Here is a 114402-nt window from a genome sequence, read left to right as displayed (position 1 = left end):
GCCCAGTCGGCGTTCGGGCACGCCGGCCAGAAGTGCTCGGCCGCCTCGCTCGTGATCCTGGTCGGTTCGGTCGCGAGCTCGAAGCGCTTCCGCGGCCAGCTGCTCGACGCCGTGCGCTCGCTCCGGGTGGGCACCCCGGAACGGATCGAGACGCAGATGGGCCCGGTCATCTCCGCGCCCACCGGCAAGCTGCTGCGCGGTCTCACCGTGCTCGGGCCGGGCGAGACCTGGCTCGTCGAGCCGAAGCCCGTCGAGAGCGACAGCCCGCTCGCGCGCGACCGCGACGGCGCGAGCAAGCTGTGGAGCCCCGGCGTGCGCGACGGTGTGCAGCGCGGGTCGGAGTTCCACCTCACCGAGTACTTCGGCCCGATCCTCGGCATCATGACCGCGAAGTCCCTCGACGAGGCGATCGACATCGTGAACGAGATCGACTACGGCCTGACGAGCGGCCTGCACTCGCTCGACCGCACCGAGGTCGAGCGCTGGCTCGACCGCACCGAGGCGGGCAACCTCTACGTCAACCGCGGCATCACGGGCGCCATCGTGCGCCGGCAATCGTTCGGCGGGTGGAAGAAGTCGGCGATCGGCGCCGGCACGAAGGCCGGCGGCCCGAACTATCTGCACGGCCTCGGCGAATGGGCCGACGCCCCCGTGTCCGGCGAGCTGCGCGCCCCACGCCCGTCTGCGGCGCCGCTGCTGCGCGCCTTCGAGCAGGCCGTGACCCGGCGACCGGGTGCCGCCGCAGAGGTCGCGTGGCTGCGCGCCGCGCTCGGATCCGACGCCGCGGCCTTTGACGACGAGTTCGGGATCGCGCGCGACGCCTCGCAGCTGGGCGTCGAGCGCAACGTGCTGCGCTACCGTCCGGCGCCGGTCACGATCCGCCTCACCGCCGACGCGCCCCTGCACCGCTCCGTGCGCGCCATCGCGGCGGGTGTCGCAGCCGGAGCCCCGCCCGTCGTGAGCACGCCGGTCGCACTGCCGCAGCCCGTCATCACCGCCCTCGTCGGCGCGCGCGTCGAGCTGCACTTCGAGGACGACGAGGCGTGGAAGGATCGCGTGCGCGACCTCGCCGCGATGGACGGCCCGCACGCGGGCGCGCGGATCCGCGTGGTCGCCGGCGATTCCCGCGAGCGAGAGGTCGCCGAGGTCTTCCACGCCGCAGCCGGCAGCCCCGACATCGCGGTCTACGGCGGCGAGGTCGTCTCGGCCGGCCGGGTCGAGATGCTGCCGCACCTGCGCGAGCAGGCGGTCTCGATCACCGCCCATCGCTTCGGCACCCCGAGCCGCCTCGCGGAGGACCTCCTCTGACGCGTCGCCCTCGCCTCCCGGCCCGCGGCCGAGAGGCGAGGGCCCCGGGTCACCGGATCCGCCCCACCGGGAGTGTGCGAGAGTAGACGCAGGTTCGGATCCACCCGCGAGGCTCCCCCATCCATCCAGAGAAAGGGACGACGATGTCCGACCAGGCTTTCCTCTACACCGCCCTCGGGCTCTACTTCGCGCTCATGCTGTTCATCGGCTACGTGGCCTTCCGCAGGACGAGCGACCACGAGGGCTACATGCTCGCGGGCCGCGGGCTGCCGCCGTGGGTCGCCGCGTTGAGCGCGGGGGCGTCGGACATGTCGGGCTGGCTCATCATGGGCCTGCCCGGAGCGATCTACGCCACGGGTCTCATCGAGGGCTGGATCGCGGTCGGCCTGCTCATCGGCTCCTACCTCAACTGGCGCCTCGTCGCTCCGCGGCTGCGCGCCTACACCGAGGTCTCCCGCAACTCGATCACCATCCCGAGCTTCTTCGAGAACCGGCTGCGCGACCGCTCGCGCCTGCTGCGCAGCGTGGCGAGCATCATCATCCTCGTGTTCTTCACGCTCTACGCCTCGTCCGGCATGGTCGCCGGCGGCATCTTCTTCGAGAGCGCCTTCGGCGGCGACTACCTCGTGGGCATGGTGCTCGTGACCGTCGTGACGCTCGCGTACACGCTGTTCGGGGGCTTCCTCGGCGCCTCGCTCACCGACGTCGTGCAGGGCCTCATGATGGTGACGGCGCTCGTGATCGTGCCCATCGTGGCGATCGTGAACATCGGCGGCTTCAGCGAGACCGCCGCCCTCGTCGAGACCGTCGGGGCCGGCAACCTCGCGATCTTCGGCGGCTCCGAGCTCGGGGCGGGGGCGGCCGCCCTCATCGTGATCTCGGGCCTCGCCTGGGGCCTCGGGTACTTCGGCCAGCCGCACATCATCGTGCGCTTCATGGCGCTGCGCAGCACGCGCGACGCCGCGAGCGCCCGCCGCATCGGCACCAGCTGGCAGTTCGTGTCGCTGCTCGGAGCCGTGAGCGCGGGCCTCGTCGGCATCGCCTACTTCGACAAGTTCGGCGACGCACCGCAGAACCCCGAGACCGTGGTGCTGCTGCTGTCGCAGACGCTGCTGCACCCGCTCGTGTCGGGGCTCGTGCTCGCCTCGGTGCTCGCGGCCATCATGAGCACGCTGTCGAGCCAGCTCATCGTCTGCTCCTCGGCGCTCGTCGAGGACATCTACCGCGCCGTGAAGAAGTCGCCGCCGAGCCAGAAGACGCTCGTGGTACTCGGCCGCGGCGGCGTGCTGCTCGTCGCGCTGATCGCCGCCCTGCTCGCGATCACCCCGAACGACACGATCCTCGGCCTCGTGGCGTTCGCCTGGGCCGGCTTCGGCGCCGCATTCGGGCCGATCGTGCTGCTGAGCCTCTACTGGCGCCGGCTCACCAACTGGGGTGCGCTCGCGGGCATGGTGTCGGGCGCGGTCGGCGTCTTCGTGTGGCCGCTCCTCGGCACCGGGCTCTACGAGCTGCTGCCCGCCTTCGCACTCGCCATGCTCGTCGCGGTCGCGGTGAGCCTCGCCACCTACACCCGCGACGAGGAGATCGAGCGGGAGTTCACCGACGCCGGCGCGATGATCACCGCGAGCACGCGGCGCTAGGCGCTCAGGAGACGCGGCGCAGCGTCACCTCGAGGGTGCCGAGCACGAGCCGCTCGGTGACCGGGTTCTCTCGGCCGGCTTCGAGCGGCACCTGCTCGCCCAGTTCGTCGACGAGGGCGACACCGTTGGTGGAGTCGAGATCTTCGATCGTCCACAAGCCGTCGACGCGGCGCAGGCGGGCGTGCGACTTCGAGAGCGTGCGCGTCGGATCGGCGATCTGCAGCACCGTGCTGCCGTTCTTCGCCTCGGGCTTGCGCCCCACCACGACGTCGTCGCCGCGCAGCTCGAGCACGTCGCCGTCGGGCAGCTCGAGCCCCCAGCGGGAGGGGCGGGGCACCACGATGGTGCGGTCGAGCTCGGCGTCATCGGGCGCGGGCCCGGCCTCCGCAGCCGCCGCCGCGACGACCTCGGGAGCCGCCGGAGCGGGTGCTACCGCCTGCGAGCGCGCCGTCTCGGTGTCGGCGTGGGGGGCCGACGCGGAGTTCGAGTCGAAGATCGATGGGCGATGGGTCGTGAACGACTCCTGCTGCGGGGGCTGCGGTGCGGGAGCGACCACCGGCGCGGGAACCGACGGCAGCGCGGCGGCGGGCGGCACCGGCGGCATCGCAGGCGCGGGCAGGGCCGAGGACACCGGCGGCATCGGCGGGGCGGGCGGAGCCGCAGGCGGGGCGGGCGGAGGGTTCGACTCGTCGATGCCGGGCCACGCGAAGGGGCGCACCGGCTCCTCGACGCCGAGGGTCGGCGCCGGGCGCTGCTGATAGCCCTCCTGCGCGAGCCGTTGGTAGTCGCCCTCGGTGGTGCGGCTGAATCCCCACTCGCTACCGGGCAGCGGCTGGCCGTCCGACTGCGGCTGCTCCTGCGGTTCGGCGAACAGCCGCGCGAGGGCGTCGGGCTGCTCGGCGGGGGCGGCGGGGGCGACCGGGGCGGGTGCCGCGGCCTGGGGCTGCGGCGCGTCGGGGGCCTGCCACGGCTGCGCCGGAGGCTGCGGCGCCGGAGGCTGCGGTGCATAGGCGGGCGCCTGCGGCACCGCACCATGCGGGGCATACCCGGCCGGGGAGGCGTAGGAGCCGCTTGCGACCGGCATCGCCGCGTAGCCGCCGCCGTTCTCCTCGATCGAGCGGGCGAGCTGCATCGCCCACACCGGCGGCAGCAGCGCACCCAGCACGGTGAAGCCGCCGCCCTTGCCGTGCTCGACGTTGATGCGGTGAATGGCGATCACCGAGACCACCCAGACCACGATGCCGAGGCCCGGCACGAAGCCGAGGAGCACGAGCCAGCCGGGCAGGCCACCCCGCTGCACGAGCTGCCACTGGTTCCAGACCGGGATCCAGCCGTGTCCCGACGGCAGCCCGATGAACGGGAACAGGCGCGACAGCGACCACAGGTACCAGATGTAGAAGCCGATGACGACGAGCGACCAGACGCCGAGCGCGAACAGCACCGCGGGCCCCAGGAGGGGAGCGGGCGCATACGTCGTCCCGATGACCGGGAGGACGTCGGGGCTCAGGGTGGTCGAGGGCATGTGCTCCTGCTTTCCGGACGCGAGAGTTGCGGCATCAGCTCTGCACAACGATATCCGTGGCCGTGCCGCGACGCAAAGGTCCGCGCCCGCCCGCGACGGGCTCGCGCGGGCTCAGCCGAACGCCAGGCGGGCCACCCCCCACAGGCCGAGCAGCGACAGCGCGACCGTCGCGGCGTAGGCGGAGAGCGTGACGATGCGGGATCGGCGCGCGCGTCGGGCGAGGGACGGCAGGAGGGCGCGTTCGGGCAGCGCGTCGGCCCCGGCCCCGGGAGGAGCGCCGACGCGCTGCTGCACCTCGTCGATGCCCGCCCGCTCGGCCCGATGCCGGGCACTGCGCGGACCGTACACCCGTGTCAGAGCGACGCCGTTCCACGGACGCGCCGCGTCCTCCTCGGGCACGGGCACGGGTGCAGCTGCAGGTGCAGGTGGACGCGGGTCGCGGCGGCGCGGCACGACCACCGTCGCATCATCCGGCTCGGCCGCAGCCGCACGCCGCACCACCACCGTCGCATCATCCGGCTCGGCCGCAGCCGCACGCCGCACCACCACCGTCGCATCATCCGGCTCGGCGCCAACGCCCGCAGCAGCCCCGGGCCCGCCCAGTCCCCCGCTCCGCGGCACCGAGAGGGTGTCGTCGGCGTCGATCGTGCCGTCGGCGCGCTCAGTCTCGTCCGTCATTCCGTCACCGGCCTCGTCACCTCGAGCGTGTTCTCGTCCACCTCGTCGTCGTCCGTGTCCTCGGGCTGCGGCAGCGGCTCCTCCGCCGGCCCCGGCGAGCGCCCGTCCGAGATCGTGTCCACCACTACCACGGTCACGTTGTCGCGGCCGCCGGCCGCGCAGGCCCGGCGCACCAGATCCTCGGCCACCGCGCCGACCCGGCCGCCCTCCGTGAGCACGGCTCGCAGCTCCTCATCGGCGAGCTCGGAAGTGAGCCCGTCCGAGCAGATCAGCAGGCGCAGGCCGGTGCGCGGGGGCAGCAGCCAGCCGTCGTGGCGGGCGTCATCCGAGCCGAGCGCCCTCGTGATCACGTTGCGCGGCGCGGTCGCCGCGTCGGCGTGCCCCGCCGCCGTGAGCTCGGCGTACAGCGAGTGATCCGCGGTGATCTGGGCGAGGCTGCCGCCCCGGTGCTGGTAGACCCGCGAATCGCCCACGTTGATCACGTACCAGTACGGCTCCCCGTCGTGCTCCACGAGCACGGCGCCCGTCAGGGTGCAGCCCGCTCCGCGCTCGGCCTCCTGCGAGATCACATCGACCGCGCGGCGGGCCGCCTCGAGCGCCGCATCCACGTCGGCGATCGCCAACCGCCGGGTGCCTCCGAGCCGTGCCAGCTCGGCGAAGGCGCCGATCGCGGCGGCGCTCGCAAGGTCTCCGGCCGAGTGACCGCCCATGCCGTCGGCCACCACGAACACCGGCTCCTGCGCGAGCGCCAGATCCTCGTTGACGGCGCGGCGCAGGCCGGTGTCCGTGCTCATCGCAGCCTCGATCACCGGGGGTCGCCCCTCGGCCCGCGCGTTCGGCGCCCCGCTCATCCCTGCTCGCTTCCCCGGGGCGCCGCGCTGCGCTGCCCCGCTCCGATTCCGTACGAGCGCAGCGAGTACGCCGCGCGCAGCCTGGCGAACACGGTCATCCCCGCCGTCCGTTCCGCCCGGTCGGCGTCCGCCGCCGCCCACAGCTGCTCGACGGTACCGGGGTCGATGCCGATCGGCGAGAACACCGCGCGATCCGCCTGAGCGGCGGCCCACCGCGCGGGCGCCGTGCCCAGCACCGCCGCGACCTCGCTGCGAGCCGCGTTCGCCGGCACCGGCACGCCGGCGTCGCGAGCGCGATCCAGCATCTCCGCCCAGGCGCCGAGTGCGCGCAACTCGGGCACCCGCTCCGTGCGCCGGCGACGCGCCCGCACCCGCTTCGCGAGGGGCAGGAACAGCAGCGGGGCCGCGAGCAGCAGCAGGGCCGCGAGAGACAGCCCCACGGCGCGCACCACGGGCCACAGCGCCGACTCGCCCCGGGCGGGGTCGTCGGGATCGTCGCTCTCGCCCTGATCCCCGAGACCCACCGGCGGATCCGCCTCCCGAGCGTCGCGCTCCTCCGGCGTCGTCGGGAACTCGGGCAGCTGCTCGCCCTGCTCCAGACGCTCGGGGCGCTGCTCGAGCTGCGGGGTCACGTCGAACGGCACCCACTCGCCGCGGTCGCCGCGCACCTCGATCCAGGCCGCGAGATGCTCGCCCGTGCACTCGGCCTCGCAGGCGGGGACGCCGTCGACGCCGCGATCCGCATCGCCGAGGCGCACCCCGACCACCACCCGCGCGTCGTAGCCGAGTGCGCGCGCGATGAGCGCCGCAGCCGTCGCGAACTGCTCGTCGTCGCCGACCCCCGCGACGAGCTGCGCCGTCGAAGCCGACTCCCCCGCGGCGGACTGCTGGGTGTTGAGCTGCTCGAAGAGCCGCTCGATGCGGGACAGGGAGTGCCCGCCGGCGCTCGACTCGAAGACGGTGCCGTACCGCTCGCCCAGCCGCTCCAGCCACAGGCGCTCGCCCTCGGTGTCGCTCATCGAGTGGCTGAGGTAGCCGCGCTGGCGCAGCCGCTCGATGAGCTCGGCGAGGCCTGCGGCGTCGCCCGGCTGCTGCTGGCGATCGATCCACGCCCCGAGCTCCGGCGCGGTCTCGACGTCGAAGCGCGGGGCGCCGGGCTCGCCGATGCGATCGAGGCCCGGGTCTGCGGAGGTCTGCATCTCGGCCGTGTAGCCGTCGCCCGCGGCGAGCCCGGCGGAGGATGCGCCGGCACCCGGCACGGCGATCGCGCCGCCCGTCTCGCGGTTCACGTAGAAGGCATCCGCGAGCGCATCGGCGCGCGGGCCCGCGAACACCGGCGGGCTGCCGAGCGGGGCCGTGGGCGCCCAGATGTCCGAGTAGCCCTCCTCGACGCGCACCGAGACCCGGGCGGGGTCGGTCACGCCGGCCCCGCTCGGGAACCGGGTGAAGCGGCCCGCCGCGGCCTCGCCCACGTGGAAGTCGACGCCGTCGTAGGCGTCGAGCACGGCGAGGCGCAGCCGCTCCGGCAGCGCCCCCGAAGACGACACCGAGAAGAGCGGGGCGTCGAGGGCGTCGTCGCGCTTCGAGCTGCGGTAGTCGGCCAGCGGGCTCGGGCGCTCGCGCACCACCAGCTCGGGATCGATGCGGTCGCGCGGCACCGCGCGAGCGTCGGCGTCGAGCACGGGCGCGAGCGCACCGCCGGCGAAGAGGGCGAGCACCACGATGCCGCCCCCGACGAGGGGGCGCAGCGCCCCGCCCCGGCTGCGCACCGCACCGTCGGCGGCGCGACCGAGCCTGAGCGCCGCCCGGCGCTCCTCGCCCGAGACCAGCGCCACCCAGATCGCGGCGACCGTCGCCGCGGCCAGCCACAGGCCGATCTCGCGGGGCGCGACGACCGTGAACGCCCCGAGGTGCAGCGGTGCGCTCAGCTGCGACGCCCCGAAGACGGTACCGAAGGCGACCGGCGCGAGCATCGGGGCGGCGGCGAAGACCGCCGCGCGAGCACTGCGCCGGGCGAGGATCCCCACGAGCAGCGCCGTGAGCAGGAAGACCACATAGGCGGGCACGAGCACCGTGCGATAGCTGCCGACGGGCAGGGTCAGCGTGAGCAGCTGCTTCCAGCCCAGCGCGACGGCCGCGAGACCGTCGAGCAGGCCCCGCAGCAGACCGCCGCCGTGCGCCCCCGGCATCGCCTCCGGCACCGCGACCGGCACGACCGTGAGCGCGAAGACGCCCAGCGCCACCGCGGCGAGCACCACCGCACCCCAGCGCAGCCGCTCCCGCAGCCACGCGATCCCGGTGCCGAGGATCAGCGCCGCGGCCGCCACCGCCCACAGCCAGGGCGTGCGGTAGATCGGCCAAGCCGCCCACACTCCGAGCGCGAGAGCCAGCGCGGCGGCCAGCGCGCCCCAGACGGCTCGGACCGCCGCGCGATCCGCCGTCACCGCGCACCCCTGACCATCAGCTGGGGCAGATCACCGAGGGCGCCGACGGTGAACACGGTGAGCGGATCGATGCGCTGCGCGCGCGGCTCGGCGTGCAGATCGCAGCGCACCGCGAGCACCTGCACGTCGGGGGCGAACGCGACGGCAGCCCGACGGATCCGCGCGAGATCGGCGCCGGACCCCGTCACGATCGCCACGATCGACAGCGGGCGACGGGACTGCGCGAGCCCTCGGGCGAGCGCTTCGAACGGCACCCCGTCGGGCGCCGCCTCCAGCTCCGCCCACGCGTCGAGCAGCTGCTGCGGGTCGCGCGACGGCAGCTCCTCGAGACCATCGATGCTGGGCCGAACCCGGCCCGGCGCCCACGCCGATGCGACGAAGCGCTCCCGCCCCTCCCGCACCGCCTGCACCGAGATCGACGCCGCGACGCTCACCGCCAGCTCGAACTCGTCGTCGTTCTGGTATTCCTCGCGGATCGCATCGAAGAGCACGGCGACCCGGGCCGTCTGCGACTCCTCGTACTGCCGCACCATGAGCGTGCCCGTCTTGGCCGTCGACTTCCAGTGCACGTGCCGCATGGCGTCGCCGCGGGCGTACTCGCGCACCGCGTAGAACGAGAGGTCTGAGTCGGTGAGCCGTCGGCTCGACGTGCCCTCGAGATCGCGCACGAGCCCCGCGGAGTTCGGCGGCAGCACGGCGATCGCGGGATGCACGTGCACGAGATGCCGCTCCGGCCAGGTCACCTCGCGCCGCAGCAGCCCGACGGGGTCGCGGCGGGCCACGGTGAGCGGCCCCACCGGCACTACGCCCCGCCGTGCAGCCGGCACCCGCACCGGCAGCTCCACCGAGGCTCCCGGCCCGATGAACGGCACCGTGAGCTCCCGCAGCGCCGGTCCCACGGGCAGCTCGGCCACTGCGGGCAGCGCGGGCCGGGATCCGCCGTTCTCGACGATCACCCGCACCTGCACCTCACCGCCCACCGTGACACTGCGCCGGTCGAGCAGGAGCCGCACGCGATAGGCGCGGCTGCCCACCAGGAACGGGGCGGCGATGACGAGCAGCAGCCCGCCCACCACCGCGGCGAACCACGCCTCGATCCACGAGAACGCGACCCCCAGCACCGCACCGCTCGCCGTCAGCGCGAGCACGAACCAGCCCAGCGGGGTGACGGCCTGCGTCACTCCCCGCCAGGCACGGCCCGCCCGGCGGCGCGTGCGCCGCCACCACCGGCGCGCGACGACACGGCGCCGCTGCACCGGATCCAGCGCCCGCGTCGAGGTGCGCGTCTCGCCGAGACGCGACGCCGTCCGGGTGCCCCGCGTATGCCGCATCCCGCGCGTCGCGGTGCGGAACAGGCGACCCCGGGTACTCTCGTCGCTCACGCCGTGCCGTTCTCCTGCGGCACAGGGGTGTCGATGAGGATCCGGCCGATCACGGCCTCGGCCGTCACCCCTTCGAACTCGGCCTCGGGCTCGAGCACGAGACGGTGGGCGAGCACCGGGATGGCGAGCTCGCGCACATCGTCGGGCGTGATGTAGGGGCGACCCGAGACGAGCGCCCACGCCGACGCCATGCGCACGAGCGAGAGCGCACCGCGCACGCTCGCGCCGAGACGCACCTCGCCGGCACGACGGCTGGCCTCGACGAGCTCGGAGACGTAGGACGCGATGAGCGGGCTCACCGAGACGGCGCGCGAGAACTGCTGCAGCTGGGAGAGCGTGCCCACGTTCATCACGGCCGGCACCTCCGGGGTGCCGGCGATCTGCTGCAGGATGCGCATCATGGCCGCCTCGTCGGGGTAGCCGATCGAGGTCTTGATCATGAAGCGGTCGAGCTGGGCCTCGGGCAGCCGGTAGGTGCCCGCCTGCTCGACGGGGTTCTGCGTGGCGATCACGAGGAAGGGGTCGCCCACGCGGTGCGTCTGACCGTCGACCGTGACCTGGTGCTCCTCCATCACCTCGAGCAGCGCCGACTGGGTCTTCGGGCTCGCCCGGTTGATCTCGTCGGCCAGCACCACGTTCGCGAAGATCGGCCCGGCGTGGAACTCGAAGATGCCCTGCTTCTGGTCGTAGACCGTGATGCCGGTCACGTCGCCCGGCAGCAGATCGGGGGTGAACTGGATGCGCGACGAGGTGCCGTGCATCGTCTTCGCCAGCGCGCGGGCGAGAGCGGTCTTGCCGGTGCCCGGCACGTCCTCGAGCAGCACGTGCCCGCCCGCGATCGCGGTGGCGACGACCAGCTCGATCACGCGGCGCTTGCCCTGGATCGCCACCTCGATGGCGTCGGCGACGGTGCGCACGGCGTCGCTGGCCCAGCGGGCCCGCTCATCGGTGATGGGGCCGATCGTGGCGGCGGCCGCGAGGTTCGGCTGAGGTGTCATCTTGGGTTCCTTCGTGTTGCGGACGGGGCGGGCGCGGGTGGCGGTGCGGCAGGTGGATCTCGGTGAGCGGCCGGCGGTCAGGGGCTTTCGGGGCCCGGGGGCGGCTCCGGATCCGGCTCGGCGCAGACCGAAGCAGTCAGCATGCCGAGGTTCTCGTATGGCCCCATCCAGTTCACGGTGAGCGTGCCGGCGGCGTGATCGAAGCTCGGCAAGCCCGAGGAGCGAGCATGCTCGGAGATGCGGGCGCGCAGCTCCGCCGTGGTGGCGGTGGAGGGAATGCAGCCGCTGAGATCGACGGTCACGGGGCCGGGCGCATTGCCGGTGATGGAGACCGCCTCGGAGCACACCCCGTTCTTGCACTGCGCGACGCTGTAGGCGGAACCGGCCGTCACCGTCGCGGGGAAGGCGCCGCCGACGCTCGCACCGTTCACGCGGAAGTCGAGGGTGTGGCCCGCGTTCGCCGACACTGTCGGGCCTGCGGCGAAGTCGTAGCTCGCGACCGATCCTGACACCGTGGGGGTCGTGCGGATCGTGTACCCCGACTCGACCACGGGCGGCGGAGGCGTGCCGCCGACGTTGACGACCACCGAGGCGGTGGTGAGGGCGGCCCCCCACTTGTTCTCGGCGCAGGCCGTCACCTCGAGCGGGTGGTAGGCCGTGCCCGTCACGGACTTCGTGCCGCCGTCGCCGGAGGTGCTCGGGCTGCAGCCGCCGCCCGTGCTCACACCCCACCTCGCCTCGGGGGCGCCGCGCGAATCGACGGTCACGATCACCGTCGCCTGGCTGCTGCCCTGCTCCGAGCTCCCCGCCGTGATCGAGACGATGGGCCGCCCCGTCACCGGCACGGTGTCGACCCAGTTCGACCCCTCCGCGGAGTCGCCGCTCGGGGGTTCGTGCGCGCTCAGCGGCACGACCGAGATCTCGGCCCCGCCGACGGGCAGGCTCGCGATCCTCGCGGTGCCGCTCTGCCCGCTCAGAGTCGTCGTGCCGGCGGGCGTCACGATCCGGAACCCGCTCGTGCCCGCCTTGCCGGCGATATCCAGCCTCACCGTGCCGGTGTCCGGCGACTCCGCCGAGACCTGCTTCGCGTCGACCCGCGGCTGCTCGGGCCGCTCGTACGCCCAGGCCGGGGCGGCGTTCGCGGTCGGCTCCGATTCGCCCACCGAGTTGAAGGCCACCGCGGTGAAGCTGTGCTTCTCGCCGTTGGCGAGGCCGCTCACCACGCAGTCGTAGGAGGCGCCAGATCCGCTGCAACTGGCCGGATGCCCCGCTCCGTCCATCCGCAGGCGCACGCCCTCGGTCGCAGGGTGCGAGGCCTCGCCGCTGAGCGTCACCCGGAGTGTCACCGAGTTCGAGGTGTAGGAGACCGCCGAGATCGCGGCCGGCGGGCGCGGCACGCCCTGCGCGTCGAGCTCGATGACGCCCTCGCCGGTGCGGTTCTGAGCGTCGCGCACGGTGAACGATGCCGTGCACTTGCCGCCGGCGCCCTTCGCACCGTTCGGCCAGTCGACCGTCACCGAGCCCCCCGTGGCCTGGAACGTTCCCACGGCGCACGATCCGCCCGAGACGGCCTCCAGCTTCAGCCCGCCGCCGCTCTTGCCCGCGAAGGGATCGTGCTCGCCCGGCGCGCCGATGAGCGCCGCCTGACAGCTCGACCCCACCGTGCAGTTCAGCTGCACGGTGGCACCGCGCGGAGTGTCCTTCGCGGCCTCGCCCACGCGCAGTGTGAGCGGCGCCTGGCTCTCGCCGGCGCCCGAGACCGTGACCACCAGCGCGTCCTGGCCGCCCGGCACCGCATCCGCGCGGGCCGTGACGCTCAGCTGCTGGCCGGAGGGCACCACTTCGAAGCTGCCCCCGCCGCCGCTCACGCTGAACCTCAGATCGCCCGGTTTGCCCTCGCGGCCGCCCTGCCAGCGCACCATGTCGAGCAGGTTGATCGTCTCAGAGGCGCCGGGCGCGACCGTGCGGGTGAGCGTCTCCAACTCGGCGACCGGCGAGTTCGGCACGATCTCGACGGGCAGCGCGAGGTGGGTCCACGCCCTCTGCTCGGTGAGCTTCACCGAGACGACGCAGGTGTCGACCCAGGGGGGCTCTTTGCCCGCCGCATAGCTGAGTCCCGTCGCGTCCTTCGCCGAGCAGCTCGCCTGGGCGCGCTGCGTCGGGAACGCCCCGACCTTGAACTCGGCCTCATCGCCCGCCGCGAGATCGACGACGTCGGCGAGCGCCACATCGACGGACTTGCCCTCGTCGACCCTGATGGGCGCGAGGCCGGGCTTGAGCGTCAGCCGCAGCTCGTCGAGGGGCGGCACCACCAGGAAGCCGAACGACTCGACCTCCTGCCCGGTGAGATCGACCCCGGAGAGCTTGAAGGGCACCAGGTCGCCCTCGGCGCGGTACTCGCCGACGATCCGGTTCCCTCTCGAGGAGAAGCGATCCGCCGCGGAGCCCCACACCGTCATCTGCAGCGAGCGCGCATCGCCGGCCGCCCAGTAGACGCGGTCGGTGACCACGTCGACGCCGCCGCGCTCCAGCTCGGCGCGGTCCCTCGCCGAAAGCACGGTGTCCATCACGGTGGGCGCCTGCTGACCCACGCGCGCCGACACCTGCACCACGATCAGCCCGTCGGCCGTGCTCGTGCTCTTCGACGAGCGCACCGTGTACCGATACGAGACAGTGCCGAGATCGTCGCCGCCCCGCACCGCAACCCGGCCCTGGTCGAGCTCCGAGGTGTCGAGGCGTTCGAGCAGGGCGCGATACTGCGGCGACTCCCGGCCGCCCGGCACGTTGGGCACCACCTCGAGCAGTTCGAGCTCGCCGTTCGCGGGGTCGATGTCGTTGTCGAGGGGACGCACCACAGCAGGCTCGTCCGCCCCCTTCGCGAGACGCACGTAGTCGCTGTAGGTGATCGGCGCACCGCCTGCGGGGTCGGCCTCGGTGACGATCACGCGCAGACGACCCTCGGCCGTGCCGCCGAACTCGTCGCGCACGGCGTACTGCATCATGCGCAGTCCCGGCTCGGCCTTCTTCGACGCCTCCACCTGCACGGCCGAGCTGCGGGGCGAGAGCGTCGCCGAGACCTGAGCGTCGTCCGACGCGCTCACCCCGGTCAGACGCACGCGGTCGCCGTCGGGGTCGACCCCGGAGAGCGGCACCTGCGCGGTGGCGCGCTCGCCGGGCGCGAGCCTGACGGTGAGCGTGCGCGGCTGGGGGGCGCGGTTGCCGTCGCGCGGCAGCACGGTCACCCGCACCTGCCCCACGTCGCTCGCCTCGGGCGAGCTCGCGCTGTACGTGGTGTAGCTGAGCGTGTAGGTGCCGGGCTCGGTCGGCGCGAGGTAGCGCAGCGTGTTGCCGGAGGCGAAGGCGAGCTCGCCCTTCGCGCCGGAACCGCCCACCTCGGGGTGCAGCACGAGGCGCTGCCCGGGCGGCGCCACATCGTTCTCGAGCACGGGGATGTCGGCGACCGCCCCCGCGCGCACCGTCGCGGCGTCGGCCACGGCGATCGCACCGACCGAGCCGGTGTCCGGCACCTGGAAGACGGTCAGACGCCCCACCGCGGTGTCGACGCCCTCGGCCACCGACACGTCGGCCGCTCCGATGCGACCGGGGGCGCCGTCGGGGGTGCTGCCGGAGACCCGCACCCGCGCGTGCTCGATCACGTCGGCGCGCAGCTCGCCATCCACCACGTTCGCGGCCCGCACCACGAGGGCGCGGCCGTTCGCGCCGGGCACAGCGTCGAGCACGTCGACGGTGGTGTCGGCGAGGGGGCGCACGAAGGCGCGCAGAGGCGGCAGACCGAGCTTCGGCCGCGCCTCGACCGCGGTGACGCGCAGCGTGCCCGAGATCTCGGCCTCGGTCCCCGTGTCGCGCGCCGTCAGCGCGATGACGGTCACCCCCGGCTCCTTCGCCGTGACCTCGATCGTGCCGGCCCCGGCGTTGACCGCCGCGGTCGCCGACCCCGTCTGCACGCTCGCGTCGACCAGGGCGTATGATCCGGAGCCGCCCACGATGCGCGACAGCGGGCGTACCGCCAGCGGCGCATTCACCTGGGCCGTCGCGGCGATGGCGGCCATCTCCGCTTGCGCATTGCTGCGGATCTGCACGCTCAGTTCGCGCTCGGTCCGCTCGCCGCGCGAGTCGGCGACCGTCACCCGCACCGCCACGTCGCTGTCGGGCGCGTTGGGGTCGGTGTGGCGCAGCGCCAGGCGGCCGTCTGCGGTGACGAGGGCCCGCACCGGGTCGCCCGGGTTCGCGGGCTCGGCGGATTCCAGCATCATCGGATCGCCGTCGGGGTCGACCCAGCCCTCCAGGATCGGCAGCACCAGGGTGCCCCCAGGCGCGAGCTCGGGGCTCGGCCACGCCCGCTGGCAACCCTGCACCGGGCACCACTGGGGGGCGGTGTTCGTGTCGTCGCCGACGACGGTCAGGGTGACGGTGGCGGGCTCCGAGGTGAGCACGCCGTCGGTGACCCGGTAGCTGAACGTCGCCGTGCCCTTCGCGTCCGGGCTCGGCTGCACCACGAGCGACTGCGCATCAGTGATCATCGAGACCGTGCCGAACGACTCCGGCAGGTCTGCCGCGAGCCCCTCCGAGACGATCGTGAGCACGTCCTTGCGGTTCGGATCGAAGTCGTTGAGCAGCACCGGCAGCGGCGCCGGCTCACCGGCTCGCACGCCGAACTCGTCGGAGACCGCCACGGGCGGCTCCTGCTCGGTGACGTCGTCGACGACCACCGCACCGCTGCGCTCCTTCGGCGGGTCGACGAGCGACCACTGCTCGACGGGGATCAGCCGGCCCTCCGGCAGCGTCCACATCATGCCCGTGACCTGCTCGGAGAGCAGCGCGCTCGTGCCGTTCGAGCGGAACACCGGGTCCGGCTGCCCGGGCATGTCCACCGCCCCGTCGAGTTCGAGCGGCGCGGCGCCCTCCGCCGACGACCACAGCCGCGCGCCGTTCTGGCCCAGCCACGCCGCATAGCGCACGCCCGCCAACTCGATCGGCTGCACCGGGACGCCGTCGGCCTCTTCGAGGCGTTCTGCGCGCTGCGCCGTCACGCCCCAGAGACCGGATCCATCGGCCACGAGCGCTTCGGCGCCGTCCGTGCTCGACGCCTGCAGCAGCGCGCCGGCGCCGGCGTCGAACTCGACCGGCCGCTCGGCTCCCTCCCACCAGAGGCGACCGGACTCCGCGTCGAACAGCACCCATCGGCCGTCCACGATCGCGAGCTGCACGCCCTCACCGGGCACACCCTCGGGAGCCTTCTCGCTTCGCGTGAAGCGCTCGCGCTCGATGTCGTACCAGCGCAGCTCGCGGGTCTCCGCCGAGAACAGCAACGCCCGCCCCTGCTCATCGAGCGCGACGGCGCTCGACGAGAAGCCCGGGTTCTCCTCCGACGTGCCGCCCGGCTCCTGATCCTCGGCCTCCGTCTCGACGTCGGCGAGCGGATCGAGCAACACCGGATCCGAGAGGCCGCGCTCGGCGCCCTCGCCGAAGCGCGACAGGAACACGTCCCCGTCCGCCGTGCGGAAGAGCACCGCGTCGCCCGATGCCAGCGTATCGCGGGTGCCCTCCGGGGTGCGGGACGCCGCCGCCTCGCCGGACGGCGCCGAGGCCGCCGTCTCGGCTTCGCCTTCCGGCTGCGCAGATCCGCCGTCTTCGATGAGGTCGCGCGGCATCGTCGGATCGATGCCCCAGATGCGGCCGTCGCCGTGACTCAGCACGGCGCCGCGCGATCCCGACTGCAGCACGCCGCTCGGATCGTCGACCCGGCGCACCGTGTCGATCTCGCCAGTGAGCGTGTTCACGCGCGCGTACTGGCCGGAGCCGCGCATCGCCCACACGGCGGGTTCCTCGCGCGGAGTCTCACGGGCGTCGTAACCCGCCGCCACCACCGCGATCGTCGCGATCATCGCCAGCGCTGCGGCCCCAGAGATCCAGGTGATCAGGCGCGATCGACGGCCCGGCGAGCGGCCTCCGCGTGCCATCAGCGACCGCCCACCAGGGCGAACAGCGCCACCGCCACCAGCAGCACGCCCACCGCCGAGCCCGCGCCGATCAGCACCGGCCGCAGCACCGTGCCGCGCTCACCGCGCGCACTGCGGGGGCCGGCAGCCGCTGCGCGATCCCGTTCGAGATCCGCACGCCGACTCGCACGCCCCTCGGGCCGCACGCTGGAGACCACCGGTCCCCGCACCCCCGCCGCCGGGGCGGTCTGCGGCATCCACTCCTGGCGCACCACATCGAGCGGCGTCACGTCGTAGCCGTACAGCCGCTGCAACTGCTGCAGGGCCTCGCCGAACTGCTGCATCGAGGCGAAGCGCCGCTCCGGCTGCTTCGTCATCGCCGCCGCCATCACCCCGTCGAAGGCCTCGTACCCCTGCGCGCCGGGCACGGGAGTGTAGGCGGCGCGCACGATGCGCGCGCTCATCGCCTTGCGCGTGTCCTTCGTGCCGCTCTCGCGCGAGAACGGCGAGCGGCCCGCCGCGAAGGTGTAGAGCGTGGCCGCGAGCGACCACACCTCGCTCGCGGGAGTGCCCGCCGTGGTGCGTTCGATCACCTCGGGCGCCGCCCACGGGATCGACATCGCCTCGCTCGTGCCCGCCCCGCGCATCTGGCCGCGCAGCGACACGATGCCGAAGTCGGCCAGCACCGGCCGGCCGGTCGTCGCGAGCAGCACGTTCGAGGGCTTGATGTCGCGGTGCAGGATCCCCGAGCGGTGCGCGGTCTCCAGGGCGCCCGCCAGGCGCACCCCCGCATCGAGCACCTCGTCGAGCGGGATGGGGTTGCCGTTGGACCGGTGCCGGAACGACTCCGGGCAGAACTCCATCGCAATATAGGGGTGCCCGTCGCTCGAGATGCTCGCCGCGAAGATCGACACGATGGAGGGGTGGCTCGACAGCCGCGCCATCGCGTCGGCCTCGGCCTCGAAGGCCGACCGCTCCTCGTTCGAAGCGACGATCGCCCCGGCGCGCTCGCTGCCGGTGAGCACTTTCACGGCGACCATGCGCCGCGGCATGTTCTGCTCGTACTGGTACACATGCGCAAAGCCGCCCGAACCGAGCGGCTGAACGTAGTTGAAGCCCGAGATGCGCGGGGGGCTGATCGCGGCCGCGTCAGCCATGACCGATCACGTTCGCCGCCCTCTGAAACATATGCACCATGCTAAAGCACGATCACGGCCTCCGCCGACAGGTGTCGGAAAGAAGCCGGCACAACGAAAACGCCGCCCCCGCTCTCCGAGAAGAGCGGGGGCGGCGCAGCCCGAGGGCGAAGCCTTACAGGCCGGAGACGTCGAGCGGGATGCCCGGGCCGAAGGTCGTCGAAACGGCGCCCTTCTGCACGTACTTGCCCTTGGCCGACGACGGCTTGAGACGCGAGATCTCCTCGAGCACCGAGGTGATGTTGTCGGTGAGCTGCTCAGCCGAGAACGAGGCCTTGCCGACGATGAAGTGCACGTTGGCGTGCTTGTCGACGCGGAACTCGATCTTGCCGCCCTTGATCTCCTCGACGGCCTTCGCCGTGTTGGGGGTCACGGTGCCGGTCTTGGGGTTCGGCATCAGACCACGGGGGCCGAGCACCTTGCCCAGACGACCGACCTTGCCCATGAGCTCGGGGGTCGCGACTGCCGAATCGAAGTCGGTGTAGCCTGCGGCCACCTTCTCGATCAGCTCGTCGCCGCCCACCTCGTCGGCGCCGGCGGCGATGGCTGCCTCAGCAGCAGCGCCCACCGCGAACACGATGACGCGCGCGGTCTTGCCGGTGCCGTGGGGCAGGTTGACGGTGCCGCGCACCATCTGGTCGGCCTTGCGGGGATCCACACCGAGCTTGACGGCGACCTCGACGGTCGAGTCGGTCTTGGTGGAACCGGTCTCCTTCGCCAGGGCCACGGCCTCGGCGGGAGTGTAGAACTTGTCTGCCTGAATCTTCTCGGCAGCGGCGCGGTACGCCTTCGACTTCTGTGCCATGTGTCCTACCCCTTAGCCTTCGACCGTGATGCCCATGGAGCGGGCGGTGCCGGCGATGATCTTCGATGCTGCATCGAGGTCGTTCGCGTTGAGATCGGCCTGCTTCTGCTCGGCGATCGCGCGGACCTGCTCGGCGGTGACCTTCGCCACCTTGACGGTGTGGGGGGTGCCGGAGCCCTTCTGCACGCCAGCCGCCTTCTTCAGCAGCTCGGCTGCCGGAGGGGTCTTGAGCACGAAGGTGAACGAGCGATCCTCGTAGACCGTGATCTCGACGGGCACGATGTTGCCGCGCTGGGATTCCGTGGCCGCGTTGTAGGCCTTGCAGAACTCCATGATGTTGACGCCGTGCTGACCCAGCGCGGGACCCACGGGGGGTGCCGGGTTGGCGGCGCCGGCTGCGATCTGAAGCTTGATCAGACCGGTAACCTTCTTGGCCTTTGCCATGATTGTTTCCTTTCGATCGAACCCGCGCGGTTGCGCGTGCTCTCCCGCGTTCCCCGGCCGGTCCGGAGTGCGGTGTCCGCCTGCGTCGCGCGCGCCATGAGACGCGCGAAGACGCAAACCAGACAAGTCTAGCGGATCCGCCCCGATCCCGCACCCCGCGCTCTCCGCGACCCGCACGCCATCGGTGGCGAGCCGGACCGACGACCGGACCGGCGAGGCGAGAGAGGGCCGGGAAACGCGCGAAGGGCCCCGCCGGAGCGGAGCCCTTCGCAGGAGAAGCCGTGGATCAGACCATCTTCGTGACCTGGTCGAAGCTGAGCTCGACCGGGGTCTCGCGCTCGAAGAGCGAGACGAGCACCGTGAGCTTGCCCGCGGCGGGGTTGATCTCGCTGATCGTGCCGGGCAGACCCTCGAAGGAGCCCGACTTGATGGTGATGGTCTCGCCGATCTCGAAGTCGATCTCGACGTTGCCCTGCGCGGCGGCGTTCGCTGCGGCCTTGCCCTTTGCGGCCGCGGCCGGCTCGAACTCGACGGTGCTCTTGAGCATCTCGAACGCCTCGTTGAGGCGCAGCGGCACCGGGTTGTGGGCGTTGCCGACGAAGCCGGTCACACCGGGGGTGTGACGCACAACCGACCAGGTGGTCTCGGTGAGGTTCATGCGAACGAGCACGTAGCCGGGGATGCGCACGCGCGTCACCATCTTGCGCTGGCCGTTCTTGACCTCCATGACCTCTTCCATGGGGACCTGGATCTCGTAGATGTCATCCACGGCACCCATGGTCTCGCGACGGTTCCAGAGGTTCGACTTCACCTTGCGCTCGTAGCCGGCGTAGGTGTGGATCACGAACCACTTGCCCGGGCGGCGGCGCAGGTCCTTCTTGAAGGCCTTGTAGGGATCCTCGGCCGACTCGGCCTCCTCCTCGACCTCTTCGTCGACGATCGCGTTGGCAGCCGCAGCCGCCTCCTCGGCGCTGTCGATGTCGAGCGCATCCTCCACCGCGGCGTCGGCGACCGGGTCGGTCGACTGCACCAGGGCGTCGAGCGCCGCGTCGAGCTCGGCCTCGGGGTTGTTGTTCTCGCTCGTCATCTGCTCTTGCTTTCCTTGATCGGGGTTCGGGATCGGACGCTCACCGGCCCGCAGGTCAGGCGAGCGGCGTGCCGAAGATGAAGACGGTCACCCAGCCGAAGGCCTGATCGAGCACCCACACGAGGCCCATCATGATCAGGACGAACGCGATCACCACGAGGGTGAAGTTGATGAGCTCCTTGCGGGTCGGAGTGACGACCTTCTTCAGCTCGGCGATCACCTGCTGGATGAACAGGACGATCCGGCTGAACCAGTTGCGCTTCGCAGCGCGATCAGCCTTGGCGCGCTCGACCAGGCCGCCGCCGCTCTCCTCGACTTCACTGCTGCTCACTCGCGTGTCCTTTCGATCCACCCGTCCGGGGCTCTCGCCCCGAGCGGGATGTGGCAGGGCGGACAGGACTCGAACCTGCAACCTGCGGTTTTGGAGACCGCTGCGCTACCAATTGCGCCACCGCCCTATGGGATTGCGACTCTCACCGTCTGCCCTGCGGGCATAAGAAATTTTGGTGAAAGTCAATCACCGTGGATCACTCTACGCGATCCGACCCCGCTTGTCGAACCGGCGCCGCCTCGCCGCCGACCCGGCGCCACCTCGCCGCCGACCCGGTGCGCGGCGACGGGCGCGGCGCCCGATCGGCCCGCCACGACCTGGGATCCCCCTCCGAGACACCGCTCCCGGCATCCTTCAGCGGGTAGGCTTGTCCAGGTGACCACTACCTCCCGTCTTTCGAAGAAGATCGCCGCTATCGCCGAGTCCGCGACCCTCAAGGTCGACGCCAAGGCGAAGGCCCTCCAGGCCGAGGGCCGCCCCGTGATCAGCTACGCCGCAGGCGAGCCCGATTTCGCCACCCCCGAGCACATCGTCGACGCCGCCCGCGCAGCGCTCGACGACCCGAAGAACTTCCGCTACACCGCCGCCACGGGCCTGCCCGAGCTGCGCGAGGCGATCGCCGCGAAGACCGCGCGCGACTCGGGCTGGAATGTGCCCGCCTCGCAGGTGATCGTGACGAACGGCGGCAAGCAGGCCGTCTACCAGTCGTTCCAGGTGCTGCTCGATCCGGGCGACGAGGTGCTCGTCCCCGCCCCGTACTGGACCACCTACCCCGAGGCGATCCAGCTCGCCGACGGCGTGCCCGTCGAGGTGTTCGCCGGCGCGGATCAGGGTTACAAGGTGACCGTCGAACAGCTCGAAGCGGCCCGCACGGAGCGCACCAAGGTGCTGCTCTTCGTGTCCCCCTCCAACCCGACGGGCGCCGTCTACTCCCCCGAGGAGACTCGGGCGATCGGTGAGTGGGCGGAGGCGAACGGCCTATGGGTCGTCGCCGACGAGATCTACCAGAACCTTGTATACGACGGCGTGCGCGCCGTGTCGATCGTCGAGGCCGTGCCGGCCCTGCAGGACCGCACGATCCTCGTGAACGGCGTGGCGAAGACCTACGCGATGACAGGCTGGCGCCTGGGCTGGATGGTCGGGCCGGCCGACGTCATGAAGGGCGCGGCGAACCTGCAGTCGCACCTCTGCTCGAACGTCAACAACATTGCGCAGCGCGCGGCCATCGCAGCGCTCACCGGTTCCCAGGAACCGATCGAGCAGATGCGACTCGCCTTCGACCGCCGCCGCAAGCTCATCGTCGAAGAGCTGAACCGCGTGCCCGGCTTCAACTGCCCCACGCCGGAGGGCGCCTTCTACGCCTACGTCGACGTGACCGGTGCGCTCGGCCGCGAGATCCGCGGCGTCACCCCGACGACGTCGCTCGAGCTGGCCGACCTGATCCTCTCCGAGGCCGAGGTCGCCGCGGTTCCCGGCGAGGCGTTCGGCCCCTCGGGATACCTGCGCTTCAGCTATGCGCTGGGCGACGAGGCGCTCGTCGAGGGCGTGCGCCGCATCCAGGCGCTGCTCTCCGAGTAGCGCCTGCGGGGCCACCGCCCCTCAGAGCCGAAGGGCCGGTCTGGATCACGCGATCCCGACCGGCCCTTCGCGCATCCGCCGCGCTGCGCGGGCGGGCACTCCGCCCACAGGTCTCGAATCAGCGCCGAAACGACCGAGTTGCTCACAATCACACCCCTCCGGCCACGCGGAGCAGAATGCTGACTAGTATCGGTGACAACTCTTCAGTCTCAAGCCGTGCGGGTTTGGAGCAACTGACATGGACTTCGCCACACTGATCACCGTCGTGCTCGGCGTCCTCAGCATTCTCACGGCACTACTCGGCGCGGTGCGTCGCATCGAGCTGAGAGTCGGGGCGCAGTTCCAGGCCCTCGGCTCACGCGTAGACGGGGTCGATACGAATCTCGGCGCGCGGATTGACAAGGTCGAGACGGATCTCCACACCCGGATCGACCAAGTCGAAACGAACCTCCACACCCGGATCGACCAAGTCGAAACGAACCTCCACACCCGGATCGACCAGGTGGAGACGAACCTCGGCACGCAGATCAGCAAGCTCGACGCACGAGTCGGCGAGCTCGACACTCGTCTTTCGGGTCAAGTAGCACGAATCGACGATCGCCTGTCAGCGCAGATCGCCACCCTCGACTCGCGGGTCTACGAGCTGCCCGCACGGCTCTCGCCCGTCTCCCACCCGCACGACGGCGGCGAAAGCACGCCGCAGTCTCGGAGCGGCTAGCCTCTGACCGGGCGGCGGAGAGGGCCGCTCGCGACCCTCGGTGTCGACCTCAGTAGCCGCGCAGCACCTGGTCGAGCACCTGGTCGACGCTCTGATCGCGGCGGAACAGGAGCCAGTCGAGGCAGGCGCCCGCGAGCGCGCCGAAGAAGGCTGCGCCCGCGGTCTCGGTGATCTCCTCGCTCGCACGGGGGCCGCCCCGCGCCGCTTCGGCCTCGCGCAGCACGTCTCGGTAGCGCACCACGACCGAGGAGCGGGCGAGCTCCATCGCGCCCGCCCACGCCCGGTCGGTGCGGAAGATCTCGGACGCCATGAGCTTGGCGAGGTCGAGGTTGCCCCGAAGGGTCTCGAGGGTGGCGGCGGCGACCGCGCGCGGCAGGCGAGCCGGGTCGCCCGCCGCCTGCGATCGCGCCTCGTCGACCGCGGCCCCGAGCCGTTCGAAGCCGTCGCGCATCACCTGCTCGAAGATCGCGTCCTTCGACGAGAAGTTGTAGTACAGGCTGCCCTTCGCCACTCCCGCGGCCTCGGCGATCTGATCCATCGACGCACCGCTGATCCCCTGCTGCGCGGCGACGCGAACCGCCGCCTCGGTGATGAGCTGCTTCGTGTTCACCCGTGCCATGGTCCTATCCTCTCGCACCCCGCCGCCGTGCCCGATCCCGCGAACGACAGGATCGCGGCGGCGGGGTGATCGCGCGCCTCAGATCGCGAGCTCCGGGTGCAGACGCTTGATCGTCCACATCTTCTGCCGTCGAGCCGCCACTGCGCTGATCGCGAGCGAGCCGACGAGCACGCCGACCATCACGAGCAGCGAACCCCAGAACCGCGCGTCGATGCCGCCGCCGATCAGCTGCCGCAGCCCCTCGACCACGTAGGAGGCGGGCATGAACGGGTGCAGCGCCTGGAAGAACGCGGGCGTCGTCTCGACCGGGTAGGTGCCGCCCGACGAGGACAGCATGAGCATCAGCAGCACAAGGCTCACCACCCGGCCGGTCGCGGTGCCGAGCAGCGCGATGAACATCTGCTGCAGCGCCAGGAAGGCGAGGGTGACGAGCAGCATGAACGCGGCCATGCCCATCCAGTGCGCGGGGCGCATGCCGATGCCGAACACCAGCACGAGCATCATGATGGCCACCTGACCGACGCCGATGAGCGCAGCCGGCCAGAAGCCGGTGAGCACGGACCGCAGACCCGACACGTTCGAGGCGAGCGGGCGGCGCGGCAGCGGCCGCAGAATCAGCCAGGTGATGAGCGCCCCGACGAACGAGGCGAGCGCGATGAAGAACGGGGCGAAGCCCTCACCGAAGCCTTGCACCTCGTTCTCGGTGTGCTCGGCGAGCTCGACCGGGGCCGCCATGGTCTCGGCGATGCGGTCGCCCTGGCCCGGGGCGAAGTCGGGGGCTTCGGCGGCGCCGTCGGCGAGCTGCTCCGCGAAGGTTCCGGCACCATCGTCGACCTTGCCGGCCCCTTCGGCGAGCTGCTGCGACTTCTCGCTCGCCTGCTGCGCGCCGGCGTCGAGCTTCTGGGCGCCGGCAGCGAGTTCGGGCGTCTTCGAAGCGAGCGCGCCCGCACCGTCCGACAGCTGCTGCACACCACTCGCGAGCTCCCCGCTTTTCGAGGCGAGGGTGGTAGCGCCGCCGGAGAGCTGGGCGGCACCCGTGCTGAGCAGGCCTGTTTTCTCGTCGAGCTGGGAGATCCCGTCGCGCAGCTGACCGGCGCCGTCCGCGAGCAGCTGCGCACCGCCGGAGGCCTGCTGCAGCGAGGCGTTGAGAACAGCGGCACCACCGGCAATCTGCGTCGTGCCGTCGGCGAGCTGCGCGGACCCGTCACGGACCTGGCCCGCACCGGCGGCAAAGGCCTGGAGCGAGGTGCCGCGCGACTGCAGCGCGGCGTCGAGTTCTGCGAGTGTCATCGCCGGGTTCGCGGCGGCGAGCGCTGCGATGTTCTCGGCGCCCGTGGCGAGCTGCGCCGCACCGGCGCTCACGCCCGCGGCGCCGCTCGATGCCGTGGCTGCCGCGGAGTCGAGCTGCGCCGCACCGGCGCTGAGCTGGGAGAGCCCGTCTGAGAGCGAGCTCGCGCCGTCGGCGAGGTTCGTGCCCGCGCCCACGAGCGTGTGAGTACCGTCGGCGAGGGCCTGGCTGCCCGTCGCCAGCTCGGCGGTCTTCGACGCGAGCGTGCCGGCCCCGGCGCTGAGCTGCGCACTGCCGTCACGGGCGCGATCGGCTCCGCTGGCGAGCCGCTGGGTGCCGGCGACGAGTTCGGGCGACTTCGCCGAGATCTGCGCGGTGCCCTCGGCGAGTTCGCCGAGGCCGGCGCTGAGCTTGCTGCTGCCTGCTGCCACCTGCGCGGTGCCGGTTTCGAGGGTGCCGGCCGCGTCGGCGGCTTTGCGGGTGCCGTCACTCAGCTTCTCGACGCCCACGAGCACCTGCTCGGCCGCGGTCTGGGTGGCGGTCTCGCCCACGGCATCGCGCAGCTGCACCATGGCCTGCTTGCCGAGGGTCGAGGCGAGGAAGGAGTTGTTGTCGTTGTAGACGACTTCGATCTGCCCGGCCTTGGGGTCGTCCTGCAGGCCTGCGAGAGTGCTGGAGAAGTCGCGCGGGATGGTGACGGAGAAGTAGACGTCGCCGTCGCCGACGGCGCGCGCTGCCGCGTCGGCGTCGAGCGGCTGCCAGTCGAGGTCTCCTCCTTCCTGCAACTGTTCGAGCACGTCGTCGCCGGCGGCGAGTTGGGAGCCGTCGGGTTTCGCCGCGGGTTCGTCGAGGTTGACGATCGCGACGGGCAGCTTGTCGAGGTGGTCGGTGGGTGCCCAGAACGCCCACAGGTAGAGGGCGCCGTAGATGAGGGGGATGACGAGCAGCACGCCGAGGGCGATCTTCGGCAGGGTGCCCTGGCGGAAGCGCTTCAGCTCGGTGCTGCGGGTGAACAGTGACATGGGGGTTCCTTCTGCTGCTGCGGCGCGCGGCCGCTCAGAGCTCGATGAGGGTGGGAGCGGGCGCGGCTGCCGCGAACAGCGCGGCATCGCCGGGATCGCTGGTCGCGGCGACGATGCGGATCCCTCGCTGCGCGAGGTCGCTGAGCCGTTCGGCGACGAGCACCCGATCGGCCGGGTCGCGGAGGGCATCGAAGTCGTCGACGACGAGCAGCCGAGGCTGCTCGATGAGGGCGAGGGCGACGCGCACGAGCATCTCTTCGGCCGGGGCGAGGTCGCGCACGAGCAGCGCGGGGTCGGGCTGCTCGAGGTCGCCGAATGCGTCGGCGAGCAGTTCGCGGGCGAGCTGCGGGGTGATGCGCGGGGTGCGCCGGTACCAGGGCAGTGCCCAGCCGAGGCGCTCGCGCAGTGTGGCGGCGAGCGTGACGGAGGGTTCGAGCGCGTCGACGGCTTCGAAGCCGACGACGCCGGTGAGGCGGCGGATCTCGGCCGGTTCGGTGGCGCCGAGTGTGGCGAGCGATCCGCCGTTCAGCTGCATGCGGCCGGCGATGGCGAGCAGCAGCGAGGTGCGTCCGCTGCCGCGCGAGCCCAGAACGACGGTGACGGGGGTGCGGCTCGTCACGGTGAGGGGCCCGCAGACGGGGCCGCGGGGGCCGCGAATGTGCGCGGCTCGCAGCTCGACGGTGCTGGGGCCGTGTGCGGGTTCGCCTGCGGGTGCGGGGGCGTGGCTGGAGGCGGATCCGCGCGGTGCGCGATCCTCGCCGGCTGCTGCCGCGATGACGACGGTTTCGGTGGTGCTCACGTCGCTCCTGTCGATTCGATACTCAAATTCTTAAACTGACTAGTCAGTCTAAAATGAGGATCCGCGCGCGTCAAGCGAGCCGTCCGGAGATCCACCCGAGACCCCGGGAATATCCCTCCGCGATCCGCGTTAGATTTACATGCAAGCGCATATAATTGGCGCAACGATAGAAACGGAGCCCCCCATGGAATTCGGGATCTTCTCGGTCAGCGACGTGACCCGCGACCCGGTCAGCGGCGAAACCCCCAGCGAGGCGGAGCGCATTCAAGGCCTCGCCACCATCGCGAAGCACGCCGAAGAGGTGGGACTCGATGTCTTCGCCATCGGCGAGCACCACAACCCGCCGTTCTTCTCCTCCACCCCGACCACCTTCCTCGCCTACCTCGCGGCGCAGACCGACAGGCTGAAGCTCAGCACCAGCACCACGCTCATCACCACGAACGACCCGGTGCGCATCGCAGAGGAGTACGCGATGCTGCAGCACCTCGCCGGGGGCCGCATGGACCTCATGCTCGGCCGTGGCAACACCGCGCCCGTCTACCCGTGGTTCGGCAAGGACATCCGCAGCGCCCTGCCGCTCGCACTCGAGAACTACAACCTGCTGCACCGGCTGTGGCGCGAAGACGTCGTCGACTTCGAGGGCAACTTCCGCACGCCGCTGCAGGGCTTCACGAGCACCCCGCGCCCCCTCGACGACGTGCCCCCCTTCGTGTGGCACGGCTCGATCCGCACCCCCGAGATCGCCGAGCAGGCGGCCTACTACGGCGACGGCTTCTTCTCCAACCACATCTTCGCCCCGAGCGAGCACTCGCTGCGCCTCATCAACTTCTACCGCGAGCGCTACGAGCACTACGGGCACGGGACGGCCAAGCAGGCCATCGTGGGGCTCGGCGGCCAGGCCTTCATCGCGAAGAAGTCGCAGGACGCCATCACCGGCTTCCGCCCCTACTTCGACGAGGCGCCCGTCTACGGCCACGGTCCCCGCATGGAGGACTTCATGAGCCAGACCCCGCTCTCCGTCGGCAGCCCCCAGGAGGTCATCGACAAGACCCTCTCGTTCCGCGAGATCTTCGGCGATTACCAGCGCCAGATGTTCCTCATCGACCACGCGGGCCTTCCCCTGAAGACGGTGCTCGAGCAGCTCGACCTGCTCGGCGAGGAGGTCGTGCCCGTGCTGCGCCGCGAGCTCGCCGCACGACGAGACCCGGAAGCACCCGAAGCCCCCAGCCACGCCAGCCTCGTACGCGCCAAGTACGGCGACGAGGCGCCGCGGCAGCCGCGGCCCCGCGCGAACCGCGGTGATAACGTGACGGGCGGATCGCCCTACCTCGACAGCGCCGCAGCACCGGGCGCGAGCTTCGGCCTCCGCTGATCCGCCCCTCGATCGGAGAACCCCATGCGCACCGAACGCATCGACCTCAGGCTCGCCAACGAGGCCTGGGAGTCGCTCATGACCGCCCACGCGCGCCTCACAGCGCTGTTCGCGGCGGAGGACATGTGGGATGAAGCGGGCATGCGAGAGTACGACGTGCTCTACACGCTCTCGAAGAGCGACGGGCCGCTGCGCCTCTGCGAGATCCAGGACGGCGTGCTGCTCAGCCAGCCGGCCCTCTCGCGCATGATCGACCGTCTCACGACCCGCGGCCTGCTGCACCGCGAGACCGACCCGGACGACGGACGCGCCGTGCGCATCTCGCTCACCGAGGAGGGCGCACGCGTGCAGCGGGAGATCGGGCGGGCGCACGCGAAGAGCGTCGGGCGCGAGCTCGGCGCCGCACTCTCGCCCGACGAGATGCGCGAGCTGCGCGAGCTCTGCCGCCGCATCGCCGAGCAGCCGCGTCGGGACGCCTGAGCCCGCCGACGACCCGCGCCCGCGCGACACCACCCGAACCAGCCACTTCCCTGACGCACCAGGAGCCCCCATGCTGCACCCCATCGACACCCGCCACTCCAGCACCGACCCCGAACCCCGCACGCTCGCGATCGTCAGCGCCGGCACGAGCGACCCCTCCACCACCTCGATGCTCGCGAACCGCATCGCCGACCGCGCCGCGACGCTCGCAGCGTCGCGCGGTCTCGCACTGCAGCTGCGCTTCATCGACCTCCGCACCCTCGCGCAGGACATCACGACGGCGCTCGTCTCCCGGCACGTCTCCCCCGAGCTGCAGCAGGCGAGCGACGTGCTGCGCGACGCAGACGCCCTCGTCGTCTCGACCCCGGTCTACAAGGCCGGCCCGAGCGGACTGTTCACCTCGTTCTTCCAAGTGCTCGACAACGATCTGCTCATCGGCACGCCCGTCGTGCTCGCCGCCACCGCCGGCAGCGCCCGCCACGCGCTCGTGGTCGACGACCAGCTGCGCGGCCTGTTCGCGTACCTGCGCACCATCACGGCGCCCACTGCGCTGTTCGCGGCACCCGAGGATTGGAACAGCGGCGACCTCGGCAAGCGGATCGACCGCGCCGCCGCCGAACTGCTCGCCCTCGTCTCGGGCGGCTTCCGGGCCACGGTGCGCGACGAGGCGTGGAGCGGATACCAGCACTCCTTCGGCAGCGCGGGCGGCGCCGAAGTCGGCATCGACCTCAGCACCGACCTCATGCGCCTCGCGACCGGCGGCCGCTAGCGAGGCGGTCGCGGGGTCTGCGGGCCGCAGTTCAAGCAGCGGGCCGCAGTTCACGCAGTGGATCGCAGTTCAAGCAGTGGATCGCAGTTCAGACGGTCGAATTTCACGAGAAATCTCCGCCTGAACTGCGATCCACTGCCTGAGCGGCACCCGCGGGCGAGGGCGGATCGCGCCCCTACGCCGCGTCGCCCGTGGAGATCGCGGCGGCTTCTTCCTCCGCGGTCTCGTGCGGCGCACCCACCCGGTGCAGCAGATGGCCGACGCTCGCGAGCACGATGATCGACACCACGAGCGACGCGGCCCCGAGCCAGTAGGGCGCCGGAGCGCCGAGGGCCTCGGCGATCGGCCCGGCCACGGCGGGCGCGATCGCGCCGCCCACGAAGCGCACGGCGGAGTACGTGGAGGAGGCCACGTTGCGCGGCAGCTCGGTCGCCTCCATCACGGCCTCCGTCAGCGCGGTGTTCATCACGCCGAGCAGCAGACCGCTCACGACCACGACGGTCACGAGCCCCGGCAGCGAGTGCACGAAGACGCCGAGGAGCGCGAGGCAGACGGTGAGGCCGCCGAGCATCGTGAACAGCACCGGCCGCAAGCCGAAGCGGCGGGTGAGCACGGGGGCGACGAGCACCGAGGTGAGCGCGAGCGCGAGGCCCCAGCCGAAGAAGACCAACCCCAGTTCGTGGGCGCCGAAGGCCTCCGCGCCCGCGGCCTTCGCTGCGGCCTCCATCGGGTAGGGGCTGTAGGCGAGCAGCACGAAGAAGCCGAAGTTGTAGAAGAACGCGACGCCGCTGAGTGCGAGCAGGGCGGGGTCGCGGAGGGCCGTGAACCCGGCGACGAGCGAGGGCCGTGCGGCGCGGGCCGCGGCGCGCTGCTCGGCGCTCTGCTTCGGGGTGCGCAGCAGCACCAGGATCGCGAGCAGCGCGACGGCCATGAGCACGGCGGTGCCGAAGAAGGGGCCCCGCCATGAGACGGATCCGAGGGCGCCGCCCACGAGCGGGCCGATCGCCATGCCGACGCCGAGGGCCGCCTCGTAGAGCACGATCGCCTGGCGCGATCCGCCCGAGGCGGCACCGACGATCGCGGCGAGCGCGGTCGAGATGAAGAGGGCGTTGCCGAGCCCCCAGCCCGCCCGGAAGCCGATGATCTCGTCGACGGTGCCGGAGGCGCCGGCGAGTGCGGCGAAGAGCACGATCAGCACGAGGCCCGCCACGAGCGTCCAGCGCACGCCGATGCGCCCGGAGACCCAGCTCGTGAAGAACATCGCGATGCCCGTGATGAAGAGGTAGCTCGTGAAGAGCAGCATGGTCTGGCTGGCGCTCGCGCCCAGCTCGTGGCTGATGGCCGGCAGGATCGGGTCGACGAGGCCGATGCCCATGAAGGAGATGGCGCAGGCGAAGGCGATCGCCCACACGGCGGTCGGCTGACGCAGGATCGAGGCCTTGCGGACGGGGGCCGGCTCGGCCGTGGTGGGCCCGGTGCCGGGGGTGGATCCGGTGCTGGTGGTGGAATCGGTGACGGTGGACGTGATGGCTCCTCGGGGTGGACGGGTTGTGATGGTGGCGGGTGCGGATCAGGCCCGCGGGTCGCCGATCCGCTCGCTCAGCTGCTGCATCAGCTCGACCGCTCGGGCGAGCGTGGCGCGGTCGAAGTCGGAGAGTTCGCCGAGGTGGGGTCGCACTCGGTCGGCGGCGATGCGCCGGTATTCATCGAGGGCGGCCCTCCCCTGCTCGGTGATGGCCACGCGGGAGGCGCGGCCGTCATCGGGGTCGGGGCTGCGGTCGACCCAGCCCTCGTGCTCGAGCCGTTGCACGAGCCCGGTCATGGAGGGTTGCGCCACGCGCTGCTGCTGCGCGAGTTCGCTGACCCGCGCCGAGCCGGACTGCTCGAGGTCGGCGAGCACGCGCCAGGCCACCAGGGAGTAGCCCACCCCGGCCGTGCGCCCCGCGATGCGCGCGAAGCGGCCGCTGGTGCGTGTCAGTTCAAGCGCAAGCGCATCGAGACCCGATGCGTTCTTCTCATTCTCTTCAACCACAGCGACCACTATACGCCCATTTGCATAGCCAAGCTATGCAAATCGCGACCGCCGCCCCCCAACCCCACCCGTTCCCCCCCCGCCCAGAAAGCCTGCGCAGTTCAGACCGGAGATCGCAGCTCAGGAGGTCGATTCTGCGGAAAACCTCAGTCTGAGCTGCGATCCACTGCCCGAACTGCGTCCGCCCGCGATCCGCCGCGCACCCTTGACGCACGCAGGCGTTCCCTGCAGGCTGGCAGCACCGACGACGAACGAGCCAGAGGAGCCTCCCATGATCTTCGTCAATCTGACCACCACCGACCTCGACCGCAGCAAGGCCTTCTACACGGCGCTCGGCTGCGACATCAATCCGATGTTCACCGACGAGAACGCCGCCTGCGTCGTCTGGGACGACCGCACCTTCTTCATGATGCTCACCCGCGAGCACTTCGCGCAGTTCACCGACAAGCCCCTCGCCGACCCGCGCGAGAGCGCGCAGGTGATCGTGGCGCTGAGCCGGGACTCCCGCGCGCACGTCGACTCGACGGTCGAAGCCGGCCTCACCGCCGGCGGCACCGAGAACGGCGCTCCGCAGGACTACGGCTTCATGTACCAGCGCAGCATGCAGGACCCCGACGGCAACATCATCGAGTTCTCCTACATGGAAGCGCAGGCCGTCGAGGAGGGCCCCGGCGCCTACACCGACCAGCACGGCGCCGGCCCGGATCCCGTTCCCGGCACCAACGGCCACCATCACGGTCCCGGCAGCTACACCGATGAGCACGGTCCGGACACGGATACCGCTCCCGGCCGCTGAGCAGAGCCACTGGCCCGCGACCGGGCCGACGATTCGTCACGGCGGATCGCGATCCGCCGTCCGGGAACGCCGAAAGGGGGCGGGATCACCGATCCCGCCCCCTTCACCGCACCCGCGGGCGCGTCTTCTCGACCGCTTACGCCGCCACGAAGAAGAGGCGCTTGTTCGCGAACTCGCCGATGCCGAGCGGGCCCATCTCGCGGCCGAAGCCCGAGCGCTTCACACCGCCGAAGGGGATCTCGGCAGCCTCCGCTGCGATGGTGTTCACGTGCGACATGCCCACCTCGAGCTGCGAGGCCACCCGAGCGGCGCGTGCCTCGTCGGTCGAGAAGACCGAGCCGCCGAGCCCCAGATCGCAGTCGTTCGCGAGCTCGAGCGCCTCTTCGTCGCTCGACACCCGGTACACGGTGGCGACAGGGCCGAAGATCTCCTCGCGATACGACTCCGAGTCGCGGGGCACTCCCGTGAGCACGGCCGGCGAGTAGTAGGCCGCCGGGCCCTCCGACAGCACGCCGCCGGCGACGAGGGTCGCGCCCTCGGCGACGGCCTTCCGCACCTGCGCGTCGACGGTCTCGGCTGCGGTGCGCGTCGACAGCGGAGCGAACTCGCCCTCGGCGAGGTTCAGCTGGTCGCCGGGCACGAGGCCCTCGGCGAGCTTCGCGAGCTCGGCCACGAACTCGTCGTAGATGTCGTCCATCACGATCAGGCGCTTGTTGGAGTTGCAGACCTGACCGCCGTTGTAGACGCGGAAGTTCCAGGCCTCCGCCGCGGTCGCCGCGACGTTGTCGCTGTCGAGCACCACCATCGGGTCGATGCCGCCGAGCTCCAGCACGCACTTCTTCAGATGCTGGCCGGCCTGCGCACCGATGATCGCGCCCGCGCGCTCCGAGCCCGTCAGCGAGACGCCCTGCACGCGGGGATCGGCGATCATCGACGCGATCTGGTCGTGCGAGGCGAACACGTTCTGATAGCCGCCGACGGGCACGCCGGCCTGCTCGAAGATCTCCTGCATCGTGAGCGACGACCGCGCGCAGATGTCGGCGTGCTTGAGCAGGATCGTGTTGCCCAGCAGCAGGTTCGGCGCCGCGAAGCGGGCCACCTGGTAGTAGGGGAAGTTCCACGGCATCACGCCGAGCAGCACGCCGATCGAGCGGTGCTCGACGTAGGCCTTGCCGGGGATCGTGCTCGGGATCTCGTAGTCGGTGATGAGGCTCGGGCCGTGCACCGCGTAGTACTCGATGATGTCGCGCGCGAACTCGACCTCGTCGACCGATTCGGCGTACGACTTGCCCATCTCGGTGGCGATGATCGTCGCGAGCTCGTCCTTGCGCTCCTCGAAGATCTCTGCGGCGCGCTTCACCACGACGGCGCGCTCCTGCACGCTCTTCTCGCGCCACTCGCGGTAGACGGCGTCGGCACTCGCGACGGCGGCCTCGATGTCGGCGTCGGTGGCGCTGTCGAAGGTCTCGACGATCTCACCCGTCGCGGGATTCTGCACTCGGTACTTGGCCATGATGCTCCTTCTGTGTAGGTCGAATATACGCCTCAGCGGTGCAGCGGCCGTCGTGACCGCTGCACCGCTCGGGCGCTCACTGAGTGGGGGCTACTTTCCGGTGTAGTAGCCGTCGGCGACGTTCAGCGCCTCGTCGATGATGTCGAGGCCCGTCACCAGATCCTCCTCGCTGATGATCAGCGGCGGGGCGATCTGCAGGCGGTTGCCCGCGGCGAACGGCCACAGGCCGGCCTGTTTGCAGGCCGCGACGACCGCGTTGAACGGCGCCGCCGCCGCACCGGCCGCGTTGAACGGCACGAGCGGCTCGCGGGTCTCGCGGTCGAGCACCAGCTCGAGCGCCCAGAACAGGCCCTTGCCGCGCACCTCGCCGATCGACGGGTGCTTCTCGGCGAGCTCGCGCAGGCGCGGGCCGACCACGCGCTCCCCGAGGTCGCGCACGCGCTCCAGGATCTGCTCCTCCTCGAAGATATCGAAAGTGGCGACGCCCGCGGCGGCTCCGAGGGGGTGTCCGCTGTAGGTGAGGCCGCCGGGGAACGGGCGATCCGCGAAGGTGTCGTGGATCGGCTCCGAGATGACGACGCCGCCGAGAGGCACGTAGCCCGAGTTGACACCCTTCGCGAAGGTGACGAGGTCCGGGGTGACGCCGAAGGCCTGGAACGCGAACCACTCGCCGGTGCGCCCGAATCCGGCCATGACCTCGTCGCAGATCATCACGATGCCGTAGCGGTCGCAGAGCTCGCGCACGCCCTCGAGGTAGCCCGGGGTGGGCACCAGGATGCCGTTCGTGCCGGTGACGCTCTCCAGGATGATGGCCGCGATGGTGTCGGGGCCTTCGAGCTGGATGGTGTGCTCGAGGTGCTGCAGCGCGCGCTCGGTCTCCTGCTCCGGGGTCTCGGCGTGGAACTCCGAGCGGTAGGGGTAGGGGCCGAAGAAGTGCACGACGCCGGCATCGGGGGTGCCGTTGGCCCAGCGGCGGGGCTCGCCCGTGAGGGTGATCGCGGTGGCGGTCGAGCCGTGGTACGAGCGGTAGCGGGCGAGCACCTTCTGGCGACCGGTGTGGTGGCGGGCCATGCGCACCGCGTACTCGTTGGCGTCGGCGCCGCCGTTGGTGAAGAACACCGAGCGGGCGCCCTCGAAGGAGTGCTCGACGATGCGCTTGGCGAGCTCGCCGCGCACGTCGTTCGCCATCGCCGGCTGAATCGTCGCGAGACGGCCGGCCTGATCCTGGATCGCCTTCACGAGACCGGGGTGCTGATGACCGAGGTTGAGGTTCACGAGCTGAGCCGAGAAGTCGAGGTACTCGGTGCCGTCGTAGTCCCAGAAACGCACACCCTCGCCCTTGGCTACCGGCAGCGGGTTGATCTGGGCCTGCGCCGACCAGGAGTGGAAGACGTAGTCGCGGTCGTTCTGGCGCACCTCGCGCTGCGCGTCGGTGTCGCCGAAGTTCTGCTCCGCACCGTTCAGGTCGATGAAGTCGGTCATCTGATTCCTTATTTCACGTGATGATTTCGAGCGTCGGGATCCGGGATCCCGGAGAGGGAAGGGGCGAGGGCGGGTCACCGCCCTCGCCCCCGAGACCTCAGCTGTTGCTGGGGAATCCGAGGTCGACCTTCGACTGCTCCGGCTTGGGCCAGCGCGTGGTCACCACCTTGGAGCGGGTGTAGAAGTGGATCGACTCGGGGCCGTAGATGTGGGCGTCGCCGAAGAGCGAGTCCTTCCAGCCGCCGAACGAGAACGAGCCGACGGGAACCGGGATCGGCACGTTGATGCCGACCATGCCGGCCTCGACCTCGAACTCGAACTGGCGGGCGACGCCGCCGTCGCGGGTGAAGATCGCGGTGCCGTTGCCGAACTGGTGATCGTTGATGAGCTGCACGCCCTCTTCGTAGGTGTCGACGCGCACGACCGCGAGCACCGGCCCGAAGATCTCCTCAAGGTAGACCTTGCTGTCGGTCTTGACGTGGTCGATGAGCGAGACGCCAGTGAAGAAGCCGTTGCCCTCGAACTCGGCCTCGCGGCCGTCGACGACCACGGTCGCACCCTCGGCCGCGGCGCCGGCGACGTACGACTCGACGCGGGCCTTCGCCTCGGCGGTGATGAGCGGACCCATCTCGGACGCGGGATCGGTGCCGTCGCCGATCTGGAGCTTCTCCATGCGCTCGGCGATCTTGGCGACGAGCTCGTCGCCGACGCCGCCGACAGCCACGACGACCGAGACGGCCATGCAGCGCTCGCCGGCCGAGCCGTACGCGGCGGAGACCGCGGCATCGGCGGCCCCGTCGAGATCGGCGTCGGGCATCACGATCATGTGGTTCTTGGCGCCGCCGAGGGCCTGCACGCGCTTGCCGTTCGCAGCCGCGCGCTCGTAGATGTACCTGGCGATGGGGGTCGAGCCCACGAAGGAGATCGCCTTCACGTCGCGGCTGTCGAGCAGCGTGTCGACGGCGACCTTGTCACCGTGCACGACGTTGAGCACGCCGTCGGGCAGGCCCGCCTCGCGGAACAGCTCGGCGATGAAGACGGAGGCGGAGGGGTCGCGCTCAGAGGGCTTCAGCACGACAGTGTTGCCGCAGGCGATCGCCGAGGCGATCATCCAGAGCGGCACCATGACCGGGAAGTTGAACGGGGTGATCGCCGCGACCACGCCCACCGGCTGCTTGATCGAGTGCACGTCGACGCCGGTCGAGACCTGCTCGTCGCGCTCGCCCTTCAGCAGGTGCAGGAGGCCCGAGGCGAACTCGACGTTCTCGAGGCCGCGCGCGATCTCGCCCGCGGCGTCCGAGAGCACCTTGCCGTGCTCGCTGGTGACGATCGCGGCGAGCTCGGGGGTGCGCTGCTTGAGCAGCTGGCGCAGGTTGAAGAACACGTCGGCGCGCTTGGTGAGGCTGGTCTTGCGCCACATCGGCAGCGCGGCCTGGGCGGCGGCGATGGCCTGCTCGACGGTTGCGGCGGAGGCGATGGCGAGCTCGTGCTGCTGCTCGCCGGTGGCCGGGTTGAACACCGGCTGGGTGCGCTCGGCCGTCTCGACCTTCTCGCCGCCGATGATGTGAGGGATGAGTGCCATCCGCGTTCCTCTCGAATCGATCAATATGTTCGGCATACCCGAACACGATTGACTCAAGTATTTCAGCGGTGATTCTCGCCGGCCACCCGCACTCCATCCGCATTTCGACCGTTTCCCATACAATATGTTCGAATGCACCGCAGTGGACGGGGTGCGAGAGAGGCAGCGGATGTCGGATCTGATCAGCGTCGCCGACGCACTCGCCCTGGCCGAAGTGCAGGCCGGCGACCCCGAGCTCATCGCGGGCGCGCAGGGCCTCGATCGTGAGATCCGCTGGGCGCACGTCGTCGCAGGCTCGGCCGCGGTCGGCCTGCTCGACGGCGGCGAGCTCGTGCTCACCACGGGCGCCGGCTGGCCCCGCGAGGGCGACGAGCTCGCGCGGCTCTCGGCCGCACTCATCGACACCGGCCCCGCCGCCGTGGTGATCGAACTCGGACGCTTCTTCACCGAACCGCCGGCGCCGCTGCGCGCCGTCTGCGAAGAGCACGGCATCCCCCTCATCGCGCTGCACCACGAGGTGCGCTTCGTGCAGATCACGCAGCGGGTGCACCAGCGCATCCTCGCAGCGCAGACCGAAGCCCTCGCGGCCCGCGCCGAGGTGCACGCGATGCTCACCGAGCTGGGACTCAACCGCAGCCCCGTCGACTACGTGATCGAACGGCTCGCTGACACCCTCGGCACCGCCGTCGTACTCGAAGACTCCTCTCGCCGCGTGGTCGCCTGGGCCGGACGGGCCGACGGCACAGGTACGGGGACGGAGGGCGGATCGCCCGCCGCCGGGATCCCCCACCCGCTCGCGCCGTGGGCCGACGCCGACGGCGCCGACTTCACCCCGCTCGACGGCTGGGAGCGCGTGCCGGTCGAGGCGCAGGGCCGGCGCTGGGGCCGGCTCATCGCGCTGCCCGGCCCCGAGCACCCGGCGGGACGGCGCACCGTGCTCGAGCTCGGCGCATTCGCGTTGGCGCTCGGCAGGCTCGCCGACCCGGAGGGCGGGCAGTGGCTGCAGCTCTCCTCGAAGCACTTGTTCGACGTGCTGCTCGGCGGCCGCTACCGCCGCGACGAGGAGCTCGCCGTGCAGCTCGCCGCCGCCGGCCTGCCGGTCTCGGGTCGGCTGCTGATCGGCGCGACGCTGCGCGGCGTCGGCGACTTCGGCGGCGACGCCTCCCTCGAGCACGCCATGCTCGCCACGGCTCTGCGGCGAGCCGTGGGGCAGCAGGGCCGGGTGATCCTCGCCCACGACGATGCCAGCGACGACGCGGCCGCGACGACGCGGCGCCGCGGCGCGGCCCTGATCGCCCTGCTCTCGTTTCCGCCCGACGACGCGCGGCTGCACGGCGCCGAGGGATCCGCGCCCCCGCTCGCATCGCGCCTCGCCCACGAACTCGACGCACTGCTGCCGTCGACCGTGCCAGCCGCCTGGCGGGCCCACCTCGGTCTGGGCTCGGCCGGCCGGCGCGTGCGCGGGCTGATCTCGTCGCTCGAACAGGTGCGGGCAGCCGGCGAGCTGGAGCCCGCCGGGGGCACCGGCCGCGTCACCGTGCAGCAGGCCGAGCGGCAGCCGCTCGCCTACCTGGTGCGCGGCCTTGCCGCTCTGCCAGAGGTGCAGGAGTTCGCCGCCGAGACCCTGGGGCCCATCATCGAGCACGACGCCACCAGCGGCGCGGGCCACAGCGGGGACCTGCTGCGGGTGCTGCGCGCCTACCTGGAGCACCCCACGAACCGGTCGCTCGCGGCGCAGCGGGCGCGGCTGTCGCGATCGGTGTTCTACCAGCGGCTCGCGCTGATCGAAGAGCTCCTCGGAGTCGACCTCACCAACGGCACCGTGATCGCGACGCTCACGGTGGCGCTGCTCGCACGCCGGTAGCGGCGCGGCGCGCGAACGAGGTCGCGGGGCGGATCCGGCGGAGACCTACTCCCCCGCGGGCGACGACCAGAGCGCCGGGTACGAGTGCCCGAGCTCGATCACGAGACCGCGCAGCGCCGGCAGCGACAGGCCGATCACGCAGCTCGGCGCCCCCTCGATGCGCTCGATGAACGCGCCCGCAAGGCCGTCGATCGCGAAGCCGCCCGCCAGTTCGAGCGGTTCCCCCGTCGCGACGTACGCCTCCAGCTCGGCGTCAGCGAGATCGGCCGACAGTTCCACCCGTGCGGTGTCGACGGATCCTGCCGCGCCGCGCGCTTCGCCGCCCGTGTGATCGATGAGCCAGTGGCCCGAGTGCAGCACACCGGCGCGCCCGCGGTGGTGCTTCGCCCGGGCGAGAGCGACCTCGGGCTCGTGGGGCTTGCCGAGGATCTCCCCGTCGAGCAGGAACATCGAGTCGCCGCCCAGCACCAGCCCGTCGATCTCGTCGCCGTGACGGCGCACCACATCCTCGGCCTTGAGACGGCCCAGGTACTCGGTGAACTCCGGGGCGCTGAGCGCGCGGCCCAGCTCGGCCTCGCGCGCGGCGATCGCCGCATCCTCGTCGACCTCCGGCGAGAAGCAGATCGGCTCGATGCCCGCCCCCCGCAGAACCGAGAGCCGGGCCGGGGACGTCGAAGCGAGGTACAAGCGCATGCGACCAGCCTACGCACCCGTGAGAAGTCCCCGGCGTCGGGGCTCACGGCTATCTCGGACGAACACGCCGTGCGCGTATCCGAAATACGTGCCGGCTCCGAATTACTGGGAGGCCTGGTCGGGACGCCTCTCAGAGAATCGCGCCTTCGTGTCGCAGCAGGGCCTCTTTCACGGGGGTGCCGAAGAGGTAGCCGCCGAGGCCGCCGTCGGTGCGCACGATCCGGTGGCAGGGCACGACGAGTGCGACGAGGTTGTTCGCGCACCCCGACGCCGCCGCTCGCACCGCCGTCGGCCGGCCGGCGAGCTCCGCCAGCTCGGTGTAGGTCACGGCCCGGCCCGCGGGCACCGCGCGCAGCGCCCGCCACACCTCGCCTCTGAAGGGGGTCTCCGGCTGGGCGACGCGCAGGCCGTCGATCGCGGCAAGGTCGCCGTCGGCGTAGGCCCGCAGGGCCGCGGCGATCCCGAACTCGTCGCCAGCGGCCGGGGCGATGCCGCGATCCGCCATTCCGGGATCGAGTCGGGCCAGCCGCTGCGCGAGGCTCCCGGCCTCCGGGTCGTCGTCGGTCGCGAAACCGGCGGCGCGCAGGGCGCCGTCTTCGGGGGTCCAGATCGCGTGGAACGGGTGGCCTGCGATGTCGACGACGGTGCGGGCCAGGGGTGCGGTGCTCATCTCGGTTCCTTTCGTGCGGCCGATTCGAGGAAGTCGGCCCAGAGGTGCTGCGTGGCGTAGCCGCGGAACGGCCGCCAGGGTTCGGCGAGGCGCACGGCCTCGCGGTCGCCGCGCACGTCGAGCGCACGGCGCAGGATCAGATCTCCCGCGGGGAAGGCGTCGGGGTCGCCGAGCGCTCGCATCGCGATCAGCTCGACGGTCCAGGGGCCGATGCCGCGGATCGCGAGCAGTTCGCGCCTGGCGCGCTCGCGGTCGGCGCCCGGGCCGAGATCCAGCCCTCCCGCGATCGCGGCGGCGAGCGCCCGCAGCGTCTCAGCGCGAGCACGGGTCAGGCCGAGCCGCGCCCGCAGCTCGTCGGCGCCGGTTCCGGCGACGCGTTCGGCGCTCGGCCTCGGGTGGAAGCCCGGCGCCGCGCCTGCGGCCTCGTCGGGGAAGGCCGCTGCGAGCCGCCCCTGCAGTGTGCGCGCCGCGGCGAGCGAGACCTGCTGGCCGAGCACCGTGCCGAGCGCGAACTCGGCCGCGTCCCTGGCCCCCGGCAGCCGCAGGCCCGGCCGGGCGGCCAGCAGGGCGCGCAGCAGCGGATCGCCGTCGAGCGCGTCCGCCACCTGCGCAGGGTCGGCGTCGAGGTCGAGCAGGCGCCGCACTGCTTGGATCGCGGGCATGGTGTCGCTCAGACCGGGCAGGGAGAGCAGGATCGGGATCCCCACCGTCGCGGCCGCCGTGCGCCCAGCATCCGACGGCACTCCGCCCCAGTCGATGCGCGCGACCGCGGTGCCGCCAGGCACGTCGATCGCGTGCGCGGTCGCGCCGTCGGCGTCGACGCGGTCGCGGCCGGGCACGGCGTGCGCCACGAGGAACGCGCGGATCGCCGACACCGCGAACGGTGCGCGGGTGCGCAGCCGCAGCGCGAGCCGGGGGCGTTCGTCGGAGGCGGCACCGCCGGAGCCGTCGGCGCCGTCGGCGGGATCCGCGCCGCCGGCGCCGGGCCGCGGCAGCCGGGAGGGCGCGATCCCGAACTCCTCGCGCATCGAGTCGCCGAACTGCCGCACGCTGCCGAACCCGGCCGCGAAGGCGATGTCGGCGAGCGGCAGGTCCGTCTGCTCGATGAGGGATCGTGCGGCGTGCGCCCGCCGCGTGCGGGCGAGCTGCAGCGGGGTCGCCCCGATCTCGTGCAGGAGCATGCGGCGCAGGTGACGCTCGCTCACGGCGAGCTCGGCGGCGAGGCCGGCGACCCCGACGGCGTCGACTGCGCCGTCGCGGATGCGGCGCACGGCCCGTGCGACGAGGTCGCCGCGCGCATCCCAGTCGCGAGTGCCGGGCAGCGCGTCGGGCCGGCAGCGCTTGCAGGCGCGGAATCCCGCGGCGACGCACGCCGCCGCGCTCGGCAGGAAGCGGCAGTTCTCCGGGCGGGGCTTGCGCGCAGGGCACGAGGGCCGGCAGTAGATGCCCGTGCTCGTGACGCAGAGGTAGACGCGCCCGTCCCAGCGCCCGTCGCGGCCCGACGCGGCGCGGTAACAGGCGTCGAAGTCGAGGGCGGGAGCTGCGGTTTCCGTGGGCACGGATCCATTGTTCCGCTCCCGGGCTGCGCGCGCACGCGGAAATCGGACATCGCAGTGCGGCTCGCACCCCGATCGAAGAGCGGTGCCGGTGATCGCCCGGCCCGCCGCGCGCATCCGCGGGGCGCCCGTTCGCTACGCTCGTCAGCATGAAGGATGTCTCCGGGCGCTCCGCCCTGCTGCGCGCCACCGTCGTGGTCGTCGCCGAGGGCGGGCTGCGCGCGCTGACCTATCGGGCCGTCGCCGCCGAGGCCGGGGTGTCGCACGGACTGGTGCGGCACCACTTCGGCACGCGGGATCAGCTCATCGCCGAGGCGATGGAGTACGCCATCGATGAGAGCCTGCGCGGCTCGAACATGCTGAGCAGCGGGCTCACCGCGCAGGAGTTCGCCGACGGCATCGAATCGCTCGCGGATCGCGAGGCCGGCATCCAGTCGTTCCAGTACGAGCTGCTGCTGGAGTCGCGGCGGCGGCCCGAACTGCGCCCGCTCGCCGAGCGGCACTTCCAGGCGTACCGCGAGGCGATCTCGCGGCAGCTGCACCGGATCGGCGTCGACGACTCCGAGCTCACCGAGCTGATCTGGTTCGCCCTCGACGGCATCGTGTTCAAGCAGCTCGTCGCCCCCGAGGATCCCGCGCCGGCCGTGCGACGGATCCGCGCACTCATCGAGGCGAGCATCGCGGGCTGAGCCTTCGCTCGACCGCACCGCCGCACCGGTCCAGTCGTGTCGCGCATCCGAAATCTACACTTGACTATCCATTTGGATAGTTCTAGGCTTGCGCTACCGACCGAAGGGACACACCGTCGTGCCTGACACCCAGAACGCACCCGACACCACCATCGAGTTCCTCTACCTGAGCGAGCCCGACATGATCGCTGCCGGCGTCACCGACATGGCCGCCTGCGTCGACACGATGAGCGAGATGCTCGTCGACTTCAAGCGCGGCGACTACCGCATGGCGGGCGTCGAGAACGATCTGCACGGCGCGCAGATCTACTTCCCCCAGGAGTCGCCCTTCGAGGGCATGCCGCTCGACGGACCGGACCGCCGCTTCATGGCGATGCCCGCCTACCTCGGCGGCAGCTTCCAGACCGCCGGCTGCAAGTGGTACGGCTCGAACGTCGAGAACCGCAAGATCGGCCTGCCCCGCTCGATCCTCATGTTCACGCTCAACGACAAGGACACGGGCGCGCCCCTCGCCCACATGTCGGCGAACCTGCTGAGCGCCTACCGCACCGGCGCGATCCCGGGCGTCGGCGCCCGCTACCTCGCCCGCGAAGACGCGAAGGTCGTCGGCATCGCCGGCCCCGGCCCCATGAACCGCACCTCGCTCGAAGCGCTCGTCGCCGTGCGCCCCGGCATCGACACCGTCAAGGTGTTCGGCCGCAGCCAGGGCAGCATCGACGCCTACATCGGCTGGGTGCGCGAGAACTTCCCCGGCATCACCACCATCGAACAGGTCGACTCGCTGCAGGGCGCGGTCGAGGGCGCCGACATCGTGAGCATCGCGATCCCGAGCCCCTCGGGCGTGGAGCACTACCCCTACGTCGCCGACGAATGGGTGAAGCCCGGCGCGCTCGTGCTCTGCTCGGCGCACCTCGCGCTCGAGGAGAGCCTCGTGCAGCGCGCCCGCCACGTCGCCGACGCCCGCAGCATCTACGAGGCCTGGGGCGCCGAGCTGCCCGGCAACGCCCACGACACCGTCGGCATCTGGGGCATGGCCCTCGTCGACCGCGTGCGCGACGGCCGCATGGCCCCCGAGCAGTTCGAGGATCTCGGCGAGATCATCGAGGGCGACACCCGCGGCCGCACGAGCGACGACGAGGTCTTCATCTACTCGGTCGGCGGCATGCCCGTCGAGGACGTCGCCTGGGCGACGCGCGTCTACCGCAACGCCGTCGAGCGCGGCATCGGCACGAAGCTGAAGCTCTGGGACAAGCCCGCCCTGGCCTGACGCCCGATCGCCCCGCCGACCGCACCGGGCGCGGAGCGGCAGGGCCCACCCCAGCACAGAAGCACGCTCCGCCGGGCGGGGCGGCAGAACGGAAGAGGATCGAATGGATCTGCAGAAGACCGATGTGGTCGTGGTCGGCGCCGGCGCCGTGGGCGCGATGGCGCTGTGGCAGCTGAGCAAGCGCGAGGGCCTCGACGTCGTGGGCATCGAACAGTACGGCCGGGTGCACTCGCACGGCTCCTACGCGGGCGAGACGCGGGTGTTCCGCACCGCGGTGCACGAGGGCGGCACCTACGTGAAGATGATCCAGCGCTCGCGCGCGCTGTGGCGCGAGCTCGAGGCGGAGTCGGGCCGCGACATCTACTCCGAGGTCGGCTGCCTCTCGATCGCGCCCGAGGGCTTCCCCGACCTCGAGGTTGCGATGGCCAACGTGCGCGAGTTCGACATCCCCCACCGCGTGCTCTCGAACGAGGAGCTGCGCGCCGAGTACCCGCAGCACATCGTGAACGACGACGACATCGCGCTGCTCGATGAGCACGGCGGCGGGCTGCGCCCCGAGGTGGCCGTGATGAGCGCGCTCGACCTCGCCGAGCAGAACGGCGCACGACTCTTCTTCAACACCCCCGTGATCGACATCGAGGAGCGCGCCGACGGCGTCGTCGTGCGCACCACGCAGGGCGCCTGGCTCGCGGGCACCGTCGTGATCGCGTCGGGCTCGTGGTCGACGCGCCTGCGCCCGCAGCTGAACGAGCTGCTCCGCATGCAGGTGCTGGGGCTCACCTGGTTCATGCCGAAGGATCCCGAGGCGTTCGTGCCCGCGAAGTTCCCGGCGTTCCTGCGCGACGCGGGTGCCGTGCACTTCTTCGGCGCGCCCAGCTTCGACGGCTACGCATTCAAGGCCTGCACGAACCCCGAGTGGCCGGTGTTCCGCGACGTCTCCGAGGTGCCGACGCATCACACCCGTGAGGAGCTGATCCGCATCGGCCAGCGCGCCGCCGAGCTCTTCGACGGCGTGAACCCCGAGCCGGTGCGCGAGAGCGTGCACCACTGCGCCTACACGCCCGACCGCCTGCCGGTGGTCGACCGCACGGATCGCGTCGTCACCATCACGGGGCTCTCGGGTCACGGCTTCAAGTTCTCGCCGCAGCTCGGCGAGTGGGCCGCGCAGCTGGTGCAGGGCGAGGAGAACACGGTGGATCCGCGCTTCGCGCTCGCCGAGCACATGCAGCGCCTCGCCGAGCTCGGCCCCTACACCGGCGGCGGCCACTAACCCCCACCCTGCCCTCCTGCCCCTGTCCCTGTCCCTGCTTCCCCGCAGTCCACTCCCACGCGCACCTGGCGCCAATAGTTCTACTTCATATAGAGTTATTGGCGTCAGTGACGAGAGGGGATCCATGACCCAGCAGGCCATACCCGTAGAGGTCGCGCACCTCTCGAAGCGCTTCGGCAGCGTGCAGGCCGTGCACGACCTCAGCTTCACCGCACAGCCGGGCCGCGTCACCGGCTTCCTCGGCCCGAACGGCTCGGGCAAGACCACCACGCTCGGCATGGTGCTCGGGCTCCTGCGCCCCGACTCCGGCACGGCCAGCATCGGCGGCACGCCCTACACCGCGCTGGATCACCCGGCGCTCACCGTGGGATCGGCGCTCTCCGCCAACTTCCACCCCGCCCACACAGGACGGGCGGACCTCGACATCGTGCGACGCGCCATCGGCGTGCCCGCCGCACGCGTCGACGAGAAACTCGCGCTCGTCGGCCTCGAAGGCGCGGCCGACCGCAAGACGGGCACCTACTCTCTCGGCATGCGCCAGCGACTCTCCCTCGCGGCGGCCCTGCTCGGAGACCCCCAGGTGCTCCTCCTCGACGAGCCCATCAACGGCCTCGACCCCGAGGGCATCCGCTGGATCCGCCTCTTCCTGCAGCACCTCGCGAGCGAGGGCAAGACCGTGCTGCTGTCGTCGCACCTGCTGAGCGAAGTGCAGCAGACCGTCGACGACGTCGTGGTGATCCGCCGCGGCGAACTCGCCTTCGCGGGCACCCTGGCCGAACTGCAGCGCGGCGACGGCGAGCGCACCGTGCTCGTCTCGGCGGCAGATCGGCCCGGTCTCGCGCAGGCGCTGCAGCAGGCGGGCGCCCAGGTGCACGGCGTGCGGGGCGAGACGATGCGCGTGAGCGGATTCGAACCCGCCGCGGTCGGGGAGATCGCGCTCGACGCCGGCATCGCGCTCTCCCACCTGAGCGTCGAGGAGAGCGAGCTGGAGCAGAGCTTCCTCGAACTCATCGAGGACGGCGACGCGAACCCGCCGACCGACACCCCTGCATCGACCCCCGCCGACTCCGAAGGAGGTGCGCGATGAGCGACTCGCGCGTCGTACGCAGCCTCTCCTCCGAGTGGCGCAAGGTGCTCTCCACCAAGCTGTGGTGGATTCTGGCGATCGTCATCGCGGCCTACTCCGCAATGATCGCGTCGATGTTCGCGTTCATGTTCAGCGCGATGGGCGACATGCTCGCCGGAGCCGGAGCCGGAGCCGGAGCGCCGCAGCTGCCGGCGCAGAGCGCCGCCAACATGGTCTACTCCTCGGTCTCGACCTTCGGATACGTCGTCCCGCTGCTGCTCGGCGCACTCACGGCGACGGGCGAGCTGCGGCACCGCACGCTCGGGCTCACCTTCACGCTCGAACCGCGACGCGGCCTCGTGCTGCTGAGCAAGACCGCCGTGCTGATCGTCTTCGGCGTGCTGCTCGGGGCCGCCGGCCTTCTCGGCGCGGTCGGCGCGGGCGCGGGCGTGACGGCCGCAACGGGCGGCGACCCGATGCTCGGCTCGGGCGAGACCTGGGCGGTGATCGGGCGCGTGCTCGCAGCGCTCGGCATCTGGGCCGTCATCGGGTTCGGGATCGGCGTGCTCGTGCGCAACCAGGCCATCGCCATCGTCATCGCGCTCGTATTCACCCAGTTCGTCGAACCGCTGCTGCGAACCGGCGCGCAGTTCTGGGAGTGGAGCGCGCAGATCGCGAAGTTCCTGCCCGGGGCGGCGACCGACTCGTTCGTGGGGGCGAGTGTGATGAGCAGCCTCTCGTCGCTCGACCCCTCGGTGCCGCAGGGATCGAGCGCACTCGGCATCTGGGCCGGCCTCGCCGTGCTCGTCGCGTACGCGGTGGTGGCCGTGGCGGCCGGCTGGCTGCTGCGCTGGAGACGCGACGTGGTCTAAGGCCCCGCGATCCGCCCCCTCACCGCAGTTCAGGGCGTGGATCGCAGCTCAAGCGGAGCTTCTCGCCGAGTTTCTCCGCCTGAGCTGCGATCCACGCCCTGAGCTGCGGGGGCTCGAGGGCTCGGGGGCTCGGGGGCTCGGGGATAGATCTGGAGAGGGGGGCTCAGCGCGGGCGCAGGGGGGAGTGCTGCCCCACCCATGAGAACATGGCGACGGCGGCTGCCGCGCTCGCGTTGATCGAGCGGGTCGACCCGTACTGAGTGATCTCGACCACGGCCTGCGCCGCCGCAATCGCCTCGGCCGTGAGCCCCGGCCCCTCCTGACCGAACAGCATCACGCAGCGCTCGGGCCACTCGAAGGTCTCCATGGGCACGCAGCCTGGCACGTTGTCGATCGCGATGATCGGGATCCCCTCCTCGCGCGCCCACTCGACGAGCGCCGCCACGTCGGGCCGGTGCACCACGTGCTGGTAGCGGTCGGTGACCATCGCGCCCCGCTTGTTCCACCGGCGGCGGCCGACGATGTGCACCGTGTCCGCGGCGAAGGCGTTGGCGCTGCGCACGATCGAACCGATGTTCATGTCGTGCTGCCAGTTCTCGATCGCCACGTGGAACGGATGCCGGTGCTCGTCGAGATCCGCCACAATCGCCTCCATGCGCCAGTAGCGGTAGCGATCGATCACGTTGCGGGTGTCGCCGTGCTCGAGCAGTTCGGGGTCGTAGTGCTCGCCGGCGGGCCACGCGTCGCGGCCTCCCGGCCACGGGCCGACGCCCGCCGTGGTGCGCTCCGGGTGCGGATCGGCCGCGGTCTCGGGGGCGCTGAGGTGTTCGGGATCCGGAAGCTGACTCACCGCCCCATTCTCCCACCCGCGCCGCCCGATCAAGGCGCCGCGGGGCGCTCCCACGATTCGATACCGCCGGGCACCACGCTGAAGAGCGGGTGGGCGCTCGGCTCACCGGCATCCTCCCAGCGCGCAGCGTCCTCCGGGCTGCGCTCGTGCAGCTTGCGGCCGAGATGCTCCCACTCGTAGTCGAGCTGCCCGCGCGCGACCGGAATCGCCGCACCGAACTCGGCGACCGGCGTCGGCTGCAGGATCCGCCCCGCATCGAAGCGATAGCCCCGATCCGCCGCCTCCGCAGCGACAACCCCGAGGTAGGCGCCCACCGCGGCGAGCGGATCGGCCTGCGCCCGGAACCGCTCCAGCTGCGGATGGGTGCGGTAGCCGCGGGTGCGGCCGGCGAGCACGGCCTGCGCGAGCAGCGTCTCGCGCCAGCAGGCCAGCAGCCCCATGCGGTCGAGGTGCCGGGGGTGGATCGACCAGATCCTCATCGGCCTCCGTCGGAGGCGGCCGCGAGCCGGCCCAGCTCGTCGCCGGTGAGTTCGAGCGTGAGCGAGGCGAGGAGCGCCGTCAGCTGCCCCGTGCTGCGCGCGCTCGCGATCGGCGCCGCCACCGTGGACTGGGCGCGCAGCCACGCGAGCGAGACGGCCGCCACCGGCGCATCGTGCGCCGCCGCGACCTCGTCGAGCTCCGCGAGCACGGCGCGGCCGCGGTCGTCGAGGTAGGAGACCGCGTCGCCCGCGCGCGGGCTCGCCCCGGGTGCGGCCGCGTCGGCGGTGTCGCGGTACTTCCCGGCGAGGAAGCCCTTCGCGAGCGAGAAGTAGGGGAACACCGCGAGGCGCTCGCGCTCGGCTGCATCGCGCAAGCCGTTCGTCTCGAACTCGCGCTCCACGAGGTTGTAGTGGGGCTGCAGGGCGACGGGCAGGTGGTACCCGCCCTCGCGGGCGATGCGGAACCACTCGGCCACCCGCTCGGCCGTGTAGTTGGAGACCCCGATCGCACGCACCTTGCCGGCGTCGACGAGCGCGGAGAACGCCTCGACGGTCTGCTCGAGCGGGGTCTCGGCGTCGTCGAAGTGCGCGTAGTAGAGGTCGATGCGGTCGGTCTGCAGGCGCTGCAGGGAGGCGTCCGCCGCGGCGCGCACGGTGCCGGCGGCGAGGCCCTGGAACTGCGGGTGGGTCGACACCTTCGTGGCGAGCACCACATCGTCGCGGTTGCCGCGGGCGGCGATCCACTCCCCGATGATCGTCTCGGACTCCCCGCCGCCGTTGCCCGGCGCCCAGTGCGAGTACCCGTCGGCCGTGTCGACGAAGTCGCCGCCGCCCGCGAGGAACGCGTCGAGCACATCGAACGAGGTCGCCCGGTCGGCCGTCCAGCCGAACACGTTGCCGCCGAGGGCGAGCGCGGAGATCTCGATGTCGGACGAGCCGATGCGGGTGCGAGCGGGTGCGGTCATAGTGGGGTCTCCTTCGATCGATACGCCACCGACGCTAGCAGCGGAGCCTCGACCGCACCCGCAGATGACGGCGTGCGTCGCCGGGCGCTACTGGTTCGAGAACGCCGAGTCGAAGGCGGCCTCGGGGCGCTTCCAGAGCAGCGAGCGGATGCGCCCGACAGCTTCGGCGGCGCCGTGCAGTCGATCCATGCCGGCGTCCTCCCACTCGATCGAGATCGGGCCGGCGTAGCCGATCGACGCGAGTGCCCGGAACCCGTCCTCCCAGTGCGTGTCGCCGTGCCCGGTGGAGACGAAGTCCCAGCCGCGACGCGGGTCGCCCCACGGCAGATGGGACCCGAGGATGCCCGAGCGCCCCGTGGGCGGCCGCAGCCGCGTGTCCTTGCAGTCGACGTGGCAGATGCGGTCGGCGAAGTCGACGATGAAACCGATCGGGTCGATGCCCTGCCACACGAGATGGCTCGGATCCCAGTTGATGCCGAACGCGTGCCGGTGGTCGATCGCTTCGATCGCGCGCACTGTCGTCCAGTAGTCGTAGGCGATCTCGGAGGGGTGCACCTCGTGCGCGTACCGCACCCCCTCGGAGTCGAAGACGTCGAGGATCGGGTTCCACCGCCGCGCGAAATCCTCGTAACCCTCGTCGATGACCTCGGCCGGCACGGGTGGGAACATCGCCACGTAGGGCCAGATCTTCGACCCGGTGAAGCCCGTGACGACGTCGGCGCCGAGCTTGCGGGCGACGCGGGCGGCGCGCTGCATGTCCTCGGCTGCGCGCTGCCGCACCCCCTCAGGGTCGCCGTCGCCCCACACGTAGGGGCGCACGATCGCCTGATGCCGGAAGTCGATGGGGTCGTCGCAGACGGCCTGCCCGGCGAGGTGGTTGGAGATCGCCCACACGCGCAGGCCGTGGCGGTCGAGGATCTCGAGCCGCGACCGCAGGTAGGCATCGTCTTCGTCGGCGCGGGCCAGATCGAGGTGGTCGCCGGAGGCGGCGATCTCGAGCCCGTCGTAGCCCCATTCCGCGGCCAGCCGGGCCACCTCCTCGAAGGGCAGGTCGGCCCACTGGCCGGTGAACAGGGTGACGGGATGCGATGCGTCATGCGTCATGTCGGGGGCTCCTTCGCTGCTGCAGCTCGGTGAGGAAATCGAAGGTGATGCGGGCGAGCTCGTGCTGGCTCTCGGCGAGAGGGCGCCAGATCGACGCCGCCGTGGCGATGGTGTCGTTGTCGCCGGTGAAGCTCTCGAGCGTGAGGGGCCCGGCGTAGCCGACGTCGTCGAGGGCGTCGAGGATCGCGGGCCAGTCGGTGTGGTCAGGGCCGGCGGGCCCGCGATCGTTGCCGCACACCTGCATCACGACGAGGTGGGATCCGGCGGCGCGGATCGCCGCCGCCGGCGAGCGCTCCTCGATATTGAGGTGGTAGGCGTCGAGGGCGAGCCCGACGCCCGATCCGAGCAGCGGCTCCAGGGCGTCGAGCGCCTGAGCGACCGTGTTGACGAGGCTCGTCTCGTAGCGGTTGAGCGGCTCGATGGCGAGCGTCACGCCGCGCTCGGCGGCGTAGTCGGCGACGGGCCGCAGCGCTTCGCGCAGCGTCTCGACCGCGACCGCGCGCTCACCGGCGCTCATGCGCCAGACGCGGCCCGTGCGGGCGGTGAAGGGGCCCGCGACGGTGGGCGACCCGACCGCGACCGCCGCATCGACGCAGTGCCGCAGATAGTGCTGAGTGCCCTCGCGCAGCGCGTCGTCGAGCAGGTCTCGGCCCTCGCCCATCGCGCCGACCACCCGCGCGTCCATGTCGAGCGCGGCGAGCCGCTCGGTGGCGAGCGCCGGCGACCAGTCGCCGGGCGACTCGACGGGCAGTTCGAGCAGTTCATAGCCGATCCCCCGCGCTTCCCGGGCGATACCGGCGAGCGCGTCATCGTCGAGGGGCGAGGCCCACACCCAGGTGTTGACTCCGAGCTGTCGCCGCATATCGTTCCTCCTTGCCCGAGCTGCTCATGCCGGCCTGGTGTCCAGCGGGAGCAGGTCTCTCGGAGACGTATCAAGGTTCGCGTGGCGCGTCAGCGACACGCGGGGATCCCTTGCCCGAGTCTCCGAGAGGCCTGCTCCCGCGGGCTACCGCATGGCCTAGGGGATGACCCGATCCTGCCAGACCTGCGGGTAGCCCGGCAGATCCTCGCCGCCGAACTTCGCGTAGTGGCCGTCGGGCATGCCCTCGTTGCGCTTCAGGTAGTCGTCGAGCTCTTCCGCGGTGATGGGGCTCTGCGGCAGCACCCACTCGGTCGGCACCTGCTCACCGGCGAAGATCTTCTCCATCGCGAGCAGCGGGGTGCGCCACTGGAAGTTGGAGTAGACGGGGGCGAGGCCGGTGAGGCCCGTGTCCTTCCACTTGCGCAGGAAGCTCAGCTCGTCCTCGCCGGTCATCACCGGGTAGGGCTTGCCGGCGTCCTCGAAGGCTTCGATCGCCGCGACCGCGCCGTCGCCGGCATCCATCCAGATGCCCTGCACGTCGCCCTTCGCGAGCTCGTCGGAGATGATCTTCTTGATCTCGGCGGGGTCGGCTCCGGTGAAGTAGTCGACCGCTTCGATGCCGGCCTCGTCGAACAGCTTGTCGGCCGCGGCCCAGCGCTGCTCGAGCACGTCGACGCCGGGCAGGATGCGCAGCGCGACGACCTTGTCGCCCTTCTCGAGGTTGTCGATCAGGAACTCGGCGGTGTCGATGCCCCAGGCGAAGCCGCCGATCGGGTGGATGAACGTGACGGCGCAGTCGGTCTGGACGCCGCGGTCGAAGACCACGACGGGCTTGCCGGTCGCGCAGGCGCGCTCCACGGCGGGTGTCATCGCGGCCGTGGAGTTCGGCGAGATGATGAAGCCGTCGCAGTTGCCCTCGGCGATGAAGTAGTCGATGTCGGCGATCTGGGTGTCGTCGCTGTCCTTCGCGTCACGCGTCTCCATCTCGGAGAACGCGCCCGACTCCTGCAGCACCTTCAGCTGCTCGTTCATCGTGATCCAGCCGGTCTGCCGCCACGGGTTCGAGATCGAGGCATTCGCGAAGCACAGCTTCTTCGCCCCCTCGGAGGCGTACTCCGCGGTATCGCGCATCTCGGCGTTGATGGTCTGCAGGTACGGCTGCTCGGCGGGCCCTTCGGGCACGACCGAGCGCTCGGCGTTCTGCTTGTCGAAGAGCTCCTGGTCGAACCACTCGGCCGACGAGGTCTCCTCGCTGGTCTCCTCCGCCGGGGTCTCCACCGATGGATCGGTGGTGCACCCCGCCAGCAGGATCAGCGATGCCGCGCCGACGAGGCTCGCCGTAATGCTCAGCGATCGTTTCATGATCGATTCTCCTTCGTGTGTGCGCCCCGCGCGGCGACGGTGCCCGCGGGATCGGGTGACGGGGTGCTCCCCGTCGGTTCCGGCCCGGTCGTGACCCGGGGAGGTTCGTCGGCGCCGCGGCGCCTGCGAGCGCCGAACGCGACGCCCGAGTAGGCGACGGCGGCGATGATGATGGCACCTTGGATGGCGTCGCGCATGGTGGACGGCACCGAGGTGAAGTTGAGCAGTGTGAAGAGCGTCTCGAGGGCGAAGGCGCCGGCGAGGGCGCCCCACACGGATCCTCGGCCGCCGCCGAGCACGACGCCGCCGAGCACCACCGCGGTGATGGCCGTGAACTCGTAGCCCCGGCCGACCGATGGGTGCACGCCGGCGTAGCCGACGAGCAGCACGCCTGCGACGGTGGCGGAGAGCGACGAGATGACGAAGGCGATGGTCTTCGTGCGCCACACGGACGCTCCGGCGAAGAGGCCCGCTGCGGGGTTGTCGCCGATCGCGATGAGGGTGCGCCCGAACGGTCGCCGGGACAGCCAGGCCGCGAGCGCCAGCACGGCGGCGAGCACCACCACGGCCCAGGGCAGCATGCCGATGATGGGCAGCCCTTCGATGCCGCCGCGGCCCACCTGCCGGAACGAGTCGGCGGGGTTCCCGGTGGCGGCGCCGCCGGTCCACCACATGACGCCTCCGTAGAGGGCGAGCATCATGCCGAGGGTCACGATGAACGACGGCACTCTGAGCAGCGTGGTGACGAGGCCGTTCACGATGCCCACGACCGTGCCGAGCACGACGAGCAGCAGCAGCACGGGCAGCGCCTTCGAGTCGTCCTGTCCGATGAGGGTGCCCGCGAGCACCACCTGGGTGGTGACGAGCGACCCCTGCGAGAGGTCGAACTCACCGCTCACGATCACGAAGTACTGGCCGATCGCCACGATCGCGATCGGCGCCACCCGCTGGATGTAGCGTACGAACTGTCCGGGCTCGGCGAAGGCGGGGTTGAGCACGGCGACGGTGACGAGCAGCACGACGAGCAGCAGGTAGACGGCGCCGCGCGGGCTGACGAGCGTGCGGGCGAAGCGGGCGATGCCGGTGATCCCGGCCGCGGATGCGGACTGCGCGGCGTTCATCGCGCACCTCCCTCGGTCATCGCCTCGATGGTCTCGGGGGGCGCGGCGTCGGCCCCCGAGCGGGTGAAGCGCTCGCGGCGGGCCACGAGCCGGCGCCGCGAGTACACGGCCACGGCGATCACGATGACCGCGCCGCGCACCACGTCCTTCAGGAACGGGGTGACCTGCAGCACGCTCATGAGGTTGTCGATCACGGCGAAGATGGCGACGCCGCCGATCGTGCCCCAGATCGAGCCGCGTCCGCCCGCGAGCAGTGTGCCGCCCAGCACGACCGCGGCGATCGAGAGCAGGTCGTAACCGCCCTGCACGCCCACGGTGGGGCTGCCGACGCCGAGTCGGCTCGCGAGCAGCAGGCCGGCGATCCCCGCGAACACCGAGCAGATGATGTGCGCCCAGATGAGGGGCCGCCGCGTGCGCACGCCGGAGAGGCGCGCGACCTCGGCGTTGCCGCCGACCGCGAAGAGGTGGTGCCCGAAGCTGCTGCGGGCGAGCAGGAACGCGACGGCGCCGGCGAGCGCGAGCATCACGATCGTCGAGACCGGCACCGGCCCGATGCCGGTCGCGCCGAAGAGCTGGAAGGCCCACGGCACCGATCCGGCGGTCCCCTTGTAGTTGGTGTCGAGATAGCCCTTGAGGATCAGCCCGACCCCGAGCGTGGTGACGAAGCCGTGCACCTTGAGGAAGGTGACGATGAACCCGTTCGCGAGCCCGATCAGCGCGGCGACCCCGAGCGCGAGCAGCACGCCGGGCACGACCATGCCGGGCTGGCCGTTCATGGTCTGGGCGGCGATGAGGCTGGTGAGGCTCACCACGTAGGGCACGGAGAGGTCGAGGGAGCCGCCGAGGATCACGAGCGTCTGCCCGATCGCGACGAAGCCGAGCACGCTCATGCCCGTGAGGATGTCGCGGATGCTGCCCGGGCTGAAGAGGTTGCGGCCGACGGTGGCGACCAGCACGGCGCTCAGGGCGAGCACCGCGATCAGCGCGATGAAGACGATCACGGTCGTGTCGAGCCCTTGCAGGCGTGCTTTCAGCGCGGCCATCACTGCTCTCCCCCGCCGTCGGTGGTGGTTCCGGGTGCGGCGCCCGTCGCGAGCGCGAGCACGGTTTCCTCAGCGGATCCCGGGGGCAGTTCGCCCGCGATCCGGCCGTCGCGCATCACGAGGATGCGGTCGGCCATGCCGATCACCTCGGGCAGTTCGCTCGACACGAAGAGGATCGCGACGCCCCGCTTGGCGAGATCGCGGATGAGCTGGTAGACCGCGATCTTCGCGCCCACGTCGATACCGCGGGTGGGCTCGTCGAGCAGCACCACGCGGGGCGAGGTCGCGAGCCACTTCGCGAGCACCACTTTCTGCTGGTTGCCGCCGGAGAGCGCCTGCACCTCCTGCCCGAGGCCCTGGCTCACGAGTTCGAGCGCGGTGAAGATGCCCGGGACCTCGGCGCGCTTGGCGCGGGTGCGGCCGGGGAAGACGCTGCGGATCGCGAGAAGCGCGTTGTCGAGGATCGACTGGTGCAGGGCGAGTCCGCTGCGCTTACGATCCTCGGTGACGAGCGCGATGCCCCGCCGCACCGCCTGGCGCGGACGGCGGATGGTCGTCGCGGCGCCCGCGATCCGCAGTTCCCCGCGGGTGAACGGCGCGGCGCCGAAGATCGCCTCGACGAGCTCGGTGCGGCCCGAGCCCTGCAGGCCGGAGACGCCGACGACCTCCCCGGCGCGCAGTTCGAGGTCGATGCCTTCGAGCTGCGGGTTGCCGCCGCCCCGCACCGACACGAGGGCGTCGCCGAGTTCGGTGCCGGGCTCGGGGTCCGGGAAGTAGGCGCTGATGGGCCGCCCCACCATGCGCCGTACGAGGGTGGCCTGGTCGAGTTCGGCGGCCGGGCCGCTCGACACGAGCGCCCCGTCCTTCATCACGGTGATGGTGTCGCAGAGGTCGAAGATCTCCTTCAGCCGGTGCGAGACGTAGAGGATCGCGACGCCGCGGTCGCGCAGACGGCGGATCACGCGGTACAGGATCGCCACCTCGTGGTCGGCGAGGGCGGCGGTGGGCTCGTCCATCGAGATGACCCGGGCGTCGATCGAGAGCGCCTTCACGATCTCGACGATCTGCTGCTCGGCGACGGTGAGCCCGCCGACGGCCGCGTCGGGCGAGATGCCGGCGATGCCGAGGTCGGCGAGCAGTTCCCGGGTCGCCCGGCGCATCGCGGCAGTGTCGACGATGCCGAAGCGAAGCGGTTCGCGGCCGAGGAAGACGTTCTGCGCCACGGTGCGGTCGGCGAGCAGGTTGAACTCCTGAAACACCGTCGCGACGCCGGCGTTGGCGGCCTCGACGGGGTGACCGAAGTCGACGCGCTCGCCGTCGAGGAGCACGTCGCCGCCGTCACGCCGGTGCACGCCCGCGATGATCTTCATGAGCGTCGACTTGCCGGCGCCGTTCTCGCCGACGAGGCCGTGCACGGTCCCCGGCACGAGGTCGAGGGAGACCCCGTGCAGCACCTCGACGCCGAAGAACTGCTTGCGCACGTCGACGGCTGAGAGCACTGGGGCGGATCGGGTGGCGTTCACGCCTCGCTCACCTCCGCCCAGCCGCCGCTGCGCACCGACTCGAGCACCGCGTCGGTGACGACGGCGGCACGAGCACCGTCGTCGAAGGTGGGGACCCCGTCGCGGGTGTCGCCGGCGGCGAGCGCGTAGGCATCGGCGACGAATGCGTTGAACGCGTCCTGATAGCCCTGGGGGTGTCCCGCCGGCAGTTGCGCCAGGCGGGCCGCGGCGGCTGAGAGCGTGTCGGGGTCGCGGCGCAGCAGCAGCGAGTGGCCGCGACGCCCCACCCACAGCCGTTCGGGGTCTTCCTGCTCGAAGCGCACGCTCTCGCGGGTGCCTGCGATCTCGAGCACGAGGCCGTTCTTGCGACCGGGCGCCACCTGCGAGACGAGGAGGGAACCGATGCCGCCGCCCGCGAGTTCGACGGTGAGTGCGACCGCGTCTTCGGTGTCGACGGCCTGCCCGCCGCGTTCGGCGTGCACGGTGCGTGAGGTCGCCACGAGCCGGGTGATGCGGTCGCCGCTCACGAACTCGACGAGGTCGACGAGGTGGGATCCGATGTCGGCGAAGGCTCGCGAGGGGCCGCCGGAGTCGGTGGTGACGCGCCAGTTCTCGTCTTGCGCGTCGAGCAGCCAGTCTTGCAGGTACTGGCCGGATACGGTCAGCACGGTGCCGGTCTCGCCGGTGGCGATGCGGGCGCGCGCCTCGCGCACCATGGGGTGGTAGCGGTAGACGAAGGGCACGGCGCCGATGCGGCCCGCGGCGCGCGCCTCCGCGGCGAGTTCGCGGGCTTCGGCGGCGGTCGTGGCGAGGGGCTTCTCGCAGATCACGTGCGAGCCGGCTCGCAGGGCGGATCGGGTGTAGCCGAGGTGGCTGCGGTTGGGGGTGCAGACGTGCACGAACGGCAGGCCTGCCGCGAGCAGTTCGTCGGGGGCGAGGGCTTGCTCGTAGCCGAGCTGGGCCGCGGCACTCGCCGCACGCTCGGGCGTCGATGAGGCGATCGCGGCGAGCCGGGCGCCGGCCGTGCGGGCGGCCAGCGTGTGGGTGCGCGCCATGAATCCCGCTCCGAGCATGCCGATGCTCGGAGGGTGCGGCGCGGAGCCTGTCTGCGGTGACATGCTCTCATTGTGCTGGCACCTCACCCACTTTTGTCAATTCTTTTTCATAAGTAACCAAACTGTTACCAGCTTTCGCCTGTGCTTTACTGAAAGGGTGGCTCTCTCCTCCCCCTCTCACACTCCCGTCATCTCGACGGCCGGCGGCCTGCTGCAGCTGCTGCGAGACGGCGAACCGCGCACCCGTGCGAAGCTCGCGCAGATCACCGGCCTCTCCCGGCCCACGGTCACGCAGCGTATCGACCAGCTGCTCGACCTCGGCCTCATCGCGTCCGTCCACGACGCCGCCTCGACCGGCGGCCGGCCCTCCGCGCAGATCGCGTTCAACCCACGAGCCCGCGTGGTGCTCGCGGCCGACCTCGGCGCCCTCCACGCCCGCGTCGCGGTGACCGACCTCGACGGCGAACTCCTCGCCGAGGCCTCCTCTCCGAGAGACATCGCCGACGGCCCCGAAGCGGCGATCGAGTGGATCCTGGACTCCGCCGAGCAGCTGCTGCCGACCCTCGGATACGGCCCCGATCAGGTGGCCGGCATCGGGATCGGCGTGCCCGGCCCCGTCGAGTTCTCCACCGGCCGACCCATCAACCCGCCCATCATGCCCGGTTGGGACCGCTTCGACATCCCCTCCGCGATCCGCGCCCGCATCGACGCCCCCGTGCTGGTCGACAACGACGTCAACATCATGGCGCTGGGCGAGCTCAGCACTTCGTGGCCCGGAGTGACCGACCTGATCTTCGTGAAGGTGGCGAGCGGCATCGGCGCCGGCGTCATCTCCGGCGGCACCCTCCGCCGAGGCGCCAACGGCGCCGCCGGGGACATCGGGCACGTCGCACTGGCCCGCGCCGCCGACGCCCCGTGCCCCTGCGGCAACCGCGGCTGCCTCGAAGCCGTCGCGTCTGGCCGCGCGCTCGCGCACGCGCTCAGCACGCCCGAGGCGCGCTACCACCGCCCGAGCGAGGTGGTCGCCCTCGCGAAGAGCGGAGACGTCACCGCGATCCAGGCGATCCGGCAGGCCGGCCGCGACATCGGCGAGGTGCTGACCGCCTGCGTGAGCCTCATGAACCCGTCGACCATCGTGATCGGCGGCACCATGGCGCAGGCCGCGGAGCACCTGGTCGCCGGTGTGCGCGAGGTGGTCTACGCCCGCTCGATCCCGCTCTCCACCGAGCACCTCACGATCGCCCCTTCGCGCGCGGCGGGCAACGCCGCGATCTACGGCGCAGCTCAGCTCGCCATCGACGCCGCGCTCTCACCGGAGCGGATCACCGCCGCGCTCGGCGGCTGAACGCCTGAGCGGCGGCTGGCGCCGGAGCACCCGAGCGGCGGCGGCCTGCGGCACGACGTGCCCCCACCGGCTCAGACGCGATCCGCACCGCGCATCGCGATCTGGATGAGCCGCGGCGGCTCCCCGCGCCGCAGGATGCGAGCGCGACCCGGGATCGCCTGCTGCGCCACGACCCCAGGCCACAGCTGGCCCTCGCCGCGTTCGCCCGACAGGAGCACGCCGGTGGCGCCCAGATCCCGCAGCAGCTGCAGTGTCGGCTCGTACAGCGCTCTCGCGGCACCCGCGACCGGGCGGGTGACCCAGACCGTGAGCCCGAGATCGCGCGCCTGCGGCAGATAGGGCAGCAGCGGCTCGAGCGGGGCCGTGTTGCCGGCCGCGAGCACGTCGAAGTCGTCGACCACGGCGTAGATCCGCAGCTCGGCCGAGGCCTCGCCCAGCCGGCGCTTCTCCAGTTCCAGGGCGAGCGCGGCGGAGAGCTCCCTCGCACGTCGCCCATCGGTCGCGCTTCCTCCGAGGTAGTCCTCTGGAACCTGGTCCGCGAGCGCACCGCGCGGGCTCATGAGCGCGACCACGGCCTCCTCCGGCGTGCGCCGCGTCACGAGTCCGTCGAGCAGCACCGACAGCAGATTCGTCTTGCCGCTGCCGCTGTCGCCGAGCACGAGCAGGTGCTGATCCTGACCCGCCGAGTTCTCGAGGTCGAGCGCGCAGACGTCCATGGTGTCCTGGCGCAAGCCGAACGGCAGGCGGAGGGGCTCCTCCACGGCGCCCGGCAGCTCGGCGACGTCGAGCACTTCGGGCAGCAGCCTGACCGGGGCAGCGGATGGGCCCGTCCACGAGGCGGCGGTGCGCTCCGCGAGCTCGGCGAGCGATTCGCCGACCAGTTCGTCCGGCACCGTATCGGCGGTGGGCAGCGCCACCTGGGCGAAGAGCCGTTCGCCGGTGAGCGCACGGCCCGGCTGCGTGATCGTCGCCGCGAGCTTGCGCGCGATCGTCGACTCCCCGGGATCGTTGAGCCGCAGTTCGATCCGGTTGCCGACGAGCGGCTGCAGCCGCATCGGCAGCTCGGCCCAGCGGGTGAGCGAGAACACGAGGTGGATGCCGAAGCTGCCGCCGCGCTGCAGCAGCTCCGACAGCGGCTCCTCGAGCATCGTGAACTCCGTGCGGGCGAGGCCGTAGCCATCGACGATCAGCACGACGTCAGCCGAGACGATCCCGGGCACCCGACCCGCCCCGTGCAGAGCGCGGAAGTGCCCGAGCGACTCGATCTGCAGCTCGCGGAACAGGCCTTCCCGCTGTCTCAGCATGCCGTGCAGCTCTTCGAGCATGCGCGTCTGACGTTCGATGTCGCCGCGCACCCCCACGCCGCCGACGTGCGGGAAGCCTGCGACGCGCGTGAGCCCGGCGCCGGTCAGGTCGAGCGCGTAGACGGTGGCACGCGTGGGAGGCATCGTGGTCGAGATTCCGGCGGCCACGGTGCGCAGGAACGTCGAACGCCCCGACTGCGGGGACCCGATGACGGCGAAGTGCCCGCCGGCACGATCGAGGTCGAGGTTCCACGGCCCCTGATGCTGACGAGCCGGATCGTCGATCAGGCCTATAGGCACCTCAAGCGGCGTCCGTTCGGAGTCGATCACGGACAGCAGCGGGAAGCGCGCGGGAAGCGGCGGCAACCAGATCGACGCCGTGGGTGCGGCGCCGTCGCGCAGCAGACGCACGCTCTCCTCGACCACGGTCGGAGCGCTCCTGCGCTCATCGGGCACGGGTGCTGGCCGCCCGAGATAGGCGGCGAGCTGCATCTCGATGGAGTTGTCGCCCGGCAGCGGGAAAGGCACGGAAGGCACCTCCTCCGCGAGACGGTCCGGCCCGGGCAACGGACCGGACACGAACCCCGACTGGAAGCGGGTGTACACCGAGGAATCGACCTTCAGGTACCCGCCGCCGGGGGCGGACGGCAGGTGGAAGGCGTCGGGTGTTCCGAGCACCGTGTGCGACTCCTGCTCCGAGAAGGTGCGCAGGCCGATGCGGTACGAGAGGAACGTGTCGAGGCCGCGCAGCTTGCCCGCCTCGATCCGCTGGCTCGACAGCAGCATGTGCACGCCGATCGAGCGCCCGATGCGCCCGATCTGCAGCAGCAGATCGATGAACTCGGGTTCAGCGGTCAGCAGCTCGCCGAACTCGTCGAGCACGATGAGGAGATGCGGCATGGGCTCGAGCGAGGGCCGCAGCTCGCGCTCCGCACGGTACTCGGTGATGGAGGCGAGCATGCCGGCGTCCTTCAACTGCTGCTGACGGCGCACGATCTCGCCCGAGATGGAGGCGCGTGCTCGCTCGATCAGCCCGGCCTCGCCCTCGAGATTGTCGATGACGCCCGCCACCTGGGGCAATGGTTGGAAGGGGCTGAAGGCGGCACCGCCCTTGTAGTCGACGAGGATCATGGCCAGGTCGTCGGGGCCGTGCGAGGCCGCCAGTCCGAGCACGAGGGTGCGCAGGAACTCGCTCTTGCCCGAGCCCGTCGCGCCGATGCAGATGCCGTGGGGGCCCATGCCACCCTGGGCGGCCTCCTTCAGATCGAGGGAGACGGGGCCGCCGTGAGGGCCGGAGCCGATCACGGTGGTGAGGAAACCGCGCCGGCCGGCCGCGCCCCACCGCTCCCCGCTGAGATCCTGGATCCGCTCGACGCCCAGAATGTCCAGAGCCCCCACCTCGGCATCGGTCGTGGCGTGCACGCGAGCCTCGGTCGAGAGCCTGAGCGGCGCGAGACCGTGGCAGATCTGCTCGAACAGCTCGACGGCGACAGCGTCGTGACGCACACCCGTCGAGGCCGGATGAGCCCCCGGTTCCGCGCCGAGATGCTCGATGCGGGTCTCACCGCTCTGGGCATCGATGGTGATGCGGGTCGTGGTCTGCTCGGGCTCGTGCAGACGATCGGCGACGAGCACGATCGACGAGATCCCGCACTCCGCCGCGGAGACGCCATCGGGTGCGGGGAGCGGCTTCGCCGGTCCTTCGATGAAGTCGCACAGCGCAATGAGCGGGGTCTCCGGCCGCACCGCGCGGTCGCGTCCGCGCCGCGCTCGGGCGGCTCGATTCTCCAGCTCGGCGCTCAGCAGGCCGGCGAGGGCAGCGGGATCGCGCGCGACGCTGCGGGCGGGGAGCGGCCCGTCCCAGACCCCAGGAGTACGCAGATGCGGCAGCAGGTCGATGCCGCGCCACTCGTCGCGCTCGCCCGGGTCGATCGCTGCGGCGAGCAGCGCCTCTTCCGGGGCGTGCAGAACGACGAGCTGGCTCACGATCGCGCGAGCGAGGGCACGGCCCTGCTCCGGTGGGGCGACCACGGTGACGACGGAGCCCGGAGTGAGCGGCACCGTGACGGGGAGGGAGTCGACCCGGGAGGCCGTCTCTGCCGTGCGCGACGCCTCGGCGAGCAGGAACGGATCGAACGGCTGCACCGGGTTCGGGTCCTCGGGCAGGCGCAGCTCGAACCACTCCTGCCGACCGGTCGCGGCGCGCAGCTGCAGGAAGTCGACGTCGCCCGGTCGCCGCTCCCAGAGGCGCGCGGACTGGGCGACGCACTGCGGCAGCAGCGCGGCGGAGGGCGAGGCGAGGTGGCTCTCGGCGCGCACCTCGTCGTGCAGCTCTCGATACTCCTCGCGAACACCGTCGAGATAGTGCAGGTAGCGCGAGCGCCCCTGCCGACGCGCGCGGTTCTGCCTCCCGCGCGACGAGAAGGCCATGCCGAGCCCGCTGAGCAGCGCGACGACGAGGATCAGCGCACCGATGACCACCATGAGCGGGTTGGAGCGCAGCACGGTCATCATGACGATCGATGAGAGCGAGCCGACCACCGGCAGCAGCGACTGCATGGGGATGCCGCTGGGGGCGTCGCCGAGCGGCGCAGGCGGCGCGAGGGTGCGCTCGCGGGGTCGCTCGGGGCCTCGGACGGTACGCGCGGGCCGGTGGACGACGCGGGAGGTCACGGGCGGAACCCCTTCCGCTCCACGGCCGACGCGAGCAGGTGCGCGGCGAGTTCCGCCTCGGCCGGCCCGCTCCGGCGAGCACGGGCCGCCGGCCGGGAGCCCGTCACGAGCGGAAGCCGCACGACGGGCACGGGAGCGCGCTCCGCGATGAGCGCGGCCCAGCCGGCGCGGGATGCCGGGGGCTCGCACAGCGCGACCACGGTGGGGACACCGGCGGGATGCGCGGAGATCCCCTCGGCGAGCGCGATCGCCGGATCGGCGACCTCGCGCGCCGAGCTCGCCACGAGGCAGAGCGCGTGGCCCCGCGAGGCGGCGGCGAGCGCAGCGTCGGGGTTCGCCGCGTGACCGTGGTCGATGCAGACGACGTCGAAGTGCCGGTGGTCGACGGCCGAGGCAGTGCCCCAGGCTCCGCCGGGAAGCGCGCGCAGTGTGCGCCGCGCTTCCTCGGGCAGGCGCGGCAGCTGCCCGGGCCCGGGTGGCGCGAAGGAGGCGAGCCACTCCGAACCGTCCGCCCGGGATTCGAGCAGCACTCGCCGCGGCTGCACCGCGGCCAGCGCCCGCGCGACCGCCCACGCCGCCTGGGGGCCCGCCGCCGTCTGCCCGATCGAGGCGAAGACGAGTTTCCGCGCGGTCGCGATGGGCGTGTGCATCCCCTGCAGCGTCTCCGAGAAGCGACGGCGCTGCTGCTCGCGGAGGCCCAGGATCACGAGAACACCCCGAGCATCTGCGCGTAGACGCCGAACCCGCCGAGACCGACGGGAACGACGGCCAGCGCGAGCACCGTCTCGAGCGCGTCGCCGTACTGCCGCAGCCGCACCGAGGTGTGGGCCGCGGGGCTCGAGGCCGCCACCGCGGCGGCGAGGAGCACTGCGGCGCCGAGGCCCGCCAGCACCATCGGCGACGGCGCGGCCAGTTGCGGTGCGAGCCCCGCGAGGAGGCCGCCGATCGCCGCCGCCCAGAGGGCCCAGCCCGGTGCCGCCAGCGGGATCACCCGCGCGCGCAGCACGACGAGCGCGGCGACGATGAGGCCGAGTCCCAGGAACCACTGATCGCCCGCGCCGAGCAGCATCGGGATGGCTGAGAGCATCGCGCCCGCCGCCGCGAACGCGGCCCAGCGGAGCGAATCATAGGCCGCCTCGATGCTCGCCAGCACTCGGGGGCGCTGCGGGGCGCGGCCGGAAGCGGTGCCATCGTCGAGACGGGTGAGGCCGGAAGCCGAGAGCGCGAGCTCGGGCAGCACGGCGAGGAAGACGAGCCCGGCCAGGGCGACGATGGCGGCCGTGCGGCCGGAGCTCAATCCGAGCAGCTCGGCGCCGATCCCGATCGCCGACGAGGCGAGCCCCACGAAAGCGCCGAGCAGCACCGGCGTCCGAGCCCCGCCGAGACCGAAGACGATCCCGAGCACCGCCCAGATCGCCGCTCCGAGCAACCAGACCGCGGCCGAGAGGGTGATGAGCGGAAGCGCCGCGAGCACGGCCGCGCACGCCGAGGCCAGCGCGACGGACAGCGCGACCCAGCTCGGCCCGCGCATTGCGAGGCGCACGAGCACCGCGCCCAGCGCCGCGAACACCAGCGCCGAGATGCCGGCCGCGAGCGGCACCGCCGCGCCCGGCAGCGCGAGCAGCAGAAGCGCTGTGGCGATACCGACGACCGCGGCCCCGGCGATACCGCGGTGCACGTCCGACTTCGGAGCGAAGCCCTCGGGCTCAGAGACCATGGCGTCGACCACGTCCGACACCTCGGGGGGCGACGGCAGCTCGCGCGTCGGCACGATGCGCAGCACCGCGCCGTCGAGCACGCCCTGCTGCGCGAGGTTCAGCGCGGGATCCAGCTCCTCGCCCAGCGCGGTCACGAGGGCGATCAGCTCGCCGTTCGGCCGCGGCTCGTGCACCAGTGCGCACAGTGTGCCGAGATGCGTGCCGATCGGATCGTCGCTCGGCACGACGAGCGTGGCCCGCTGGTGCGAGCCCACCACCGTGAGACGGGTGAAATCGATCACGTCGTGCTCCCTGACTCGAGCGACGGCACCGCGGTCGGCGCCGGCTCGCTGTTGCTGACCTGCTGTCGTTCGATGCGCTGCTGTTCGAGCACGTGCTGCACGTAGCCCACGCCGACGCACGCGGCGGCCGCGAGCGCCGCGATCACCACGCCGATCAGCAGCCGCGCGAGCATCGACCGTCGCGGCCGCTCGCGCCCCTCGGCGCCGAACAGCATTGCCGCGGCGAGCCGCGTGCGGTGCGCGCGAACCGACTCCAGCAGGTTCTGATCTGTGCTCACGCGACCGCCTTCCCGTTCTTCGTGAACTGCACCGAATGATCTCCGATGCGCACGGTGATGAACTCGTCGACGACCACGCTGCGCCCGCCCGCGACCAGCGCCGAGCGGCCGTCGCGGTGCAGCAGCACCGTTCCGTTCGTGGATCCCAGATCCTGCACGATCGGCTCTCCGGCCTCGCTCAGGGTGACGCGCAGGTGGTTCTTCGACACCTCCCGTGCGAGGTCGGCGACCGCGATCGCCGTCTCGCCCGGCTGCTCGGTCGGGTTGCGACCGAGCACGATGGGGCGGTCGAGGAATGCCGCGGCGGCTCCGTCGAGCAGCACCGTCCAGCCGCGCCGGAAGGCCGGTGCGAAGATCGTGTGCTCGAGATGCTCCTCGGCCGGCTCACGACGCGGCGCTCCGGCCAGCACCGGCTCGCGGACCGCGGTCGGCACGCCGTCCGCGCCGGTGAACACCGGCACGGGAGTGCGCACCTCGACCGGGTCCGCCCCGCGGCGGAGATCCGCCGCGATGCGGCGCGCGTGCGGCGGCCGGTGCCAGCCAACAGAGGGGAAGCCGCCGATCGCCGCGAGGCGGATGCCGCCGAGCCGCCAGCCGGGGGTGAGGCCGCGTACGGCGAAGTCCATGACGGCAACCGCGACCGCGATGAGTCCCGCCACTGCTATCGCCGGGCCGAGCTCGGCGAAGCGGGTTCCCCGGAACGACAGGCTCGCGCAGACGATCGCAGCGACGAGCAGGACATCGACGCCGCACGCGAGTACCACCCGCCATACGGGGGCCGCGATGACGTCGGAGGTCGCGGGGCTCGGCTTCATTCGCTGACCACGGCTCCCTCCTGCCATCGCGATCGGGCGCGCAGTGGGTCGCCCCCCACCGCCCTGGCCACTCGACCGCGCTCCCTATAGCATAGGAGCAGATTGAAATCCGGAGTTGGGTTCGCATCGTCATGCACCCGCTCCGTTCGTTTTTCTTCGGTATTGGAGCAACGCCATGAAGTTCGCAATGGGTGCAGAGGTGCTGACGCAGCTCACGAAGCAGACCTCGACCGCAGGCGACGATCTGGGGGCGCTCGTTCGCGAGCTCGCCCAGGCCGCCGAACCGCTCGAGGGACGCTTCAACGGAGCCGGTCGTGCGGCGTTCGACCAGTTCAAGGCCAACTCCGAGCAGATCGCGGTCGAGCTCGACCAGGCCCTCTCCGGTGTGCTCTCCGGCATCTCGGGCATGGACCGATCCTTCCTCGAAGGCGACGGCGAGATCGCCGATCAGACCCGCCAGACGCAGTCGTCCGTCTCGTTCGACGCCGCACGCTTCAGCGCCTCGCGCTGATCACCGACCCGCAGACACCTCAGGAGCAGACAGATGGCGAACCAGAACGATCGCAGAGACTACGACGTCGCGGCCTCGCAGAACGCGCAGGACAACTTCGACCGCGTGGCGTCTCGCCTCGAGTCGCTGATCGAGCAGCGCAACGCCGACGTGCGCTCGGCGATGAGCGACTATCAGGCCGACGGGGTCTCCGATGAGTACGCGTCGAAGGAGCAGCGGTGGAAGGACGCCGCCACCGGCGTGCGCGAGATCATCGCCACCCTGCGCAAGAGCCTCGAGCAGTCGGATCAGGCGGCCCAGGCCGCCATTCAGAAGGCGAAGTCCGCCGTCGACAACATCGGCTGAGGCGCAGTGTCGGGGCAGTGGAGCGTTGACGCCGCGGGCGTGATGGGCGTGCTGGCGCAGGTCGACGACGAGGGCAACGATCTCGAGACCGCTTCTCGCAAGTTCGCCAGCCTGCAGACCGAGGGCGCGAGTTCGCTCTCGGTCGACGGTCGCACCTCGCTCGCGAGCGCATGGAACAGCTTCTGCGACGAGCGCACCGACGTGCCGCGCAAGCTGATGTGGATGCTGCAGCACCGCTGCGGTCAGGTGACCGAGGCGACGGTCGCCGTGCTCACCGGAGACGCGCAGATGGGCGACGACGTGCAGGCCGCCGAATCCTACGCGCAGTCCGAGTGGGGCATCGCGTCGAAGTACCGGTACAACGCCGATTCGTACCCCGAGGGTTGAGGTTCGAGGTGAGTGAACATGGCCGTTGATCCGGCTTCGGTATATCAGGTGGTGTCGCAGGGCGCCGTCGAGTCGCTCGGCGACGAGCTGCAGACGATCGGCATCGACGCCTCGAACGCGGTGGCCACCGCCAACTCGCACTGGAAGAACCTCACCGACTGGTTCCAGGTGACGGGGGCCGAGGGCGTCTATCAGATGCTCGAACGGCCGGCTGCCGACGCGCTCGCGCTCTCGGAGGCGCTCATGGAGGCCCGTCAGCAGATCGTGCTCACGGCGCCCGTCTTCGGCACGCTCCAGACGAAGCGCGAAGAGCTGCTCAGCCGCATCGACGAGGTCAACGCGGCGCTCTCCGCAGCCTCGGCGTCGGTCACGTCGACGTCATCAGCCCTCACCTACGGCGACTTCGAATCCGGAAGCTCCGCCCAGGCCGAGGCGCAGCGGAAGGCCGACGCGGCCGAGGCGGCCCTCAGCGCGCGCCAGGATGAGGCACGCCGGCTCAAGGAGGACATCGCCCGTTTCAACGCCGACGTGGTGTCGGCGGAGGACGAACTCGCCAGCGCCCTGGGCCGGGTGTCCGGCGGCACCGACGTCTACCGCGTCGATGGAAAGCCCATGAGCTCCGAGCTCGCCCAGTGGGGCGCCTACGGCAGCGACATGGACGACATCCCCATGTCCGAGCGACTGCGCAAGGCGCTCACCGACGAGGTCGAGCGGCGGCTCGACTGGTTCGTCGCCGAGGGTCGCAGCTCGAAGGAGATCAGCGACTGGATCGCGGCGCACTCGGGTTTCATCGCCGCGGTCGGCCTCGCCGATCCGGCGCGCGTGAGCCGCTGGTTCGAGGGCGTGGCCGGCACGGAGTTCCCGTCGGGCTGGCAGCCGACGGGCGAGCTCGCCGTGCTGATGGCCGCCGCCCCCGGGGTGATCGGCAACCTCAACGGCATCCCGGCGCGGGTCAAGGACACCGACAACTACCGGTATCTGCAGCAGCTGCTCGATCAGGACGATCTCGACGGGGGCACGCGCGACCGGCTGGAGCAGGTCTACAACGCCCTCGTCGACGACAACGGCAAGCGCAGGGGCGACGTCTTCCTGCTCTCACTGTTCCAGGATCTCAACGAGCCGCGGGCCGCCGTCTCCTACGGAGACATCGACCGCGCCGACCTGGTGCTCACGCTCACCCACGGCATCCGCACCGATCTCGAGCAGTTCGGAGACTGGAGCGGCACCGCTCGGGAGGTGCGGCGAGAGGTAAACACGGAGCTCGAACGTCGGGGGTACTCCGCCGCGGACGGGCGGATCTCGATCGCCACGGTCGTGTGGTTCGAGTACGATTCGAAGGGGGCGACCGCGGTGCAGGGCAGCATCCATGCCGAGGCCGGCGCCGCCCGCTACGCCCAGTTCATGGGCGGCGTCTCGCAGCGCAATCCCGACTCGATCACCGCCGGCTGGTTCCACTCCTACGGCACCACGATGGGGGCGCAGGCCCAGGGCCGCCACCCCGAACTGCTCGACCAGATGTACACGGTGGGGTCGGCTGGCTGGACCGAGGACGCCGCTGCCGCCATAGGCCAGCAGAACGTGGAGGTGAACTCCACCGCCGCGGGCCGCGACTGGACCGCGTGGGCGGGCCGCAGTCCCGGCATCTCCTCGCACCCGATCAACCCCATCGATCTCGACTACGTGACCGAGCTGAGCAGCGAGACCGGAACCGTCGACTTCGGGATCGGCGCCGACGGGAAGGTCCGCGCCCCGCAGGGCGAGCAGACCGAGGGGCACGGTTCGCACCACCACACCCCCTGGTACGAGTTCTGGAGGGGCCAGCGAGGGTACCTCGACACCGATGCCCGGTCGTTCCTCGAAGGCGTCGATCAGGCGGCCGACCTGCTGAAGGAGACGAAGTGAGCGCCCGCGATCAGAGATCCCGCCGCCGGATGGGGATCGGATTGGGCATCGCGGGGGCGGTACTCGTCGCGGCGATCGCCGGTGTCGGGATCACGGTTTGGAGAGGAGGCACGTCTGTGCCCAATGGTGAAGAGCTTCTGACGCAGTCCGATGAGGTGCGCGCCGAGCTCAAAGAGAGCATTCATGGGGTGGCGCTGCTCATCGATCCGAGTGCGCCGTACGAGTCGCCCGACGAGGGCGACAACGACCGCGTCCAGCTGTTCGAGGAGCGGCTCGACCTGGTCGAGTGCAGGACCCCGAGCCCGGGCTTCGCGTACACACTGATGCGCAGCATCGGCAACGTCGACGGCTGGCGGTTCCCGGAGGGTCAGGAAGAGTTCCGGAAGCGCGTGGCCGAAGAACTCCACGCCGCCGGTTGGGAGGACGTCACCGGCACCAGCTACGACGGCGATGTCGACACGACCGTCGTCTACGCGCGCTACCCGGGAGTCGTCGACAAGCTCATGATCATGTTCCACCCCGGAGACGTGGCCGACGGTGTGAGCATCTACGCTGACGGCAGCTGCCACCCCGGCGACGTCGATGAGGTGCGGGATCTCCGCCGCGAGCGCGCCGGCAACTGACCCGACTGCGCGGGTGCCTCCCAGGCCGCGGAGCGGCGGCGGCCTACGGCACTGTGTAGCCCGCCGCGCGAACGAGCTCGTACCACTCGGCCCGGCTCAGCCGCACCTCAGATCCGAGCGCCGCCGCGGCCACCCGCTCGGGTGACGTCGTGCCGAGCACCACCTGCATGCGCGCGGGGTGCCTCGTGATCCACGCGACCGCGATCGCCTCCGGCGGCACACCGCGATCCGCAGCGATCCGGTCGATCACGGCGTTCAGCTCGGGGTACCGCTCGGACCCGAGGAAGGGGCCGTCGAAGAAACCCGCTTGGAAGGGCGACCACGCCTGCACCGTGATGTCGTGCAGGCGGCAGTAGTCGAGCACGCCGTCGTCGCGCGACACCGACTGCGGCAGGCCCTGCATGTTGGCGGCGAGACCCTGCGCGATCATCGGCGCGTGCGTGATCGACAGCTGCAGCTGGTTCGCGACGATCGGCTGGCGCACGTATCGTCGCAGCAGCTCGACCTGCCCGGGCGTGTGGTTCGACACCCCGAACGCCCGCACCTTGCCGGCGGCTTCGAGCTCGTCGAACGCCCGCGCGACCTCCTCCGGTTCGACGAGGGCGTCGGGTCGGTGCAGCAGCAGCAGATCGAGGTAGTCGGTGCCGAGGGCGTCGAGGGAGCCGTGCACCGTAGCCATGATGTGCTCGTAGGAGTGGTCGAAGGAGGGGCCCTGCGGCACGATCCCGGCCTTCGACTGGATCACCCAGCGCTCGCGCTCGGAGGGCGAGAGGCGGATCGCCTCCCCGAAGCGGCGCTCGCAGCCGTGCAGCTTCTCGCCGTAGATGTCGGCGTGATCGAGCACGGTGACTCCGGCGTCGCTCGCGGCGCCCACGAGGCGGCGCACCTCCTCGTCGCTCAGGTGCTGGATCCGCATCAGTCCGAGCACCACATCGGAGACGGTGAGCTCGGTGCCGGGCATAGTGAAGGTGCGCATGGGGTCAGGCTACCGCGCCGGTCCGCCACGACCTTCATTCAGGCCGTGGATCGCAGTTCAGGCGGAGGTTCTCAGCGAGAGCCTCCGCCTGAGCTGCGATCCACTGCGCGAACTGCGGCCGGTGGCGCGCGGGCACCCAGCACCGCGCACCGGGCCACCGATCAGTCGAGCAGTTCGGCCTCGATCACGTCGTCGTCGCCCGACCCGCCCGACCCACCGGATCCACCGGAGCCCGGCACGCCGCTCGACGGCGCCGATCCGGCGCTCTCCAGCGTCAGCGCGTCGCCGCCCGCGGCCACGTCGACCCGCACCGCGTCGCCGTCGTGCACGCCGCCCGAGAGGATCGCGCGAGCGAGCCTGTCGTCGATCTCGTGCTGCATGAGCCTGCGCAGCGGGCGCGCCCCGTAGATGGGGTCGTAACCGCGCGACGCCAGCCAGGCGCGCGCCTCGGGCGTGACGCCGAGGGTGAGCCTGCGGTCGGCGAGCCGAGTCTGCAAGCGGTCGACCGAGAGGTCGACGATCTGCGCCAGGTCGGCCTCCGACAGCGGCCGGAAGATGACCATCTCGTCGAGCCGGTTGATGAACTCGGGCTTGAACGCCCGGCGCACGGTCTCGCGCACGCCGAACTCCTTCTCGCTCCACGGCAGATCGGGGTCGATCAGGTACTGGCTGCCCAGGTTCGAGGTGAGGATCAGGATCACGTTGCGGAAGTCGACCGTGCGACCCTGGCCGTCGGTCAGGCGGCCGTCGTCGAGCACCTGCAGCAGCACGTCGAACACCTCGGGGTGCGCCTTCTCGACCTCGTCGAGCAGCACCACCGAGTAGGGGCGCCGGCGCACGGCTTCGGTGAGCTGGCCGCCCTGCTCGTAGCCGACATAGCCGGGAGGGGCGCCCACGAGGCGGGACACCGAGTGCTTCTCGCCGTACTCCGACATGTCGATCCGCACCATGGCGTGCTCGTCGTCGAAGAGGAACTCGGCGAGCGCCTTCGCGAGCTCGGTCTTGCCCACACCGGTCGGCCCCAGGAAGAGGAAGGAGCCGGTCGGACGATTGGGATCCGCGATGCCCGCCCGCGTGCGCCGCACCGCATCGGAGACCGCCCGCACCGCATCCGCCTGCCCGACGAGCCGCTTGCCGAGTTCGCTTTCGAGCGCGAGCAGCTTCTCGGTCTCGCCCTGCAGCAGCCGGCCGACGGGGATGCCGGTCCAGGCGGCGACGACACCGGCGATGTCCTCGTCGGTCACCTGGTCGTTCACCATGCGGGGCTCGCCGTCGATCTCGTCGGCCAGCTCCGCCTGCTCGGCTTCGGCGAGCTGCTTCTGGATCACCGGGATCTCGCCGTAGAGCAGCCGCGACGCCCGTTCGAGATTGCCTTCGCGCTGCGCGACCTGCGCCTGCATGCCCAGCTGGTCGAGCTTCTCGCGCAGTTCGCCCACGCGGTTCAGCGAGGCACGCTCGCGCTCCCAGCGCGCTTCGAGACCGTCGAGGTCGCGCTGCTTCTCGGCGAGGTCGTCGCGCAGCTTCGCGAGGCGCTCCTTCGAGGCGGCGTCCTTCTCCTTCTTCAGCGCGAGCTCTTCGAGCCGCAGCCGGTCGACGGCGCGGCGCAGCTCGTCGATCTCGACGGGGGCCGAGTCGATCTCCATGCGCAGACGCGAGGCCGCCTCGTCGATCAGGTCGATCGCCTTGTCAGGCAGCTGCCGGGCCGTGATGTAGCGGTTCGAGAGGCTCGCCGCGGCTACGAGGGCGGAGTCGGCGATGGTCACCTTGTGGTGAGCCTCGTAGCGTTCCTTGAGGCCGCGCAGGATCGCGACGGTGTCTTCGACGCTCGGTTCGCCCACGTAGACCTGCTGGAAGCGCCGTTCGAGGGCGGCGTCCTTCTCGATGTACTCGCGGTATTCGTCGAGGGTGGTGGCGCCGATGAGCCGCAGCTCGCCGCGGGCGAGCATGGGCTTCAGCATCTGCGAGGCCGCGACGGATGATTCGCCGCCGCCGGCGCCCATGAGGGTGTGCAGCTCGTCGATGAAGGTGATGATCTTGCCGTCGGAGTCCTTGATCTCCTGCAGCACCGCCTTCATGCGCTCCTCGAACTCGCCGCGGTACTTCGCACCGGCGATGAGCGCGGAGATGTCGAGGGAGATGAGCTCCTTGTCTTTCAGCGACTCGGCGACGTCGCCCGCGACGATGCGCTGGGCGAGGCCCTCGACGACGGCGGTCTTGCCGACGCCCGGTTCGCCGATGAGCACCGGGTTGTTCTTGGTGCGGCGGGTGAGCACCTGGCTCACGCGCCGGATCTCGCTGTCGCGGCCGATGACCGGATCGAGCTTGCCCGAGCGGGCGACTTCCGTGAGGTTGACGCCGAACTGCTCGAGGGCGGACTGCCCTTCTTCGCCCTGGGCGGGCTGCCAGTTTGCCTGCATCTGGGTCCCTTCTCGTTCAGCAGACTGCGGCGGCCCGAGCGGGCCCGCCACAAACTTGAGTGTTTGTGACTCAAGTTTACTGCAGGGCCCGGAATTGCGCTAGGGATTCCGGCGGATCGCCTTTTCGAGGGCGCTCTGCACCACGCCCGAGAGCCCCATGACGAGCAGCGCGAAGTAGCCGATGACCGGGAACAGCAGCGCCAGACCGAGCGCGACCCCGAACAGCAGCACCAGCGAGACGTCGACGGCGACCCCCGTCTGCAGCTCCGCCGAGCTCACCCGGTGCAGCGCGGGGTGCCCGCGCAGATAGAGGCGCACCACGAGGGACATCAGGGCCGTCAGCGCCAGGCTGCCGATGTAGAGCGCCTTCGCGACGGCGTCGTCATCGTCCATCCGCCCCGCGACCGCCGTCGCGACCGGCAGCCACACGATGGTGAGCAGCCACGCCGAGAGCAGCCACATCAGCGCCGGGGTGACCCGCTCCACCCGGGCGAACAGGCGGTGGTGGATCATCCAGAACATCGCGATCAGCACGAAGCTCAGCACGAAGCTCAGCAGCTGCCCTCTGTGCTGGGCGAGCCAGTCGAAGGCCCCGTCACCGGCGCTCGCCACCTCGCCCACGCTCTCCATGAGGGGCAGGATCAGGAGGGTCAGCGCGATCGCGACGACCGCGTCGGCGAACGCCTTGAACCGATCGGCGGCGTAGCCGATCTCCTCCTGCGGATCCGGCTGTGCTGTCATGGCCTCAGTGTAATCTCTGCGACGGACGCGGATCCGGGGCTAATCGTCGGCGAGCCTGCCGGCTCAGACTCCGAGCGAGTCGAGCCACGAGTCCAGCGCCGGCAGCGCGAGGTAGGCCACGGTGCCGTGATCGGCTTCGGCGATGGGGTGGAAGTCGACCTCGATGCCCTGCTCGCGCTCGTGCTCGACGAACTGCTCGGTGTCGTCAGGCAGCACGAGACGATCCCGCATCCCCTGCGCGACGAAGAGCGGCGCGTCGAAGGCCGCGCCCGCCGAGTTCTCACGCAGCAGCGTCGCCCACGGCTCGACCGAGCCGGGATCGGCGGCGAAGAAGTCGCCCACCACGGGCTGCGCGATCCGGTGCAGCTCGGAGAGGTCGGTGAGCAGGCAGAGCTCGTTCATGCGCGGCAGGACCCGCTGCGCCTCGGACGTGAGCACCGAGTCCAGCGCCGCACCGCGGTCGCGGTACACCTGCGCGTATGCCTCGAAGGCGTAGGAGCCGATCGTCGCACCAGACACGTCGTCGAGATGCCCCTGGAGCAGCGCTGTGAGATCGGCGGCGGGGGCCGCGACCGCGACCGCGGTCAGCCCCAGCTCCGGCGCGTACGCCTCGGCGCGCTCCGCGGCGAAGAGCGCCGCCTGCCCGCCCTGCGAGTGCCCCCAGAGGATCACGGAGGTTCCCGCCCCGGCGTCCGGGATCTCGCGCGCCGCGCGCACGGAGTCGAGCACGCTGTTGCCAGCGGTCACTCCGACGAGATACGAGTCGGGGCCGGCCGTGCCCATGCCCACGTAGTCGGTCGCGACGATCGTGTACCCGCGATCGAGCATCATCCGCATGCCCTCCACGTCGATGAAGGGGTCGAACGATCGCGAGGGCGCGCACTGCTCGGCGGTGCCGCTCGTCGAGTGCCCCCAGGCCAGCACCGTGCGTCCCTCGCTCGGCGGCGTCCCGCGGGGCGCGATCACCACCCCCGTCGCGAGCACGCGCTCGCCATGCACATCGGTGGTGCGGTACATGATGCGCCAGGCGTCGGCGTCGAGGGGGTCGCCCCGCATCGGCTCGACGCGGACCACGCTGCCGGGGGCGCCCTCGGCGGCGCCGGCCGGCGCCCGGTAGAACTCGGCGAGCCCGCTCCGCTCCTGCTCGTCCCCGACGAGCCGGGGCACCACCGCCAGCGCGCCGATCGCGACCAGGGTCGCCACGACCGCCAGCAGCACCGTCAGCGCGCGCCGGTCCCGGCGAGGCTCGCCCCGCGGCCGTCGGCCCCGCCCGGCCCTGGTCATCTCAGCGGTTCCACCGAGACGACCCGCGCCATCCAGGGGCAGTAGGTGTCGCTCGTGAGCGTGCGATCCTCGACGAACTGCGGCAGCCCGTCGCAGACCTCGGTGGTGAAGTCGGCGAACTCCAGGGATGCGGGATCGATGTGCCACGACCACGGCTCGTTCACCGAGCCGGACCCCCGCACGATGCGCCCCACCGGGATCGGGGCGACCTCGGCGCCCTGCAGCAGCTGCTCGGCGTGCCGCACCAGCTCGGGCGTGGCGAGTTCGATGCGGAAGGTCTGCCCCTGGATCTCGAAGGTGGCGACGCTCGGCACGACCGGTTGCGACGCGCAGCCGGTGGCGCACAGCCCGGCGAGCGCCGCAGCGGCGAGCGCACCCACGACCCTGGCGCGCAGCGGGAATCGGACCATCGCGCTCTCCCCACTCTCGGTTCGGATGAGCTCGGCCGAGCGTCCTCGCGGTCGCTCTCGCCCAGCATAACCCCGCGGCCGCTACCCTGGTGAGAGATTCGTCACGACCCCGGAGGAGCCAGCCCCATGTCGAAGATCGCCCTCGTGCGCCAGCCCAGCAGCCTGCTCGACGACGGGATCGTCGACCACATCGAGAAGGTCGCCGTCGACCTCGACACCGCGCGCGAGCAGTGGCGGGGCTACGTCGCCGCGCTGCAGTCGCACGGCTGGCAGACGGTCGAGGTGGATCCCGCCGACGACTGCCCCGACTCCGTGTTCATCGAGGACACCGTGGTGATGTTCCGCAATGTGGCCGTGATCTCGCGCCCCGGCGCCGACAGCCGCAAGCCCGAGACCGGGGGCACGCGCCGCGCGCTCGAGGCGCTCGGCTGCCCGGTCGTGGAGATCCAGGAGCCCGGCGCCCTCGACGGCGGCGACGTGCTGAAGGTCGGCGACACCGTCTACGTGGGTCGCGGCGGCCGCACCAACGCCGAGGGCATCGCGCAGCTGCGTCGCATCCTCGCCCCGCTCGGCGGCAGGGTCGTGGCCGTGCCGGTCACGAAGGTGCTGCACCTCAAGACCGCCGTGACGGCGCTGCCCGACGGCACCGTGATCGGGTACCCCGACTTCGTCGACAACTCCGGCATCTTCCCCACCTTCCTGCCCGTGCCCGAGCCGCACGGCACCGCGGTGGTCTGCCTGAGCGACTCCGAACTGCTCATCTCGGCCTCTGCGCCGCAAACCGCGGCGATGCTGCGCGATCTCGGCTACGCCGTGACCGAGGTCGCCATCTCGGAGTACGAGAAGCTCGAGGGCTGCCCCACCTGCCTGTCGGTGCGGGTGCGCTGCCTCGACTAGGGGCGGTCGGCGGCCACGGGCAGGGGTCGCTTCTCACCCGCGATACTTCCTTGCGCTAGTGTCGCGTGGTGAACGCTCAACGTGATGCCCATGTCTCTGGCAAGCCTTGGGCGCTGCTATTCGTAGCGGTCTGCTTGGTCGCCGTCAACATGCGCATGACGATTACGGGCGTCGGGCCACTGCTCGATGAAATCGCGGCGGATCAGGGCGTCACGCCCGCATCTCTGGGTTTCTTGGCCTCGATCCCGCTGCTCACCTGGGCCGTCGTATCACCAGCCGCACAGGCGCTATCAGCACGAATCGGTCCGAACGCCGCGGTGGCGGGCTCACTCGCGGCGCTCGCCCTCGGCACGGTCTGGCGCTCACTGCCTGGCCCACAGGCGAACCTTTGGCTGGGTACCGCGCTCGTGGGCGCCGCACTCGCCGTGGCCAACGTGCTCCTGCCCGCAACAATCAAGCGGGATTTCGGGGGGCGTGTGCCCTTGGTGATGGGCGCCTACTCGACCCTGCTGAGCGGGGCCGCTGCGGTCGGAGCCGGCATGGTGCCGCCGATCGCCCACGCATCGATGGCCTCGGGTGAACCTGTGGGATGGCGGATCGCCCTGCTCACGACAGGGGCCATGGTGCCGCCCGCTCTGGTGATGTGGGTGGTCGCGACTCGCCGGGCGCAGCACCGCGGCGGGGGCGAGACGACGAGCGTTTCCGCCACTATTGAGGGCGAGCCCTCCCCGGGTACGGTCTCACGGTTGGGCCGTCGCATCTGGCGCGATCCTGTCGCCTGGAGCATCGCGGTGTACATGGGCACCCAGTCTTCGACCTTCTACGTGTGGGCCACCTGGCTTGCACCGCTCGACCTCTCACGCGGTTCGGATCCCGTGACAGCGGGCCTCCATGTGATGGTGTTCCACGTCTGCGGCATGTTCGGTTCATTGTCCGCGCCATTTATTTCTCGCGGAGCAATGCGGCGAATCCTCCCGGTGCTGTTGCCCGTCATCGCGGCCGCCGGTGCTGTGGGCCTCATCCTCGCACCCGCCGCATTGCTGGCATGGCTGATTCTCTCGGGCTTCTCAGCAGGCTGCGCTTTGACGGTGTCGCTCACACTGATGGCTCAGCGCTCGACAGATGCTGCGACGGCCGCTGCAACATCTGGCATGTCGCAATCCGTGGGATACCTGATCGCGGCTGTCGGGCCTGTCCTGTTCGGGGTGCTCTACGGCGCGACGGGGAGCTGGATTCCGCCGCTCTTCGTGATACTCGCCGGTGTCGGCCTGCAGTTCTGCGCGGGGTTGTTGCTCGCGCGCGAGCGCATGGTCTTCGGTTCTGGCCTCAGACCGCGCTGAGCACGACGGCGCTGCCCTGCCCGCCGCCGCCGCAGATGCCGACGGCGCCGAGCGATCCGCTGCCGAGCTCCGCGAGCTGCCGCGCGAGCGTGCCCACGATGCGCGCCCCCGATGCGCCGATCGGGTGGCCGAGCGCGATCGCACCGCCGTGCCGGTTCACGATCGCGGGATCCACCCCCAGCTCGCGCGTGGACTGCACCCCCACCGCGGCGAAGGCCTCGTTGATCTCCACCACCGAGAGATCCCCGACCGCCACGCCGTCGAGCTTCGCGAGCGCAGCGGAGATCGCGCGCGCCGGCTGCGAGTGCAGGTGGGTGTCGGGCCCCGCGACGAAAGCGGTCGCCTCGACCCGCGCCACGGCCGCCACCCCGAGGCGGCTCGCCGCAGCCTCGCTCACGAGCACCAGCGCCGCAGCGCCGTCCGTGATCTGGGAGGCGTTGCCCGCCGTGATCGTGCCCTGCTTCGCGAAGGCGGGCCGCAGACCCGCGAGCGTCTCGGCCGTCGTGTCGGCGCGGATCCCGTCGTCGGCGGAGACCACCGTCTCACCCCGGCGCGACACCACCGTGAAGGGCTCGATCTCAGCCGCGAATAACTCCGTCGACGCCGCCGCGCGACGGTGCGACTCAGCGGCGAAGGCGTCCTGCTCCTCGCGCGTCAGCCCGAGAGGGGTGTTGCCGTCTTCGGTGAGCGCGCCCATCGCCACCTGGTCGAAAGCGTCGGTCAGCCCGTCGTGATCGGCCGTGTCGACCAGCTGAGCCGCACCGTACTTCGTGCCCGACCGCAGCGGGATCACGTGCGGCGCGAGCGACATCGACTCCTGCCCCACTGCGACCACCACATCGGCCTCGCCCGCTGCGATGAGCCGCGCCGCCTGCGACACCGCCTCCGTGCCCGACAGGCACACCGCGTTCAACGTGATCGCCGGCACCCCCATCGGGATCCCCGCCGCCACCGCCGTCTGGCGGGCCGGATTCTGCCCCGCACCGGCCTGCAGCACCTGGCCGGCGACCACCGCGTCCACCTGATCGGCGGCGATGCCGGCTCGGGAGAGCGCAGCGCGCACCGCGTGCGCGCCGAGCTCCGTCGCCGGCTGGGAGGCGAGCTGGCCGGTGAAGCGGGTGAACGGCGTGCGAGCGTAGCCGGCGATCAGGGCGGAGTGGGGCGCGGTCATGGGAGACCTCCTCGGAAGCGGTGGGCGGAGCGCCGGACCGGGCGCGGCGCCGCGATCCTTCACGGCCATTCTGCCCGATCAGCCCCGCAGCTCTACTGCGCCTTGGCACAGTCTGCGGCACCGTCTCTGTGCATATCGCCGCAGGCCTGCGCCTCGCGCGAGTCCCTCTGCCGCTCGCGCGGCACGGGGCGCCCGCCCCGCACCGTACCCTGGAGCGTGTGAACCGATCCCGCACCGGAGCCCGCCGGGCTCTCATCGTCGCCCTCTCCACGATCACGGTCGCCGCACTCGCCGTGGGCGGGTACACGGCGGCCTGCGCGCTCGCACCGCTGCCGGCGCCCACGATCGAGCTGAGCCCCGCCTTCACCCCGGGCGACGACAGCGCGGCCGTCTCAGCGGACCCCGCGGCCGCGCAGGCCGCGGTCGACGCCCAGAGCCTGCCCACCGCGATCGGCTACCTGCACGGCGACGAGGTGTGGGCGAACGATCCCACGGCCCATCCGCTCGCCAGCATCTCCAAGCTGATCACCGTGCTGGTCTGCATGGAGGCGCAGCCGCTCGAGCCCGGATCGGACGGCCCGGTCTACACCTGGACGGAAGCGGATCGCGAACGCCAGGACGCCTACCTCGCACTCGACGGCGTCGCCTACCCGATCCCCGTCGGCACCGAGATCACGCTGCGGCAGATGCTGCACTTCATCTTCCTGCCGTCGGCCAACGACTACGCCGCGGCCTACGCCTACTGGACTTTCGGCGACGACGACGCCTTCCTCGCCGCCGTCGCCGACTGGAAGCAGCGGCACGGCCTGGAATCGCTGCAGTTCGTCGAGCCGACCGGCATGGACGAGGCGAACATGGCCAGCGCACCCGACGTGCTGCGCATCGCCCGGCTCGCGCTGCAGAACCCCGCAGTCGCGGAATTCACGCGCACCGCAGCGGTCGAGATGCCCTGGGGCGTCGGCGTCATCGAGAACACGAACCCGCTGCTCACCGAGATGCCGGGGATCGTCGGCGTGAAGACCGGTCGTTCGGGCGCCGCCGGATTCAACTTCGCCGTCGCCAGGCAGGTCGACGTCGACGGGCGCGAGATCGTGCAGCTGTCGGTGACGCTCGGCCGCGAATCGAAGGAGGCCCGCGCGCAGTCGGGCCGCGACATGCTCGCCGCGCACGACACGCTCCCCCAGTCCACCGCCATCGTGGAGGCGGGCACGATGGTCGGTGAAGCCGTCACCGTCGATGGGACGCGGATCCCGCTCGTCACCGCGGGCGGAGCCGCCGTCACGCTGCTGCCCGGCGAGCGGGCGACGCGAGCGGCGGCAGTCGACGTCGCCGCGCTCGGCGAGGCCGGCGCCCGCGTCGGCGCCGTCACCGTCGAGGGCCCCGCGCCCGTCGAAGACGTCGCGGTGGTGGCGTCAGCCGCGGTCGCCGAACCCGAGCTGTGGTGGCGGCTCACCCACCCCGTCGAGCTCTTCGGCTGGTAGCGGCGCCGGCCGCGCGCCTCACGCCCGCGGCTTCGTCGCCCGAAGCGTATAGCTGAGCGGCATGACGCCCGAGCGTTCGGCGAGCGCCCACTCCCCTCCGGGGCGGTGCCCCATCTGGCGGGGCAGCGCCTCCCAGGGCACGCTGTCGTGCTCGACGAGGCAGTCGATGCGGAGACCCGCGTCGATGAGCGCCGTCACGATCTCGCCGATGGAGTGATTCCACTCGTACGTCTTCGATGCGCGCACCGGCTGCGCCGTCGGCACGTAGCTCTGGTCGTCGTCCCACTCCGTAGGAGCCTCGTGCTCGAAGTAGGGGAAGCGCAGATGCGGCTCGTCTTCGAGCGACTCGTCCAGCGCCCACAGGATCGGGTGCCCCTCGCGGATGAACAGGAACCCGCCCGGGGCGAGCAGCGCGGCCACGACCTGCGCCCACTCCCGCACCGAGGGAAGCCAGCAGAGCGCCCCGATGCCGGTGTACACGAGATCGAACGCGCCGTTCGGCAGCGCCTCGGCCGCCGCGCGGACGTCGGCCTGCACGAAGTCGACGGCGTCGCCGGTCTCGGCCACGAGCCGACGCGCCTCCGCCACGGCGCGCTCGCTGAAGTCGAGGCCGGTGACGCGGGCACCGAGCCTCGCGAGCGAGAGCGTGTCGGTGCCGATGTGGCACTGGAGGTGCACAGCGCGCAGCCCGTCGATGTCGCCGAGGAGCGGCATGTCGAAGCGCACCACGTCCGAGAGCGCGCCCGGCTGCTCCACATAGCGCTGCACCTCGTAGCCGGTGCCGTCGCGGGCGGCGTGCAGTTCAGCGCGGTCGTCCCAGTTGTCGCGGTTCGCCGCGATGTAGTCGATGGTCATGCACGTCCGCCTCGATCGAAGATGGCCCGTCGGCGGCGACGACTCCGGCGGCGCCCGCGGTGCGAGATCTCGTCCCAGCGTAGTCGGCAGTCGCCCCACGAGCCCAGCCTGAACGTCGCGGGAAACCACAAAACCCCCGGCGAACCAGGGGTTTTGTGTGACTCTCCGTAGCTGAGGCGGGGCTCGATCCCGCGACCTCACGATTATGAGTCGTGCGCTCTAACCAGCTGAGCTACTCAGCCATATCGGCCAATGACCCAGAGAGTCAGAGCCCCGAGCCAGGATTGAACTGGCGACCCCTTCCTTACCATGGAAGTGCTCTACCACTGAGCTATCGGGGCGGAGCCACCTTGCGATGACAACCGTTAGAGAATAGCACTACTCGTTCGCAAATGAAAAATCGGGGCGGGACCCCGCGTCGCGCGCGCGTGTCGCGGCGACGCGGGCCTCGATCAGTAGACCGTGCGACCGCCCGAGCAGGTCTGCTTGCTCGCCGGCTGCCCGGTGATGTTGCTGGGCAGTTGCACCGGCCCCTCCTCGACCGGCGCGATGGTCGCAGGATCGGTCGGCGCACCCGTCGCCGGGTCGATCGGCCACCCCGTGTCGGGGTCGATCGGCCAGCCGGTGGCGGGGTCGATCGGGAGACCGGTCGCCGGATCGATCGGCAGGCCCGTGTTGGGGTCGATCTCGGCGGGCGGGGCGGCCGGATCGGCCGCAGCGCCGTCGTCGACACCCTTGCCCACACCGGTGACCTCGAACGGCTGGCCGCTCTGGATCACCTCGAACAGCGCATCGGCGCTCGCACGGTCGGGGGTGAGGCGTCCCTGCTCGTAGGGGTGGGTGAACGTCGGGTACTGCACGAAGTTGATGCGGTCCAGGTCGATGTCCTTCACCGTGCCCGCGACCTGCTGCATGAACTGCACGCTCGCCATGTTGCTCGAGAGGGTCATGTTGTCGACGCCGGCCTTCGCGAGGCTGTACACCTTCACCGGATCGGAAAGCGTCTCGGAGCTCTGCAGCTTGCGCACCAGCGCCGACATGAAGACCTGCTGGTTGCTGATGCGGCTCGTGTCGCCGCCGTCGCCCACACCGTGCCGGGTGCGCAGGAACTGCAGCGCATCCCGGCCCTGCAGCGTCACGTTGCCGGCGGGGAGCTCGAGCTCGGTCGCGGGGTCGATGATCGGCTGCGTGAGGCACACGTCGACGCCGCCGAGCGCGTTCGAGACGCCGATCACGCCGTCGAAGGTGATGAGGCCCGCATTCGGGATCTCCATGCCCGTGAGCTCGGAGATCACCCGCGCCACGCAGGGCAGACCGCCGTACATCATGGCCGAGTTGAGCTGCTGCTCGCTCATCGCCGAGTAGTAGCCCTCCTCGCCGTCGGGGCCCGGGCAGCTGGGGAACGGCACCATCAGGTCGCGGGGGAAGCTCACGACCGTCGCGTTCTGATGGTCGGCCGAGACGTGCAGCATGAGGTTGACGTCGTTGAGCTCGCCCTCCTCGCCGTCCTGATACGACTGCCCGGCACGGGTGTCGGATCCGACGAGGAGGATCGTCAGCGCGCCGTCGAACGACTGGCTGCCGGCGCCCACGAGCTCTGCCGAGGCCTCGTTCCCCAGATCGACGGTGCGCACATCCTGCACGAGCCCCCACACCGCGTAGGCCACCGTCGCGACACCGCTGAGCGCGACCACGATCGCGGCGGTCAGGAAGATGCGCATCCCGTTCGCCCAGCTGTTCGAACGACGCAGCTTCCCGTGGCGCACGAAACTCGAACGCCCGATACCTGCAGCGTGATTCTTGGCCATGCAACTTCCCGTCTTCGTCGAGCGCTCCCACGTTTTCAGGCGCACTCGGTCGTCGTGAGCCTTCAAAAGTACCGGAAACGACTGAACGGCCCCTTGGAATCCCGCGCCGTCCGCAGCCCGAACCGCCCCCGCTAGGCTGGAGCCATGCGCATCGCCACCTGGAACGTCAACTCGATCCGCACCCGTTTCGGCCGCGTCGCCGACTGGCTCGTGCGCGAAGACATCGACGTGCTCGCCATGCAGGAGATCAAGTGCCGCCCCGACCAGTTCCCGGTCGAAACCTTCGAGCAGGCCGGCTACCAGCTCGAGATCCACGGGCTCAACCAGTGGAACGGCGTCGCCTTCGCGAGCCGCCACGAGATGACCGACGTCGAGCGCTCCTTCGCCGGCATGCCCGGCTTCGGCAAGCCCGTGAAGGGCCAGGAGGAGACGCAGGGAGTCGGCCCCAACGGCCTGCCCCTCGAAGCCCGCGCCCTCGGTGTCACCGTGGGCGATCTGCGGCTGTGGAGCCTCTACGTGCCCAACGGGCGCGCACTCGGCGATCCGCACCTCGACTACAAGCTGAACTGGCTCGACGCGCTGCGCGAAGCCACCCGCTCCTGGCTCGACGAAGACCCCGACCTCCCGCTCGCGCTCATGGGCGACTGGAACATCGCCCCCCTCGACGCCGACATGGGCGACCCCTCCTTCACCGTGGGCGAGTCGACACACGTCTCCCCCGAGGAGCGCGCCGCATTCGCGACCTTCGCCCCCTACGTCGAAGACGTGGTGCGCCCCATCGTGCCCGAAGGCTTCACCTTCTGGGATTACAAGGCCGGGCGCTTCCCCAAGAACCAGGGCATGCGCATCGACTTCATCATGGGCTCCCGCACCTTCGCCGACGCCGTCACCGGTGCGTCCATCGAACGCGACGAACGCAAGGGCGACGCCCCCAGCGACCACGTGCCCGTCGTCTGCGACATCGACGTCGACCTGCTCGGCGGCACCTTCGAAGACGAGTACGACCGCCCGATGGTCTTCTGAGCCGCGTAAACTAGAGCGCATGGCTGACTTCATGCGCGTCGCATCCGTCAACGTGAACGGCATCCGTGCCGCCTTCCGCAAGGGCATGGGCGAGTGGCTCGACGCGTCGGGCGCCGACGTCGTCGCACTGCAGGAGGTGCGCGCCGCCGACGCCGACATCGCGAAACTCGTCGCCGCGGCCGACGACGGCGGCTGGCACGTGCTGCACGATCCCTGCCTCATCAAGGGGCGCGCCGGCGTCGCCATCCTGAGCCGCACCCCCGCCGTCGAGCACCGCGTCGGCCTCGGCGCCCTCGACGCGCAGGAGAGCGTGCAGTCGTCGGGGCGCTGGCTCGAGGCCGACTTCGCCTTCGGCGACAGCACCCTCACCGTTGTCAGCAACTACACCCACTCCGGCGAGGTCGACACCCCCCGTCAGGACGCCAAGTGGGCGTTCCTCGACGCCATGGGCGTGCGCATGAACGAGCTCGCCGACGAACGCGAGCACGTCGCCATCGTGGGCGACTTCAACGTCGGCCACCGCGAACTCGACATCAAGAACTGGCGCGGCAACGTGAAGCGATCCGGATTCCTCCCCCGCGAGCGCGCCTACTTCGACCGCTTCTTCGGCCCGCGCGGCGAGACCATCGTCGGTGTCGACGGCACCGAAGGGCCCGGCCACGGCTGGATCGACGTGGGGCGCCGCTGGGCCGGCGAAGTCGACGGCCCCTACAGCTGGTGGTCGAACCGCGGGCAGGCCTTCGACAACGACACGGGCTGGCGCATCGACTACCACGTGGTCACCCCCGCACTCGGCGAACGCGTGGCCGACTACCGGGTCGACCGCTACCCCTCCTACGACACCCGATGGTCGGATCACGCGCCCGTCATCGCCGACTACCGGCTCTGACACCGAGATCGGAGGCGGATCGGCTTCGCTCAGCCATCCATCCGCAGTGGGGAGCGATCCGATTTCCGCCGCTTGGTCGGCTCTGGCGGGAGCGGCTGGCACGAAGCACCGGCCGCGGATGGATGAGCGGCGGAAATCGGATCGCTCCCCACTGCTCCCGCCAGGCCCGACCACGCTGAGCGAAGCCGATCCGCCTCCGATCTTCCCCTGGTTCTTCCGGCAGTCGACGACTCCGGTCCGTTTTATTTAGGCAGAAAAGGTCCACACCATGACCGCAACCACCACTTCCGCGAAGCCCGTCCTCTTCTCGGGTATGCAGCCGTCGAGCGATTCGCTGCAGCTCGGCAACTACATCGGGGCGCTCGCCCAGTGGACGAAGATGCAGGAGGACTACGACGCCTTCTTCTGCGTCGTGAACCTGCACGCCATCACCGTGCCGCAGGATCCCGCCGAGCTGGTCGCCCGCACCCGGCGCACCGCCGCCCAGTACATCGCGGCCGGCATCGACCCGGAGAAGTCGACGCTGTTCGTGCAGTCGCAGGTGCCCGCCCACGCCGAGCTGGCCTGGGTGCTCAACACCGTCACGGGCTTCGGCGAGGCGAGCCGCATGACGCAGTTCAAGGACAAGTCGCAAAAGCAGGGCGCCGACGCCGCCTCGGTGGGCCTCTTCACCTATCCGGTGCTCATGGCCGCCGACATCCTGCTCTACCAGGCCGAGAGCGTGCCCGTGGGCGAGGATCAGCGCCAGCACGTGGAGCTGACCCGCGATCTCGCGGCGCGGTTCAACTCGCGCTTCGGCGACACCTTCGTGGTGCCGGAGGCGCAGATCTCGAAGGGCACCGCGAAGATCTACGACCTGCAGGAGCCCACCGCCAAGATGTCGAAGTCGGCGGAGACCGAGGCTGGTCTCGTCAAGGTGCTGGATCCCGCGAACGTCACGAAGAAGAAGATCATGCGCGCGGTCACCGACGCCGACGGCGAGATCCGCTTCGACCGCGAGGCGAAGCCCGGCGTCTCCAATCTGCTCACCATCTACTCGGTGCTGTCGGGTCGCACGATCGACTCGGTCGTCGACGAGTACTCGGGCCGCGGCTACGGCGACCTCAAGAAGGGGCTCGTCGAGGTGGTCGAGGAGAGCCTTGCCCCGGTGCGCAATCGCACGGAGGAGTTGCTGGCGGATCCGGCGGAGCTCGACCGCCTGCTCGCCGGGGCGGCTGAGCGCGCGAACGAGGTCGCGAATCGCACCCTCGATCTCGTCTACGAGCGCATCGGCCTGATCCGCTAGGCCTGATCCGCTCGGCCCAGTCCGCGTTCATTCGGGGCTCTCCCGTGTTTCGGATCGATCGGGGCGATCCCGCCCGAAACACGGGCGGGCCCCGAAGCTTAGACTGGGTCCATGACCGAGGATGTCTCCCGAAACCGCGGCGTCGTGGTGATCCGCCGCACCCCGTTCACGATCGCCCTCACGCTCGCGCTGCTCGTGATCGCGGCGGTCACGGGCACGCTCGTCTCTCCCGCCTCGCAGCAGCCGTGGTTCGATCGCGTCGCTACGGGCCTTCCCGCCTTCGCGGACGGCCGGTGGTGGACGGTCGCCACTTCCCCGTTCTTCGTCGACCACCCGCTCGTGCTGCTCACGCTGCTGCCGCTCGTGGTCGGCGGGCTCGGCTGGGCGGAGTGGCGATTCGGGTCGCTGCGCACGATCGGACTGTTCGCGGCGGGGCACGTCGTGGGGGTGCTCGGAGCGGCGGGGATCCTCGCGCTCGCCTCGAACACGGGCTGGCCGTGGGCGGTGCGCCTCGCGGGAGCCTACGATGTGGGGCCCTCCTGCGGCGCGCTCACCGCGCTCGTCTTCGCGATCGCCACCTTGCCGGCTCCGTGGCGGCTCCGCGCCCGCATCGCGGTGGGGCTGTGGACCGGCATCTCGGTGCTCTACCTGGGCCAGCTGCACGACCTGGAGCACGCCGTCTCGATGGCCGCGGCCCTCGTCGTGAGCGGCTGGCTGCCGGCGTTCCGGCGTCCGGCGGGGCGCCCGAGCCAGCGCGAGTGGCGACTCATCGCACTGTCGCTGCTCATCGCGATCGGCGCGATCCAGGTGCTCGACCTGGTGGTGCCGTACAACGGCCCGCTCGGGGCGAACGATCCGATCTCGTCGTTCACCGACGTGGCGATCGACGTGGTCGTGATCGCGCTCATCGCGAACGGCATCCGGCAGGGCTACCGTCTGGCCTGGATCGTCGCGCTCGTGCTCGGCCTCTTCAACGTCGCGACCGCGGCGGTGGTGCTGCCGCTGCTGCCGCTGCTCGTCGAGCAGGGCGTGCTCGACTCCCCCTCGGAAGTCGTCGGTCTCGTGCTCGCACCGGCGGTGTTCTGGCTCGGGCTCGTGCTGCTGCTCGTGCTGGCTCGCGGCGCCTTCCAAGTGCGACTGCGCAAGTCGCACCGCCGGCTCGATGCCCAGGCGCTCAGCCGGGAGCAGCTCGTCGAGCGCTTGCGGCGCAGCGGCGGCGGCACGATCTCGTGGATGACGACGTGGGAGGGCAACCGCCGCATCGCCGTCGGCGAGGCGGGCGCCATCGCCTACCAGTCGCACTCGGGGGTCGCGATCATGCTCGGCGACCCGATCGTGCCGGCCGGCGGGGCGGGTGAGGCCCTCGCCGGCTTCGAGCGGGCGACGCAGCACGCGGGTCTCATCCCGTGCGTGTTCTCGGCGGGAGCGGAGGCCGCTGCGGCGCGACCGGAGGGGTGGCGCTCGGTGATCGTGGCGGAGGACACGATCGTCGACCTGCCGGGGCTCGCGTTCACGGGCAAGGCCTGGGCTGCGGCGCGCACGGCGCTGAACCGGGCGGCGCGCGAGGGCGTCGAGTTCCGGATGGTGCGGCTCGCCGAGGAGCCCTGGAACGTGCTCGCCCAGGTGCGCGCGATCTCGGAGCAGTGGACGGGCGACAAGGGGCTGCCGGAGATGCGGTTCACGCTGGGGACGGTCGATGAGGCGCTGGATCCCGAGGCGCTCGTCGGCATCGCCGTCGACGGGCGGGGCGACCTGCACGGTGTCACATCGTGGCTGCCGGTCTACGGGCCTGCCGATCCCGAGACCGGCGATCCGTGCATCGTCGGCTGGACCCTCGATCTCATGCGTCGCCGCGACGGCGGATTCGGCCCGGTCATGGAGTTCCTGATCGCCGCGTCGGCGCAGCACCTGTCGGAAGAGGGGTACGAGTTCGTCTCGCTCTCGGGCGCCCCGCTGGTGCGCCCGGCCGAGGCGGAGGCCGGCCCGGTGGATCAGGTGCTCGAGCAGATCGGGGGCCTCATCGAACCGCTTTACGGCTTCAAGTCGCTGCACCGCTTCAAGCAGAAGTTCAATCCGCGCCACGAGTCGCTCTACCTGCTCTACCGCGACGAGGGCGATCTGCCGCGCATCGGCATCGCGCTCACCCGCGCCTATCTGCCGGACGCCTCGCTGCGCGAGCTCGTGGCCTCGGCCGCGTCGGCCGGGAAGCCAGCCTGACCGCCGGACACCCTCTACAGTTGGATCATGGCCGACTCCCGCACCGCCCGCGCCAGCATCGGCGCTGTCCTCAGCCTCGTGGGCGAGGTCGTCGGCGCGCTGATGCAGCTGCTCCTCATCTGGTTGGCCGCCGAGATCGTCTGGAACGACGACGGCCCCGACAACGGCACCCTGCTGCGCATCTTCTGGTGCCTGTTCGCGACGCTCTACCTCGGGGCCACCGTGCTCTCGCTCAACGTGCTCGTCAGGCTCGACGTGCCCGATCCGCGGGCGACGCGCATTCTGGTGGGCCACCCGGTGGCCCGGGCGCTCGCCACCGTGCTCACCTTCGGTGCGAGTCTGCTCGGCATCACCGTCGCGATCGACCTCATCACCGCGCTCGGCAGCGGGAAGAGCGACACCGTGGCCGAGTTCAGCGCCATCTGGTCGATGCTGCTCTCGTGGGCGATGTTCAACTGGGGCTACGCGCGCATCTACTTCTCGCGCTACCATCGCGAGGGGGATCCGCCCCTCGTCTTCCCGGGCACGGCATCGCCGCGGCTCGTCGACTTCGTCTATCTCGCCTTCACGAACGCGACCACCTTCGCGGTCTCCGATGTGCAGGTGCAGTCGACGCGGATGCGCTGGACCATCGTGTGGCACACCACGCTCGCGTTCTTCTTCAACGCGCTCATCATCGCTCTCGTCATCAACGTGATCACGCGGGGGGACCTGCTCGTCGACCTGCTCGACTAGCGACCTCGCCGGGTGAGCGATTCACAACCGGAACGGGTACAGTGGGAGGCGTGTTCCGGGGTCGGTGAGAATCCGAACCGGCGGTGACAGTCCGCGAACCTCGCATCCGCGAGGCCGAACCGGTGGAATTCCGGTACCGACGGTGATGGCACGGCGGTTCGCCGCCGGTCTAGTCCGGATGAGAGGAACGCTGAACTCCGCGCTGCGCGGAGACCCTTTCAGCACCCCGGATCCGCTTCATGAAGTGAACGGGGGATCGGATGCTCGAGCAGGTGCTCCTCGAGGACGCGATGCGTCGCGCCCTCGCCCTCGCGCGACGCGGTCCCGCCGGCGACCCGAACCCGCAGGTGGGCTGCGTGCTGCTCGACCCCTCGGGGCGCATCGTCGCCGAGGGCTGGCATCTCGGCTCCGGCACTCCGCACGCCGAGACCGTCGCGCTCGCCCAGTTGCCCGCCGAGTGGCGCGCCCGCACCGGCGAGCTCACCGCGGTCGTCACACTGGAACCCTGCAACCACACGGGCCGCACGGGCCCCTGCGCGGTCGCGCTGCTGGAGCACGGGATCGGGGCCGTCGCCTACGCGGTGAGCGATCCGGGCGAGGCCTCGGCCGGCGGCGCCGCGCGGTTGCGGGCGGCCGGTGTCGAGGTGCGCAGCGGAGTGCTGGCCGGTGAGGCGCGGGCCGTGCTCGGTCCGTGGCTGGCGCGGCAGGCCGCTGCGGGGATGGCGGATCGCGCCGCGCCGCGCGGCTTCCCCCAGTCGGGCGACGGCTCGGCGCTCGATCGCCCGCACGTCACCGTGAAGTGGGCGCAGACGCTCGACGGGCGGGCCGCGGCGGCCGACGGGTCGAGCCAGTGGATCACCGGCGTGGACGCCCGCGCCGACGTGCACCGGAGGCGCGCCGAAGCGGATGCGATCCTCGTCGGCACGGGCACCCTGATCGCCGACGATCCCGCGCTCACCTCCCGCGCCGAGCACGGCGGCCTGCTGGTCCCGGCCGAGGAGCAACCGATCCCGGTCGTGCTCGGCCACCGCCCCGTACCGCCCGGTGCGCGGGTGATGCAGCATCCGGCGCTCGCCGCTCACGGCCTCGACGCCCCGCTGACCCTGTCCGGCGACGACCTCGCCGCCGACCTCGCGGCGCTGCACGCCCGCGGAGTGCGGCGCCTCTTCGTGGAGGGCGGCCCCACGGTGGCGAGCGCCCTCATCGCGGCGGGCCTCGTCGACGAGGTGCTCGTCTACCTCGCCCCAGCGCTGCTCGGCGGGCCCCGTCTCGCGCTCGGCGACCTCGGCATCGCCGACATGACCGGAATCGAGCGGCTGCGGATCTCCCGCACGGCCCAACTCGGAGCCGACCTGCTCATCAAGGCGACCCTCGACTCGTCGCACGCCGCATCGACCCCCACGAAGGAGCGATAACCATGTTCACCGGACTCATCGAGGAGATCGGCGAGATCGTCGCCGTAGAGCCGATCGGCGACTCGATCCGCCTCACCATCGCGGGCCCGCTCGTCACGAGCGACGCCGATCACGGCGCTTCGATCTGCGTATCGGGCGTCTGCCTGACCGTGGTGGAGCAGGGCGTCGTCGGCGCCGAGGGCGGCCTGCAGCGGGGCACCGGGCCCGGCACCGGCAGGGGTGCGTTCGCCGCCGATGTGATGCAGCAGTCGATCCGCATGTCGACCCTTGGCGAGCTGCGACCGGGCAGCCCCGTCAACCTCGAACGGGCGGTGCGCGTCGACACCCGCCTCGGCGGTCACATCGTGCAGGGCCACGTCGACGGCACGGCCACCCTGCTCTCGACGACGCAGCACCCGGCCTGGCGCACCCTGCGGTTCTCGCTCTCACCGGAGCTGGCCCCGCTGCTCGTCGACAAGGGCTCGGTGACCCTCTCGGGAGTCTCGCTCACCGTCTCGGCGATCTCGGATCCGCCGGCTGACGGCGTACCGGCCGACGCCCAGTGGTTCGAGGTGTCGCTGATCCCCGAGACCCTCTCCGCCACCACGCTCGGCGCCCTCGAACCGGGCGACCGCGTCAACGTCGAGACCGACATCCTCGCGCGTCACCTCGCGCGCATGCACAGCTTCACCACCACGACCGGAGGAACCCCCGAATGATCCCCACCACGCCCGGCATCAGCAGCATCGAAGAGGCCGTCGCCGCGATCAAAGCCGGCCGTCCGGTGATCGTCGCCGACAACGAGGATCGCGAGAACGAGGGCGACGTCATCCTCTCCGCCGAACTCGCGACCCCCGAGTGGATCGCTTGGACCGTGCACCGCTCCTCGGGACTGCTGTGCGCGCCCATGACCAACGAGGTCGCCGACCGGCTCGACCTGCCGATGATGGTCGACCGCAACGAGGACGTACGCGGAACGGCATACACCGTGACCGTGGACGCCGCGCACGGCGTCACCACCGGCATCAGTGCGAGTGACCGCGCCACCACCGTGCGCGCCCTCGCGAACCCCGACGCCGTGCCCGGCGACGTGCGCCGCCCCGGCCATGTGCTGCCGCTGCGCGCCGTCGACGGAGGCGTGCGCGCCCGCGACGGCCATACGGAGGCGGGCGTCGAACTCATGCGCCTGGCCGGCCTGAGCCCGGTCGCGGTGATCGGCGAGATCGTCGCCGACGACGGCGAGATGATGCGCCTGCCCGAGCTGATCGAGCTCGGGCAGCAGGAGAACGTGCCAGTCATCACGATCGAGCAGCTCATCGCATACCTCAACGAGCATGACCCCGTCGAGGTGCCGGCCGAGCAGGTGCAGCACCGCAGCGTGAGCCTGCGAGCCGAGACGCTGCTGCCCACCGTGCACGGCGAGTTCCGCACCCGCGCCTACCGCGATCGCCGCCTCGGCATCGACCACCTCGCTCTGATCGCGCCCGGGCCCGACGGCTCGCTGCCGGGCGCCGAAGCGCTCGTGCGGGTGCACTCGGAGTGCATCACCGGTGAGGCCTTCGGCTCGCTCAAGTGCGAGTGCGGGCCGCAGCTCGACGCCGCGCTCGACCTCATCCACGAGCGGGGCGGCATCGTCGTATACCTCCGCGGGCATGAGGGTCGCGGCATCGGCCTCGCCAACAAGCTGCGCGCCTACCAGTTGCAGGAGCAGGGCGTCGACACCCTCGACGCCAACCTGCAGCTCGGGCTGCCCGCAGACAGCCGCGACTACACCGCTGCGGCCGAGATCCTCGCCGAGCTCGGCGTGGAGCGGGTGCGCCTGCTCACCAACAACCCCGACAAGGTCCGCCAGCTGGAAGAGCACGGCATCGTCGTCTCCGAGCGGGTGCCGCTGCTCGTGGGTGTGACCGAACAGAACATCGGCTACCTCACGACGAAGCGCGACCGCATGGGCCACGAACTGCCCGCGGACGTGCGCGAGCAGTAGCCCGCCCGCAGCACGCGCTGCGTCCGCGGCACCCGTCGCGGCGGGCGGATCCCGAACCTGACGAATCACGACCCAAGGAGCACCCCATGAGTGGAGCCGGAGCCCCCAACCTCACCGTCGACGCGAGCGGCCTGCGCGTCGCGATCATCGCCGGCAGCTGGCACGACGAGATCATGTCGCCCATGATCGCCGACGCGCAGACCACGACAGCCGCCGCCGGCGCGGAGCACGCCCTCTTCCGGGTGGCCGGTGCGTTCGAGCTGCCCCTCGCCGCGCAGACCGCGCTCGCCCCCGTCGAGCAGGGCGGCGGCGGGTTCGACGCCGCCGTCTGCCTCGGCGTGATCGTGCGCGGCGGCACCCCGCACTTCGACTACGTGTGCAACGCGGTCACCGACGGCCTCACGCGCGTGCAGCTCGACGCGGGCCGCCCGGTCGGCTTCGGCGTGCTCACCACCGACGACGAGCAGCAGGCGCTCGACCGCTCGGGCCGCCCCGGCGCCCCGGAGTCGAAGGGGCGGGAGGCCGCCGAGGCCGCGCTGCACCTCGCGATCACCACGCGCACCATCGCCGCCACGGCGCTCTGAGCGCCGCGCTCTCTGCGCCCTGCCGCGCCCGGCCCGAGCACCAGTCGAGGTCACCCGGCTGGCGCTTTCCGCGCCCGGGAGAGGACCACACGGGTGACCTCGGCGCCGCCTCACCCGACTGTGCTGCGGCGGGCGGCCCGGGCGGGCTCTTTGTCAGCCGCGCTGGCTTAGAGTGGTGGCCGTGGCTGGCACATCTGATGAGACTTCACCCGGCGCCGCGAGCCCTCGGCAGCGCGGACGCGCCGCAGGCTCCGCTCCTCGCGGCCCCCGCGCCTCGATTCGGCAGCTGATCCCCTACCTGTTCGAGCAGCGCGGCCCGCTCGCCCTCGCGATCGTGCTCGGTCTTGTGGCGGCGGTCGCGTCGCTCGTGCAGCCGCCCCTGCTGGGCCAGGTGATCACCCGCGTCGAGGGCGGCCAGTCGCTCGGCGGGTTGCTCGCGGTGCTCACCGTGGTCGTGATCCTGGGCGCGGTGCTCGGCGGGCTGCAGCACTACGTGCTGCAGCGCATGGGCGAGGGCATCGTGCTGACGAGCCGTCGCCGCCTCATCGCCAAGATCCTGCATCTGCCCGTCTCGCAGTTCGATCGCCGCCGCACCGGCGATCTCGTCTCCCGGGTCGGCAGCGACACGACGCTGCTGCGGGCAGTGCTCACCCAGGGCCTGGTCGAGGCGATCAGCGGCATGCTCGTCTTCGTGGGCGCGCTGATCGGCATGCTGGTCATCGATCCGATGCTGTTCGGGATCACCTTCGGCATGATCCTCGTCGCCCTCGTGGTGGTGGTTCTCGTGTCGAGCCGCATCCGGCCGGCGGTCGCGAAGGCTCAGGAGAAGGTGGGCGACCTCGCCGCGCAGGTGGATCGCACGATCTCGTCGATCCGCACGATCCGGGCTGCCGGCGCAGCCGAACGCGAGCAGCGCCTCACCGAGCGCGACGCCGAGGAGGCGTACGTGCTCGGCGTGAAGGTCGCGAAGATCTCGGCATTCATCGTGCCGGTCTCGTTCCTCGCGATGCAGTTGTCGTTCCTCGTGGTGCTCGGGCTCGGCGGCTACCGGGTGGCGACCGGCGCCATCACGATCGCCCAGCTCGTCACCTTCATCATCTTCCTGTTCCTCATGGTGATGCCGCTGGGCCAGGCCTTCGGCGCGATCGCGGCCATCAACCAGGCGCTCGGCGCGCTCGGGCGCATCCAGGAGATCTCCGAGCTGCCCACCGAGACCGAGCACGACGCCGAACTCTCGCCGCTCGGCCGAACCGTGCCGCTCGAAGCGTCCCGGCTCGACTACGCCGCGGCGATCCGCTTCTCCGGGGTCCGCTTCACCTACCGCTCGGCCGCCCCCGACCGGGCCGACGCCCGCGATCTCGTGCGCGGCGGGCGCGGCGCACGGCGCGACGCCGAAGCGGCCCCCGCCGAGATCATCGAGACGCCGGTGCTGCACGGGGTGAGCTTCGAGGTGCCGCGCGGATCGCGCGTCGCCCTCGTCGGCCCGTCCGGTGCGGGCAAATCGACGCTGCTCGGGCTCATCGAACGCTTCTACGACCCGGATGAGGGCGCCGTCTCGCTCTTCGGTGCGGATCTGCGCACCCTCGATCGTTCCGAGGTGCGCGCGCAGATGGGGTACGTCGAGCAGGACGCTCCTGTGCTCGCCGGCAGCCTGCGCGACAACCTGCGGCTCGGCGCACCGGAGGCCTCGGACGCCGCGTGCGAGCGGGTGCTGCGGGCCGTGAACCTCGGCGGCCTCCTCGACCGCTCCGCCGGGCGCGCGGCAGCCGTCCCCGCTGGCGCCGAAGCGAGCAGCATGCAGCCGCTCTCCGAACCCGAGCTCGCCCGAGCGCTCGACCAGCAGGTGGGCGAGAACGGCATCATGCTGTCCGGCGGGGAGAAGCAGCGGCTCGCGATCGCCCGAGCGCTGCTCACCGCGCCCCCGATCCTGCTGCTCGACGAGTCGACCGCCAGCCTCGACGGGGTGAACGAGCGGCTGATGCGCGACGCACTCGACTCGGTGGCGACCGGTCGCACGCTCGTGGTGATCGCGCACCGCCTCTCGACGGTGGTCGACTCCGACAAGATCATCGTGCTCGAGGAGGGCCGTGTCGTCGGCGAGGGCACGCACGCGCAGCTACTCGAGACGACGCCGCTCTACCGCGAGCTCGCGAAGCACCAGCTGCTCGTCCCCTCCGAGGGCTGACGGCGCGCCGGAGTCTGCTCCGCGGCGGGCTACGCCGCGGAGATGCTCTCCAGCAGTGCTGAGAGCGCCGGCCGGTAGCGTTCCAGCGGTTGTCCGTCGGCGTCAGCGCCGCCCACGGCACGGGCACCGGCGCCTCCCTCGGCCTCGGCTCGCAGCGTGATCCAACCCGACCCGGTATCGACGACCGCGGCGACCACACCCGCCGCCTCGACGTGCTGCACGACGAGCCCCGATGCGAGGGTCTCGCTCCGCACGGCCGCATACTCGCCGCCTCCGGAACCCGCGTCTTTTCCGGAGCCCGCACCTCCGCCGGCATCAGTCCCCTCGCCCGAAGTCGCGTCGCTCCCGGCTCCGGCCTCTCGCAGCCACGCGCCCGCGGCTCGCTCGCTCCCAGGGTTCAGCACGTCGACCTCGACCTGCAACCGCTGATCGGGCGAGAGCAGCAGCACCCCGCTCGACTCCCCCAACAGCACCGACCAGTCATGCAACGGCGGCAGCGGCGGCCACTCCACGATCTCGCGCACCAGCGGCTGCACGACCCAGCCCTCGGCCGGCACGAGCTGCAGACCGCCGCCCACCTCGGCGGCGGTCGTGCCGTCGGCGGACACCGCTTGTGCGCGGGCGTAGTGCTCAGGAGCGAAGGTGACCGCGTAGGCGGCGATCGCAACGAGGAGTACCAGCACAGTGAGCACGACCGCCATCACCCAGACCCGGGTGCGCGACGGGCGCCGCCGACCCTCGTCGCGCGGCCCCTCGGTCGGGGCCGTCACGCGCACCGACGCCGTGCGCAGCTCCTGACTGCGGCGGCTCATCGTCGCGTCACCCTGCCGCCGGGCACCTGACCGCCGAACAGCTGCTCGACCGTCACGAGCGTGAAGCCCCGGTCGCGCAGCCCGCGCAGCACCACGTCGGCGCTGTCGACCGTTTCGGGGTGCAGATCGTGGAAGAGGATGATGTCGCCGGGGGTGGCGACGCCCACCGAGCGCTGCACGAGCTCTTCGCGGCCCGGCTTCTTCCAGTCGAGCGTGTCGATCGACCACAGGATCGCCGGCTGGCCCACAGCGGAGAGCACCCGCTCGTTCACGGCGCCGTAGGGCGGGCGGTAAGTGGCGACCGTGCGCCCCGTCACCCGCGCGAGGAGGGCTTCGACGTCGACCACCTCTGCTCGGGCCTTCTCGGGGCTGATGGTGGTGAGGTCGGGGTGGGTCATCGTGTGGCTGCCGATGCCGTGCCCCTCGGCGGCGACGCGCTGCGCGAGCTCGGGGAAGGCCCGCACGGCTGAGCCGATCATGAAGAAGGTAGCCGCCGACTGCTCGGCGCGCAGGGTGTCGAGCAGTCGCGCGGTGTGCTCGGAGGGCCCGTCGTCGTAAGTCACCGCCGCGCAGGCGAGTAGGCTGCAGTCGACGGGCTGGTCGGCCCGCCAGGCGGGCATGCCCACGAACGGCGTTCCCCGGCCGGCCTGCATCGCGGCCCCGAACGGGCTCAGCCACGCGGTGAGCGGCTCGCCACCGACCTCGACGGTCGTGGCGGATTCGGTGCTCTCGACGCCGAGACCCGCGAGCTCGGGCGCGACGATCCCGGCGGGCAGCACGATGCTGGCGCCGCTCTCGGTGAAGCTCGCCGACTCGAGCGCGCGGCGCGCGAGCTCCAGCTGCGCCTCATCCGGCGCGGCGACCGGCGCCGCGCTCAACCCGCCGGCCTGGCGCCGCAGCAGCTCCACGGCGCGCGTCCACAGCTGGCCGGGAGCTTCGGCGCTCCACAGCTCGCCGGACTCGTGCACCTCGCCCGTCGAGACGTCGGCGTAGAGCGTGACCGCCGTGTCGCTCGTGACGCCCTCCGGGCCGCCGACGACCGTTCGCACGGTCACCCCGACGATCGCGCCGAACGCCGTCGTGATATCGCAGACGAACGCGGTACCGGTGCCGGTGCCGTCGAGCGGACCCGTCCCGGGATCGGCCAGCACCTGCGCCGCCGGCCGGCTCGCCGAGCCCGGCACGCAGCCTCCGTGCGACAGCCCGGCCGAGACCGGGAACACCTCCGGCGAGATCGCCGTGCCCGTTCCGCTGATCGCGCCGCGCAGCAGCTCGGACATGCGCACGTTGAAGCGATGCCACCCGGGGATCTCGACGTAGCGCGCCTGCAACCGTGCCCGGTCGTTGCGCAGACGCCGCTCCACGAAGCCGAGATCCTGCCCTCCCGTGGCAGCCGACCCGTCAGCGACCACCGCGCCCGCACTGCCGGCCTCGGTCGGGGTGTCGTCGGCCACCACCAGGCTCACCCCCGCGACCGGCGGCCAAGCCGGGGGCTCCCACCCGGAGACCGGCGCGATCTGCGCGCAACCGGCGAGCAGCGCCGCCGCGATCGTGCCGCAGACGAGCCGGACAGCGCGCGCGGGAAGCGCGCTGCGCTGCTTTCCCGGGTGCTGCTGCATAACGGCCTCCTCTGCGATGCCTATGCTCTGAACGTACCGCGTGCCCCGGACATTTCCTGCACGCGGCGCGCCGGAGAATGCATCGCTACGGGCGACGCAGCAGCCAGTCGACGCGCGGTTCGATCACCGGGCGGAACACGCGGGAGACCCGCGTCAACGAGAGCAGCACCGCGAGCGCGATCCCGCATCCCACGAGCAGCAGCAGACCGCCCGCGCCGACCCCGGCCACGGCGTCGACCGCTCCCGTCTCGCGCAGCACCCACACCACGGGGCCGTGCAGCAGGTAGACGTAGAGCGTGCGCGCACCCCACGCGGTCATCGCGCTGCGGCGTCGCGGCGTCACCACGAGCACCGCCAGGGTCATCGCGGCCGCCAGCCCCAGCAGCGCCGCGGTCACCGCGATGCCGCCGAGCGACACCCACACCCACTCACTCGGCTGCCAGTCGCCGAGCGGCGCCCGATCGAATACGGTGAGGTAGTCGTCGCGCCAGATCAGCCAGCGGTCGATGCGCCAGACGTCTCGCAGCTGCGGGGTGAGCGCGAGCAGGATCGCGAGCGTCCCGAGCAGGCCCCACGCGGCGATGCGGGCCCACCTCGCCGGCTGCACGAACCACTGCCCGTCGAGCCAGCCGCGATCCCGGATCAGCCAGCCGGCCACGAAGAACGGCAGAAACACCAGCGTGCGCGAGGCGGAGAACGCCGTGCCGACGGCCGGCAGCAGCCCCGATCCGAGTGCGAGCACGATGGAGAACAGCAGCGGATGCCGCAGCCTCGCGATGTAGGGCAGCAGGATCCGCATCGTCACGAGGGAGACGAGGAACCACAGCGTCCACGCCGGATTGACGAGGAAGCCGGGACCCGGCCCCCGGCCTTCGACGGCGAACCTGATGATCGACCAGATGCCCTCCCACAGCAGCCAGGTCGCCAGCAGCTGCACCGTCGACGTGATCGCCTTCGGCGTGGTCTCCGGCTTCGAGAAGAGCCCCGAGAGCAGGATCATCGCGGGCATGTGGAAGAGGTAGATGAACGCGTAGAGCGCGAAGCCCGGTGCGGAGTCGGTGCGCACCGTCGAGATCATGTGCCCCACCACCACGAGCACGATCAGCAGGAACCGCGCGTTGTCCCAGTAGGCGATGCGCGGCTTCGACGCGGCGGGCGCGGCGGCAGCGGCTCGTTCGTTCACGCCACCAGCCTACGCGGCGCGCGACGGGGCCGAGTCGGCCCGGGAGAGCCCCGGAAACGGGAACAGCCCCCGCCGGAGCGGGGGGCTGTCGATGAGAGCCGCCTGTCGGATTTGAACCGACGACCTGTTCTTTACAAGGACGCGACTTGCCCCGACTACGTACCCTCCTGGATGGTCGAGGCGGTGAACGCACGATGAGCAACCCAGCGCTGATCGACTTCCGCGCTGGCCTTGACCAGTTGCAGATGGAGCACCGGACTTCCATCATGTGGCACCCCGGCCACGTCAACTGGGCTTGCTCCTGCGGCGCTGAGTCCAGGGGCGTGGGAATGCGGACCGAGAGGCAAGCGAGCAGCGCCGCGGAGCGACACCTACGATTCGAACTGGACCGCATCTTTCAGTCTCAAATAGCTGACCGCACCGCCGAGCGTCAACGCGCCGTTGACGCCAAAACGCGCGAGGCGGGGGCGTCGGGGTGAGCGTCGAGACGCGGCCTTTTCTCGCGGCTGTGCGGCGGATGATTCGCGCTGCGGGGCGGCGGGTGGCAGAGGCCGATGAGTTCGAGCTGGCAGACCTCGCGGCCCTTCGTGACGAGGTGGACGACGTAATCGCCCGGGCGGTCGCCTCGTGGCGGGCTCGGGGTGAGTCCTGGGCCACCATTGGCGAAGCCCTGGGGATCAGCAAGCAGGGCGCACAGCAACGCTACGGACAGACAAGGAACAAGAATTGACCGATCAGCCGACACTCTGGGATGACACCGAAGCCCTGCTCCAGACTTGGCGCGGGTGGCAGGTAGCGCAGGGACTCTCGACGCGCACGTGGGAAGAGCGTGATGCGACGATGCGGCACCTGTTCCAGACGACCGGCGCAACGCCGCGCACACTCGCCCCGTTTCACATCATCATGTACTGCGGTCGCCCGGACTTGTCCGACGCGAGCCGGGCGAGCTACCACGCGACAATCCGGGCGTTCTGCATCTGGATGGTTCGGGCACGGGTGCGGCCCGACGATCCGACGCACGAGACGCCGAGGCCGAAGCGGCCCCGCTCGAAGCCGCGCCCGCTGTCCTTCGAGGCCGTCACCGCGATCCATGCGTCTGCGAATCGGGCGCGCACGCGAGCGTACATTCTGCTCGCTGTGCTCCAGGGGATGCGCATCCACGAGGTCGCGAAGATCAGGGGCGAGGATATCGACCTAGAGCGCGGCACGCTCTACATTGACGGCAAGGGCGGAGCGCGCGAGATCGTGCCGCTGCACGACGACGTGCGTACCCTCGCGCTCAAGATGCCGCGCACGGGCTACTGGTTCCCGGCTTACACGGTCGAGGGGTGCGTGGGCCGCAAGGCCGTGTACGCGGCAATCAAGGGCGCGATGACGCGGGCCGGATACGGGCACTCGAAGCCCCACCAGCTCCGGCACTCCTACGGCACCGAGCTGCTGGCACGCGGTGCTGACCTCCGTGTGGTGCAAGAGCTGATGAGGCATGCTGACGTGAGCACGACTCAGCTCTACACCGATATCCACTGGGATGCGAAGGTGGAAGCCGTTGGGCGACTCTCCTTTAGTCTTGCGGCGTAGAGATAGGATCAGCCTATGAGTGAAACGAATGCAAACCATGCGCCGGTCAACGGTTATCCTCAGCTAGTTCCTACCGCCATGAACGCTTTTCGCGCACTACTGTGGGCTGGATTGGTGCTTGTCGGGATTGCTGCGGTAGTGGCAATTATCGGTTTCTCGAATGACGGGTACGGGCAAGAGTTGGCGCAAGCTACAGCGTTCGCGTTCGCAGGCGGTATGTTGCAGTGGGCCACCCCCTTCCTGGTCGGTGCTGGCATCATTGCAGGGCTCGGTAAGCGCGAAGCCGCGCCCGCCGCCAGCGGCTCGCCCGCCGCCAGCACCTCGCCCGCTGCCAGCACCTCGCCCGCTGCCAGCAAGCCGCCAACGAGCGGGGCAAGTGGTCAGGGTGTATACGTGCCGGTAGCGGAGTAGACCAAGAAGCCCGGAGCTCATCAGCGCTCCGGGCTTCTTAGTGCGGCTATTCGCGGGTGGTCGTGTAACAGATAACATCTGTTACACGATTCCGCGCTATTCGCGGGTGGGGTGGGCGACGGCGAGGCCGGTGACGCTGAGCAGCGCGGCACCGAGCACGAGCATGGAGCCGATCTGATCGGGGGTCATGAGGCCGTAGGTGAGGGCGACGCCGCCCGCGGCAACGAGCACACCGTAGGCCCAGCGCCGTCGGGCGAGCGTCCACCAGGTGCCCCGCTGGGACCGGTCACGTTTGAGGATCGGCATTGGTCAGTCTCCTGTCTCGTAGAGGTGTGCGATGTGGGCGGGCGGTGCCGGGGGTGGTCCAATCCCGCCCCGGTAGATGTGATCGATGAGGAGGCGGGTGTAGGTCCACAAGCTGACGTTGGTGGACGCTGCCCGCCTCATCGACCGCCACACGAGCGCGGCGATGCTCGCGACAGTGCCGATTACGGCGGCACCGATCACGCCAAACGCGGCGACGAGAGCGGTCAGGATCGCGTCGCTCATCACGCGTGCTTTCGGACTGCCGCGAGGTCGTCATGGAGCTTGTACCACTGCGACTCACTCAGCTCAGCGAAGTTGCCGGGGACGCCGAAGGCTCGGGCCATTGCGGTGGCGTGACCGCCGTCGCCGTCCTGCCAGACGTGAGCGAACCCGGATTCGGGATTCACGAGCGCGTCGTAGCGCGTCCCGTTGATGTGCGTCGTGACGCCTGCGGTACTGGTAGCCATGTCGTTTGTCTCTTTCTGTGTAGGGGTGGGGGTGGAGGTGATGTAGGGCATGGGGTCCACAAAGCTGCCAGCGATCAGTACCTCGCCGTGGAGGTGGTCGCCGGTGGCGGCTCCGGTGCTGCCGACGTAGCCGATGATCTGCCCGGCCTGCACCTCGTCGCCTGCGGAGACGGCGTAGCCGGAGAGGTGGGCGTAGCGGCTGGAGCACTGCGCCGCGCCGAGCTGGATCATGTTGCCGCCCGCTGGCGAGCCGTCGGCGAAGGTATCCCACCAGATGCGATTCACACGGCCCGAGTGCATCGCGCGCACGGGCGTACCTTCAGGGGCTGCCCAGTCCTGGCCGCTGTGCAGCTGCGCGCGCACGACGCCGGGAATCTCGGCGCGCCACCCGAAACTGTCGGTAGGGCGGCCCTGGGGGCAGGGGTGCACGAGTCGGATGCTCATGCGGCGATGTTCAGCGTCATCGACGCCGCGTAGTATTGGCCTTGCTCTGCCCCTGCCGCGGTGCCGTACCCGACTGGCGACGACACGACACCGGCTGCGCTGAGGTGCAGCAGGCCCGTCTTGCCATTTGAGGAGTAGAAGTTTCCGCCCATCAGGGCGACTGCCGGACGGAACTGGGCGGGGATCGTGAGCATGTTGGCGAAGCTCGCCGTCGCTGTGTCGGCTTTCAGGAAGAAAACGATGTAGACGACCGTGCCGACGCGGCTGACGCCGACGCGGTTGCCGTAGCCGCCCGCCACCCATCCGGGGCCGATCGTCGGGGTGACCCATGCTGTCGGGGTGGTAGCGGTTTCAAGCGCGGCGACTCGTGACAGCACGAGATTCGGGTCGGTGCCACGATAGTCGAAGGATGCCAGGGCAGCCTCAATCCCTTTCGCCATCGCTTCGAGGTGCGCGGGGAGGTCACGGGCGAGGTCACCACCCTCGGGGACGGGGAGGTTGTACTTCGGTAGGACTTTCATGATGCTCCTTGAGTGATTTGGCCGAGTAGGCCAAGGGTGATGTTGTCGGCGTAGCTGTCGTAGGTCGCGGTGGGCGAGGTGACGAGCTGCGCGATCGTGAGGGGTGGCGCGGTGCTGCGAGGGACCGGGGCGAAGCGCAATGTGTGCCGCCACCCGTCGGGCGTGTAGACGAGGGTGCCGCCGATGACCTGCATCATGGGGTCGATGCCGAGCTCGTGCGTGGCGGCTGACCCGGTGATGAGAATCGCCACGTCAAGATAGGCGACCGGGGACGAGTGGAGGAGCTTCGTGCGCAACGCCGCGGGCACGGCGTCATAGTCGCGTTCCAGGTCGATAGTGACATCTGGCTGAGCAGTCTGCCCATTGAGAGCAGCGATCATCTGAGCTGTATCCGCTACAGTCTGTGCCGTGGTGCGATGGTGGGGGCGAGCAAGCTCGGGTCGCGACCCGATCGTGGCATCCCTTTCATCGGTACTACCCCACCCAGGGGCTGGAATCATTGTGCCGATGTTGGCTTTGCGCGCATACACCCGGGAGTCGTCTGTCGATCCGGGAACGGTTTGCCCGTATGCCTTTCGAGACTCGGCAAACACCAGTGTGGACCCAACATATACATTGGGGTCGAACTCGATCAGGCGCTGAGTGAGCAGCCGCCCTTCGAGTTCCACTCTGCCGATAGCGGTAGTGGAGTCGGTTGAAGTGTCCATTCCCTCGGCAACCTCAAGAAGTGAGGCCGGGACAACGCAGAGCGACCCGGCCGACTTAATGCGCAGTCGCCCGGCCTCGTACACCAGAGGCACAGCAGGGCGGACCACTGGGCGGGTGAGGGTCACGGAATCTGAGGTCGGGTCAAAGCAGGGCTCGCCCAGTGGGATCGTGGCGTACGTCTCGCGGATGAGATCCCACGCAGTCGGCGCATCGGCGGCTGGCCGCGCGCTGCCGTTAGCTGGGATCACATACGAGGCCACCTGCAGCGAAACGTCGCTGACGAGCCCAGCCGCCAAGACCTGATCGCGCATGGAGTCCCAGTAGGCGAAATATGTGCCACGAGCAGAGAACTGGCTGCTCCACCCGAAGTAGGGGAACTCGCCGACCTCACGGCGAGCAATGTTTTCAAGCTCCCAGCCGCGGGCTGGGCCAACGGTATCGGGGACGGGGATTGGGATGGGTCGAAACATTCTCACGTCGGCGCTGAGGTCGAGTGCGTGAATCTTGGCGATCCAGTAGGGTTCGTTGGCTTGGGCGTCTTCATCCCAAACAGTGACTCGCCGCCAGTCGGTCGATCCGATGCGCCCGCGATAGGTGCGGGCACCGTCGACGTAGATTTCGATGATTGCGCCCTGGTACTGGTGCATGTGGGTCACCGGCACCGGGTGCACGATTTCGATCGTGAGCGCTGCTGGCGGCACGTCATCGAAATGCGTGGCAGCGCCCCATTTGATTGTGATGGGTTGGAGCGCGGTGGGTGTGACGGCTGACCAGTGCGGGTCGATGACGGTGCCGCCGATCTTGACTACCGGCTCATAGTGGGTCGCCATGTGGTGCCTCCTGCGGGGGTCGATCCGGTAGACCGGGAGTATTTTGCGAGCAGACGCTCGATCTGGCGTGCCGTGCTGTCAGGGTCGATCGCGCCCTGCACGGTGATGTTGACTACCTGTGCGGGGGCCTGCTGTCCCGCGGGGGTCGCCGCGGGCATGGCTGGCACGCCCGCGAACCCGGCGATCGCTGACGTGGCGGCAGTCGGCTCCGCGGCGGTTCGAACGAAGAGCGCGGGGCCGGTGTCTGCCGTAAATGCCTCGGGGAGTGCGAAGGTATGCGCAACCTGAGCAGTCTGGCGGTCGAGACCCCAATCGACGCGCGAGAGGCCGTCGGACGCGCCGAAGAGTTGGCCCACCCAGTTGATCGCGTCGATGACCCAGTTGATGAGGTCTTCGACCCAGCCGATCATGGATGCGATCGCGTCGCCCCAGATGACCTTGACGTCTTCCCAGTTGGTGGCGATGAGGATGATGAAGCCGATGAGGGCGGCGATCGCGAGGATGATGAGGCCGATGGGGTTCGCGCTCATCGCGACGTTCCAGATCACCTGTGCGGCGGCGGCGATCTCGGCGGCGGTGCGGTACGCCTTGATGCCGAGTACGAGCGCGGCGATCACGCCCGCGAATCCGCCGACTACGAGAATGAGGGGCACGAGCACTTCCGAGTTCTCAGAGAAGCCCCGTGCGAGGTCGGCGAGCAGGGTCGCTCCCTCGGTCACGAGCGGGAGCAGAGCGGTGCCGAGGTCTGCGGCGGCGTCCTTCCACTGGGCTGCTGCCACCTGCCCTGAGACCGCTGCCGTATCCATCTCCGAGGCGAACATTCCGTGGGCGTGCCCGGTCTGCTCGGCGAGCAGCGCCAGGGTGGCGTGCGCCTCGGCGGTGGTCTTTGCCTGGCCTTCGAGCCCGCCCAGCCCCATCTCTGCGAGCTTGGCGTCGATGGCGGCTTGCTTGATCGTGACGCCGTAGCGTTCGATGGGGTCGCGCTCGCCACGCATGAGCGAAGACAGCGCCGCCACCGCGTCCGAGGTGGTGCCGTTGAAGACTGCGGCGAGGTCGGCACCCATCGTGATCAAGTCGTCAGTCTGGGATACCAGGTCAGCCTCGTCGATGCCGAGATTCTTCATCTGAGCACCGAGCACGGCAGCCATCTGCTGGTACTCGGACTGGGCGAGGCCGACACGGCTTGCGGCTCCTTCTGCGAGCTGCCCGATTGCTTCCGCGTGGCCGCCGAACACAGCTTGCATCGCTCCGGCTGACTGCTGGAGGTCGGATGCTGCCTGCACGGCGGCCACCCCGGTGGCGACGATTCCGGCCATGGCAACCGCGGAGGTCGCGGCGACTTGGTTCAGTGACGAATCGAACTCCTTTGCGGCGGCTTCGGTGTCGCGGAATCCGGCCCGGGCCTCCTTACCGTCGGAGATGATCTTTACCGCGAGTACGGCAGTCTTACCGGCCATTGGCTTCCTTCATCTCTTTCAGCACATGCACGACGGTGGCGATGGTGGTGTCGTCAGCTCCGAGCAGCCAGGGGGCGGGTTGCCCGGAGGCGACGGCGAGGGCGATCAGATACCGGCTGCGGGAGCCGGACGGGTAGGGTCCGCCTCGATGCCTGCCTGCTCCTTGATCTGGTCGGGGGTGAGACGCGTACCGTCCGAGTCGGACAGGTAGACCTCCAGGCATCGGTCGTTGAACGTCTCGAACTGCTCGTTGGGGGGCAGGTGCCCGGCCAGGGCGAGCGCGTGCCACGCGAGGATCGTGAGCCACAGCGACGGTGCATCCTTCTGGACGGGCCAGCCCCGGTTCGCGCGGAGCAGGTCGTATTTCACCTGGTTGCGGTTGTCTGTCTGCACGGTGACGGCCTGCTGCTCGTTGCCGGTCTGGAGCACTGCGGTGATGATGGGGGACTTGATCATGAGATGCCTTTTACTTTCTCGATTGCTGCGGCGACGTGGTGCTCGTAGACCCGTATCCACCGGCCTTCGGAGTCCTGCGCGCCGTGCGACAGGAAGGGGTTTGCTTGGATGGGGCCGCCGCGCCACTTGCCGCGCGGGCGGGTGTACCAGCCCCAGTGGATGGGGCCGGCGTAGGGGACCGATTTGAATCCGGCCCGGATGATGCCCGCCGTCTTGGTGCCGCTCGATCGGATCGTGTCGCGGAGGCGACCGGTGCGAACGGGGGCGAGGGCTGCTGATGCTCGCGCGGCGATGCTCGCGGCGGCGGCGTGCGCGTCCTTGAGGTCTTGCAGGCTCGCGTCGGCTTGGCGCAGGGTGGATCGCAGTTCGCGACCCCCGAGCACCTCTACCACGGGCTTCTGGGCCATTTACTGGAGGTCCACGAACTCGGGCGCGCCGTTGAGGTCGAATTCGACTTTGGCCGAGGGCTTCGTCTTCACGTCGCCGCCGATCTCGATCGGCTCGACGGTCAGCTCGCCCTTGATGCCGCGCTCCAGCGAGTTGTTCGGGTTGTAGACGAACGGGTGGACCTCGCCGCGGTGTTCCCACAGCCACTCGGTCACGGAGTCCGCCACGCCGAAATCGGATTGCAGGGTGACTTCGAGCTTGTGAGATTCGGTGCGGTCGCCGGGAGCGGAGCCCCCCGAGAGCACGGTGATCGGGTCGCCCTTCTTGACGCTCGGGATGAGCTTTGCGCCGAGGCACTGCTCGCTGAGGTTCATCAGCGCGGCGGGCGCTCCGATGGTCAGCAGGCCGGGGCCGACTTCTGGGGTGTAGATGGTCATGTGGTGCGCTCCTTGTATGCGGTAGTCGGGTTGAACGTGATGAGGTAGCCCGCGAGCGGGGGCGTACCGCTGGGCTTGAAGCTGTCTGCGGTAGCGCTCTTCATGTTGAGATTCGCTTGAATCAGCGCCTCCAGCATGTGATCGAGGGTCTTCCATGCGTGATCGAGGTTGTCGGGCGGGCCTGCGATCGCGATTGCCTCGTGTGTGACCTCGATCTGGGTGTAGGTCGGGAACTCAAGGTCGGGTGCGGGGAAGACGATGACGCCGTGGCGGGCGGCTGACTCGATGTCAGCCGGGTCCGAGGTCACGAGCACCTGGTCGAGCCCGTAGTCGCTCAGCGCCGCTTCGACGGCGGCTTTGAGGGCGAGATAGTGCCGGTAGCGGGGCGGGTCTGTGGTCATCAGGCCATTCCGATCGGTATCCAGTTGCGGAGGATCGCGCGTGCGGCGCTCATGGGGTCGCGGGCGATCCTGATCGGCGCGGCGTCGATGCCGTCGAAGCTCGCGATGCCGTGCCGGGTGCGCTTGCGGGAGTAGAGGTCGGCACCAACCTCCAGGACGCACCGGCTCACGATCTCGTCAGGCACCTTGTGAGGGTTGCCCTCCCCCACGGCGCGCGCCACAAGCAGCTGAGCTTCCTCGGCGCACTGCTGCGCGTGCTGCTGATCCTCTGCCGTGGTGGCCTGCACGTAGGTGGCGAGGTCGTGGGCCGATGCGTCCTGGTCGGCCATGGCTACGCCGTGATCCCCTCGACGGGCAGGATCGCCTTCGGGTACTGCGACGCGCGCGCCTGGTAGCCGTAGTAGGCGAACTCCTCGACCAGCTCGACGGGCTTGGAGTCGGTGAGCTGGAGCGGTGCGCCCCGGTTCTCCCAGGTGGTGTACGCGAGCGTGTCGTAGAACGCGGCGGTGCCCGCGGCGGCTCCCGGGAAGAGGCGGAACTTCACGCTGGCGAGGTCGCCGACGAGGCCCGTCAGGTTGATCGTGCCCACCTGGTTCACGGACTGGCCGGACACGGACACGAGCGAGTCGCCGCCTGACGATTCGAGGCGCAGCAGCTTCTTGAACACGTCCTTGGAGACGAGCAGGCCGTCGAGGGAGAATCCGCGCTCATCGAGCAGGTCGGCGGCGTCCACCACCAGGTCGAGCCAGTCGTACGAGTCGGGCGACGCGGTCATCGTGAGCTTGTTGTCGGCTGCGATCTGCTCGGTGATGAGGGCGCGCACACCGGCTCGGGTGGCAAGCTCGGTCTGACGGGCGTAGGCGCGAGCCATGGCCCGGAACGTGGTGGTGACGTAGGCGGCGTTCGCGCGCTCGATGACCTGGCGGGAGAGCGACGTGGCACCACCGTAGGTCTTGATCGGCACCGCGTCGGAATCGAGGGTGATCTTCCCGAACTTGAGCTTGTCGCCTTCGTTCTCCTGCTCCTCGACCTTCGTGGTGTCGGTGCCGTCGCGCAGGTATTCCATCGTCATGCCCTTGTCGGGCAGCACTTCCTGCTGGAACAGGCCGGTGATGGGGCGTTTCTGCTCTACGAAGTGGAGCACGTCAGCGATCCAGGTGTTCGGCGTCTCGGTGTCGGCGATCTTGCCGCCCTCGTAGGCGGCGTAGAACTCGATCGCGGGCTGCTCCTTGCGGGCGAGCGCCTGCAGGAACTCGCCCGGGGTGTCCCATGCGAGGGTCGGGCCGGAGGGCTCGCCCGTGAGGGCGTCGGCGAGGCGCGTTTCGAATGCGCGCTCCAGGTTCTGCTGCTGGGCGTCGAGCGCGGCTTCGAGCTGATCGGCGGTGATTGCGGTCACGGGGGTCTCCTTGGTGGGGGTGATGGGGGTGGGGTCGCTGGTGAAGGTGACCGACTGCACGCCTGCGTCGATAAACGCGGGGATCGCGCAGAGCGACGTTTCGTTGAGCAGCGCCTGGTGGGCGACCACGTTGTCGGTCTTGTCGTCGTAGCTGTGCTCGGTGATCGTGAGGCCGACAGAGAAGCCGTCACGGAGCTTGGATTCTGCTTCCGTGAGTGCGCGGTCGCCGTTCTCGCCTTCGGGGATTGCGAAGGTGGCGGTGAGGGTCTTCGGGTCCAGGGCAGTCATGTAGCCGATGGGGTCGCGCGGGTCGTGGTCGCGGAGCAGCTTGACACGATCGAGGGGCTGGCGGGGGGTGATCGCTCCGGCCTTGATGACGAGTCCGCGCCGGTCGTCGGTCGGGCGGTCGTAGAAACAGATGACGCCTGAGATCGTGCGACTGCTGCGATCGACGGCCAGCGTCTCGCTGATCGCGAGTTGGGCGGTGATGGGCTTCACTTGGTGCCTCCAGTGGTGGGAACCGGGCGGGGGATGCGTTCGAGCTGGGCGCGCTGCTCTTCGGTGAGGGGCGGGAGCCCTTCGTGGGCGCGCACCTCATCGGGGGTCTTCCATCCGCCGTCGAGCGCCGAGCGATGCGACTCGTAGCGGGTCTTCGTGTCGGCCCTGAGCAGCGATTCGACGTTGCACCGGACCTTCTGCCCACGCGGCGTGAGCTTGGTCAGGGCGTCTTCGATCTCCGAGAGCACTTTCATGAGCGAGAACCGGACGTAGATGGTCAGGTCTTGCTCGATGTTGGAATAGGTGTCGCTGGTGCCTTCGACGGCGGCGAGGAACAGCGCGGGCGGGATGCCCATGATGCGGGCGATCTGGGTCGTCGTGAAGCTCTGCGACTCCAGGAACTGCACGTCGGCGGGCTTGAGCAGGATCGGCTGGTATTTGAGGCCGGAGCCGAGCACTTTCAAGCGGCGCGGGTCGTGCCCCTCGATGGGTTCCCCGTCGGCGGTTTCCCCGAACCAGTGATCTTTGTAGGTCTGGGCGAGGGGGCCGTCGATCTGCTGCTCCGTGGTCAGGATGCCTTCGGGTGTGGCCGACTCCGTGAACCATGACGCGCCGTAGTCGCGGGCGTCGAGCGCGCCGGAGAACTCGACGTTCGCGGCCTGGATGGGGCCGAGCCCGTGGGCGTGACCGGGGACACGGAGCCGCTTGAGGTGTCTGATCCGGGTGTGGTCGTACTCTCCACCACGCCAGGTGTAGGTGTCAGGCTTGCCGCGGTGCTGGATGACACGAACCTCGTGCGGATGGATCGGACGCACGTCCACAACCGGGCCGAGGCCACCGGCCTGCGGGGCGCGCACCGTCTCCCAGAACGCGTCCCCGGTGGTGTACAGGCTGACGGTGGTGTACTCCATGAAGTCGCCGAGCGACATGCCCTGGCAGGGCTCTTCGATGAGCGGGGGCGTCGGGATCACGATGCCGCCGCGCTCGACTTGGAGGCGAACCTGACGGGCGCTGGTGGCGTGAATGTCGACCGCGCGGTACACGGAGCCAAGTGTGAGGGCGGTGTCGGCGGAGATGTAGCCGCGGGCTTCACGGGTGGGGATCGTGAGGGATGATTCGACCTGTTGCTGTGTGTCCTTGGCGGTGGCCGCGAACGTTGCGCCGGACCACCGGAGGAAGCTTGACCAGATCGACATGCCCGTTACATTCGCGCCCCCGGCCCGCCTCGCGCGAGTTTCGAGGGAGCCGGGGGCGCATGTGGGAGCGCTTGGGAGCGCTTGGGAGTCAGAACAGTTGCAGCTTGGGCACTTCGTCGGGGAGGTGATCGGCCCCCCAGGTGGCAGCGTTCGCGGCCTCAAGTGCGGCGATCGAGCCGACGGAGAGGCGGCGACCGAGAGTCCACGCACCGTCCTGCACGAAGCGTCTGGTTGCCAGTTCGGCGGAGGTGTCGAGGGCGGCGTGTGGGCGCTGTTTCCAGGCGAGCGTGCCGTCGGCGAGCGGTTCCGTGATCCACGAGAGGATATTCGCGGCGCTGCTCGCGACCGCGCCCGTGTTCAGCGGGATGAGGGGGAGCCCGGCGCGTTCGGCTTGGTCGGCGAGCGTGGCGGATGGGCCGTACTTGTCGATCGCGAATCCGCCGATCTTGAGTTCGGTGGCGCGCTCGTGCAGCTCGCGCAGCTTCGGGAACACCCATGAGACGCCGGGGGCGTGGTACATGACTTCGACCACGATGCGGGCACCTTGCCGGACGGCGGCGACGATCGCGGCATCGACCCCATCGACGCCGATTGCAGCGCCCACGGCCATGCGCCCCTCTGGCAGCAGTTCGGCGGTCTTTGAGGCGTTCCAGGCGTCGAGGGGGAACACTCGGTCGGCGGAGCCGGTGCGGCGGTTCCCGAACGCGCGCGCGAACTCGGCTGGGGCATCGCGGAACGTGTCGGCCATTGCTTCGAGCGTTCGCATGTCGAAGAGGTGCCGATAGCCTGGGTGCCGGGATGCGACCACGCGCAGGTCGGTCGGGTCGTCGTCTTCGAGGAGCCCCCAGTCGAAGAACGCGGTTCGGCCCCCGTCGGTGAGGTCGCGTCCGCGCTGCTCATCGAGCATCGGGTTAAACCATGTGCTCTCGATGGTGCCCTCAGTTGATTGGATGTAGATCTGGGGGCGCTGCCCGAGCGCTTTCGCACGGGTGAGGAGCGTCGGGGCCAGCCCTTGCAGGATCGCGTTGCCCGTGGCGTAGGAGTGCCACCACGCCTCATCGACGGTGATCTTGTCGGCCTGCTTGCCGTGCAGCCAGTTCTCAGTGGGCGGGAAGGGTCGCCAGGTCGAGCCGTTGAGCCAGGTGAGCGCTTGCGACCCGTTCGAGCGGCGCGGCTTGCGGGTCGCGCGGCGCAGCACATGGTCGGGGCTCATGACCTCTTCCCACTCGTTCGCGATGCCGGTGAAGTGGTCGCTTGCGTGCTGCCCGGACTGCGCCGTGTACCAGACGCGGCGACCGGGGCCGTGGAGGCCGACGGAGAGCCCGTGCGAGAGGTCGAAATCAGTTTTGCCTACCTGGCGCGGCATCGTAACGATCACGCGGTCGTAGTAGAGTTCGCCGGTTTCGGGGTCCAGCTCGCCCACCACGTCGGCCATGTGCTGCTGGTGCGGGAGGAAGGGCCGCCCGCGGAGCTTAGCGACGGCTGCAGCCTTCCCACCGATCGTGGGCCGGTCAAGGCATCTCGGGGTCGCGAACCTCGGCGGCGTCATGCCGGGTGGGAACGGTGCCCAGTTCAAAGAGTTGGCGCACATCTTCGGGGATTCCTTCGGAGTCAGAGGCGGTGTCGGCGACGCCGCGGAGGGCGTCGAGCATGGTGTCGAGCTGCTGCGCTTCGTTCGCGACGGCGCGGCCCTTGGTGTTGCCTGCGTCGATGTTCTTGGCGAGGCTGCGGCATATCTGCGCGCGGGCTCGCTGCGATGCGTCGAGCGGTTTTTCAGCGTTGATCGCCTCCACGGCTTCCCGCACGGCGGTTTCTGTCGGACCCTCGCCGTATTGGTGGGAATTGGGGCGGTCTTCCCCCCATAATGGGAGGGTTCCCGCTTCGGTTTCAGTGCTCATTTCACTGCCTCGTTTTTTCTTTTTCCCCGGTCGAGGGGGAATTCGGATGGGGGATGCACAGGGTGTCGGCGGGGCGTCGCGGAGAAAACCGGGCGGCGACTACCACGGCCTCGACGGCTGGAGACCGGGCGTCGATGTGCTCGTCAGCTCGCGATGCTTCGAGGCCTGAGACACGGGTGGTGGTGTCGGTGTCGCGTCGTCGGGGCGGGCCGGGTTGATGCGGGTCGCCGCCTGCATCGTCGGATCGCGATGCTGGTCGTACCAGCGCGCCACTACCTGCTGCCAGTCCGGTGGCCGTTCGGCCTGGCACCGGGCCTCGACCACCTCTCTGCCAGGGTCTATGACGATGATCGGCCACCTGTTCCCGCGCCACTCGGCCAGCTCCTTCGGCGTCGGCAGGGCCTTGATGAGCCATACCCGGCACGGCGTGTAGAGGCGCTGTGCCTTCCCGATCGCAGCCTGCCGGGCAGCCACGGCCAGGGTCTTGATGTGGGGCGGGTAGACGTGAGTCTGATCAAGCGGATTTGGCATCAGCGCACGCGCGAGCGCGTCGAGGTCGATCGTCACATCAGCAAGCCCAGCGTGCTCCCGAATCCACGTTGTCTTGCCCCCGGCAGGCGGGCCAGTGACGATGATGATCCGCGCACCCGTACCGGCCAGGTTCCGATCCTGCCGCTTGCTGTTGCAGCTCCGGCAGGCGGGCAAGCAGTTCTCGATCGTGTCCTCTCCGCCGTGCTCAAGCGGGATGATGTGATCTCGGGTCGTCGCCACGTACGTGCAACCGGCGAGCCGTAGGTGGCACTCGTGCCCGTAGTGCGCGAGCACCGCGGCGGTCATCTTCGATGACTTGGACCCGCCTTTGTGGTTGCGGCCCATCAGCACGCCTTCCGGCGGTCGTTTACCCAGGCGTATACGTCGGCCCATGCGTAGCGCACCGTGCGGCCCTCACGCACGAAGCGAGGGCCGCGACGAGGCTGACCCGGTTTCGGGTTGCGCCACTTCGCGAGCGTCTTCGGATGCACACCCAGCCACGCCGCAAGCTCAGCCGGAGAGCACCACTTACTCGCGGGTACGCTCATCGTGTACGCCCCTTCCAAGCGAGCCACACGCACACGCCAACGGCGGCGAGCAGCAGCAGGCACGATCCGAATCCATCGGGGGCGGTCGCGGTCATCGTGCGGTCCTCTCGGTTGCGGCGCGCTTACGGCGCGCTCGGCGGTCGTACGGGGTGGCGCGCTGCACGACGGCGAGCATGTCGCCCGAGATCGGGTAGGCCAGCAGCTCGGGCATCTCGCCCGCCATGTCGTGCAGCATCTCGGCATCGTCGTGGGCGTGGATCGCGGCGCACAGCTCAGCGTGCGCGGCATAGGCGCGGCTCATCAGGGTGCCTCCGGTACGTAGTGCTGGCAGTCGGGAACGTTGCGGTGGGGTCCGAGGTCGCGGCATCCGCCACAGCGCTCCGCGCGGCGGTTGGCGCTGCTCTCGTGCACCTCGTCCATCAGCTTTCGGTCGAGCATGTCGAGGCGTTCGTAGGCCAGCATCAGCGCCTCCACCCAGGTGAAGGCGAACAGGGGCAGCAGGGTGTAGCCGGGGACGGGGCCGAACTCTGCCGCCCACAGGCTCGGGCGAACTCTGCGAACGCGGGCGCGGAGCTTGATCGTCATGCGGGCTCACCGCCGAGTGTGCGCTTGTAGGCGTTCCCGGCTTCGAGTTCGTCGGCGGCGCGTCGGAGCACGTTGATGATCTGGTCGGGGTCGTTGGTCAGGGTGCCGAGTGCGGAGGCTCGCCCTCGCTCATCGATCATGAAGACCAGCGGCATTTTGGACATGTCGAGGGGCACCGCGTTGACGCCGTAGTTGGTCTTGAGTCGGCGGGTGGCGAGATTGACGGCTTGCTGCTGGTGCGGGGACGGCGTGGTCATGGTGTGGCCTTTCGGTAGCCTTGGAGGATGGAAAGTGTGCCTCTGGTGTTGGTTCTGTGGTTGGTGCTCGGCCTGTTCGGGGCGATCGTGAGTCTGTGGATCGTGTGGGCCGTCATTCGTGGGGCGGTCCTGTCTGCTCTTCGTCGTCATGCTGAGGAGCAGGCCGAGGCCGGTCGCCTCCGGTAGCTGCAACCGCGTCTGCACCGCAGCGGAGGCAGATAGTCGAGGTGGCAGGGATCAGGTGCTCGGCGGCGTGGCGGGCGGGGCATCGGGTAGCCAGCATGAGTGCGGCAACGGCGGCGTCATCCTCGGGCGAGCGAGGCGGCTGCGGTGGCGGCACGCTCGCCGGGTCGAACTTCGGCGGCTTCGGGGCGGGCGGCACCATAGAGCGACTGCCGCTCCCCCGGCTCAGGTCCGGGCGCTTGATCGGCTGGTGCTTGCCCTCGGCCTCGGCGGCTCGGCGTGCGGCCTCGGCGATCTTCTGGCCGGGCGACCAGGCCGCGTACTCATCCACCACATCGGCGGAGTCGGTTTCGCGGTCGTCCCCGCGCGACTCCCGGGGTGTAGCTACAGAGTTCCCCACAGGTGGATGGTTAAGGGACGGTTCGGCGGGGCTGTGGCCCCGGGGG

104 protein-coding genes, 3 tRNA genes and 1 riboswitch (1 of these 108 only partly in view) are annotated in these 114402 nt (G+C 70.7%); of the genes, 36 read left to right on the top strand and 71 right to left on the bottom strand.

The window, feature by feature from the left end:
* Both H629_RS0111185 and putP read left to right on the top strand, forming a co-directional pair.
* A protein-coding gene (locus tag H629_RS0111185; RefSeq protein WP_024357343.1) for a proline dehydrogenase family protein crosses the window boundary here: on the top strand, positions 1 to 1308 show its 3' portion. It extends 2274 nt beyond the left edge of the window; only the last 1308 of its 3582 coding nucleotides appear in the window; its start codon lies beyond the left edge, outside the window; its stop codon occupies positions 1306 to 1308.
* Positions 1309 to 1451: 143 nt separating this feature from the next.
* Positions 1452 to 2948 carry a sodium/proline symporter PutP gene (gene putP / locus H629_RS0111180; protein WP_024357342.1) on the top strand — a complete coding sequence of 499 codons (1497 nt, stop codon included), beginning with the start codon at positions 1452 to 1454 and terminating at the stop codon, positions 2946 to 2948.
* A 4-nt stretch (positions 2949 to 2952) separates the two neighbouring features.
* On the opposite strand, the gene H629_RS14235 is transcribed toward putP, so the two are convergent.
* The 13 genes from H629_RS14235 to H629_RS0111115 form a co-directional block, all read right to left on the bottom strand.
* Positions 2953 to 4470, bottom strand: coding sequence for a DUF5684 domain-containing protein (locus H629_RS14235; protein WP_024357341.1), 1518 nt, complete (start codon positions 4468 to 4470; stop codon positions 2953 to 2955).
* Positions 4471 to 4581: 111 nt separating this feature from the next.
* Entirely contained in the window at positions 4582 to 5148 is a 567-nt protein-coding gene (locus tag H629_RS0111170; protein ID WP_024357340.1) for a hypothetical protein, read from the bottom strand.
* Positions 5145 to 5942, bottom strand: coding sequence for a PP2C family protein-serine/threonine phosphatase (locus H629_RS0111165; RefSeq protein WP_240471099.1), 798 nt, complete (start codon positions 5940 to 5942; stop codon positions 5145 to 5147). Before H629_RS0111165 ends, H629_RS0111170 begins: the two co-directional genes overlap by 4 nt.
* A 53-nt stretch (positions 5943 to 5995) precedes the next feature.
* Positions 5996 to 8443: a TgpA N-terminal domain-containing protein gene (locus H629_RS0111160; protein WP_024357338.1), complete on the bottom strand. Its 2448-nt coding sequence runs from the start codon at positions 8441 to 8443 to the stop codon at positions 5996 to 5998.
* The gene (locus H629_RS0111155; RefSeq protein ID WP_024357337.1) at positions 8440 to 9825 is read right to left on the bottom strand and encodes a DUF58 domain-containing protein; all 1386 of its coding nucleotides are present in this window, start codon (positions 9823 to 9825) and stop codon (positions 8440 to 8442) included. Before H629_RS0111155 ends, H629_RS0111160 begins: the two co-directional genes overlap by 4 nt.
* Positions 9822 to 10823 carry an AAA family ATPase gene (locus tag H629_RS0111150; RefSeq protein WP_051137889.1) on the bottom strand — a complete coding sequence of 334 codons (1002 nt, stop codon included), beginning with the start codon at positions 10821 to 10823 and terminating at the stop codon, positions 9822 to 9824. Before H629_RS0111150 ends, H629_RS0111155 begins: the two co-directional genes overlap by 4 nt.
* A 77-nt stretch (positions 10824 to 10900) precedes the next feature.
* Positions 10901 to 16804: an Ig-like domain-containing protein gene (locus H629_RS0111145; protein WP_240471098.1), complete on the bottom strand. Its 5904-nt coding sequence runs from the start codon at positions 16802 to 16804 to the stop codon at positions 10901 to 10903.
* Complete coding sequence (locus tag H629_RS0111140) at positions 16804 to 17940, bottom strand: serine/threonine-protein kinase (RefSeq protein ID WP_024357334.1); 1137 nt, start codon at positions 17938 to 17940, stop codon at positions 16804 to 16806. Before H629_RS0111140 ends, H629_RS0111145 begins: the two co-directional genes overlap by 1 nt.
* Positions 17941 to 18094: 154 nt before the next feature.
* Positions 18095 to 18784 (bottom strand): 50S ribosomal protein L1, encoded by a 690-nt coding sequence (rplA, locus tag H629_RS0111135; protein ID WP_024357333.1) that lies wholly within the window; start codon positions 18782 to 18784, stop codon positions 18095 to 18097.
* 12 nt (positions 18785 to 18796) lie between these two features.
* The gene (gene rplK, locus H629_RS0111130; RefSeq protein WP_017884363.1) at positions 18797 to 19228 is read right to left on the bottom strand and encodes a 50S ribosomal protein L11; all 432 of its coding nucleotides are present in this window, start codon (positions 19226 to 19228) and stop codon (positions 18797 to 18799) included.
* A 286-nt stretch (positions 19229 to 19514) separates the two neighbouring features.
* Positions 19515 to 20315, bottom strand: a complete 801-nt coding sequence (gene nusG / locus H629_RS0111125) for a transcription termination/antitermination protein NusG (protein ID WP_024357332.1) — start codon at positions 20313 to 20315, stop codon at positions 19515 to 19517.
* Positions 20316 to 20370: 55 nt separating this feature from the next.
* Positions 20371 to 20646, bottom strand: a complete 276-nt coding sequence (secE, locus tag H629_RS0111120; RefSeq protein WP_024357331.1) for a preprotein translocase subunit SecE — start codon at positions 20644 to 20646, stop codon at positions 20371 to 20373.
* A gap of 51 nt (positions 20647 to 20697) precedes the next feature.
* Positions 20698 to 20773, bottom strand: a tRNA-Trp gene (locus H629_RS0111115).
* Positions 20774 to 21021: 248 nt separating this feature from the next.
* Here H629_RS0111115 and H629_RS0111110 point away from each other — a divergent pair.
* The gene (locus tag H629_RS0111110) at positions 21022 to 22224 is read left to right on the top strand and encodes a pyridoxal phosphate-dependent aminotransferase (protein WP_024357330.1); all 1203 of its coding nucleotides are present in this window, start codon (positions 21022 to 21024) and stop codon (positions 22222 to 22224) included.
* A 238-nt stretch (positions 22225 to 22462) separates the two neighbouring features.
* Positions 22463 to 22942, top strand: coding sequence for a hypothetical protein (locus H629_RS14620; RefSeq protein WP_024357329.1), 480 nt, complete (start codon positions 22463 to 22465; stop codon positions 22940 to 22942).
* Between the two features lie 49 nt (positions 22943 to 22991).
* On the opposite strand, the gene H629_RS0111100 is transcribed toward H629_RS14620, so the two are convergent.
* The 3 genes from H629_RS0111100 to H629_RS0111090 form a co-directional block, all read right to left on the bottom strand.
* Entirely contained in the window at positions 22992 to 23561 is a 570-nt protein-coding gene (locus H629_RS0111100; protein WP_024357328.1) for a TetR/AcrR family transcriptional regulator, read from the bottom strand.
* Between the two features lie 78 nt (positions 23562 to 23639).
* A complete protein-coding gene (locus H629_RS0111095) occupies positions 23640 to 25871 on the bottom strand; it encodes a YhgE/Pip domain-containing protein (RefSeq protein WP_024357327.1) in 2232 nt (743 codons plus the stop codon).
* 34 nt (positions 25872 to 25905) lie between these two features.
* Positions 25906 to 26670 (bottom strand): ATP-binding cassette domain-containing protein, encoded by a 765-nt coding sequence (locus H629_RS0111090; protein ID WP_024357326.1) that lies wholly within the window; start codon positions 26668 to 26670, stop codon positions 25906 to 25908.
* 184 nt (positions 26671 to 26854) lie between these two features.
* Between H629_RS0111090 and H629_RS0111085 the strand changes: the two genes are divergently transcribed.
* The 3 genes from H629_RS0111085 to H629_RS0111075 all read left to right on the top strand — a co-directional run bounded on the left by H629_RS0111085 (position 26855) and on the right by H629_RS0111075 (position 29291).
* Entirely contained in the window at positions 26855 to 28042 is a 1188-nt protein-coding gene (locus H629_RS0111085; RefSeq protein ID WP_024357325.1) for an LLM class flavin-dependent oxidoreductase, read from the top strand.
* A gap of 24 nt (positions 28043 to 28066) precedes the next feature.
* Positions 28067 to 28522, top strand: a complete 456-nt coding sequence (locus H629_RS0111080; RefSeq protein WP_024357324.1) for a MarR family winged helix-turn-helix transcriptional regulator — start codon at positions 28067 to 28069, stop codon at positions 28520 to 28522.
* A 70-nt stretch (positions 28523 to 28592) separates the two neighbouring features.
* On the top strand, positions 28593 to 29291 hold the full coding sequence (locus H629_RS0111075) for a CE1759 family FMN reductase (protein WP_024357323.1): 699 nt from the start codon (positions 28593 to 28595) through the stop codon (positions 29289 to 29291).
* 175 nt (positions 29292 to 29466) lie between these two features.
* Here H629_RS0111075 and H629_RS0111070 read toward each other — a convergent pair whose 3' ends face one another.
* The gene (locus H629_RS0111070; RefSeq protein WP_024357322.1) at positions 29467 to 30702 is read right to left on the bottom strand and encodes an MFS transporter; all 1236 of its coding nucleotides are present in this window, start codon (positions 30700 to 30702) and stop codon (positions 29467 to 29469) included.
* A gap of 159 nt (positions 30703 to 30861) precedes the next feature.
* Positions 30862 to 31323, bottom strand: coding sequence for a MarR family winged helix-turn-helix transcriptional regulator (locus tag H629_RS0111065; RefSeq protein WP_240471097.1), 462 nt, complete (start codon positions 31321 to 31323; stop codon positions 30862 to 30864).
* Between the two features lie 271 nt (positions 31324 to 31594).
* Here H629_RS0111065 and H629_RS0111060 point away from each other — a divergent pair, with 271 nt between their 5' ends.
* Positions 31595 to 32119: a VOC family protein gene (locus H629_RS0111060; RefSeq protein WP_024357320.1), complete on the top strand. Its 525-nt coding sequence runs from the start codon at positions 31595 to 31597 to the stop codon at positions 32117 to 32119.
* A 136-nt stretch (positions 32120 to 32255) separates the two neighbouring features.
* Here H629_RS0111060 and H629_RS0111055 read toward each other — a convergent pair whose 3' ends face one another.
* The 3 genes from H629_RS0111055 to H629_RS0111045 form a co-directional block, all read right to left on the bottom strand.
* Complete coding sequence (locus H629_RS0111055) at positions 32256 to 33632, bottom strand: NAD-dependent succinate-semialdehyde dehydrogenase (protein WP_024357319.1); 1377 nt, start codon at positions 33630 to 33632, stop codon at positions 32256 to 32258.
* A 90-nt stretch (positions 33633 to 33722) separates the two neighbouring features.
* On the bottom strand, positions 33723 to 35114 hold the full coding sequence (locus tag H629_RS0111050; RefSeq protein WP_024357318.1) for an aspartate aminotransferase family protein: 1392 nt from the start codon (positions 35112 to 35114) through the stop codon (positions 33723 to 33725).
* A 97-nt stretch (positions 35115 to 35211) separates the two neighbouring features.
* Entirely contained in the window at positions 35212 to 36696 is a 1485-nt protein-coding gene (locus H629_RS0111045; protein WP_024357317.1) for a CoA-acylating methylmalonate-semialdehyde dehydrogenase, read from the bottom strand.
* A gap of 169 nt (positions 36697 to 36865) precedes the next feature.
* Between H629_RS0111045 and H629_RS0111040 the strand changes: the two genes are divergently transcribed.
* Entirely contained in the window at positions 36866 to 38560 is a 1695-nt protein-coding gene (locus H629_RS0111040; RefSeq protein WP_024357316.1) for a PucR family transcriptional regulator, read from the top strand.
* A 45-nt stretch (positions 38561 to 38605) separates the two neighbouring features.
* Here H629_RS0111040 and H629_RS0111035 read toward each other — a convergent pair whose 3' ends face one another.
* The 3 genes from H629_RS0111035 to H629_RS0111025 form a co-directional block, all read right to left on the bottom strand.
* Positions 38606 to 39253, bottom strand: coding sequence for a Maf family protein (locus H629_RS0111035; protein WP_024357315.1), 648 nt, complete (start codon positions 39251 to 39253; stop codon positions 38606 to 38608).
* 130 nt (positions 39254 to 39383) lie between these two features.
* Positions 39384 to 39923: a methylated-DNA--[protein]-cysteine S-methyltransferase gene (locus H629_RS0111030; protein ID WP_024357314.1), complete on the bottom strand. Its 540-nt coding sequence runs from the start codon at positions 39921 to 39923 to the stop codon at positions 39384 to 39386.
* A complete protein-coding gene (locus tag H629_RS0111025) occupies positions 39920 to 41482 on the bottom strand; it encodes a DNA-3-methyladenine glycosylase 2 family protein (RefSeq protein ID WP_024357313.1) in 1563 nt (520 codons plus the stop codon). Before H629_RS0111025 ends, H629_RS0111030 begins: the two co-directional genes overlap by 4 nt.
* Before the next feature lie 146 nt (positions 41483 to 41628).
* Here H629_RS0111025 and H629_RS0111020 point away from each other — a divergent pair, with 146 nt between their 5' ends.
* From H629_RS0111020 to H629_RS0111000, 5 genes are all read left to right on the top strand, one after another.
* Positions 41629 to 42168, top strand: coding sequence for a TetR/AcrR family transcriptional regulator (locus H629_RS0111020; protein WP_024357312.1), 540 nt, complete (start codon positions 41629 to 41631; stop codon positions 42166 to 42168).
* 118 nt (positions 42169 to 42286) lie between these two features.
* On the top strand, positions 42287 to 43435 hold the full coding sequence (locus tag H629_RS0111015; protein ID WP_029746894.1) for a tyramine oxidase subunit B: 1149 nt from the start codon (positions 42287 to 42289) through the stop codon (positions 43433 to 43435).
* 103 nt (positions 43436 to 43538) lie between these two features.
* Positions 43539 to 44705 carry an N-methyl-L-tryptophan oxidase gene (solA, locus tag H629_RS0111010; RefSeq protein ID WP_024357310.1) on the top strand — a complete coding sequence of 389 codons (1167 nt, stop codon included), beginning with the start codon at positions 43539 to 43541 and terminating at the stop codon, positions 44703 to 44705.
* 124 nt (positions 44706 to 44829) lie between these two features.
* A complete protein-coding gene (locus H629_RS0111005) occupies positions 44830 to 45792 on the top strand; it encodes an ABC transporter ATP-binding protein (protein ID WP_024357309.1) in 963 nt (320 codons plus the stop codon).
* Positions 45789 to 46643 carry an ABC transporter permease gene (locus H629_RS0111000; protein ID WP_024357308.1) on the top strand — a complete coding sequence of 285 codons (855 nt, stop codon included), beginning with the start codon at positions 45789 to 45791 and terminating at the stop codon, positions 46641 to 46643. The genes H629_RS0111005 and H629_RS0111000 overlap by 4 nt, the downstream gene beginning before the upstream one ends.
* Before the next feature lie 163 nt (positions 46644 to 46806).
* Here the strand turns inward: H629_RS0111000 and H629_RS0110995 are convergent, their stop codons facing one another.
* The 10 genes from H629_RS0110995 to H629_RS0110950 form a co-directional block, all read right to left on the bottom strand.
* On the bottom strand, positions 46807 to 47493 hold the full coding sequence (locus H629_RS0110995; protein WP_024357307.1) for a TrmH family RNA methyltransferase: 687 nt from the start codon (positions 47491 to 47493) through the stop codon (positions 46807 to 46809).
* A gap of 29 nt (positions 47494 to 47522) precedes the next feature.
* A complete protein-coding gene (locus H629_RS0110990; protein WP_024357306.1) occupies positions 47523 to 47972 on the bottom strand; it encodes a pyrimidine dimer DNA glycosylase/endonuclease V in 450 nt (149 codons plus the stop codon).
* Positions 47969 to 48937: an aldo/keto reductase gene (locus tag H629_RS0110985; protein WP_024357305.1), complete on the bottom strand. Its 969-nt coding sequence runs from the start codon at positions 48935 to 48937 to the stop codon at positions 47969 to 47971. Before H629_RS0110985 ends, H629_RS0110990 begins: the two co-directional genes overlap by 4 nt.
* Before the next feature lie 87 nt (positions 48938 to 49024).
* On the bottom strand, positions 49025 to 50041 hold the full coding sequence (locus H629_RS0110980; protein WP_024357304.1) for a sugar phosphate isomerase/epimerase family protein: 1017 nt from the start codon (positions 50039 to 50041) through the stop codon (positions 49025 to 49027).
* The gene (locus H629_RS0110975; RefSeq protein WP_024357303.1) at positions 50031 to 50903 is read right to left on the bottom strand and encodes a sugar phosphate isomerase/epimerase family protein; all 873 of its coding nucleotides are present in this window, start codon (positions 50901 to 50903) and stop codon (positions 50031 to 50033) included. The genes H629_RS0110980 and H629_RS0110975 overlap by 11 nt, the downstream gene beginning before the upstream one ends.
* A gap of 156 nt (positions 50904 to 51059) precedes the next feature.
* Positions 51060 to 52265, bottom strand: a complete 1206-nt coding sequence (locus H629_RS0110970; RefSeq protein WP_024357302.1) for a substrate-binding domain-containing protein — start codon at positions 52263 to 52265, stop codon at positions 51060 to 51062.
* On the bottom strand, positions 52262 to 53386 hold the full coding sequence (locus H629_RS0110965) for an ABC transporter permease (protein WP_024357301.1): 1125 nt from the start codon (positions 53384 to 53386) through the stop codon (positions 52262 to 52264). Before H629_RS0110965 ends, H629_RS0110970 begins: the two co-directional genes overlap by 4 nt.
* On the bottom strand, positions 53383 to 54429 hold the full coding sequence (locus tag H629_RS0110960; protein ID WP_024357300.1) for an ABC transporter permease: 1047 nt from the start codon (positions 54427 to 54429) through the stop codon (positions 53383 to 53385). Before H629_RS0110960 ends, H629_RS0110965 begins: the two co-directional genes overlap by 4 nt.
* Positions 54429 to 55952 (bottom strand): sugar ABC transporter ATP-binding protein, encoded by a 1524-nt coding sequence (locus H629_RS0110955; protein WP_024357299.1) that lies wholly within the window; start codon positions 55950 to 55952, stop codon positions 54429 to 54431. The genes H629_RS0110960 and H629_RS0110955 overlap by 1 nt, the downstream gene beginning before the upstream one ends.
* On the bottom strand, positions 55949 to 57049 hold the full coding sequence (locus H629_RS0110950) for a Gfo/Idh/MocA family protein (protein WP_029746891.1): 1101 nt from the start codon (positions 57047 to 57049) through the stop codon (positions 55949 to 55951). Before H629_RS0110950 ends, H629_RS0110955 begins: the two co-directional genes overlap by 4 nt.
* 94 nt (positions 57050 to 57143) lie before the next feature.
* On the opposite strand from H629_RS0110950, the gene H629_RS0110945 reads away from it, so the two are divergent.
* On the top strand, positions 57144 to 58331 hold the full coding sequence (locus H629_RS0110945) for an ROK family transcriptional regulator (RefSeq protein WP_024357297.1): 1188 nt from the start codon (positions 57144 to 57146) through the stop codon (positions 58329 to 58331).
* A 71-nt stretch (positions 58332 to 58402) separates the two neighbouring features.
* Here the strand turns inward: H629_RS0110945 and H629_RS0110940 are convergent, their stop codons facing one another.
* The 5 genes from H629_RS0110940 to H629_RS0110920 are packed head-to-tail and all read right to left on the bottom strand — an operon-like array spanning position 58403 to position 65400.
* The gene (locus H629_RS0110940; protein ID WP_024357296.1) at positions 58403 to 62308 is read right to left on the bottom strand and encodes a type VII secretion protein EccC; all 3906 of its coding nucleotides are present in this window, start codon (positions 62306 to 62308) and stop codon (positions 58403 to 58405) included.
* Entirely contained in the window at positions 62305 to 63015 is a 711-nt protein-coding gene (locus H629_RS0110935) for a hypothetical protein (RefSeq protein WP_024357295.1), read from the bottom strand. Before H629_RS0110935 ends, H629_RS0110940 begins: the two co-directional genes overlap by 4 nt.
* Positions 63012 to 64307 (bottom strand): EsaB/YukD family protein, encoded by a 1296-nt coding sequence (locus tag H629_RS0110930; protein ID WP_024357294.1) that lies wholly within the window; start codon positions 64305 to 64307, stop codon positions 63012 to 63014. Before H629_RS0110930 ends, H629_RS0110935 begins: the two co-directional genes overlap by 4 nt.
* A complete protein-coding gene (locus H629_RS15415) occupies positions 64304 to 64585 on the bottom strand; it encodes a hypothetical protein (RefSeq protein WP_024357293.1) in 282 nt (93 codons plus the stop codon). Before H629_RS15415 ends, H629_RS0110930 begins: the two co-directional genes overlap by 4 nt.
* The gene (locus H629_RS0110920; protein ID WP_024357292.1) at positions 64582 to 65400 is read right to left on the bottom strand and encodes an FHA domain-containing protein; all 819 of its coding nucleotides are present in this window, start codon (positions 65398 to 65400) and stop codon (positions 64582 to 64584) included. Before H629_RS0110920 ends, H629_RS15415 begins: the two co-directional genes overlap by 4 nt.
* A gap of 175 nt (positions 65401 to 65575) precedes the next feature.
* On the opposite strand from H629_RS0110920, the gene H629_RS0110915 reads away from it, so the two are divergent.
* The 5 genes from H629_RS0110915 to H629_RS0110895 all read left to right on the top strand — a co-directional run bounded on the left by H629_RS0110915 (position 65576) and on the right by H629_RS0110895 (position 69168).
* Positions 65576 to 65911, top strand: a complete 336-nt coding sequence (locus H629_RS0110915; RefSeq protein ID WP_024357291.1) for a hypothetical protein — start codon at positions 65576 to 65578, stop codon at positions 65909 to 65911.
* Positions 65912 to 65944: 33 nt separating this feature from the next.
* Positions 65945 to 66256, top strand: a complete 312-nt coding sequence (locus H629_RS0110910) for a pore-forming ESAT-6 family protein (protein ID WP_024357290.1) — start codon at positions 65945 to 65947, stop codon at positions 66254 to 66256.
* A 6-nt stretch (positions 66257 to 66262) separates the two neighbouring features.
* Positions 66263 to 66643, top strand: coding sequence for a DUF6507 family protein (locus H629_RS0110905; protein WP_152485703.1), 381 nt, complete (start codon positions 66263 to 66265; stop codon positions 66641 to 66643).
* An 18-nt stretch (positions 66644 to 66661) separates the two neighbouring features.
* Positions 66662 to 68545, top strand: a complete 1884-nt coding sequence (locus H629_RS0110900; RefSeq protein ID WP_024357288.1) for an alpha/beta hydrolase — start codon at positions 66662 to 66664, stop codon at positions 68543 to 68545.
* A 116-nt stretch (positions 68546 to 68661) separates the two neighbouring features.
* Complete coding sequence (locus tag H629_RS0110895; protein ID WP_024357287.1) at positions 68662 to 69168, top strand: hypothetical protein; 507 nt, start codon at positions 68662 to 68664, stop codon at positions 69166 to 69168.
* A 43-nt stretch (positions 69169 to 69211) separates the two neighbouring features.
* Here H629_RS0110895 and H629_RS0110890 read toward each other — a convergent pair whose 3' ends face one another.
* The 5 genes from H629_RS0110890 to H629_RS15410 form a co-directional block, all read right to left on the bottom strand.
* Complete coding sequence (locus H629_RS0110890) at positions 69212 to 70144, bottom strand: aldo/keto reductase (protein ID WP_024357286.1); 933 nt, start codon at positions 70142 to 70144, stop codon at positions 69212 to 69214.
* A gap of 161 nt (positions 70145 to 70305) precedes the next feature.
* Positions 70306 to 72561 carry an ATP-dependent Clp protease ATP-binding subunit gene (locus H629_RS0110885; protein WP_024357285.1) on the bottom strand — a complete coding sequence of 752 codons (2256 nt, stop codon included), beginning with the start codon at positions 72559 to 72561 and terminating at the stop codon, positions 70306 to 70308.
* Between the two features lie 99 nt (positions 72562 to 72660).
* Complete coding sequence (locus tag H629_RS0110880) at positions 72661 to 73302, bottom strand: TMEM175 family protein (protein ID WP_024357284.1); 642 nt, start codon at positions 73300 to 73302, stop codon at positions 72661 to 72663.
* Between the two features lie 63 nt (positions 73303 to 73365).
* Positions 73366 to 74505: a lipase family protein gene (locus H629_RS0110875; protein WP_240471096.1), complete on the bottom strand. Its 1140-nt coding sequence runs from the start codon at positions 74503 to 74505 to the stop codon at positions 73366 to 73368.
* Positions 74506 to 74582: 77 nt separating this feature from the next.
* Positions 74583 to 74996 carry a BP74-related protein gene (locus H629_RS15410; RefSeq protein WP_024357282.1) on the bottom strand — a complete coding sequence of 138 codons (414 nt, stop codon included), beginning with the start codon at positions 74994 to 74996 and terminating at the stop codon, positions 74583 to 74585.
* A gap of 126 nt (positions 74997 to 75122) precedes the next feature.
* On the opposite strand from H629_RS15410, the gene ddaH reads away from it, so the two are divergent.
* Positions 75123 to 75893: a dimethylargininase gene (gene ddaH / locus H629_RS0110865; RefSeq protein ID WP_024357281.1), complete on the top strand. Its 771-nt coding sequence runs from the start codon at positions 75123 to 75125 to the stop codon at positions 75891 to 75893.
* 68 nt (positions 75894 to 75961) lie between these two features.
* Positions 75962 to 77233 carry an MFS transporter gene (locus tag H629_RS0110860; protein ID WP_161608020.1) on the top strand — a complete coding sequence of 424 codons (1272 nt, stop codon included), beginning with the start codon at positions 75962 to 75964 and terminating at the stop codon, positions 77231 to 77233.
* On the opposite strand, the gene H629_RS0110855 is transcribed toward H629_RS0110860, so the two are convergent.
* Positions 77220 to 78404 carry an acetyl-CoA C-acyltransferase gene (locus H629_RS0110855; protein ID WP_024357279.1) on the bottom strand — a complete coding sequence of 395 codons (1185 nt, stop codon included), beginning with the start codon at positions 78402 to 78404 and terminating at the stop codon, positions 77220 to 77222. The genes H629_RS0110860 and H629_RS0110855 overlap by 14 nt on opposite strands.
* 218 nt (positions 78405 to 78622) lie before the next feature.
* On the opposite strand from H629_RS0110855, the gene H629_RS14615 reads away from it, so the two are divergent.
* Positions 78623 to 79885, top strand: a complete 1263-nt coding sequence (locus H629_RS14615; protein ID WP_024357278.1) for a D-alanyl-D-alanine carboxypeptidase family protein — start codon at positions 78623 to 78625, stop codon at positions 79883 to 79885.
* Between the two features lie 18 nt (positions 79886 to 79903).
* Here the strand turns inward: H629_RS14615 and H629_RS0110845 are convergent, their stop codons facing one another.
* The 4 genes from H629_RS0110845 to H629_RS0110830 all read right to left on the bottom strand — a co-directional run bounded on the left by H629_RS0110845 (position 79904) and on the right by H629_RS0110830 (position 82548).
* Positions 79904 to 80740, bottom strand: a complete 837-nt coding sequence (locus H629_RS0110845) for a class I SAM-dependent methyltransferase (RefSeq protein ID WP_036084968.1) — start codon at positions 80738 to 80740, stop codon at positions 79904 to 79906.
* Between the two features lie 168 nt (positions 80741 to 80908).
* A tRNA-Met gene (locus H629_RS0110840) sits at positions 80909 to 80982 on the bottom strand.
* A gap of 27 nt (positions 80983 to 81009) precedes the next feature.
* Positions 81010 to 81081, bottom strand: a tRNA-Thr gene (locus tag H629_RS0110835).
* A gap of 111 nt (positions 81082 to 81192) precedes the next feature.
* Positions 81193 to 82548, bottom strand: coding sequence for an LCP family protein (locus H629_RS0110830; protein ID WP_024357276.1), 1356 nt, complete (start codon positions 82546 to 82548; stop codon positions 81193 to 81195).
* Between the two features lie 144 nt (positions 82549 to 82692).
* Here H629_RS0110830 and H629_RS0110825 point away from each other — a divergent pair, with 144 nt between their 5' ends.
* The 10 genes from H629_RS0110825 to H629_RS0110780 all read left to right on the top strand — a co-directional run bounded on the left by H629_RS0110825 (position 82693) and on the right by H629_RS0110780 (position 94847).
* Positions 82693 to 83571 (top strand): exodeoxyribonuclease III, encoded by an 879-nt coding sequence (locus tag H629_RS0110825; protein ID WP_024357275.1) that lies wholly within the window; start codon positions 82693 to 82695, stop codon positions 83569 to 83571.
* 19 nt (positions 83572 to 83590) lie between these two features.
* Positions 83591 to 84460 carry an exodeoxyribonuclease III gene (locus H629_RS0110820; RefSeq protein WP_024357274.1) on the top strand — a complete coding sequence of 290 codons (870 nt, stop codon included), beginning with the start codon at positions 83591 to 83593 and terminating at the stop codon, positions 84458 to 84460.
* Positions 84461 to 84728: 268 nt separating this feature from the next.
* Positions 84729 to 85745, top strand: a complete 1017-nt coding sequence (gene trpS, locus H629_RS0110815) for a tryptophan--tRNA ligase (protein ID WP_024357273.1) — start codon at positions 84729 to 84731, stop codon at positions 85743 to 85745.
* Positions 85746 to 85856: 111 nt separating this feature from the next.
* Positions 85857 to 87962 carry a bifunctional lysylphosphatidylglycerol flippase/synthetase MprF gene (locus H629_RS0110810; protein ID WP_024357272.1) on the top strand — a complete coding sequence of 702 codons (2106 nt, stop codon included), beginning with the start codon at positions 85857 to 85859 and terminating at the stop codon, positions 87960 to 87962.
* Positions 87963 to 87989: 27 nt separating this feature from the next.
* On the top strand, positions 87990 to 88697 hold the full coding sequence (locus tag H629_RS0110805) for a DUF1345 domain-containing protein (protein ID WP_024357271.1): 708 nt from the start codon (positions 87990 to 87992) through the stop codon (positions 88695 to 88697).
* A 47-nt stretch (positions 88698 to 88744) separates the two neighbouring features.
* A riboswitch (FMN riboswitch) is annotated at positions 88745 to 88891 on the top strand.
* A gap of 66 nt (positions 88892 to 88957) precedes the next feature.
* Entirely contained in the window at positions 88958 to 90112 is a 1155-nt protein-coding gene (locus H629_RS0110800; protein ID WP_024357270.1) for a bifunctional diaminohydroxyphosphoribosylaminopyrimidine deaminase/5-amino-6-(5-phosphoribosylamino)uracil reductase RibD, read from the top strand.
* A gap of 2 nt (positions 90113 to 90114) precedes the next feature.
* Positions 90115 to 90810: a riboflavin synthase gene (locus H629_RS0110795; RefSeq protein WP_024357269.1), complete on the top strand. Its 696-nt coding sequence runs from the start codon at positions 90115 to 90117 to the stop codon at positions 90808 to 90810.
* On the top strand, positions 90807 to 92078 hold the full coding sequence (locus tag H629_RS0110790; RefSeq protein ID WP_029746885.1) for a bifunctional 3,4-dihydroxy-2-butanone-4-phosphate synthase/GTP cyclohydrolase II: 1272 nt from the start codon (positions 90807 to 90809) through the stop codon (positions 92076 to 92078). Before H629_RS0110795 ends, H629_RS0110790 begins: the two co-directional genes overlap by 4 nt.
* An 86-nt stretch (positions 92079 to 92164) precedes the next feature.
* Positions 92165 to 92662, top strand: a complete 498-nt coding sequence (ribH, locus tag H629_RS0110785) for a 6,7-dimethyl-8-ribityllumazine synthase (RefSeq protein WP_024357267.1) — start codon at positions 92165 to 92167, stop codon at positions 92660 to 92662.
* 175 nt (positions 92663 to 92837) lie between these two features.
* Positions 92838 to 94847 (top strand): ABC transporter ATP-binding protein, encoded by a 2010-nt coding sequence (locus H629_RS0110780; RefSeq protein WP_152485707.1) that lies wholly within the window; start codon positions 92838 to 92840, stop codon positions 94845 to 94847.
* Between the two features lie 29 nt (positions 94848 to 94876).
* On the opposite strand, the gene H629_RS0110775 is transcribed toward H629_RS0110780, so the two are convergent.
* The 3 genes from H629_RS0110775 to H629_RS0110765 all read right to left on the bottom strand — a co-directional run bounded on the left by H629_RS0110775 (position 94877) and on the right by H629_RS0110765 (position 98461).
* Complete coding sequence (locus tag H629_RS0110775) at positions 94877 to 95659, bottom strand: hypothetical protein (RefSeq protein ID WP_024357265.1); 783 nt, start codon at positions 95657 to 95659, stop codon at positions 94877 to 94879.
* Entirely contained in the window at positions 95656 to 97278 is a 1623-nt protein-coding gene (locus tag H629_RS14610; RefSeq protein WP_024357264.1) for a polysaccharide deacetylase family protein, read from the bottom strand. The genes H629_RS0110775 and H629_RS14610 overlap by 4 nt, the downstream gene beginning before the upstream one ends.
* Positions 97279 to 97363: 85 nt before the next feature.
* Entirely contained in the window at positions 97364 to 98461 is a 1098-nt protein-coding gene (locus H629_RS0110765) for an acyltransferase family protein (RefSeq protein WP_024357263.1), read from the bottom strand.
* Positions 98462 to 98936: 475 nt separating this feature from the next.
* On the opposite strand from H629_RS0110765, the gene H629_RS14225 reads away from it, so the two are divergent.
* From H629_RS14225 to H629_RS15405, 3 genes are read left to right on the top strand one after another with little or no spacing between them, the layout of a single operon-like run.
* On the top strand, positions 98937 to 99191 hold the full coding sequence (locus H629_RS14225) for a hypothetical protein (RefSeq protein WP_205618708.1): 255 nt from the start codon (positions 98937 to 98939) through the stop codon (positions 99189 to 99191).
* Entirely contained in the window at positions 99188 to 100039 is an 852-nt protein-coding gene (locus H629_RS14605) for a tyrosine-type recombinase/integrase (protein WP_051137887.1), read from the top strand. Before H629_RS14225 ends, H629_RS14605 begins: the two co-directional genes overlap by 4 nt.
* A gap of 15 nt (positions 100040 to 100054) precedes the next feature.
* Positions 100055 to 100450 (top strand): hypothetical protein, encoded by a 396-nt coding sequence (locus H629_RS15405; protein WP_161608018.1) that lies wholly within the window; start codon positions 100055 to 100057, stop codon positions 100448 to 100450.
* Between the two features lie 96 nt (positions 100451 to 100546).
* Here H629_RS15405 and H629_RS14215 read toward each other — a convergent pair whose 3' ends face one another.
* The 19 genes from H629_RS14215 to H629_RS0110660 all read right to left on the bottom strand — a co-directional run bounded on the left by H629_RS14215 (position 100547) and on the right by H629_RS0110660 (position 113773).
* A complete protein-coding gene (locus H629_RS14215) occupies positions 100547 to 100756 on the bottom strand; it encodes a hypothetical protein (protein ID WP_024357260.1) in 210 nt (69 codons plus the stop codon).
* Positions 100757 to 100759: 3 nt separating this feature from the next.
* Positions 100760 to 100999, bottom strand: a complete 240-nt coding sequence (locus H629_RS0110740) for a hypothetical protein (protein WP_152485699.1) — start codon at positions 100997 to 100999, stop codon at positions 100760 to 100762.
* A complete protein-coding gene (locus H629_RS15725; RefSeq protein WP_024357258.1) occupies positions 100999 to 101667 on the bottom strand; it encodes a M23 family metallopeptidase in 669 nt (222 codons plus the stop codon). The genes H629_RS0110740 and H629_RS15725 overlap by 1 nt, the downstream gene beginning before the upstream one ends.
* Positions 101664 to 102188: a hypothetical protein gene (locus H629_RS15400; protein ID WP_024357257.1), complete on the bottom strand. Its 525-nt coding sequence runs from the start codon at positions 102186 to 102188 to the stop codon at positions 101664 to 101666. The genes H629_RS15725 and H629_RS15400 overlap by 4 nt, the downstream gene beginning before the upstream one ends.
* Complete coding sequence (locus H629_RS0110730) at positions 102185 to 103726, bottom strand: hypothetical protein (protein WP_024357256.1); 1542 nt, start codon at positions 103724 to 103726, stop codon at positions 102185 to 102187. Before H629_RS0110730 ends, H629_RS15400 begins: the two co-directional genes overlap by 4 nt.
* Complete coding sequence (locus H629_RS0110725) at positions 103702 to 105183, bottom strand: phage tail tape measure protein (protein ID WP_024357255.1); 1482 nt, start codon at positions 105181 to 105183, stop codon at positions 103702 to 103704. The genes H629_RS0110730 and H629_RS0110725 overlap by 25 nt, the downstream gene beginning before the upstream one ends.
* A gap of 105 nt (positions 105184 to 105288) precedes the next feature.
* Positions 105289 to 105639: a hypothetical protein gene (locus H629_RS0110720; protein ID WP_024357254.1), complete on the bottom strand. Its 351-nt coding sequence runs from the start codon at positions 105637 to 105639 to the stop codon at positions 105289 to 105291.
* On the bottom strand, positions 105636 to 106046 hold the full coding sequence (locus H629_RS0110715) for a hypothetical protein (protein ID WP_024357253.1): 411 nt from the start codon (positions 106044 to 106046) through the stop codon (positions 105636 to 105638). Before H629_RS0110715 ends, H629_RS0110720 begins: the two co-directional genes overlap by 4 nt.
* Positions 106047 to 106463, bottom strand: coding sequence for a hypothetical protein (locus H629_RS0110710; protein ID WP_024357252.1), 417 nt, complete (start codon positions 106461 to 106463; stop codon positions 106047 to 106049).
* Complete coding sequence (locus tag H629_RS0110705; RefSeq protein WP_024357251.1) at positions 106460 to 106864, bottom strand: hypothetical protein; 405 nt, start codon at positions 106862 to 106864, stop codon at positions 106460 to 106462. The genes H629_RS0110710 and H629_RS0110705 overlap by 4 nt, the downstream gene beginning before the upstream one ends.
* Positions 106864 to 107193 carry a hypothetical protein gene (locus H629_RS0110700; RefSeq protein ID WP_024357250.1) on the bottom strand — a complete coding sequence of 110 codons (330 nt, stop codon included), beginning with the start codon at positions 107191 to 107193 and terminating at the stop codon, positions 106864 to 106866. The genes H629_RS0110705 and H629_RS0110700 overlap by 1 nt, the downstream gene beginning before the upstream one ends.
* A 2-nt stretch (positions 107194 to 107195) precedes the next feature.
* Positions 107196 to 108758: a phage major capsid protein gene (locus H629_RS0110695; RefSeq protein WP_024357249.1), complete on the bottom strand. Its 1563-nt coding sequence runs from the start codon at positions 108756 to 108758 to the stop codon at positions 107196 to 107198.
* Positions 108755 to 109954 (bottom strand): phage portal protein, encoded by a 1200-nt coding sequence (locus H629_RS14595; protein WP_024357248.1) that lies wholly within the window; start codon positions 109952 to 109954, stop codon positions 108755 to 108757. The genes H629_RS0110695 and H629_RS14595 overlap by 4 nt, the downstream gene beginning before the upstream one ends.
* An 88-nt stretch (positions 109955 to 110042) precedes the next feature.
* The gene (locus H629_RS0110685) at positions 110043 to 111389 is read right to left on the bottom strand and encodes a hypothetical protein (protein WP_051137886.1); all 1347 of its coding nucleotides are present in this window, start codon (positions 111387 to 111389) and stop codon (positions 110043 to 110045) included.
* Positions 111390 to 111465: 76 nt separating this feature from the next.
* Positions 111466 to 111852 carry a hypothetical protein gene (locus tag H629_RS0110680; RefSeq protein WP_152485698.1) on the bottom strand — a complete coding sequence of 129 codons (387 nt, stop codon included), beginning with the start codon at positions 111850 to 111852 and terminating at the stop codon, positions 111466 to 111468.
* Between the two features lie 99 nt (positions 111853 to 111951).
* Positions 111952 to 112728: an HNH endonuclease gene (locus tag H629_RS14590; protein WP_161608016.1), complete on the bottom strand. Its 777-nt coding sequence runs from the start codon at positions 112726 to 112728 to the stop codon at positions 111952 to 111954.
* Between the two features lie 294 nt (positions 112729 to 113022).
* Entirely contained in the window at positions 113023 to 113232 is a 210-nt protein-coding gene (locus H629_RS0110670; RefSeq protein WP_024357244.1) for a hypothetical protein, read from the bottom strand.
* Entirely contained in the window at positions 113232 to 113516 is a 285-nt protein-coding gene (locus tag H629_RS0110665) for a hypothetical protein (RefSeq protein ID WP_024357243.1), read from the bottom strand. Before H629_RS0110665 ends, H629_RS0110670 begins: the two co-directional genes overlap by 1 nt.
* Positions 113513 to 113773 (bottom strand): hypothetical protein, encoded by a 261-nt coding sequence (locus tag H629_RS0110660; protein WP_024357242.1) that lies wholly within the window; start codon positions 113771 to 113773, stop codon positions 113513 to 113515. Before H629_RS0110660 ends, H629_RS0110665 begins: the two co-directional genes overlap by 4 nt.
* Positions 113774 to 114402 lie beyond the last annotated feature (629 nt).

The organism is Leucobacter chironomi DSM 19883, assembly GCF_000421845.1.
In the GTDB taxonomy this organism is placed as follows: Bacteria; Actinomycetota; Actinomycetes; order Actinomycetales; family Microbacteriaceae; genus Leucobacter; species Leucobacter chironomi.
The sequence above is the reverse complement of the archived record's forward strand: the minus strand, read 5'-3'. Positions and strand labels throughout refer to the sequence as shown.

Bases quoted from the DNA above. Each gene is read 5' to 3' on its own strand.
- putP (WP_024357342.1), top strand. From the start codon at position 1,452: ATGTCCGACCAGGCTTTCCTCTACACCGCCCTCGGGCTCTACTTCGCG.
- H629_RS14235 (WP_024357341.1), bottom strand. From the start codon at position 4,470: ATGCCCTCGACCACCCTGAGCCCCGACGTCCTCCCGGTCATCGGGACG.
- H629_RS0111170 (WP_024357340.1), bottom strand. From the start codon at position 5,148: ATGACGGACGAGACTGAGCGCGCCGACGGCACGATCGACGCCGACGAC.
- H629_RS0111165 (WP_240471099.1), bottom strand. From the start codon at position 5,942: ATGAGCACGGACACCGGCCTGCGCCGCGCCGTCAACGAGGATCTGGCG.
- H629_RS0111150 (WP_051137889.1), bottom strand. From the start codon at position 10,823: ATGACACCTCAGCCGAACCTCGCGGCCGCCGCCACGATCGGCCCCATC.
- H629_RS0111145 (WP_240471098.1), bottom strand. From the start codon at position 16,804: ATGGCACGCGGAGGCCGCTCGCCGGGCCGTCGATCGCGCCTGATCACC.
- H629_RS0111140 (WP_024357334.1), bottom strand. From the start codon at position 17,940: ATGGCTGACGCGGCCGCGATCAGCCCCCCGCGCATCTCGGGCTTCAAC.
- rplA (WP_024357333.1), bottom strand. From the start codon at position 18,784: ATGGCACAGAAGTCGAAGGCGTACCGCGCCGCTGCCGAGAAGATTCAG.
- rplK (WP_017884363.1), bottom strand. From the start codon at position 19,228: ATGGCAAAGGCCAAGAAGGTTACCGGTCTGATCAAGCTTCAGATCGCA.
- nusG (WP_024357332.1), bottom strand. From the start codon at position 20,315: ATGACGAGCGAGAACAACAACCCCGAGGCCGAGCTCGACGCGGCGCTC.
- H629_RS14620 (WP_024357329.1), top strand. From the start codon at position 22,463: ATGGACTTCGCCACACTGATCACCGTCGTGCTCGGCGTCCTCAGCATT.
- H629_RS0111100 (WP_024357328.1), bottom strand. From the start codon at position 23,561: ATGGCACGGGTGAACACGAAGCAGCTCATCACCGAGGCGGCGGTTCGC.
- H629_RS0111095 (WP_024357327.1), bottom strand. From the start codon at position 25,871: ATGTCACTGTTCACCCGCAGCACCGAGCTGAAGCGCTTCCGCCAGGGC.
- H629_RS0111085 (WP_024357325.1), top strand. From the start codon at position 26,855: ATGGAATTCGGGATCTTCTCGGTCAGCGACGTGACCCGCGACCCGGTC.
- H629_RS0111080 (WP_024357324.1), top strand. From the start codon at position 28,067: ATGCGCACCGAACGCATCGACCTCAGGCTCGCCAACGAGGCCTGGGAG.
- H629_RS0111075 (WP_024357323.1), top strand. From the start codon at position 28,593: ATGCTGCACCCCATCGACACCCGCCACTCCAGCACCGACCCCGAACCC.
- H629_RS0111060 (WP_024357320.1), top strand. From the start codon at position 31,595: ATGATCTTCGTCAATCTGACCACCACCGACCTCGACCGCAGCAAGGCC.
- H629_RS0111055 (WP_024357319.1), bottom strand. From the start codon at position 33,632: ATGGCCAAGTACCGAGTGCAGAATCCCGCGACGGGTGAGATCGTCGAG.
- H629_RS0111050 (WP_024357318.1), bottom strand. From the start codon at position 35,114: ATGACCGACTTCATCGACCTGAACGGTGCGGAGCAGAACTTCGGCGAC.
- H629_RS0111045 (WP_024357317.1), bottom strand. From the start codon at position 36,696: ATGGCACTCATCCCTCACATCATCGGCGGCGAGAAGGTCGAGACGGCC.
- H629_RS0111040 (WP_024357316.1), top strand. From the start codon at position 36,866: ATGTCGGATCTGATCAGCGTCGCCGACGCACTCGCCCTGGCCGAAGTG.
- H629_RS0111035 (WP_024357315.1), bottom strand. From the start codon at position 39,253: ATGCGCTTGTACCTCGCTTCGACGTCCCCGGCCCGGCTCTCGGTTCTG.
- H629_RS0111030 (WP_024357314.1), bottom strand. From the start codon at position 39,923: ATGAGCACCGCACCCCTGGCCCGCACCGTCGTCGACATCGCAGGCCAC.
- H629_RS0111020 (WP_024357312.1), top strand. From the start codon at position 41,629: ATGAAGGATGTCTCCGGGCGCTCCGCCCTGCTGCGCGCCACCGTCGTG.
- solA (WP_024357310.1), top strand. From the start codon at position 43,539: ATGGATCTGCAGAAGACCGATGTGGTCGTGGTCGGCGCCGGCGCCGTG.
- H629_RS0111005 (WP_024357309.1), top strand. From the start codon at position 44,830: ATGACCCAGCAGGCCATACCCGTAGAGGTCGCGCACCTCTCGAAGCGC.
- H629_RS0111000 (WP_024357308.1), top strand. From the start codon at position 45,789: ATGAGCGACTCGCGCGTCGTACGCAGCCTCTCCTCCGAGTGGCGCAAG.
- H629_RS0110990 (WP_024357306.1), bottom strand. From the start codon at position 47,972: ATGAGGATCTGGTCGATCCACCCCCGGCACCTCGACCGCATGGGGCTG.
- H629_RS0110985 (WP_024357305.1), bottom strand. From the start codon at position 48,937: ATGACCGCACCCGCTCGCACCCGCATCGGCTCGTCCGACATCGAGATC.
- H629_RS0110980 (WP_024357304.1), bottom strand. From the start codon at position 50,041: ATGACGCATGACGCATCGCATCCCGTCACCCTGTTCACCGGCCAGTGG.
- H629_RS0110975 (WP_024357303.1), bottom strand. From the start codon at position 50,903: ATGCGGCGACAGCTCGGAGTCAACACCTGGGTGTGGGCCTCGCCCCTC.
- H629_RS0110970 (WP_024357302.1), bottom strand. From the start codon at position 52,265: ATGAAACGATCGCTGAGCATTACGGCGAGCCTCGTCGGCGCGGCATCG.
- H629_RS0110965 (WP_024357301.1), bottom strand. From the start codon at position 53,386: ATGAACGCCGCGCAGTCCGCATCCGCGGCCGGGATCACCGGCATCGCC.
- H629_RS0110960 (WP_024357300.1), bottom strand. From the start codon at position 54,429: ATGGCCGCGCTGAAAGCACGCCTGCAAGGGCTCGACACGACCGTGATC.
- H629_RS0110950 (WP_029746891.1), bottom strand. From the start codon at position 57,049: ATGTCACCGCAGACAGGCTCCGCGCCGCACCCTCCGAGCATCGGCATG.
- H629_RS0110920 (WP_024357292.1), bottom strand. From the start codon at position 65,400: ATGAAGCCGAGCCCCGCGACCTCCGACGTCATCGCGGCCCCCGTATGG.
- H629_RS0110915 (WP_024357291.1), top strand. From the start codon at position 65,576: ATGAAGTTCGCAATGGGTGCAGAGGTGCTGACGCAGCTCACGAAGCAG.
- H629_RS0110910 (WP_024357290.1), top strand. From the start codon at position 65,945: ATGGCGAACCAGAACGATCGCAGAGACTACGACGTCGCGGCCTCGCAG.
- H629_RS0110900 (WP_024357288.1), top strand. From the start codon at position 66,662: ATGGCCGTTGATCCGGCTTCGGTATATCAGGTGGTGTCGCAGGGCGCC.
- H629_RS0110890 (WP_024357286.1), bottom strand. From the start codon at position 70,144: ATGCGCACCTTCACTATGCCCGGCACCGAGCTCACCGTCTCCGATGTG.
- H629_RS0110885 (WP_024357285.1), bottom strand. From the start codon at position 72,561: ATGCAGGCAAACTGGCAGCCCGCCCAGGGCGAAGAAGGGCAGTCCGCC.
- H629_RS0110880 (WP_024357284.1), bottom strand. From the start codon at position 73,302: ATGACAGCACAGCCGGATCCGCAGGAGGAGATCGGCTACGCCGCCGAT.
- H629_RS15410 (WP_024357282.1), bottom strand. From the start codon at position 74,996: ATGGTCCGATTCCCGCTGCGCGCCAGGGTCGTGGGTGCGCTCGCCGCT.
- ddaH (WP_024357281.1), top strand. From the start codon at position 75,123: ATGTCGAAGATCGCCCTCGTGCGCCAGCCCAGCAGCCTGCTCGACGAC.
- H629_RS0110855 (WP_024357279.1), bottom strand. From the start codon at position 78,404: ATGACCGCGCCCCACTCCGCCCTGATCGCCGGCTACGCTCGCACGCCG.
- H629_RS0110845 (WP_036084968.1), bottom strand. From the start codon at position 80,740: ATGACCATCGACTACATCGCGGCGAACCGCGACAACTGGGACGACCGC.
- H629_RS0110830 (WP_024357276.1), bottom strand. From the start codon at position 82,548: ATGGCCAAGAATCACGCTGCAGGTATCGGGCGTTCGAGTTTCGTGCGC.
- H629_RS0110825 (WP_024357275.1), top strand. From the start codon at position 82,693: ATGCGCATCGCCACCTGGAACGTCAACTCGATCCGCACCCGTTTCGGC.
- H629_RS0110820 (WP_024357274.1), top strand. From the start codon at position 83,591: ATGGCTGACTTCATGCGCGTCGCATCCGTCAACGTGAACGGCATCCGT.
- trpS (WP_024357273.1), top strand. From the start codon at position 84,729: ATGACCGCAACCACCACTTCCGCGAAGCCCGTCCTCTTCTCGGGTATG.
- H629_RS0110810 (WP_024357272.1), top strand. From the start codon at position 85,857: ATGACCGAGGATGTCTCCCGAAACCGCGGCGTCGTGGTGATCCGCCGC.
- H629_RS0110805 (WP_024357271.1), top strand. From the start codon at position 87,990: ATGGCCGACTCCCGCACCGCCCGCGCCAGCATCGGCGCTGTCCTCAGC.
- H629_RS0110800 (WP_024357270.1), top strand. From the start codon at position 88,958: ATGCTCGAGCAGGTGCTCCTCGAGGACGCGATGCGTCGCGCCCTCGCC.
- H629_RS0110795 (WP_024357269.1), top strand. From the start codon at position 90,115: ATGTTCACCGGACTCATCGAGGAGATCGGCGAGATCGTCGCCGTAGAG.
- H629_RS0110790 (WP_029746885.1), top strand. From the start codon at position 90,807: ATGATCCCCACCACGCCCGGCATCAGCAGCATCGAAGAGGCCGTCGCC.
- ribH (WP_024357267.1), top strand. From the start codon at position 92,165: ATGAGTGGAGCCGGAGCCCCCAACCTCACCGTCGACGCGAGCGGCCTG.
- H629_RS0110775 (WP_024357265.1), bottom strand. From the start codon at position 95,659: ATGAGCCGCCGCAGTCAGGAGCTGCGCACGGCGTCGGTGCGCGTGACG.
- H629_RS14610 (WP_024357264.1), bottom strand. From the start codon at position 97,278: ATGCAGCAGCACCCGGGAAAGCAGCGCAGCGCGCTTCCCGCGCGCGCT.
- H629_RS15405 (WP_161608018.1), top strand. From the start codon at position 100,055: ATGAGTGAAACGAATGCAAACCATGCGCCGGTCAACGGTTATCCTCAG.
- H629_RS14215 (WP_024357260.1), bottom strand. From the start codon at position 100,756: ATGCCGATCCTCAAACGTGACCGGTCCCAGCGGGGCACCTGGTGGACG.
- H629_RS0110740 (WP_152485699.1), bottom strand. From the start codon at position 100,999: ATGAGCGACGCGATCCTGACCGCTCTCGTCGCCGCGTTTGGCGTGATC.
- H629_RS15725 (WP_024357258.1), bottom strand. From the start codon at position 101,667: ATGAGCATCCGACTCGTGCACCCCTGCCCCCAGGGCCGCCCTACCGAC.
- H629_RS15400 (WP_024357257.1), bottom strand. From the start codon at position 102,188: ATGAAAGTCCTACCGAAGTACAACCTCCCCGTCCCCGAGGGTGGTGAC.
- H629_RS0110730 (WP_024357256.1), bottom strand. From the start codon at position 103,726: ATGGCGACCCACTATGAGCCGGTAGTCAAGATCGGCGGCACCGTCATC.
- H629_RS0110725 (WP_024357255.1), bottom strand. From the start codon at position 105,183: ATGGCCGGTAAGACTGCCGTACTCGCGGTAAAGATCATCTCCGACGGT.
- H629_RS0110720 (WP_024357254.1), bottom strand. From the start codon at position 105,639: ATGATCAAGTCCCCCATCATCACCGCAGTGCTCCAGACCGGCAACGAG.
- H629_RS0110715 (WP_024357253.1), bottom strand. From the start codon at position 106,046: ATGGCCCAGAAGCCCGTGGTAGAGGTGCTCGGGGGTCGCGAACTGCGA.
- H629_RS0110710 (WP_024357252.1), bottom strand. From the start codon at position 106,463: ATGACCATCTACACCCCAGAAGTCGGCCCCGGCCTGCTGACCATCGGA.
- H629_RS0110705 (WP_024357251.1), bottom strand. From the start codon at position 106,864: ATGACCACAGACCCGCCCCGCTACCGGCACTATCTCGCCCTCAAAGCC.
- H629_RS0110700 (WP_024357250.1), bottom strand. From the start codon at position 107,193: ATGGCCGACCAGGACGCATCGGCCCACGACCTCGCCACCTACGTGCAG.
- H629_RS14595 (WP_024357248.1), bottom strand. From the start codon at position 109,954: ATGTCGATCTGGTCAAGCTTCCTCCGGTGGTCCGGCGCAACGTTCGCG.
- H629_RS0110685 (WP_051137886.1), bottom strand. From the start codon at position 111,389: ATGGCCGACGTGGTGGGCGAGCTGGACCCCGAAACCGGCGAACTCTAC.
- H629_RS0110680 (WP_152485698.1), bottom strand. From the start codon at position 111,852: ATGAGCACTGAAACCGAAGCGGGAACCCTCCCATTATGGGGGGAAGAC.
- H629_RS14590 (WP_161608016.1), bottom strand. From the start codon at position 112,728: ATGGGCCGCAACCACAAAGGCGGGTCCAAGTCATCGAAGATGACCGCC.
- H629_RS0110670 (WP_024357244.1), bottom strand. From the start codon at position 113,232: ATGAGCCGCGCCTATGCCGCGCACGCTGAGCTGTGCGCCGCGATCCAC.
- H629_RS0110665 (WP_024357243.1), bottom strand. From the start codon at position 113,516: ATGACGATCAAGCTCCGCGCCCGCGTTCGCAGAGTTCGCCCGAGCCTG.
- H629_RS0110660 (WP_024357242.1), bottom strand. From the start codon at position 113,773: ATGACCACGCCGTCCCCGCACCAGCAGCAAGCCGTCAATCTCGCCACC.